Origin of the sequence: Paenibacillus sp. OK076 (assembly GCF_900110055.1) — a bacterium.
GTDB lineage: Bacteria > Bacillota > Bacilli > Paenibacillales > Paenibacillaceae > Paenibacillus.
The window spans coordinates 1-115343 of sequence record NZ_FOCH01000005.1; the positions used below are offsets into that span (position 1 = coordinate 1).

A 115343-nucleotide genomic window follows, 5' to 3' on the forward strand; every position below is an offset into this window, starting at 1 on the left:
TGTATTAGGCATGCCGCCAGCGTTCGTCCTGAGCCAGGATCAAACTCTCCAATAAAGTATTGAAAAGAGCGATAAGCTCATTTTGAAACTGACGAGATTAAAAATCTCATTGTTGCTTCGAAATCATACAGCCCGAAGGCTTGTACCGATTTCTCAGCGTCGATCTTGCAAGCAAGATCGTTACTCACTCGTTGTTCAGTTTTCAAAGATCAAACTCGATTTGTGTTACTCTTTTTTGCGTCAGCGCTGTGTTTCAGCGGCGACTTAAATAATATATCATACTGACGAAACCAATGCAATAGCTTTTTCTAAAAAAGATTTTAATAGATTCTAAGTCTCCAATGACCCACTAAAACTGTAGCGAATTTGAGGCCCTCCAACTATGCGTCCACATTCATAGGCTTTCTTAATATCTGCTAAAGAGCCCTACAAGCGTGACACTTCCATACTCCAGTAGGATTACCCTCTTCTCCATACAAAACTCAAAAGGCCGCCTCTTCCCAGAGTCGACCTTTTGAAACTTTAACGCTATTCGGTTACAGTACAGTGTTATTGCTGTATCCATGGATTTCTACGCTTTTTGCTGTCAGAACTACGTTTAGTGGTTATCCCCGTGCGTTCTCTTGCTTGTTTCCCGGATACAGATACTTTAGATTTAGCTTTGGCAGCGGGTTTGGCTGTTCTGCGTTTCGCAGTTCCTGTTTTGGCTGCTTGTTTAGGCTTTGCTTCCAGATTGAACTCAGCCTCACTCTCTGTAGAGGACTGGCTTAAGTTAGCCTCGTCACGTCCGCCCTTTTTGCCTTCCCCCTTGCCTTGTGGAGGGTAGAGTTCACCGAATGCACCTAGCGGAGACGGCGGCACCATGTTCTGAGTAGGGTATGGGTTTTGATAGGCATATTCCAATGGCTGATGAGGCATCATGGATGTGGTCATTTCGGGTTGCATCCCGTAAGGATTGTATGTGCCCCACGCTGGGTTCTGGTAGTTATGTGAGGGATATGCGTATTGATGGTTAGGCATATGATGGTTGCCACATCCGCATGGCGGGTACGGTAGCATAGAGTAAGGAGAAATATGAGGCGGTTGGTGGTTCATATGCTCATTGGCCGCAAATGGAGGGTATGGGCTGTTCACTTGACCTGCTGGTGCAATCGGATACGAGTTATTCTGCATCTCTGCAGATACGTTCGGCATAACGTTGTTATGGTTATACTCTGAACCAGTCCAAGGCATGTTAGATGTATTACCTATGTCGTAAGGACTCACTTCAGTTATACCCGGGAATGTAGCATTGTCATTCGCCCCAGCTGTATACATGTTTTGTGGAGCAGTGTATACCTCTTGTGCAGGTACAGGAACCTGGGCATATGGATGCTCGACAGGAGCATGAAGCATTTTACTGCCACAACCACACGGAGCTTTGGTCGCAGGCGCCACCTCTGTAGGCCATTTCGTATTGTTAGGTATTACAGGTAAAGGCAGAACTTCAGGTGAGATATTAGGCATCGTATACGTTGGCGCTTCAGTTATCGGTTTTAATTGCACTTCGGATTTGGTGTTTTCCTTATTCTGAGCTTCCATCTGCGGCTTCTCTTCAGAAATTTCAGGCAACTGTGGTAACACTTCCACTTCTGGGTTGATATTAGGTACGACCGGATTTGCAGGTACAGGAGCAGGAACTACATTGGAGACTTCTGGTACAGGTGTTGGTTCAGGTACGGGGACTACTGGAGCCGTTTCTTCTTTAACTCCTGTGTATTCCTTCCCTTCAGGCGACAACTTCTCATGAGCAACATTGGATGATGCACCATTCTCTGAATTCGCATTTCCAGGTGCATTCGCTGATGGAATGTACACAGTCTCCCCTACAAGAAGAGCATTCGGATTTTTCAATTGTGGGTTCGCATTGATCATATCTTTCAACGGAACTCCCCAAGCCTGTGACAACTTCCACAATGAATCGCCTTGCTGAACTTTATGACTGTGTAACATGCCTTCCGGCTTTGGTGTTACAGGCTCCGCAGGAATTTTGACCTTCATGCCGATCTCCAACTTGTCGGGATCTGCAATTTGCGGATTAGCTGCGATAATTTTGTCCAACGCTACATTATATTTTTGGGACAGCAGATATAATGTGTCGCCTTTTTTCACCATGTGTATTTTCACTTGGAACTAACCTCCTAGACGTGATACTTGGGCAGTACATTCGCCCATACCGTTACTACATCCTATGCAGAAATTGGGCCAATGACATCAACTAAGCAAAAAAAATCCTTCCCGCCCCAAAAACCGCATACTCCAGGTATGCTGAATTTCTGAGACAAGAAGGATTTTTGCTTCCCTATTCCGATCGTTCCATTTAATCTTCCCAAACTTTATAACCGTCTTTGTCGACAATTTGACGGAACGCTTCCAGCAGTCTCAAGGTTACAGGACCTGCGACGCCCGTTCCAATCGTTCTGCCGTCCACCTCATAAGCAGCAATAACTTCCGCAGCTGTTCCAGTGAAAAAGACTTCGTCGGCAATATACACATCATGTAGCGTAAATGGCACTTCTTTTAATTCAAGATTCAGGACACCGCACAGATCGATAATGGCCTGACGTGTAATTCCTTCCAGTGCACCAAGATAGCAAGGTGGCGTATACACTACACCCTTTTTAATGATAAAAATGTTATCACTGGAACCTTCAGTAACATATCCTTGCGAGTTCAGCATAATCGCTTCACCAACACCCGCATAGTTGGATTGAATTTTAACAAGGATGTTATTCAGATAATTCAATGATTTAATTTTTGGATTAAGTGCATCCGGGATGTTGCGGCGCTGGGAGACAGACACGGCTTTCAACCCAGTAAGATATGCTTCCTCCGGATAGATTGCCAGTTGCTCTACAATGATGATAACAGATGCTTTAGGACAGCGCAGCGGATCAAGGCCCAAGTTACCAGGTCCACGTGAAACGATCAGACGAATATAACCGTTACGCATATCATTGCGACGGACCGTTTCAGCCATCACTTCTAGCATCTCATCATAAGACAGCGGAATGTTCAGACTGATGGATTTAGCCGAATCGTACAAACGATCCAAATGCGCTTTGCATCTGAAAATGTTACCGTTATAAATTCGAATACCTTCGAAAATACCGTCTCCGTACAAAAATCCGTGATCATATACCGAAACGGTTGCATTCTCCTTGGTCACATATTGACCATCCAAATAAATCCATTGATCTGGCACCGATGACTGCACCTCCATAAAATTTCCATCCCTGATTCCGGAACTAATTTTATCTCGTTCATTGTACAACAAATGACAAGCTATTATTGCTCACATTACCCAGTTTTATGACAGCCTTCAATAATGTACGTCCTGATTCAGGTCGTTTTCAACGAAGGATATGTATAACACGGATAGCTGCCAAGAATACGTACCTGACAATTCAAAGCCTCAATCTCAGCCATGGCTGCGGTAAGCAATACCGAATCTGCACTTTCCTCAACATCAATGTAAAAATAATAACTCCCCAACCTTTTCTTCGTTGGACGAGATTCCAGTCGCGTCAAGTTCAGCTTCCGCCAGGCAAAAGCAGACAGCACCTGATGCAATGCACCCGGTGCATCTTCAGGCAATGTAACCAGCAAACTGGTTTTCACATGATCAGGCTCTCGTGGTATCTGAACAGGCTCATGGCCTATCAGCACAAAACGAGTATAGTTGTTGTCATGGTCGGTAACCCGTTCAGCCATAATATCCAAACCATGCTTCTGTGCAGCCAGCCTTGTGCCAATCGCAACCCAGCCTTTGCCAGGATTTTTTTTCACAATTTCTACAGCTTCCGCTGTACTATTTACGCCCTCAAGGTCTGCTCCAGGTGAATGCAGGCGAATAAAATTCTGGCACTGCGGAATCGCTACAGGATGGGACATGATCTTCGTAATTTTCCCGAAATCATATTCACCACTCTCTGTCCTGAACTCGGACCCATGTCCAATGACATTCTGGATGGATGGGTAAACCCATTCTGCCTGCATCGGAATATCCACTTCGTTAACCAGCCAGTCCATATGCAAACTAACGGAGCCTTCAATGGTATTCTCAATGGGTATGACACTGTACTGGGATTTCCCACTATCCGTAGCCCGGAAAACATCAGAAATCAGCTTGGAATGAAGCAATTCCAAAGGTTCCCCATTAAACAGAAAATCTACTGCTTCATGAGAGACTGAACCTTCAGGTAATACTGCAATTCGTTTCATGCGTTAACTTCCCCTTTAACTCTGTCCATAAACGGACTTTCATCTTGATCAGGCAGTACGGTAACACCATCCAGATCCGGATCCAACCATAATGCAGATGCAGCGATGCCTTCACGGCTCATCGTGTCTATCAAATATTGCTCTAGTTCGAGCTTACGAGTATCATGACGATCTACCAACGTCAAAACAGTGGGTCCAGCTCCACTCAATGCAGCCCCCAGAGCTCCATGACTGACCGCATGTTCCAGGATCTCAGCCATGCCGGGTACCAAAGATGCCCTGTAAGGTTGATGAATCCGATCAGACATCGCCTTTTGAATCATGTCCAATCTTCCACTTGCCAAAGCCGCAACAAGTAAGGATGATCTGCTTATGTTGTGAATGACATCAGACTTGTCAAATTGCTGTGGAATTACATTTCTTGCTTTCGAAGTGGATAACTCGAAGTCCGGTACAATGACCAAAGTTTGCAAATCCTGATGCGGCTCAATACGAATATGGTCTACCCGACTGCCATCCCACGCTGCTGCAATGATACCTCCATATAGTGAAGCACCTACATTATCCGGATGTTTCTCCAACGACGTAGCCATATCCAGAAGCTTGGCATCAGATAACGGAGTGCCAATTAATGCATTAGCAGCAGCCAATGCACCGACGATGGCGGATGCACTGCTTCCCAGTCCCCGAGTAAGCGGAATCTCGGAATACATGGAAATCTCCAACTCCGGCACAGAAACCCCTGCTTCGTTGAATACCATCTGTGCAACTTCATATATCAAATTAGATTTATCTGTTGGCAGACCCGTCAGATGATCTCCATGTAAATGGAATGTTGTCTGCTCTGCCGGTTTCATCTCAAGCCATGCATACAGAGACAACGCCATGCCCAGGGTATCAAACCCTGGACCCAGATTGGCTGTACTTGCAGGCACTTTAACAATTACCCTTTGCTGCAGACTCATACGGATTGTTGCTCCAGTTGTGCAATTGCCGCCATAACCGCTTCTTCGGAATCTTCGACAACAAGCGGCTCGGTCGCTACCGTTTTGATTGCAATATTAGGATCTTTGAGTCCATGTCCTGTCAGTACGCAAACCACAGTCTCTCCGCCTTTAAAGTACCCTTCACTCTTCAGTTTGTATACACCAGCAACGGAAGCAGCAGATGCAGGTTCAGCAAAGATCCCTTCACGAGCGGCGATCGTACGATAGGCAGTCAGAATTTCTTCGTCAGTTACATAATTAATCTGTCCGCCAGACTCTTCAGCTGCAGCTACAGCGGTTTTCCAACTTGCCGGATTACCAATTCGAATAGCTGTTGCTACGGTTTCAGGCTCAAGAATCGGTTCACCTTTGACAATTGCCATCGCGCCTTCCGCTTCAAAACCGACCATACGAGGCAGGGAGTTCGATTTACCTGCTTCTTTATACTCTTTGAACCCTTTCCAGTAAGCCGAGATGTTACCTGCGTTACCCACTGGAATTGCGAGTACATCAGGTGCTTGACCAAGCTGTTCAATGACTTCAAACGCAGCTGTTTTCTGTCCTTCAATCCGGAACGGATTCACGGAGTTCACGAGCGTAATGGGATGTTTGGCTGTAATCTCACGCACAATTTCCAATGCACGGTCAAAGTTGCCATTAATCGCAATAACTTTTGCTCCATAGATCATGGCTTGAGCCAGTTTACCCAGCGCAATGTTGTTATTCGGGATCAAAACGATACAATTCAGACCAGCACGAGCCGCATAGGCTGCTGCTGCCGCTGAAGTATTACCTGTTGATGCACACATAATCGTGCGGCTGCCTTCTTCCACTGCTTTAGCAACAGCCATAACCATTCCGCGGTCTTTAAATGAACCTGTCGGATTCAAACCTTCGTATTTGAAATATAAATTCAATCCGAGTTCCTCGGACAGATTCTCCGCATGAACCAGGGGTGTGTTTCCTTCGTGAAGCGTAAGCAGGGGCGTGTTTTCATTAACCGGAAGGTGCTCTTTATACGTTTGCAGTAATCCTTGATATCTCATTGTGGGTAAACTCCTTTGTCATTAATAATCCGAATATGATTGCATACATCTATATGGTTAAACGTGTATCTTAAACCTGGACTTAAAAAATTCAAACCGGAATTTGGGGACGATTTATCCTTCTACCCGATACACACTCTTAATGCGACGAATAACCGCAAGGGATTCAAAGTGTTTCAATACTTTATCCATGCTCGCCTTACTAGCGTTATGCGTAACGATGATGATCTCAGCATCCGGGTTGTGCTCGTTCGGCTGTTGCACAACTGAAGCCAAGCTGACTTCGTATTCAGCGAAGATTTGTGTAATTTGCGCCAGTACCCCTGCCTTATCATCCACATGCAGCAAAATAAAGTTTTTCGACATAATGTGCTCGTCACTTTGCAGACGTTTCTGTTTATAAGGCACAATCGCTTTGAGACCATTCACACCCAGCTTCAGGTTTTTGATCACTGCCACGATATCCGCTACTACAGAAGTTGCCGTCGGAAGCTCGCCTGCACCCGCACCGTAGAACATCGTCTCACCTACAGCCTCGCCATGTACATACACAGCGTTGAACACCCCATTGACGGATGCAATCGGATGATTCTGTCTTACCATTGTCGGCTGAACACTAATGGTGATCTCATCATCCCGACGATCTGCGATACCCAGCAGCTTCATCTCGTAACCTAGTCTTTTGGCATAGGTAATATCTTCACGAGTGACGGATGTAATCCCTCTAACGGTAACGTCTTTCAGTTCCACATTAGTACGGAAGCCCAAAGTACTCAAAATCGCCATTTTGCGAGCTGCATCGAGTCCTTCGACATCCGAAGTTGGATCAGTTTCTGCATATCCGAGTGCTTGAGCTTCTGCGAGAACCTCTTCATAAGAGGCACCTTCCTGGCTCATTTTGGTCAAAATAAAGTTCGTTGTTCCGTTCACTATCCCCATAATGCGGGTAATCCGGTCGGAAGAGAAACCTTCAATCAGCGTGCGGATGATCGGAATGCCCCCAGCCACACTCGCTTCATAGAATACATCACATTGCTTTTCCTGTGCCTTGGCCAAGATCTCGGAACCATGCAAAGCCATTAGATCCTTGTTTGCAGTTACGATATGTTTGCCCCGCTCCAGTGCTTCAAGAATGTATTCTTTGGTCTGATCAATGCCGCCCATAACTTCCACGATAACATCAATATCCGGGTGACGGATGACTTCCCAAGGATCTTCAGTGAGCTTCGCACGGTCTACAGCAATGACACGATCCTTCTCTGTATTCTTTACTGCAATCTTCTCAATAACGATAGGTGATCCAACCTGACTGCTCAGATCCTCCTGATTTCCTTCCACGATGCGAACGACCCCAGTACCCACCGTACCCAGGCCCAACAATCCTACTTTTACCGGTTTCACTAACGACCTACCCCCAATGTCTTTTTCTCCTTCACCCCTGTACGATTTTAACCATACAACTTATTCCTAAACGTTTTACGATAACGTCTAATTAACCTTGGCCTACAATGCGCGTGCGTCGAACCCCGGGCATATCCTGCATCCGATCGAGCATTTCTCCGATTTCTCCATGAAGATGTGACGTCTCCACTGAAATGACAACGTTGGCTCTTCCCTGGAGCGGGATACTTTGGTTAATGGTTAACACATTGGCTCCATAACCAGCTACATGTCCGAGCACACGAGACAATATTCCTGATTGATGCTCCAAATCAATGGAGATCGTTACAATTCGCTCCCGTTCAAGCTGATTGATCAAATGGATGCCATCCTTGTACTTATAAAAAGCACTTCGGCTTAATCCAACCTGTTCAACCGCCTCATGAACTGTTTTGACATCACCGGAAGCCAGCAGTTCTTTTACCTGCATGGTCTTTACCACAGCCTCTGGCAAAATGTCTTCCCGTACTAAGTAATAGCGTTCATTCACAGAACGTCCTCTCCTCAAAGACTCATGTATTCATATAGTGGACATTATATAGGATCTATCCCGAAAGGGCAATACCTCACATGTCTATTTTTTGAAAAACTATTCCTAACAGTATACAAGTTTCTTCCACGCGCAGGTAAGGAAAATTAAAAAAACGCAGAGCAGCGGGTAAACTCCCACTTCTCTGCGTTTATGTTTTAACCAGTATCGGTACTGTGGCCGGCTATCTTAATAGTAGCTGCTGCCTTCCACAAATTCGAACTCGAAATCGCCAATGCGCACAATGGTGCCTTCTTCAGCTCCGCGTTTACGCAGTTCCGCATCCACACCCATATGACGCAATGTACGCGCCAGTTTGAGAATAGCTTCATGCGAATTCAGCTGCATCCGTTTCATCATACGTTCAATCTTGGCACTTTCGACCACGAAGATTTCATTCTCCCGTACAATACGGAAACCATCGTCCTCTTTTTTGTCCAAGCTGTACACTTTGCGTTCGGATAAGTCAGCAACTTCTTCGACCATGGGCTCGTCCGGAATTTGATCCAGAAGATCAGCCGCACGATACAGGAGCTCCTGAATCCCTTTCCGTGTCAGCGACGAAATAGGCATTACTTCAATATCCGGTTGAACTTCACGAGCCTTCTGCAAAAATTGTTCCAGATTGGCTTCAGAATCCGGCATGTCCATTTTATTGGCTGCTACAACCTGTGGTCTTTCAGCGAGGACAGGATTGTACAATTTCAGTTCCTCGTTGATTTTCTGCCAGTCTTCGAACGGATCACGTCCTTCGGAACCAGACATGTCAACGACATGGACGATAATACGTGTACGTTCTACGTGACGCAAGAACTCATGTCCAAGTCCAATACCTTCGTGAGCACCTTCAATCAGACCCGGCAAGTCGGCCATAACAAAGCTGCGACCTTCACCCACACCAACTACACCGAGGTTAGGTGTAATGGTTGTAAAATGATAGGCTCCAATCTTAGGCTTGGCTGCCGAAACAACAGACAACAGCGTGGATTTTCCAACACTCGGAAAACCAACCAGACCGACATCTGCCATGACCTTAAGCTCAAGTACGATGTAACGTTCTTGGCCCTCTTCACCATTTTCGGCCAGTTCTGGTGCTGGATTGTTAGGCGTGGCAAAACGAATGTTTCCCCGTCCGCCTCGTCCGCCACGAGCAACAACAACCTGTTGACCATGACGTGTCAAATCAGCCAGTACTTCTCCACTGTCTTCATCCAAAATGACGGTTCCAGGTGGAATACGTACAATCATGTTCTCAGCGTTCGCGCCATGCTGACTTTTATTACGTCCCTTCTCACCACGAGGGGCCTTGAAGTGACGCTGGTAACGGAAATCCATCAACGTACGCAGACCTTCATCCACACGGAAAATGATGTCAGCTCCTCTGCCTCCATCACCCCCGGCAGGTCCGCCGTTCGGTACATACTTCTCACGACGAAACGAAATAATTCCGTCCCCTCCGTCTCCGGCTTTCACATAAATCTTCGCTTTATCTACAAACATTGGTTAACCCCTTCTTCCTATATTCCACAAGGCATTCTGAATTGTATAAACGTATCCTCAGACGGAAGCTGCTCCGTTCTGACTTTTTTTCCTTTGAGTACGGCATTAAGCTGCCGCAATGTTTCCGGATCGGGTGTTTGATCCCCATCCAGCCGGACAACCACATCTCCGTGATCCTGTCCGAAGTTCAAGGTCAGTTTGCGAACCTCTCCCCAAGACGACCGGCCGCCGCCATATTGATAGGCTCGAATCGCATCGGCAATCGCCCCCGTAAGCGACTCGCCATCCTCGGGAGAGACCAGAGCACTAAGCTGCAACTCTTCCTCTACGACCACATGCAATTCCAGAGCGACTCCACTGGTCCGGAAAGATTGAAGATAAAATACGAGTGAAGGAATACCCAATCTGGAGATTCGGCTTTCTTCGTTAACCCGCTCTACTATTCTTTCCACACATTGCACTGATTTATCAAGTTTGCCCAGTCTAAGATATCCATACAACACCTGAAGATCGTTCATCCAATCATGCCTATGATGATTTAATGATGCAATTGCTGTTTTTTCCATAGATTGTATGATGGTTCTGCGTTCCGCCTCTGCCTGTCTCTTCATCACGTTCACAGAAACAAAAAGCACCGCGACGGACCACAATGCGTATACAGCAATTAAAATAACCACTGGATACAGCATAACGAAAACCAAAGGAATCAGAAGTGAACATGCCGCAATCCAGGGCACTCTTTTCCAAGATTTCATGGCTTCTCCCCGTTCTACAAAACTCGGTTGGTTTAATCCCCACCGTAACCAAGTATAACATGTCTTTTCTGCCAGTTCATTATCGAATAACCTATAAATACAAAAAGCCTTCGGCAAAAATGCCGAAGGCTCCTTAGGCGGAATGCCGATATTATGCTTCTACTGCAGCTGCTACTGGAGCAACATTCACAGGGTAGATGCTTACTTTTTTACGATCGCGTCCCCAACGTTCGAATTTCACAACGCCGTCAACTTTCGCAAACAAAGTGTCATCTTTACCGATACCCACGTTAGTACCTGGGTGAATTTTCGTTCCGCGTTGGCGAACGAGAATGCTACCACCAGTTACTGTTTGACCGTCAGCACGTTTAACGCCAAGGCGTTGTGCGTTACTGTCACGACCATTCTTCGTGGAACCTACACCTTTTTTCGATGCGAATAACTGAAGATTTAATTTCAACATGATTGGTTGTCCTCCTTCTTTAATTATTTGACTTGCTCTATCTGAATATACTTTCCGTATGACTCTGCAATATCAGTGAGCATAAGTACCATGGATTCGAGTAGCAATTGCACCTGGGACCAGGTTCCGTCTTTCTCCAACACAGGTAAAGAAGCGCTTAAAAAGCCATTCTTCATCTTGGCGTCCATTTCGACACCAGTCAATGTTTCGATCGAGTTCACCGTACCCACTGTAACAGCGGATACCCCGGCACATACGATGTCTTCTCCTCGCTTGGCAAAATTAGCATGCCCTTTGATGGAGAAACGATCGATACTCCCGTCATCATTACGAAAGACTTGAACGATAATCACTTATCGCACCTTCTTACGCTTTGATTGCTTCGATAGTTACTTTTGTATACGGTTGACGGTGACCTTGCTTCACATGGTAGTTCTTTTTAGGTTTGTATTTGTATACAACAACCTTTTGTCCTTTGCCATGTTTCTCCACTTTAGCCGTTACAGTTGCTCCGGAAACCAATGGTGTACCTGCTGTCAAACCTTGATCGTTAGATACAGCCAGGACACGGTCGAACGTTACGCTTTCGCCATCGTTCGCAGTCAATTTCTCGATGAACAGAACATCGCCCTCTTGGACTTTGTACTGTTTGCCACCTGTTTCAATAATTGCGTACATTTGCCTTGCACCTCCTCATGTCTCAGACTCGCCCGGTCTCAGGTGACAGTGTCCTTGCGGAACTGTTCTTGTACCCGGCCAGTGCGGTTACAGCATGTGCAAGACCAATAGGCTAAACACATACCTGATGATTATACCACCAACTATACTAAAAATCAATGCAACGGCGAAATATATCTTTTGCCTGTCCCATGACAGGAAGAACAAGGTTCTACATAAGGGAGCGTGCTTTCTTCCCGTACCTTCTTACGGGTAAGTTCGAGCAACCCCAGCTTGGTCCACCCTATTACAAAAGCCTTGGTTCGATCCTTCTTGAGTTCATTTTCCAGTGTTGCCGCAACTTCATGCCGATTCATCGCTTCCTCCATATCAATGAAGTCCACAATAATCATGCCGCCGATATCCCGAAGACGCATTAAACGGGCAATCTCAACCGCTGCCTGCATGTTCGTCTCCGTCACAGTCTCTTCCAGACTGTCACCGCCTGCTCCGGTGTACTTGCCTGTATTGACATCGACTACAGTGAGCGCCTCGGTATGATCAATGACAATATATCCGCCTCCAGGCAGCCATACCTTGCGGGCAAAATCCTTGTTCAACTGCTCCTGTACACGATAAGCAGAAAAGATTGATTCTTCTCCCCTGTATACCTGTACTTTAGGTTGATGGCCCGGACAGATTTCCTCCAGCAAAGCACTCAACTCACGGGCTTGTACTTCATTGTCCGTAATTACCTCATCGCTGCCAGGCGTATACACATCACGAATGATCCGCTGAACCATACTGTGATCCCGATGCAGCAGGCTTGGTGAAGGCAAACTATCCGCTTTTTCACGAATCAGACGCCACTGCTCACGTAATGTTTCCAGATCGGCCTGAATGGCTTCCCTCTGTTCCTCTGCGGATACGGTTCGTATGATAAGCCCCTCTTCGTCCCGTCTCAATTGTTCCCCCAACGTTTTGAGGCGGGATCGATCCCCCTCACGGGCAATTTTCTTGGAGACGGCTACATAGTCCGCTAAAGGCATGTAGACAAGCCAGCGGCCCGGCAGCGAATAATGAGTCGTCACCCGGGCTCCTTTGCTTCCTACTGGCTCCTTCAAGACCTGGACGATTACCTCCTGACCTGGACGAAGCAGCTCCGAAATGGAAGGCTTCACTTTGGGCTGTTTCTCCAGATTGGGATGCAATACATCGTCCACATACAGAAAAGCATTCTTTTTCTGACCTATATCCACAAAAGCAGCTTGCATACCTGGTAACACGTTCACTACCCGTCCTTTGAAATACGAACCCAGCAGTCCACGCTCGCGTGTACGCTCTGCCATGAATTCTACAGCTTTGCCTTCTTCCAGAAGCGCCATTTGCATGAGGTTATGTTCATTATGTACAATCATTTGTTTCATGGCTTCACCTCTAGAAGACAATTCAATTCATCCACATCCATTCTGTATCTTCGCCATACTCATTGTACATGTATTAACCAAATTAAGGACAGATCCACCAAGATGCTATAACTTATCCTTGTCTTGTTTGAAATAAGAACCGATGATTCGCTGCTCAGGCAAAACGGCCATGATTCTTCCCTGTCTATTCATCACATATATCATATGGTATCTTTCTCTCTTTAATAGACGCAAAATAGTCTCCAAAGGTTTCGCCGGAAATGAGATTATCGGCTGTGCCAAACTGCCTGTAGCTGCATGACGGGTGAATGCACTTTCACGATTCATCAGAAATCGGATAAACCGGTAGGGAATATTTCGGTAATCGGTCACATTGGAATAGAACAGAAAAATTCCGATCAACAGAATATTTAACGGCAGCCCGGAATCACCGGTAAACCATCGACCGATGGCAACCAAGATAACTCCTGCGCTACACACAATGCTGATTCTGTAAGTCCACATCAATGTCGTATAGTAGGGAGCAGCAAGACTAACGAGTGCCTGTACAATTTTACCGCCATCCAAGGGCAACACGGGTAACAGGTTAAATAGGGCAATCAGCAGATTCCCCTGTATAATATAATCTAAAAAAATCGGGTCTCCCAAATTTCCATACTTTAGCAACAAAACGACTCCAACCATGAGCATATTTTGAAACGGGCCTGCCAAAGCGATAATGATCTCCCGACGTGCTGTAATATTTCCGGCATCTTCAATAACGGCGACGCCGCCAAAAGGAAGCATCTGTATCGAAAGGACACGGCAGCCCAGAAGGGCTGCCGCTGCAGCATGTCCACATTCATGAATAAAAACGATGGCAAACAGCGTGATGAGTTCAATAAAATTCCCAGTCAACAGGGAAGCCATCATGATAATCACAAAAAAAGGATGAAACGAGATACGTACACCCCACAACCTAATCAAGGGCAACCACTTCCGCAGGGTCTACGTACTGCTCGCCCTCTTTTACAGCGAAATACAATGTGGCAGGTTGATCATTTCCAGTCTCCTTTAGGCTACCGACTGCGTCACCCGCTTCTACCCAATCATTTACCTGGACTTCACTTTCGTTCAAGCGTCCGTATATGGCTGTGACTTGACCAGTGTGCTGGATTACAACCGTTGTCCCATTTTCCGGATCATCCAATACTTGAAGTACGCGTCCGGCATCTGAACTGACTACTTGAACAAGTCCTGTACCGCCAGCTTCGGGAACAATCTCAATTCCTTTCATGCTCAGTGCAAAAGGCTGAACGACCGTTCCCGAGATCGGTTTACCCAGGAGGTGTCGGATACCCGATCCGTTCACAGGATCAGTGGTATGCCCAAGAACAGGCAGGAATGATGGCGTTCCGCCAAAATGCCTTTCGTACCAGGCAGCGGCATAGGCAAAATCCATATCCCGATGCAGCACATCGGCGATCACGGTTTTGGCAGGTGTCGTCCATGAACTGTTCAACTGGAACAACCCCCAGACGCCACCGAATAATAGAATACTAACCACCGTTCGTCCTACCAATGACTTCATTAGATTGAAACGTGGATGGCCGCCAGGACCATAATGCCCGTTCTCTTTTTTCCACAGCCATTCCGGATCTCTTTCCTGTTCTGTCAGCGAAGATCTTGCCGTTCGCAGATTATCTTGTATATCTATAGACGAGAACGGATTACGTTGCGCAGATGTACGCTTATCGGAAACCGAGCCCGATTCTCGCTGCTGCATAATTTCTTCCGTAGCACCATCCATTAACCGCCGAATGCGCTCTTCTCTTCTCTGCTTGATTCTGAGTTTCGTATTCATGGAATGTCCTCCCGCCGAGGCTTGTTTACTACATCCTATGAGGGGCTCGTTCATAATATGAACAAGCTTCGGCGGGAAGCAAAAATAACCCCACAACGTGGAGTCCTATTGTGATGCACATGCCCTGTTCTATACCAAAGCTCCTTTAATCAAAGGCTCCATTATAATCAAAAAGCCGGGCTTTAGGGCCACGGCTGTCATACATAAATATGATAAGGAAGAGCCAGTTAACCCATTCCAAAAAACTTCTTAAAGCGTGTGAAAGCACCCTTTTTTTGCTCCAATTGCATCAGGGGAACGGTATCTCCCAGAATACGACGGGCAATATTACGATAGGCAATGGCCGCAAGTGAATCCGGATTCATCACTGTAGGCTCTCCCGAGTTGGCGGCCTTGATGACAAGCTCATCATCAGGAACAATCCCAATCAGATCAATATTAAGTACTTGTAAAATGCCGTCAATGTCGAGCATGTCGCCTGATTTGACCATATTGTTGCGTATACGGTTCACAACCAATTTTGGTGATTGAATGTGTGAACTCTCCAGCAGACCAATGACACGATCCGCATCACGGACAGCCGCATTTTCTGGTGTAGTGACCACAATCGCCTGGTCAGCTCCTGCAACCGCATTTTTGAACCCCTGCTCAATTCCGGCTGGACAATCAATAATGACGTATTCAAAATCTTTTTTCAATTCGAGGATAATGTCCTTCACCTGTTCTGGTGACACAGAGTTCTTATCTCTCGTTTGTGCTGCAGGAAGCATATATAATTCTTCAAAACGTTTATCTTTGACCAAAGCCTGATTCAGTCGGCAGCGGCCGTCTGCAACGTCGCACAGATCATAAATGATCCGGTTTTCGAGTCCCATCACGACATCCAGATTGCGAAGGCCGATATCGGTATCTACCAGACAAACCTTTTTGCCGAGCAGCGCCAGCGCTGTCCCGATGTTTGCCGAGGTGGTTGTTTTACCCACGCCGCCTTTACCCGAAGTGATCACGATCGCCTCTCCCATGAGCTACACTCCTTTAAACACATTAAAATCTCGGCGCAACCGAACGATATTGCTCATCTTGTCGATCTGCATCTGATTGTCCTGTAAATAAGCAAATTCCATTCCGGTCTCTCGGCTCTCCCACTCATCGGGAGGACGGCTGATGATGTCAGCGATCCGCAGCTGCGTTGGTGCAAACACCGAAGCTGCAATGATCGAGTCTTCGTCCCCACCAATTCCAGCGTGAGCCATGCCTCTGAGTGAACCCAAAACATATATATCTCCGGTACACGTTACTGTGCCCCCCGGATTGATATCACCAAGAAACAGTAGATTCCCTTCATGATGAAGTACCTGACCCGAACGTACCATACCACACATGGTTATAATCGGCGGCGGCCCTTTAACCTCTGGTTTAAGGGCCGGTGAGTCTATGGAACGAATGAGCAAATTCCCTTTTTGTTTCAATATATCAAGAATTGCTTCTTTCTGGTCCTCCGTTACTTCCCGGTTGCCCAGTTTGATATCCACATGAACTATCGGTCCGGTCAAAATATTTTGATGGCTGTGTTCCAGCTTATAGCGGAGCTCGTAGAGCAATTCCTCGAATTCACATTGATCGTCCAACAGGAAAACCAGGCCGTCTCGGATGCCTTTAATCGTTACGTGATTCGATTTTACCGTCATAAGCCTGTCCCTCCCATCTCATTACATTTCGTGCCCGGGTCCCCAAGTTCCTGCTTCTCCCTCCATAAATGTATCAAGAAGCTTCTTGTGCTTTGCTCTTTCTCTTACCAATCCGCTCCAGTTGTTTCCGAAGAGGAACATAAATGATAAGCGCAAACACAAAATGAATGAACAAATTGGGAATCATGTATTCAAGCAACGCCCAGTCAAATGTCACATGATTGAGTTGGAAGAGCTTGTACAGAAAGAATAACATGGTGTCATTCAGCAGACTTCCCAAAAGGACGACGGAAACCATAACCGGCAGTGGTGCGCGCGGCGCTTGAAAAATAAGTCCCATCATATATGCCGATAATCCCATCGAAAATCCGTATGGTCCAATCATTTCGCCGTAGAACACGACATCGTGCAATAGTCCAAAACATATGCCAAGCACCAACGCCGTGTGCCGATGATGATATACAGCAATAAACAAAATCACGATGTAGACCAGGTTGGCAGAAATACGCGTTTGCCAGGCTGAAGGAATGAGCAGCGGAAGAATCGTTCCTTCAACAATGAACAAAACGAACAGTAACAGGAATAAGACTTGCTTGCGCGTTATCATTATTCTTTTACCTCAGGTGGGATAATGACAATCAGCTCTTTCCAGTCAAGGAAGCTTGCATAAGGCTTAATAATCGCAGTCCGTGTCAAACCATATTCCCCAACTTCAACCTTTTGCACTTCTCCGATGCGCATGTACTTTGGAAAATTGTTGATAATCCCGGAGGAGATGATTTCATCACCCTTTTTAATATCTGAATCTTCCGAGATCTTGGTCATTTTGAGCATGCCGGATTTTGGATCATAACTCTCAATCATGCCAAACACTTTTTCTTTGCCCACGGCTGTAGCTGCGATGGCATTGGATGTTGGGTCATTGGCGTCCATAGACGTTAACAGATTAACCGTTGACGTATACGAGCTGACATGACTGACAACCCCAACCAGACCATCCAGCGAGGTCACCGCCATGCCTGGTTTGATTCCGGCATTTTCGCCAATATCAATATTGATCGATCTGCTGTTGGGGTCGGAATTGGCGCTGATGACTTGAGCAATTCGTGTATCATAATTGTATCGGTTCCGTTGCTCCTCGGTGAATTTGAGATTTTCTTCCAGCTGCGCAATTTTTTTGTCCATCTCATTGTATTTCAGTCGATCCCGGGTATAGTGCCCCATCGCAATGCGAAGCTCTTCATTTTCTTGATATACCGTACGCATGTTCGCTACATCTTTGAAAAAGCCCGCTACAGAAGAAGCGGGCTTGTAAAATACGTATTGTACAAATCCGACTGAATCCTTCAGGAATTTCTCCGGCCAGGATAGAGCGGTTCGCGGACCGAGCGTAAAGCCCATTAACGCGATAAATGTAACAAGGCCCACCAGCAAAACAAAAAGTCTTTTGTTACCCAGCAGTTTAAACAGTTCGACCACCCTCTAACATCCATTATTCTCTTCCGAGCCATGCCCGGCGGGGAGACTGTCAGACTTATAGTCCCGTCGAGAATATCAGCCGATTCTCCCCGGGTATGCGGGTAATAGCTCTCCCGGGGTTAACCGGGTCCTCTTCATTGATATCATGCCGCTTGGTCGATAAGCGAGCCAAACATGGCATATATCAATTAACGTTTGGAACGAACTGCCGAACTGCTTCTGCTCTTGAACAAATGAATATTCTCAAGCGCTTTACCTGTTCCGATTGCAACGCAATCGAGCGGGTTCTCTGCTACGATAACAGGCATTCCTGTCTCACCAGCAAGCAGCTTGTCCAGATTACGAAGCAATGCGCCGCCACCTGTGAGAACAATACCACGGTCCATAATATCCGCTGCCAACTCAGGAGGACATTTCTCCAAGGTTACTTTTACAGCTTCAACAATGGCATTCACCGTATCCGCCAAAGCTTCGCTGATTTCATCCGATGTAATCGTAATCGTCTTCGGCAGACCTGTTACGAGGTCGCGTCCACGAATTTCCATCGTTTCTACTTGCTCAAGCGGCATAGCTGATCCGATATCCATCTTCAACTGCTCGGATGTACGTTCACCGATCATCAGATTATACTGGCGTTTAATGTATTGAATCACGGATTCATCCATCTCGTCACCAGCGACACGAACCGAACGGCTTGTTACAATCCCGCCAAGGGAAATAACTGCCACTTCGGTCGTACCACCACCGATATCTACAACCATGCTTCCCGTTGGTTCCCACACTGGAAGATCTGCACCGATTGCAGCTGCAAAAGGCTCTTCAATCGTGTAGGCTTCACGAGCACCAGCTTGTTTTGTTGCATCTTCAACCGCACGTTGTTCTACCGCTGTAATCCCGGATGGTACACATACCATCACGTTAGGATGACGCTGGAACATGGAACGTTGCTTCTGCGCCTGACGAATAAAGTACTTGATCATTGTTGCTGTTGTATCGAAATCGGCAATAACGCCGTCTTTCATTGGACGAATGGCACGAATGTTACCAGGTGTACGTCCAATCATTTTTTTGGCAGATTCCCCTACTGCCTCAATAGTTTTGGTATCAGTCCGAATAGCAACTACGGAAGGTTCCCGTACCACAATTCCTTTTCCACGTACATAAACGAGTGTATTCGCTGTCCCCAAGTCAATCCCCAAATCTTTGTTAAAACCACCAAACATAATGTAATCTCCTTTTCTGCCTCATATAGCCGCTCTAGTGAATCAAGAGCGTTTCATTTTCATTCCCACCAAAATGGTGGAGCTACTATTCGCATTTGTTTTGTGTTGCATTGTTTTGCATGTGTAAAGTGAACCTATCTTCTACGGACAACGCCGTCAACATTCATAGGAAAACATCAACGCCAACCATTATATTATACTAAGCCCTTCTCCTTCAAACTTACGTACGTTCCATCTCCGATAATAATGTGATCCAGCACGTCTATGCCAACAATTGAGCCGGCCTCGATCAGTCTTTTGGTTATTTGGATGTCCTCTGGACTAGGCGTAGGATCACCACTGGGATGGTTGTGTGCGCACACTATAGAGGCGCTGCTGCATTTGATGGCAGCCCGGAACACTTCACGCGGATGTACAATCGAAGCGTTAAGGCTACCCATGGAGAGTGTTTCCTGGGCAATAATGTGGTTTTTGCTATTCAGGAAAAGACACACAAAGTGTTCTTTCTGCAAGTAACGTAATTGTTCGGTAAGAATATCGGCCGCATCACGAGGGGTACGGATTGAAGTTGACTGTGTAAGTCTGCTCTTCGCAATCCGATGACCAAGCTCAATGCTGGCTTTCAGCTGTACAGCCTTGGCCATGCCGATTCCCTTCATTGCAGTCAGTTCTTCCAGGCTCAAATCCATCAACGAGCGAATTCCACCCGCTTCGGTCAGAATCCGCTGTGCCATATGCACTGCGGACTCCTGTCTTGTGCCTGTTCGAAGTAAGATCGCCAGCAATTCAGCATGGCTTAAGGCGCCCGCCCCGTATTCCATCATGCGTTCTCTCGGGCGTTCTTCCTGGGGGATGTCGCGCATCATATATTGAGGCGACTCCATATGTTCCCTCTTTTCAGATCGTCAATTGCGGAACTTCATGTTCGTGGCAGTACATGTACGCCGAATCCATCCAGCATATCGCTAAGCAAGGACAACGGTAGTCCCACCACATTGAAATAACATCCTTCAACACGTTCTATCAGTGAAGCACCAATGCCCTGAATGGCATATGATCCTGCCTTGTCCGAAGGCTCTCCAGTCTGAACATACGCACGAATCGTAGCGTCAGACAGTTCCTTCATCGTTACATCCGTCTGCCGATACTGAACCATGGATTGTCCATTTCCTGCATCGATACAAGCTACTCCCGTGAAAACACGGTGTACACGACCCTGTAGACGAGATAACATACGTACAGCGTCCGCTTCGTCTACGGGTTTACCGAGAATATCACCGTCCAGAACGACAACAGTGTCACTACCAACAATAACTGCGTCCTGTTCACGGCCTTCCAGTCCGCGATAAACGGCAAGTGCCTTACGCATCGCAAGTTCCTGTACGGTCTGTTCAGGAGTCCATTCCGGCGGTGTATCTTCATCGGCGTGACTTGGTATTACTTCAAAAGCTAGATGAAGTGATGCGATCAGTTCTTTACGCCGTGGCGATGTCGAAGCCAGAATAATGCGACGCTGTTGTGTTTTATCCAAAATAACCGGCCCCTTATGCTACGGCGACATCCTGTCGGATCACGCTAGTAGATATCATTTTTTTTAGTTTCTTCGTCAAAATTCGTCATTCTCCTATAACCTGCGATACAGCCATACAGCAGCAATAATACCAATCAAGCTCAGGAGGCTCATTTGAAATTGAAATGAAATATCATAACTGATAATATCCAGATCAGCCTGCGGCGACCAACGAATGGTCGTGGCTTTCGTTAGAAAGGCAACGGCCTTTACAGGCTGCAGTGCCTTGGCGATCCACGCACCGGCCAGCCAGCCGAGCAGCAGAAACAGCAATAACATGCCGAAGTTTTTTTTCATTGGTGATCTTCCCTCGCCATTTTTTGACACCCACATTATTATACGGGGTTTTGTACGTCAATACAAACACAAATCCGGCAAGGGGAACTATTTCCAGTTCCTTGCCGGATAGGTATTTCAAGGCTGTGTTATGGGAAAGCGTTGATTACTGTTTTATCGCTTCAAGCCATTTTTTTTGCTGTAATACATATTCCATTAGATCGGACTGTACAGACCACATATACACATTAGCCGGATTTTTGTTGTATTCGGCAATTGCCGTTACCGCACTGTTCATCGATTTTTCCATCGCGGATACATAGGGTTGTACGTCTGCACTCAGACCCGGTGCAATACTATTCAAACCGGTCAGCCAGAGCTGATGCTGGTTCTGTAAAGAGGTCATCGTTTCGGTTGAAACGGCTTCAGGAACAGACTGACCAAGTTGCTGGATGGAGAGGGTAGACAGTTGTTCAACCAAAGCCGACCCACTTGCGAAGAATTGCTTCACATCCTCTGCTTTTCCGCCGAAAACTGCCGGATTCACTTCAGGGTTGACGATTTCCTTAACGTACAGCTCCACACCTTCGGCCTTAAGCCTTGAGCTGAGCAGCTTGGCTTCCTCACGGTCAGCCGAAATGCCTGCATATACCCGATTACCGTCCTCCGGATCGGAGCCTGCCGCAATGCCTGCCTGGGACAGCTCCACCTTCGCCTGTTCAGCGCGTTCAGGAGAACTGAATACACCATATTGCAGTGCATAATAGCTGCCGCCTGTAGTCGTTGCCTGGAGCTGCTGTTCCGAACCTGCCACTCCCTGCTGACCTGTCACGGCCGATACCTCCTGATTGGCGGGCATCTTGCTCCCAGGATCTACAGCCCCTTCCCGATTAAAAAAAGAAAGAATAACCATGCCGAAGAGGGCCCCGGTTACAAGCGCACCCGTTACTGAACCAATCATTTTCCAGCCCCTCGGGGGGCGATTTCGCTTATACGAGTAGTTTTCACTATCTGCAAGCCAATCATGGCCTCCATAATTCTCGTCCGATCTGTTCTCGTCCTCCTCTCCCGGATACGCAGTTAGATGCTTATAACTGTATCCGGGCTCATCGAGTTTAGAATCCTTATCCGTTCTTGGGTAAGGTTCAGGTACAGTGGAGCCTGTCAGCATCGTCTCTCCCCAGTCACCGGGTATCTCCTCTGGTGTCCATGAAGGTGTTGTGTTCAACTGCGTTGGTGTTGGCGTCGGACTGTGCGGAATTTCTTCACTCAAAGCTGCAAATGTGCTGGATGTGGGTATCCCCTTATTTTCAGGCTTGTCCGACTCGTTATCCCCAAAGCGAAACGTCATTCTAGCATTGCTCACCCCGTACCCTCTCCTTTGTCCCATTTATAACAGCTATATGTGGAGAGAGTCAGAAACATTCCATTTCATGCAAAAAACCGCCTGCTTCGAAATGAAGTCAGACGGTTTTACAATTGTATTTATTTCAACCCTTTGGCAAGTGTATCGCCAACTTTCCAGATATCACCTGCACCCATCGTGAGCACAAGATCGCCTGGCTGAAGACGGTTCTGCAAATCTGCAACAACTTCTTCCTTTGTCGGAAGATAACGTGCAGAAGCATTACTGTTTTGAACGATGAGTTCAACCAGCCTAGCCGAGTGAACACCTTCAATCTGTTTTTCACCCGCAGGGGAATAGATGTCGGTAATGAGAACCTCATCCGCTTCTGCAAAGGCACGACTGAACGCATCAAGCAGGAAGAACGTACGTGTGTAACGCTGTGGCTGGAATACCGCAATGATACGTTTCCCCGTTGCTTTGGCCGCACTGATTGTAGCCTCAATCTCGGTCGGGTGATGCGCATAGTCATCAATAATCAGCATATCACGCGCCTCGCCCAGCACCTGGAATCTGCGTTTTGCTCCATGGAACTGGATAATGGCAGCCGTAATTTTCTCAAATGGAATACCTGCTTCCAGACAGGTGATGACCGTAGCCATCGCATTATAAACGTTATGTTTACCTGGAACTGACAACTCCACCGTACCCAACACATTGCCCTGATGGCTCATCGTGAAGGAAATTCGGCGGTCGCCAAGCACGATATCTGTTGCCGTATAATCAGCAGCATAATCAATGCCGTATGTGGTTACCCGTGATTTCAGCTCTGGCAAAATGGCTTGAACATTCTCGTCGTCAGCACACACAATAGCCGTGCCTTCTGGACGAATCTGACTCAGGAACTGCACATAAGCCTTTTTGAGTTCCTCAAAATCACTGTTGTAGTTCTCAAGGTGATCCGCTTCAATATTCGTCACAATACCGAGCCAAGGGTGATACTGCAAAAATGAACCGTCGCTCTCGTCCGCCTCGGCAACGACCCAGTCGCCTTGCCCTGCCTTGGCATTGGTCCCCACGTTCATGATTTCCCCGCCAATGATGTATGTCGGGTCTGTATCACATTTATCCATAACAAGTGCAATCATGGATGACGTGGTTGTTTTGCCATGAGCCCCGGCTACAGCCACACCTTTGCGCTCATTCAGCAATCGTGCGAGCATCTGGGCGCGATGCAGAATCGGGATGTTCAGCTTTTCAGCTGCCACCCGCTCCACATTATCAGCCGGAGCAGCCGTAGAGTAGACAACCAGGTCTGCCCCATTTACGTGCTCTGCTGTATGTCCGATATATATTTTCGCTCCCTTGGCTGCCAGCTTCTCGGTCAACTCCTGTGAAGCGACATCCGATCCGGTAACGGTGTATCCCATCTCAAGCATAACTCTCGCGATGGCACTCATGCCATATCCGCCAATTCCTATAAAATGAACGTGTTCCGATGTATTTAACAAAACTTTCACCAACCTTTTTCAGAATCGGTTTGATGCAAAAGGGCTGCCCGCACATCTGCAATGAGGTACAATGTGCCGGACACCACCCCCAGATCTTCCGCTTCCGTCCGTGACTTCAATAGATCAAGTGCCTTTGCCCATTCGGGCTCGACGATGATTTCCAGCTCCGGTTTCGCAATGGCGGGACGTACCCGTTCGACGATCTGCAGCAAATCGGCTGCATCCATTTTGCGTCGGAAATCTGGCTCGGTCAGGATCAGCGTATCCACTAGTGGCAGTATATGCTGCAAATACGCTTCGTGATGCTTATTCGCCAGCATGCCCATCATCAAAATTAACTTGTTGTGAGGATATACGTCGATAATGCTCTTGGCCAGTGATTCGGCACCCTCCGGATTATGTGCTCCATCCAGAACAATGCGGGGCTGATCAACCACTTTCTCGAACCGTCCTGCCCAGAAGGCATGTTCCAGTCCAAGTGCAATATCTTCATCATCCAGCATAAATGCCATGTATTGGCGAAGCAACTCCAGTACCATAAGTGCGCCCGCAGCATTATCGCATTGATGTACGCCCTGCATGCGAATACGAACGTCCAGATCACGGAACGGTCCTGTAAAATGAAAAGATTGTCCGTTCTCATCACTGTCCAGCCTATGATAGGAGAAACGATCTCCCGCCAGATACACGGTTGAACGCAGCCGCTCTGCCGTTTCCTGAATCACCTTCACAGCCTCTGGCTGCGTGGCACAGGTAACAACGGGTACCCCCGCCTTAATAATGCCTGCCTTCTCTCCAGCAATCGCCTCAATCGTATCTCCCAGTACATCCGTATGGTCCATACCGATATTGGTAATGACCGATACCACGGGTGTAACAATATTCGTTACGTCCATCCTTCCCCCGAGCCCTGTCTCCCATACCACAATGTCCGGGTAGCACTCTTCCGCATAATACAGAAGGGCGAGTGCTGTGGATACCTCAAACATCGTGGGTGATCCAAGGGGAGTTGAAGCCATCTCTTGAACCAACGGATACAGACGGTTCGAGAGTTTGAGCAACGTTTCTTCCGGGATGTCCTCACCGTTGTACTGAAAACGGTTTGTGAATTTGGTGATATACGGGGATGTGAACGTTCCAACATCATATCCCGCCTGAAGAAGCACTGACGTCAAAAAAGCGCAAGTCGAACCTTTGCCGTTCGTTCCCGCGACATGAATAAATTTGAGACGCTGGTGAGGATTGCCCAGCAATGACATCAATCCCTCGATTCGTTCCAATCCAGGTCGGATGCCAAAAGGAATAAGGCCATTGATCCAGTTCACGGCCTCGTCATAGGTAAGTAAAGGAGATGCTATTTCTGTCCCGTTAAGTTCCGTCATATGATTCACCTTCGGTTTGAGTTTGGTTGAAAAAAGCGGCCGGATGGCGCATAAGCACTCCATCCGACCCGAATATATTAACCTTTCAGTTCCTTGATTCGTGCAATCACCTTATCCCGTTTATCGGAATAATCCGCTTGCTTGGCGCGCTCTTCCTCGATAACCTTGGCAGGAGCCTTGGCAACAAAGCCTTCGTTCGCCAGCTTTTTCTCCACACGGAGTACTTCGCCCTCAAGGTTCTGCAACTCTTTCTCCAGACGAGCCACTTCCTGATCAATATCAATAAGACCCGCCAGCGGCAGGTACAGCTCAGCCCCAGTAATGACAGCAGTCATTGCTTTATCCGGTGAGCTCAGATCCAGGCCGCTGTCGAACTCGGACGTATTACAGAAACGTTTGATGTAATGGCTGTTGCGTTCAATGATGCTGGATGTCTCTGCGTTGTTCGCTTTCACCATCAATTCAATTTTCTTGCTCATTGGTACGTTTACTTCTGCACGGATGTTTCGTACTGCACGAATGGTATCCATAAGCAGGTTCATCTCGGCAACTGCTTCTGGGTTCTCCAACGCAGGGTCATACACCGGCCAGGAAGCCAACGTAATCGTCTCGCCTTCATGCGGCAGATGCTGCCAAATCTCTTCCGAAATGTACGGCATGAACGGATGAATCAGGCGCATAGTCTGATCCAACACATAAGCAAGTACCGATTGTGTTTTCTTCTTGGCAACCGGATCTTCACCATAGAAGGACAACTTCGCAAATTCAATATACCAGTCACACAAGTCATCCCAAATAAAGTTATACAGCAAACGGCCTGTTTCTCCAAATTCATATGCTTCGATTAGACGCGTAATATCACGAGAAGTTTCGTTCAGGCGGTGCAAAATCCAATAATCCGCTGTTCCAAGGTCTCCACTAATATCACGATCTTCATAGGTGAACCCTTCCAGATTCATCAAAGCGAAGCGCGATGCATTCCAGATTTTATTGGCAAAGTTACGAGCCTGTTCAACCCGCTCCCAGCGGAAACGGAGATCCTGACCCGGAGTGCTGCTTGTAGAGATCATGTAACGCATTGCATCCGCACCATATTTCTCAATCACATCCAACGGATCAACACCATTGCCGAGCGATTTGGACATCTTGCGTCCGTCTGCATCACGAACAAGACCGTGCATCAGCACATCCTTGAACGGAACCTCTTCCGTGAACTCCAGAGCGGTAAAGATCATGCGCGCCACCCAGAAATAAATAATGTCATACCCTGTTACGAGTACACTTGTCGGGTAATAACGTTTCAGATCTTCCGTGTCTTCCGGCCAGCCTAATGTAGAGAATGGCCATAATGCGGAGCTGAACCATGTATCCAGAACGTCTTCATCCTGTCTCAGCTTGCGTCCAGCGTATTCTGGCAATGTTGTCGGATCTTCAGCAGATACAATAACTTCTCCAGTCTCCTCGTCATACCAGGCAGGAATACGATGACCCCACCACAATTGACGAGAGATACACCAGTCACGAACATTCTCGATCCAGTTCAGATACGTTTTCTCAAAACGATCCGGAACAAAATGAACCCCTTCACCGCTTTGTTGCTTCTCAATCGCTTTTTCTGCGAGTGGCTTCATCTCAACAAACCACTGTGTCGACAAATATGGCTCAACGACAGCTCCTGTACGTTCACTGTGTCCAACCTGATGCGTATGATCCTCGATGTTGATCAATACGCCCTGTTCTTGCAGGTCGGCAACAATCTGCTTACGGCAGTCGCTGCGATCAAGTCCCTGATATTTGCCTGCTTCGGCATTCATCGTACCCGTCTCATCCATCACCGTAATCTGCGGCAGATCATGACGGAGGCCCACTTCGAAGTCATTCGGATCATGAGCAGGCGTAATTTTCACGGCGCCGCTTCCGAAATCTTTATCTACATACTCATCTGCAATAACCGGAATTTCGCGTCCGATAATAGGCAGAACGAGCACCTTGCCAATCATGTCTGCGTAACGCTCATCCTTCGGATGAACAGCAACTGCCGTATCTCCCAGCATCGTTTCCGGGCGAGTAGTCGCTACTGTGACATAACCACTTCCGTCTTTGAGCGGATAACGCAGGTGGTACAAGTGACCCTGAACTTCTTTATATTCAACCTCAATGTCGGACAGTGCAGTCCGGTTCACCGGGTCCCAGTTAATGATTCGTTTGCCACGATAAATGAGGCCTTTTTCATACAGTTGAACAAACACTTTACGTACAGCCTGGGATAGACCTTCGTCCAGTGTAAAACGTTCACGCGAGTAATCGAGAGACAAGCCCATTTTGCCCCATTGCTGACGAATGGTTGTTGCGTATTGCTCCTTCCAGTCCCATACCTTCTCCAAGAACTTTTCGCGTCCCAGATCATAACGAGTCTGACCTTCTTCACGCAATTTCTGCTCTACTTTGGTTTGAGTAGCAATACCTGCATGGTCAGAACCCGGCAGCCACAGTGCATCATAGCCCTGCATCCGCTTGGTACGAATCAGAATATCCTGCAGTGTAAAATCGAGCGCATGCCCGATATGGAGCATTCCGGTTACGTTCGGGGGTGGAATTACAATCGTATAAGGTTCAGCGTCTTTGCGCTGGCCTGCCTTGAAATATCCATTTTCCATCCAAGTGGAATACCATTTTTGTTCCGCAGCTTTCGGATCATATGTGGTTGGCATTTCTGTTGCAGCTGAATTTTTTTGTTCAGACATGTGTCATTCCTCCGTTACTTATTCATCATCGCCAAAAAACAAAAAAAACCTTTCATCCATCAAAGGACGAAAGGTTAGCTTTCGCGGTACCACCTTTGTTTCACGCAGATAGAAGATAGACTACCCCTTCTATACTTACGTGACACTTCAAGCAGATAACGGCTGCGACCGGCCCATCCTACCTTAGGAATGAATGATACTAAAGTTACTCATCCCTTGTATTCAAACAGGCAACTCCCGGGCGACTTCGATCAGTTGGTTCCTACGGAATTTCCCAGCGCTACAATCCCGCTCTCTGAAAGGTCATACTGTCTACTACTCCCGATCCACGTTGTTCTTCAAAAAACCTAAACACATCATACCCTGCCCGTGCCCGATAGTCAACCTGACAACAGCGGAAAAAGCGTGCTGCAATGCAGGTTGAGGGCAGATAAAGCAAAAACCCGCCATCCTCAAGGGATCACGGGTCGAAATGGTCATTAAACCTGCCTACAGGTTAAGGGATATATAGAATCTGTCCTTCTTCCACAACCTGTTCGGAAAGACGATTATACAACTGGAGCTCTCGGGTACTTAACTGATATCGGTCTGCTATAGTATCGAGTGTCTCTTCACGCTGTACAATGCATAATTTCACCTTACGGAACGGAGTCTGATCGACAATGGTGCCGAGAAACAGGTTCTTCCACTCTACATCATCAGGCTGGTATGCTTCTTCCTGCAGGACTCCAGCGAGTGCCTCTTGCTCCCGTTCTGCTTCCGCTTCACGTGTCACTCTGCCAGAGGATAACAAGGAGGAGATGCCCACGCCTTCTTCCTGTTTGGGCGCAGTCTCTCTCTTGCTGCCAAAAGCAACCTTGAGCTCCGGCTTGTCTTCCGTCTCAGCCACAGGTTCAGGAATAAATGCTTCTTTTTCAACGGACTCATTCGTGTCCAACGCTTCAAGAGGAGGTCTGTCTTCCTCTGAAATTTCCGGTTCAGACGCTGCAAAGACATCCTGCCAGTTCTCTGACTGCGAACCTGCCGGGACATCTGCAACCGCCTTCTCCTCTTGCTTTGGTTCGGATCGGGCAGATTCAAAATGCCATACGTCCGGTGCTGCAGGTTCATCGGAAGGCTGCGCGTCCCGCTTGGAATCGGCCTGTTCCGAATTCCTCAAGTTCGTATGTAAGGTCTCGACGGAAGGCTCGGACCAGACAGACGACTCTTCAGCCAGAGGAAGCAAAGGCTCGGATTCAGGGTAAGAAGCCAACCTGTCGGCTGTCTCCGCCAAAAAAGACGAAACGGGAGAAGGCGTATCGGACAACACTTCCGCTTGCGTTTCATCCTCCTTGTCCCTCAAGGATGAGGACTCTTCGTTTTCAGCTCCTATTTTGCTTTGCTCCGCGTTCCCATCCCCTTGCTGCCAAGACTGAAACGGTTCGGGAGTAGCTTGAAATAGATGTTCCCGCTGCAGCTCCTCTTCGCTCCGTTGAAGCAAATACTCCTGAGCAAATACATTGGGAGAGCTGCCTGTCTGCTCTGTGTCAGCTGAACGGTCGCCCTGTCTAGGATCGGGCGAATGTATAACGGTAAATTCATCTGCTGACCAGACCTGCGGTTCCTCCACCGGAAAGCCCTCGATGCCGCGTAGCGACAATACGCCAGTAATGTTCAGACTTCGGTCGGATAACAAATCGACATCAAAATTTTCGATCTCAATGGAAATATCCTCAAGCGATCTTACCCGGTTCAAGGGTACCGTGATCTCCACCGGGATAAAATGTTTGAGTTCCTCCGAGATCTCATTCTCTCCCCGATACGCACCTGTTAGCAAAAGATGACCTCGTAATGTTGCATGATCATCCTGACCGATCACCTGAATACGGGGATATAACTCAATTTCCTCCAGTTCCTCAATCGCAGGGACTCCCTCTGACAAATGAACGCGCTCATAAATATCGAACCGCAAACCATAAGGTTGATTCAACAAAGGTGGCGTCCTCCTTTCGGCATATGTTCACCATGATCCTTCTCATGGGACTGATCCATGGTCCAAATCCTTCGTTACCCCATCTATATGCCTTGAATGAGATGAGCATGCCACCTTTTATGCAAACCTTCCCAGTTTATTGGTCCTTGTCTTCCCGCCCTGCCAGTTGTTCGAAATCCTGCGGCCAAGGATCAGCCACTTCAATTCGTGCCCCTGTGAGCGGATGACTAAAACTCAGCGTCTCACCATGAAGCGCCTGCCGACCAATAGAATCCCTTCTGCCTCCATATAACTCATCTCCGACGAGGGGATGCCCCGCATAACTTAAATGCACCCGAATCTGGTGTGTACGCCCTGTATCCAGTGTCAGCCGGACAAGGGTAGCCCTGTCCCACACCTCCACGATCTCCACATGAGTTACAGCGTCCTGTCCACCTTCAGAGACACGTCTGCGTTGCTTGTGATGCCTGTCCTTCCCAATCGGAGCATCAATCGTAATCAGCTCCGTGGATATCTGACCGCCTGCAATGGCAACATAATGCCGCCCAATGTCTTTACGCCGCATGGCTTCATCCAGTTTGGCGAGAGCAAAAGCATTTTTGGCATATAAAACAGGCCCAGTTGTGTCCTCGTCCAGACGATGAACATGGCGTACATTCGCCTGAATTCCATTCATTTCGTAATAGGAGGCCACCGCGTGATCCAGCGTAATCGCTTGATCCGCCCGGCTCCCATCGGGATGAAGCTTCATTCCGGCCGGTTTGTGCACAACCAGACAGAAGTCATCCTCATACAAAACATCGATATCCGTCCAACGCGGTTCAACATCGATCGGCTGAGACGCAAAAAGGGCCAGCCGAAGCCGGTCCCCTGCCAGTTGTATGCCCTGGTTCGTCTTTAGCTGACGCAACATTTTCTCTGGTAACTGAAGCTCGGACAAGAGCCATTGCTCTGCAGCCGTTTGCCTGTCTGAACTTCCCGTCACCGCTTTGCCTGGCATTAGCTCAAGCCATTCCCCGCGGCGTTTCCAACTTTTGATGGTCATAGCGATTGAAGAGCCTTACGGTTCGCCTCAATCGTATCGTCAATATCCTGCTCCGTATGCACGCCAGAGACAAACATGCCTTCGTATTGGGAAGGTGCAACACTCACACCCTGATCAATCATGGCCGCGAAGTAACGACGGAATTGATCCAGATTGCTTTCTTTGGCGAAATCATAATTCGTAACCGGAACAACACTGAAAAATGGACATACCATCGAACCCACACGGTTAATGGTTATGGGTACACCCGTCTCTGCTGCATTCTTTTCAAACCCAGCCTGCAAGCGTGCGGACAGTGTCTCCAGACGATCATAGACCTCCGGTGTCAACAATTTGAGCGTCGTATAACCTGCTGCCATAGCCAGCGGATTACCACTCAGCGTCCCTGCCTGATAGATCGGTCCGGTCGGAGCAATCTGTTCCATCAGATCACGTCTGCCGCCATAAGCACCCACCGGAAGCCCGCCACCGATGACTTTACCCAGACAAGTCAGGTCAGGTGTTACGCCATATCGTCCCTGTGCACAGTTCAACCCTACACGGAATCCGGTCATAACTTCATCAAAAATGAGCAAACTGCCGTATTGAGACGTCAAACTACGCAAGCCTTCAAGGAAACCTGGAACTGGTGGCACAACTCCCATATTACCTGCAACAGGTTCCACAATGACGGCTGCCAGTTCTTCACCATAACGTTCAAAAGCAAGCTTCACTGACTCCAGGTCATTGTATGGAACCGTAATCGTATTGATGGCCACACCTTCAGGAACACCAGGGCTGTCAGGCAGACCCAGTGTTGCTACACCAGATCCTGCTTTGATCAGCAAGCTGTCGGCATGTCCGTGATATGATCCTTCAAATTTCAAAATTTTACTGCGTCCGGTTACACCACGTGCCAGCCGAATTGCACTCATGGTTGCTTCCGTACCGGAATTCACCATTCGTACAATATCGATCGAAGGCACACGCTCACAGACGAGTTTAGCCATCTCGGTCTCCAGGAGTGTTGGCGCACCAAAGCTTGTTCCTTTAAGGGCTGTCTCACGCAAAGCTTCCACAACGTCAGGATGTGCATGTCCCATAATAAGCGGACCCCAGGATCCCACATAATCAATAAAAACATTGCCATCGATATCATAGATTTTGGAGCCTTCTCCGCGCTCTGCATAGATCGGGGTAAGCCCCACCGATTTGAACGCCCGAACGGGACTGTTCACACCCCCAGGTATGTACTGCTTGGCTTCTTCAAATGCGCTGCGTGAGCGCTCATCATTACGACGAGTTCCTTGTTGTGCAGTCATGAACATCCTCCTTAATATAAATTTATTTCTCGGCCAGCCAGCGTGACGCGTCTTTTCCGTAGTACGTAATAATCATATCTGCCCCCGCACGTTTCATACTCAGCAGAATTTCCATGGCCACTTTCTTCTCATCAATCCAGCCTTGAATTGCTGCTGCCTTCACCATGGCATACTCTCCACTTACGTTGTAAGCAACCAGTGGAAGATCAAAATTGTCCTTGATCGTACGCATGACATCCAGATAGGACAGGGAAGGTTTCACCATCAGCATGTCAGCTCCTTCGAGCACATCGGTTTCGGCTTCACGTAATGCTTCACGAGCGTTCGCCGGGTCCATCTGATATGACTTGCGATCTCCGAATTGCGGCGTGGAATCGGCAGCTTCGCGGAATGGACCATAGAATGCCGACGCATATTTTACGGAGTAGGACATAATCGGAATATGACTAAAACCATTCTCATCCAGTCCGGCACGGATCGCTTGGACAAATCCATCCATCATGTTGGATGGTGCAATAATGTCCGCTCCAGCTTTGGCCTGGGATACCGCTGTTTTCACGAGCAGCTCCAGTGATTCGTCATTAAGGACATCTCCGCAAATGTGACCGTCCACTTCAACCGTGTGCACCATGCCACAATGACCGTGATCGGTGAATTCGCACAAACAGGTGTCCGCAACAACCAGCAGCTCAGGATACCAGGACTTAATCAGCTTCGTTGCTTCCTGTACAATACCATCTTCTGCGAATCCAGACGAACCAACACTGTCTTTGGTTTCGGGAATACCGAATAAGAGCACAGCCGGAATACCCAGTTCGGCAATCTCCTTCACTTCTTCCTGCAGACGATCCAGCGAGAAGCGGAATACGCCTGGCATAGATTTGATCTCAGATTTTACATTTTCACCATAAGTAACATAGATGGGTTGGATAAAGTCATCCACAGTCAAATGGGTCTCTCTCACCATATTGCGAATACCTGTGGATTGACGTAAACGGCGATGCCGCACAATTGGAAAACTCATACGTGTGAAACCTCCTTGAATAGTGATATGGAGCAAAAAGCGAAGCGCGCCGGTATCGTAACGAATTCAGCACGCTTCATCTATCGATTGCGGTTCAATTTATATGGTTAGCAGGAAATACAGCTTCTGTAGCAGGCTTTCGTTTCCAATCAGACAACACAGAAATCAGACTCTCAATGGTTGCTTCTTCAGCCATCATGGTGACCTTCAAGCCTGCTGCTTCTGCCGTCTTCGCTGTAACAGGCCCGATACATGCGACCTCTACATTTTTCAATAAAGGCAAAGGGTCCTGCAATCCCATCCGTTTCAAAATACTCATGAAATTGGTGACGGTGGAAGAACTCGTGAAGGTCATCGCATGAATGCCGCCCTCTTCAAGCAGCTTCAGCAATTCATCGTCATCCTCGCCAGCCAGAATGGTGTCATAGATAATTGCCTCGGTGACCAGAAGTCCCCGCTCCCTCAACTGTTCAGGCAACCAGGAACGTGCAAGATCTCCATGTGGTAAAAGCACCCTCTGGCCTTGCTTCAATTCATTTTCAAATGCTTCAAGCATACCTTCAGCCTGAAATGGCCCCTGAATGACCTCCGCTACAATGCCATACTTACGCAAAGCTTCCCCAGTGGAAGGTCCTACCGCAGCAACTCTCGCTTGATGAATGGAGCGAATATCTTTACCTTGCTGCTGCAAATGACGGAAAAAGAATTCCACTCCGTTTACACTCGTAAAAAATACCCAGTCAAATGTACTTAACGCACCAAAGGCCTGTTTGACACTTTCCAGTGCCGACTCCCCTGATGGCATCACGGTCTCAATTACCGGAAATTCGTAAGGTTCGCCGCCAAGTTCCTCGATCCGGTTCACCAATTCACTAGCCTGACTGCGAGCTCTCGTCACCAAAATGCGTTTGCCAAACAACGGCAGTGCTTCTGCCCATTTCAACTGTTCACGCTGGTTCACCACCTCACCAACAACAATGACAGCGGGTGGTTGAAAATTCGCAGCGATCACTTTTGCTTCGATATCTTCAAGCGTGCCTGTAATCGTATCCTGCTCTGCTCTTGTGCCCCAGCGAATCAATGCCACCGGTGTTTGCGCCGGGCGTCCGTGACGAATCAACTGTTCGCTGATATATCCAATTTTGGAGACACCCATCATAAATACCAGTGTGCCTGTAGCATTCGTCACTTTATCCCAATGAATACTGCGGTCAAGCTTGTCCGGACTCTCATGCCCCGTAATGATGGAAATAGAGGAAGCATAGTCGCGGTGGGTCACAGGTATTCCAGCATAAGCAGGTACACTTATTGCTGAGGTTACACCAGGTACGATTTCAAAAGGAATGTTGTTTTTGCGCAGCAGATCAGCCTCTTCACCTACGCGTCCGAATATCGTCGGGTCTCCCCCTTTAAGCCGGACCACAACCTTGCCTTCCAGTGCGAGATCAACCAACAGCTGGTTGATCTCTTCCTGCTTCATCGTATGTCGATCCGGCCGTTTGCCCACATAGATCTTAACCGCGCCGGGCTTCATTTGTTTAAGTAATCTCGGACTAGCCAACCGATCGTAAACGACAGCATCCGCTCGACCGATCGATTCCCAGCCCTTTACCGTAATCAGCTTGGCGTCCCCTGGACCTGCACCAACCAAAAAGACCTTCCCCACCATGTCTTCATCCCCTAACTTCTGCCAGTATCTGCTCTGCTCCCCGTTCAATCAATCTCCAAGCCACTTCTTCTCCAAGACGAACCGGATCTTTGCCCGTCATCGCTTCTTTAAGAATCAATCCGCCGTCCGGCGTACCGACCATACCTGTTAATTGTAACGTGTTTTGTCCATTCGGGGAATCTGCTTCTTGCTGTGGCAGCCATACGGCATGAGCTCCAATCGGAACCTGACAGCCCCCATTCAATACACTAAGGAAGCGACGTTCAGCCAACACAGGAAATGCGGTTTCCGGATCATTATACAATTGCAACAGATGAAGCAGCTCCGCATCATCTTCACGGCATTCAATGCCGAGCGCACCCTGCCCTACTGCGGGAAGACAAGCTTCTTCTGACAGATATTCCGTAATCCGATCCTGCCAGCCCATTCGATACAAACCAGCAGCAGCCAAAATAATGGCGTCCAAACCTTCTGTCTCCAGCTTGCGCAGACGGGAATCAATATTGCCACGAAGCGATTCGAGTTTCAAATCCGGACGGTATGATTTCAATTGACTGGACCGACGCAGACTGCTCGTCCCCACTCTTGCACCTTCCGGCAATTGATCCAATGTGAGTCCACCATTCGAAATCAGTGCGTCACGAGGGTCTGCACGGCGCGGAACAGCTCCGTTCGTCAACCCTTCAGGCAACTCGGAAGGCATATCCTTCATGCTATGAACAGCCATATCAATCGTGCGATCTATCATCGCCTGTTCAATCTCTTTGACAAACAGTCCTTTGCCTCCGACTTTGGACAGAGTTACATCCAGAATCAAATCTCCTTTTGTAACGATTTTATGTACTTCAAAATCAAAAGCTAATCCTTCCCGCTCACAAATATCACGTAAATCTTGAATTACATGGCCTGTCTGGGTCAAAGCAAGTGCGCTTTGTCTGCTTCCCACTTTAATTGTCCGCATGTCTACACGTCCTCCTGATTATGGGATATCCAGTCCCCAATTTGTTCTTCGGTCCACCACTGAAACTGACCTGTACGGATCTTTTCCAGCACATTCATTTCGGTTAAACGACGGAGTAATTTAGCTCTGACACCTGAAGAAGATACACGTGCCTTTACTTCCATCCTCATCTGATACAAAAATTCAATATATGTCTCGTACTCATCTCCGAATTGCTGTTCCAAGGTATCACGAATTTCTGCTGCGGCTACAGGCCCTGCTCCAGCGGTCGATATTGCAATGCTTAGCCTTCCGCGCCTGACCACACTTGGTGTAATAAAAGTGCTTCGCTCAGAAGATATGGCGTCGTTAACCAGTATACCCGCATCTTCAGCTTCTTGGACAACCGCTGTGTTCACTTCACTATGGTCCGTTGCTGCATATACGAGAAAGGCCCCCCGCAAATCTCCATTGCGGTAGGACCGGGCCAGCCATTGAATTCGGGAATCATGATGCAATTGTTGTAACGTTGGCGTAACTTCCGGACTAATGACCTTGATCTGCGCTTCTGCATGAAGCAAACCTTTTATTTTACGTTCAGCGACACGTCCGCCTCCAACCACGCAGCAGGATTTTCCTGATATATCCACAAATATTGGCGTGTACCGTTCCATCCCCTTCACTCTCCCGTCCAACGATGAAACGCTGAATACGCATTGGATAAAAAACTGATAATGACAAAGGCATATCCGATCAACGTCCATCTCGCCATAATCACTGTGGAGAACTGTTTCCTTCTCTTGAATACGAAGTACCCCACATAGATTGCTATGGCAAGTCCCGTTGCAATAACCTTGAGATCCAAGAGCAGGCTCCAGCGCGTTTCGGCTACAATGGATAATACAGCAAGCATGATAGAAACACCAAGAAGAGGTGTGCCAATCAGTGTAGCACCATCCATATATTTGCTGATCACTTCGAGACTCGGTAGACGACGTACGGTATCATTCCATTTCTTGTTCTTCAGCTTGCGGTGCAAAAACAGATATAACATGGCAAATACAGCACCTACTGTGAGAGCCGCGAAACCTAGATTGGCCAAGGTGATATGCATAATAAGCAATCCGTGCACAGTCTGCCAGTTATGCAGAGATATCTCACCTGCTGTAAACCACAACCGGTTCAACACCGTAACGGAGAAACCAACCACATTCAGCAATAAAATGACAAATTCGGAACGCTGAATCCGAGTCATCACCAGAGACATCAGCACAATACTAAATGAAAAGATAAACAAAAAATCAAACGTGGTGTAGATTGGAAAATGCCCTTCAGTTAACATACGCAAAATGACATGGAACACCTGAAGCGCCCACACAACAACAAGAAACCCTGTGCCTGTCCGCTTCGCCCCCGCATTGCGTCGAATGCAGTCCGAGAAATAGAACAGTAGGCTCAGGGCATACATATAAATTAAAGCTTCATAGATTTGTTCAGCTAGGGTCAAGCTGCCCACCCGCCTTATACGCCTGCCGGAGCATAAGCCGGCACGGGGTCTTGCCGGGAATCGTTAAGATGAACGGCATCCGGTTTGCGCAGAGCCGTGGCATCACTCTGATTTACTTTCTCAGCGGCCACCTCTACAGCATCCTCCAAAGCAAAGATCTGAGTAAACATGCGCAGTGCTTCATCGCCGTGCTTGGTACCAGCCATTTCCTTAATCCGGTTAATCGGATCTGTCGTCATTTGATTCACGATGCTTTTCGTCAGACGACGGATAACTTTACGCTGATGTTCATCCAGTTCAGGCAATTTATTAAACAGACTATCCATCGTTTCTTCATGAATGGAAGCGCCTTTCTCCTGCAATGCCCGAATGACAGGGCGAACGCCCAACGTTTTGAGCCATTGATAATAGTCTTCCATCTCAAGCTCAATCATTTTCTCGATCTTGGCAGCTTCCACCTTACGCATCTCCAGATTGCTCTCCACGATTCCTTCCAAATCATCAATATCATAAAGGAATACATTGGATAACTCGCCGATCGCCGGATCAATATCCCGTGGAACAGCAATATCAATCAGGAACAGCGGACGCGATTGACGACGCTTCATGCTCTCTCGAACAACAGTGGCATCCAGTACATATCTTTCCGCCCCCGTCGAACTGATGACAATATCAACCTCGTTCAGTCGCTCTAGCGCCTGTTCCATTGTACATGGTGTCCCTCGAAACTTCGCTGCCAATTCCTCAGCTCGTGCAAGTGTTCGATTCGCCACAATAACTTCAGAGGCTCCGTTGCTATACAGATGTTTTACTGTAAGTTCACTCATTTTGCCGGCACCTAGAATCAGCACCTTCTTATCCGTGAACATACCAAAGATACGCTTGCCTAGTTCTACAGCAGCATAACTTACAGATACCGCACTCTCACCGATTGAAGTCTCTGAATGTGCGCGTTTGCCTAATGTAACAGCCTGTTTGAACAGCATGTTAAACCAGGTGCCCGTAGCTTTTTCTTCCTGTGCTTTGAAAAAAGCCTGTTTCACCTGTCCAAGAATCTGAGTCTCGCCAATAACCATCGAGTCCAGCCCGCAAATCACACGGAACAAATGGCGCATGGCTTGATCATCTTCATATATATATAAGTGTTGCGTAAATTCTTCTCGCGGAACATTAAACCATTGTTCCATGAACGTCCGAATAAAATAACCACACATGTGAAGACGGTCTACCACAACATACAACTCGGTACGGTTACATGTGGCTACGATTACACCTTCCAATACACTCTTGGTCAGCTTGAGCTGCTGCAGCGCTTCAGACAAGTCCTTTTCTGCAAATGTGAATCGTTCCCTAACCTCTACAGGCGCCGTGCGATAATTCAAACCAACGACAACGATGTGCATTGCAAGTTCACCTGCCTAATAAATTTCCAATCAAAGTGTTTTCTACATATGTTCATCCATTTATGATTGACATGGTTAATTATATCACACATCCATAGTATGACTGGGCCATTTTTATGAAATGTTTATGAAATCCCCATGTAGATCATCTTATGCATTGTCATTTATTGTAGTGTCTCACCAATCTTCACCGTTATGCGTTAAATACTTGTTTTAATGATAAAGATTTAGGGAAATCCCATATAAAACAAATAGCCATGGAAGGCTCCATGACTATTCAGGTTTGGGATCATCTTCGTTCCACCCCGATATGTGAACATTATTCATGCTGTCGTTATTAAATCATATATACCAGTTCATTTGTATTCATTTCCGGTGTCTCCACTTGCAATTCGCCCAATCCACGTACCAGTTTCTTTGCGTACGTTTTTTCCGGTTTTAATACGGATACCAGGTAATCAATGGCCATTTGCGGGTCTACCGTCTCCCCACAAGTGTAGCAATCAATGGCTGCAAACCCTCTCTCAGGATACGTATGAATCGAGAGATGACTCTCAGACAGCAGTACAAGCACTGTTGCTCCTTGTGGTTCAAACTGCTTGGATTGTACGGACATTACTGTCGCGCCACATGCCTCCGCTGCTTCAACCAATTGAGCTTGCAAATACTCCGCACTGTTTAGTAGATCAAAGTCTACACCCCAAGCATCCACAGCAACGTGTCTTCCGAAAGTTGAATATTCCATCCTTCGGCGCCCCCTTCCTAGGAATAAAATGTTTAAACAAATTTCATCCGCTAGGACCTACGTCATTCACTTCCCGAGGGAAAAATCTCTCGCAACATATAATGTCCTGAGTGAATCCTGGTTCCTATATTCTTTTCATTTCAACGAGATTAAAAATAACATCTAATCAAAGGGAATGCAACCCCTTTTAGGAAGATGAAAAAATAAAAGATTAAGTCCCAATCCGCTTTCAAAATCAAGAAATCCCCTTTCGCTTCTGCCTGGAATGTGCCAGATCAGAGCATTAGGGGATGGTCAGTTAAATACTTGTATAATTCACTCTTTTAGGTCAATAGGCTTCAAGCTCAAACAGCCGTTTCTGGTGGCGCGCAAGCTTTTCATCAATCTGCTGGAGTTGTTCAGAAGTAGAAGCATCCATTCTTGTATCGAGTAACGAATCAACCTCGGCGTATACCCGGTTTATCTCGCGCTCAATATCCCGAGCCTGGAACACACGCTGCAATTCAAGCAACGTATTTTTGTATTCGTAGATGACACGGATATTCTCACCCGTCTGCTCCACAATTTTACGGACAACGCCCTGAGTATAAACATACGTCATGGTGAACTCTTCATAAATCCGATGAACAACGCCATCACCCTTAAAGGTCATAAAGAGCTTCCGGACTACGTTCGTCAGATGATGGTTTACCAGGCGGCAAGATAACTCACAGATGTAAAACCCTTCCCTACGGTCAAAAGGGAAATGAACTTCTTCTCCACTCACATCTACGAGCACAATTTCCTGGCAGCCATTCTCCATCACCTTCACACGTTGATGAATCCGGCCATCCTCTGTCATGCGCAAAAACTGATGCATCTGGGGTTCTGACAATTTCAAAGTGGCTTTAACATACTCTGTGGCTAATCGCTGAGCCATAAAAATCTCCTCAATTCTTTCCCGATTGTTTTGTCTTCCTGCACAGCGGCAGTGATCTCAAAATTCTTCAGGTCGGTAAGGCCGCTACTTTGGTACCGTTGGCACAATGCACCTATACTCATTATACACTACCGTATAGCTATTTCGCTCCAAAATAAAACAATGAATTTCCACGAAAATCCATAAAAAATGGATTAATCCTTGATCGCATCAAAGATCCACCCCAGTTGCTCGCTTTCCTGCATCAAAATGGCGTAATCCCCGGTTATCCTTTAATTTCGTAGTCTTCGTGATTTTCCTCAGCCTGTGGCTCTTCTTCCGCTGAAGCTTGACCGATTCCGGCAAAGCGGGTAATGATCTCCCATAATTCTTCTTTACCTAAACCTTCTTCCGATGAAAACGGTACAAACAGATCACCAGGACGAAGATCCAAAGCTTCCTTGATGACTTTAATATGTTTGGCTCTACGCGTTTTTGGAATCTTGTCCATCTTCGTCGCAACCACTACCAGAGGCAATCCATGATGGCGGAGCCACTCATTCATCATCTTGTCATCCTTGGATGGCTCATGTCTCATATCCACCATCTGCATGACCAGTTTCAATTCCTCGCGTCCCAGCAAGTATTTCTCCATCATTTTGCCCCAGGCAAAGCGTTGCTCTTTGGAAACTTTAGCGTAGCCATATCCCGGGAAATCGACGAAGTAGAGATCCTGATTGATCTTATAATAGTTCAGTTGCTGTGTCTTACCAGGGGTAGAACTCGTCCGTGCTAAGTTTTTGCGATTAATCAAACGGTTGATCAAAGATGATTTCCCTACATTGGATCGTCCCGCCAAGGCAATCTCGGGCAGGCCGTCCTCGGGGTATTGTTCAGGCCGAACGGCACTGATAATAAATTCGGATTGATTTACTTTCATAATGTATCTGTCCTCTCTTTAACTCCTGTGCTCTTACTTAGAGCTGCTGTTGGTATTATGCCATGGATTGTTCTATCATACCAAAAAAACCGTTCCAGCGGACGCCAAAGCTTCCGCAGAACGGTTTACTCTTCATACGATCCCTCGTTTAACGGGCTACAGGTGTATTCCTGCCTGTTCCACAAGCGCATGTTGCAGCACCTGATCCATATGGGCTACAGGAACAAATTCCACATCTTCCTTGATGCTGTCCGGAATATCCCGCAGGTCCCGTTCGTTATCCTTGGGCAATAATATTTTTTTGTAACCGGCGCGGTGAGCCGCCAGTGATTTTTCCTTAAGTCCGCCGATTGGCAACACACGACCACGCAGCGTTATTTCGCCAGTCATGGCAATGTCTTTGGAGACATGTTTGTTCGTTAGAGCAGAGATCAAGGCCGTCGCCATTGTAATTCCGGCGGATGGTCCATCCTTTGGAATGGCTCCTTCCGGAACGTGGATATGGATGTCGTTCTTCTCGTGGAAGTCGGACGGAATGCCAAGCTGTGCAGCTTTGGAGCGGGTGTAGCTGAATGCCGCCTGAGCCGATTCCTTCATGACATCGCCCAGTTTACCTGTCAGCGTCAGCTTGCCTGTTCCAGGTACAACGGTAACCTCGATCACGAGGGTATCTCCACCCACTTCAGTCCACGCCAGTCCCGTCACCGTACCAATCTGATCTTCCAGTTCGGCCATACCGTAGCGGAATTTACCCGGACCAAGATAATCCTTCACTTCATCCGGTGTAATATTAATCTGACCTTCCGCACCAGAGACGATGTTTTTGGCCGCTTTCCGGCATAACGATGCCATCTGCTGTTCCAAATTCCGCACGCCAGACTCTCGTGTATATTCACGAATGACACGCAGCAAGCTGTCATCCCCGATATTCAGCTGATCTTCTTCCAGGCCATGGTCCTGTTTCTGTTTCGGCAGCAAATAGTTTTTGGCGATTTGCAGCTTCTCCAGCTCGGTATACCCCGGAATATTGAGCATCTCCATCCGGTCCAGAAGTGGACGTGGAATGTTATGCACTGTGTTGGCGGTTGTAATAAACATAACGTTAGATAAGTCAAACGGCAACTCCACAAAGTGGTCACTAAACGTATTGTTCTGTTCGGGATCAAGTACTTCAAGCAACGCTGCGGAAGGGTCTCCACGGAAGTCCGAAGCCATTTTATCAATCTCGTCCAACAGGAACACCGGATTGAGTGACCCCGCCGTCTTCATGCCCTGAATGATGCGGCCTGGCATTGCACCAACATAAGTACGGCGATGACCGCGAATTTCTGCTTCATCTCTCACGCCACCCAGCGATATTCTGACGAATTCGCGTCCAAGCGATCTGGCGATAGAGCGGGCAAGCGACGTTTTCCCGACCCCTGGAGGTCCAACCAGACAGAGGATCGGTCCTTTAAGCTTTTTCACCAGCTTCTGGACAGCCAGATATTCAAGCACACGTTCTTTCGGTTTTTCCAAACCGTAGTGATCTGCATTTAGCACATCTTCAGCCTTCTGAATATCCAGATCATCGGCTGTCATCTGCGTCCAAGGCAGTCCCAGCAGCCAATCTACATAGTTGCGGATAACGCCGCCTTCGGCAGAACTTGATGGCATTTTCTCCAGTCGATCAATTTCTTTCTCGACCTTTTCCTTTACCTTGTCCGGCAAGCCAAGAGCCTCCATCTGATTTCGAAGTTCCTCAACTTCGCCGGCACGGCCTTCTTTCTCACCCAGTTCTTTCTGAATCGCCTTCATCTGCTCGCGCAGATAATATTCTTTCTGGGTTTTCTCCATCTGTTTCTTCACGCGCTGGCTGATTTTGCGTTCAAGCTCCAGTACTTCCCGCTCGTTGTTCAGGATGTCCAGCAGCTTCTCCAGCCGTTCACGAACGTCGATGGTTTCCAAAATCTCCTGTTTGTCCTTGATCTTCAAGGACAGGTGACTGGTAATTACATCAGCCAAGCGACCCGGTTCTTCAATATCGGACACAGCCGCAAGTGTCTCAGGTGTAACCTTTTTGGACAGATTAATATAATTTTCGAACTGGTTCAGAACTGTACGCATCAGCGCATCTGTTTCCGGATGACTGTTCTCCTCTTCAGGAAGCTCTTGAGCCAGAACCTCATAATATTCCTCGTTGTCCGTATATTCAATGATTTCAGCCCGTTCCAAGCCTTCCACAAGTACACGAATCGTCCCGTTTGGAAGCTTCAGCATCTGTCTGACCTTGGCAACGGTTCCGATTCTGAAAATGTCCTCTTGTGTTGGTTCTTCAATATTTACCTCGGCTTGGGAACATAGGAGAATCAAATGTTCTTCTACCATCGCTTTTTCTAAAGCCTTGACCGATTTCTCCCGGCCCACATCGAGATGCAGTACCATACTCGGGTAGACGAGAAGTCCTCTTAAAGGCAGTAAAGGAAAACGACGACCTTTCGCTTTGCTCGGTCCCATCGCTTTCGCACCTCCAATGGCTCTCAGGTTGTAGTCATTCATTATTCTATCAAATGTTCACATAAAAAACCAATGAAGGGAAGCGCTTAGCAGCTTCCCGAATCTGTAACCTGTCCTGGACGAGGCAAGTCAGCACGTAAATAGGATGCGGATGCCGGTGGGAAAATCTCCGGTGCAGGTGTCCCTGCCTCCTCCGCAAGGTTGATTTGTTTCGCTTGCTCCTCATTAGGCACCCAGTCAAATACTTCTCGGAATACATCTTCAACAGTATCGACCGGGATAACACGTAAGCCATCCAGATTTTCAAAGATGGACTGCCAGTTCTCTGCCGGAATAATGACTGTCTTAGCACCGGCCTGGAATGCAGCCTCTACTTTGGCGAGTACACCACCGATCGGTTTTACCCGGCCATGAATACTGATCTCGCCAGTCATCGCTGTCTCATGGTCAATCGGACGCCCCTGAATAGCTGATGTAATGGCTGTCGCCATAGCAATCCCGGCAGATGGACCATCAATTGGCGTTCCACCTGGGAAGTTGACGTGTAAATCATAGTCGTTAGGACGAATACCCATGGCCTTTAATACGGTTAACACATTTTCAACCGAGCCTTTAGCCATGCTTTTTCGCCGGAGTGTGCGTGAACCGCCTCCAATCTCTTCCTCATCCACAACTCCCGTGATGTTAATCCGTCCCTGATCTCGAAGAGCCGGAACAGCGGATACTTCGATCTCCAGAATGGTGCCCATGTTCGGTCCATATACGGCCAAGCCATTCACAAAACCGATCTGTGGTCGCAAAGGCACCTTGCGATCTGGCCGGGGCTGAATCTGGCTGCTGCCAGCGACCCATTCCACATCCGACGCCTGCAGCGTTTCACGTTTTTCAGTCAAAGCCAGCCCAGCAGCGAGCTGAATAATATTGACCGCTTCACGGCCATTGGTTGCATAGCGCTTAACCACATCAACTGCTTCTGGACATGGACTGAATCCGATTTTCTGAATGGCATCTTCCGCAATTTGCCCAATCTCTTCGGGCAGCAATGGACGGAAATAGACCTCCATGCACCGCGAGCGCAAGGCTGGAGGCAGTTCATGGGGCGAACGAGTTGTCGCTCCGACTAGACGAAAATCGGCTGGCAGACCATTTTGAAAAATATCGTGGATATAAGCAGGAGTATGCGTGTCTTCCGAGTTATAGTACGCACTTTCCAAAAAGACCTTGCGGTCCTCCAATACTTTCAGCAGTTTATTCATCTGAATAGAATGCAGTTCTCCGATCTCATCAATAAAAAGCATCCCCCCATGCGCTTTTGTAACCGCACCGGGTTTTGGCTGTGGAATGCCTGCTACGCCCATCGCTCCTGCTCCTTGATAGATCGGATCATGCACTGAACCAATCAAAGGGTCAGCAATACCCCGTTCATCAAAACGCGCCGTCGTGGCATCGAGTTCCGTGAATTTGGCATCGGCCTTGAAAGGAGAGGACGGATTCTTTTTGGCTTCTTCCAATACCACCCTTGCCGCAGCTGTTTTCCCGACCCCTGGTGGGCCATATATAATGACATGCTGTGGATTAGCACTGCATAGCGCGGCTTTAAGGGCGCGGAGTCCGTCTTTTTGCCCTACAATATCATTAATGGTTGCCGGACGTGTCTTCTCTGCCAGAGGCTTGGTGAGTGAAATGGAGCGCAGCTTGCGCAGCTTCTCCAGTTCCTTGCGGGATTCACGCTCCACCGCGCTGCGATTTGTTTTCTGGCCACGAAGCAAATTCCAGAAATACAAACCGATCACCACACCAAAAAATAACTGAATCATCATTATGACCATACCAAATTCCATGTCTCAACATCCTCCTGTTCTATCCCTATTCTCATATGAGATCATGCTAATACTTGGTAGTATAGCCTTTTCACCGAGACGTAAACGGGTAATCAGGAAATTGTATGTTTGAGAAAAAAAACAGCCCGTCATTGCTGACGGACTGTTGCAAAACGTTATATAAATCAATCAGTGCGAGCGGCCAGGAATAACTCCTGTCGTTTCATAGGACTCCACGATTTTGTCGATCTCTTTTTTCAATTCCTCAACCATGATCTCTTCCGGCACTTTACGGATCATTTTACCATGACGGAACAACAAGCCTTCTCCGCGTGCACCGGCAATACCGATATCCGCTTCCTTGGCTTCACCCGGGCCGTTAACGGCACAACCCAGCACGGATACTTTGATCGGCACCTTGAGCTTGGAGATATACTCTTCCACTTCATTTGCAATAGAGAACAGATCGATATCCAAACGTCCACAGGTAGGGCATGAAATCAGCGTAGCTGCATTGGAAATCAGACCAAAGGTTTTGAGCAAGTCACGCGCAACCTTGATCTCTTCAACCGGGTCCGCACTAAGCGATATCCGCATCGTTGAGCCAATACCCATGGATAACAAAGCACCCATACCGGCCGAGCTTTTGATTGTACCAGAGAACAACGTCCCCGCCTCAGTAATGCCCAGATGCAAAGGATATTTGATGATTTGAGCCGCTTTGGTATACGCTTCAATCGCCATCGGTACATCCGAAGCTTTGAGGGATACAATGATATCATGGAAGTCAAGCTCTTCCAGAATACCAATGTGATACAATGCACTTTCTACCATAGCATCAGCCGTTGGATACCCATATTTCTCAAGCAAATGGTTTTCAAGCGAACCCGCATTTACCCCGATGCGAATCGGAATACCTTTCTCTTTACAAGCCTTGACCACTTCTTCCACTTTGGATCGTTTACCGATATTGCCGGGATTAATCCGTACTTTATCGATGCCGTTCTCAATCGCAAGGAGCGCCAGTTTATAATTAAAATGGATATCCGCTACGAGCGGAATATGAATCCGTTTCTTGATTTCCTTGATGGCTGCGGCAGCTTCCTCATTGTTCACCGTTACACGCACTACTTGGCAGCCTGCTTCTTCCAAACGCAAAATCTCTGCCACGGTTGCCTCAACGTCTGCCGTTTTCGTTGTACACATGCTCTGGATGATGACCTCGTTGCTGCCACCAATCGTTAAGTTTCCCACTTTTACGGGTCGTGTATCTTGTCTTAAAAACATGAGTGATTTCTCTCCCCACAACGTCAAAGCTCCACCCTGACAGAGACATGAATTCGCCTTCTGCCAGGAGTGGAGAACTGACAAGTCTATATTTCAGTGTTGAAACGGAATATTACCCTTTAGTTAGGCACTTTCTTCCTGCTTGTCGTCCTTGGATTGGCTCAGTTCAGGCACGACTCTCTTCTCAACGACCTCTTCGGTAATGACACAGTTCGTAACATCATCACGGGAAGGTACTTCATACATAATCTCAAGCATAATGCCCTCGATAATTGCACGCAGTCCACGTGCACCCGTGTTACGTTTAATGGCTTCCTTCGCAATCGCAAGCAATGCTCCTGGTTCGAACACCAGATTTACATTATCCAGCTCAAGCAGTTTTTGGTATTGTTTCGTAAGCGCATTTTTTGGCTCGGAAAGAATCCGTACCAATGTGTCTTCGTCCAGCGGCTCCAAAGTGGAGATAACTGGCAAACGGCCTACAAATTCCGGAATCAGACCGAATTTCAGCAAGTCTTCCGGCAATACCATACCCAGATATTCACCTGGTTTAAGATCTTTTTGTTCCGCAACGGTGTTAAAGCCAATGACTTTTTTACCGATCCGGCGTTTGATCATTTGCTCCAGACCATCGAAGGCACCGCCGCAAATGAAGAGTATGTTCGTAGTATCGATCTGGATGAATTCCTGATGTGGATGCTTACGACCACCTTGTGGTGGTACAGAAGCAACAGTTCCTTCCAGAATTTTCAGGAGCGCCTGTTGAACACCTTCACCCGATACATCACGTGTAATGGATGGGTTCTCGGATTTACGCGCTACTTTATCAATTTCATCGATATAAATAATGCCGCGCTCTGCTTTTTCCACATCATAATCAGCAGCTTGAATCAGCTTGAGCAGAATGTTCTCTACATCTTCGCCGACATAACCTGCTTCCGTCAATGAAGTTGCATCAGCAATAGCAAAAGGAACATTAAGGATTTTGGCCATCGTTTGCGCAAGCAACGTTTTACCAGAACCCGTAGGCCCTAACAGCAAAATGTTACTTTTTTGCAATTCAACGTCCTCAATCTTGCTTTGCGTGTTGATCCGTTTATAGTGATTGTAAACCGCTACAGACAAAGACTTCTTAGCCTGATCCTGTCCAATAACGTACTGGTCAAGAATATCGCGGATTTCTTTCGGTTTTGGAATATCTTTGAGGTCCAGTTCTTCGTCATGACCGAGCTCTTCCTCTACGATTTCAGTGCACAGTTCGATACATTCATCACAAATGTAAACGCCCGGTCCAGCGACCAGCTTGCGCACCTGTTCCTGAGATTTACCGCAAAAAGAGCATTTCAATTGCCCTTTCTCATCGTTAAATTTAAACATGAAACCACCCCTTTAGGAATTGATCGGTCTGCTGAGCACCTGGTCAATAATGCCGTACGTTTTGGCTTCTTCAGCACTCATGAAAAAGTCACGGTCTGTGTCCCGCTCGATTTTCTCAAGGGGTTGACCTGTACGATCGACGTATATTTGATTCAGTTTCTGACGTGTTTTAATAATCCATTCTGCGTGAATTTTGATATCCGCAGCCTGTCCTTGAACGCCGCCAAGCGGCTGATGAATCATCACTTCGCTGTTTGTCAGCGCATATCGTTTGCCAGGAGCACCGGCTGTCAGCAATAACGAGCCCATGCTTGCTGCCATACCTACGCAAATGGTCGATACATCCGGCTTGATATATTGCATCGTATCGTATATACCCATCCCTGCGGTGACAGAACCACCAGGTGAATTAATGTACAAGCTGATATCCTTCTCAGGATCGTCGGCTGCCAAAAACAAAAGCTGAGCTATGACAAGATTGGCTACATCGTCATCAATCGCACTGGTTAGAAAAATAATGCGATCCTTCAGCAAACGCGAATATATATCGTAAGAACGCTCGCCTCGATTGGTTTGTTCTACAACCATTGGCACCAGACTCATGAGACCAACCTCTTTTCTACATGTAATTAGACATAGGCTACCTGTAAAGCAAACCCAAATTCATTCTAACACGTTCCTGTGACAATGTCATTTTTCACAAGTGGTGTCAAGACGGGGTGAGTTTACTTTTTAGCCTGATCATATTTAACCATGTTTTCTATGTATGTGCAAATCGGAGCAATCCTATGCCGTTTCACCTTTTTTTTATTTGCAGGAGAACCATAGCACGTTGGATATGCATAACCAATACCGCAGCAATCCCCATCCATATTATTACTGAATCCTCTATAAAATGGATGCCATAATTTAAAAATAAGGCACGCAATGATTCACGTGCCTTATCGTTTATTCAGCTGTTCATTACATAACAGCTTGTCTTATTTTTCGTCAGCTTCTGCAGCAACTTCTTCAGCTGGAGCTTCAACAGCTTCAACGACTTTGCTGTTCTCAACGAGAACATCGATCGTTTTACGCAGTTTCACTTCATCACGAAGGCTGTCCAGGGAACCATTACCCTCGAGAATGCCACGAATCTCTTCAGCAGGACGCTTGTAAGACTCAGCCATTTTTTCGAGTTCTTGGTTAACTTCTTCGTCAGACACTTCGATGTTCTCCGCTTTACCAACTGCTTCAAGAACCAAGTTGTTACGAACACGTTTGGAAGCATCTTCCTGCATTTGTCCTCTCAGGTCAGCTTGTGTTTGACCAGAGAAGCTCAGGAACATTTCCAGGTTCATACCTTGGTTGCGCAGACGGTTGTCGAAATCACGCATCATGTTTTGTACTTCGCTCTCAACCATTGCAGAAGGAATGTCCACTTCAGCATTTTCAGCCACTTTTTCTACAACAGCATTTTCTTGAGCTGCTTTGGCTTCGTCTGCTTTACGGGATTCCAATTGTTTTTTCAGATCAGCTTTGTACTCTTCAAGCGTATCGAATTCACTAACATCTTTAGCAAATTCATCATCCAGCTCAGGAAGCTGTTTACGTTTGATTTCATGTACTTTCACTTTGAATACCGCTTGTTTGCCAGCCAGTTCAGCTGCATGGTAGCTCTCTGGGAAAGTCACTTCAACGTCTTTGAAGTCGCCTGTGGATAGACCCACAACCTGCTCTTCAAATCCTGGGATGAACGTGTTGGAACCAAGTTCCAGGGAATAACGTTCAGCTTGTCCGCCTTCGAACGGTACACCATCAACGGAACCGTCAAAGTCGATTACAGCAACGTCGCCGTTTTGTGCAGCACCTTCGTCGATAACAACGAGTTCTGCGTGACGTTGTTGAAGACGCTCGAGCTCTTCAGTCACTTCAACATCAGTTACTTCATGTTTGGCTACAGCAACTTCAACGCCTTTGTAGTCACCCAGTGTAACTTCAGGTTTAACGGTTACTTTCGCTTTGAACTTGAAAACTTGTCCTTTAGCGAATTGTTCGATATCTACATCAGGACGATCAACCGGGAAGATGTCCGTTTGGTCGATTGCTTCTGTGTAAGCTTCAGGAAGCAAAATGTCGATTGCTTCTTGATACAAGCTTTCCACACCAAAACGAGCTTCGAAAATTGGACGTGGAACTTTACCTTTACGGAATCCAGGTACGTTTGCTTGTTTAACTACTTTATTAAAAGCTTTGTCGAGTGCTGCAGTTACACGATCTGCACCCACTTCAACCTCAAGAACCCCAAGGTTCTTCTCTATCTTTTCCCAAGTTGCTTTCATTGTATACTTTCCCCTCCAAAATTCACATGTTCACGTAGGCAATCACGTACAAAATAACCATTTTAGTATAAACAAGATTAGATTCTTTTTCAAGGGGAATCCCTTGATACGGTTTGAGGAAAACGTTTCCGGCTCCTATTGACCGTCCAAACCGGCAGAAACAAACTGCTTCATCGATCGATATGCTTGCTCCAGACGAAAGCGCATCGCCCCTGTCACAGCATACATTGAGCGAGTATCTTCCTCGTCATGCGAACCGCCCAGACTGTCTGCTACGGTCATATGTAGAGCGGCTGCCCAGATATCTGTCATGGAATCATTTTCTTCCAGCATGGACATGTAATCACGGGTTCCGTACACGGCCATGACATATTGAATCCACAGTTCTTGTGCAAAATAAAAGAGCGTAGGTTCATGAACCTCCGTCTGATCTGCCACTCTTTCAAGAATCTGAACGATCTGAATCGGGAAATCCTCAGGTCTAAGCGGAACGGTATCAATTTCCACTTCAACCGGCTCTTCCCCTCGAGTAAACGCAATATTGCCTTGGACACCTCGGCGACGTAATGTTTGAAGCACACGGAACTGAAGCAATGGATGCAGTGTCTTGTCTTTGAGCCAACCGGTAAGCGAATCATCAATTTCTGGTCGTTCGAGATACGCAAGCTGCTCCAGCGCCAGCATCGTTTGTTCAGATAAAGGTTCCTCCATCACGGTACGAAGCAGTTTATCCGCATAGCCGTCATCCTGCTCGAGCTTGGACCGGGCATGTTGGCGTGCCATGTCCTCTTCACTAATGTCCTCTTCCTCACGCTCTTCACGAATCTCGGGCAAATCTTCCCCATAATGAGGGAAAGCAGCTTCAAGCCATTCGAGCAAGGCTCGCCATTCGTCGTAATGTCTTTCTTCCTGCCCTTGGCATTGCAGCAAAAAGCGAAGCAGGTCCATCGCTTCACCATATCGTTCATTTTCTAGCATAACCGTCAATTGAATCTGGTAATAGTCCAGCGTCTTAGGAAACAGCACGATATTGTTACTGTGCTCGGTTTCCGGGGTCGTGGATTCCTTAATAGGAGCACCTCCTCTGTATCCTGAATCTCCAGTCGCAATCAACCATAAATAGATGTATATTAAACGAAAGTCGATCTATTTTTTGAGTTCTTCTGATATTCTAACATAACCTTAATTATAATGAAAAAAACGTTACCGCCGCCAAATATCATATACGAAAAATAGTTTAAAATAAAATGTTTGATATTCATCATTATTTATGATAAAATCAATTTTGCTTGAAAAATTTCATGTCTCAGTAGCTCAGCTGGATAGAGCAACGCCCTTCTAAGGCGTCGGTCGGGGGTTCGAATCCCTCCTGGGACGTATTAAAAAAAGCTTCCTTCGGGAAGCTTTTTTGCGTTCTAGGGATGAGAACCCCAATGGTTCGTCGGAGCATAAGCTTCGGGAGCACTACTTCGCAGTCTCGACGGCAAGGAGAGTATCCCTCCTGGGACGTATTAAAAAAAGCTTCCTTCGGGAAGCTTTTTTGTGTTCTAGGGATGAGAACCCCAATGGTTCGTCGGAGCATAAGCTTCGGAGGAAGCACTACTTCGCAGTCTCGACGGCAAGGAGAGTATCCCTCCTGGGACGTATTAAAAAAAGCTTCCTTCGGGAAGCTTTTTTTGCGTTCTGGGGATGAGAACCCCATTGGTTCGTCGGAGCATAAGCTTCGGGAGCACTACCTCGCAGTCTCGACGGCAAGGAGAGTATCCCTCCTGGGACGTAAGAAAAAAAGCTTCCTTCGGGAAGCTTTTTTTTGCGTTCTAGGGATGGTTGAATACGTTAATCGCCTGATGTTGACACGGGATGTTATGCTTGTTTATGTATAGGTATGTATCAATGCATACATATTAGACAAATAAACTATAGGAGATTTACCATGCCATCATCTTTACATCAAAACTCACCTGACCGCTCTGCAATCGATAATTCATCGTCAGCATCCATGAAACTTGGGCTTTTGCTGGCAGGCATTATCGTTATCGCAGCAACAATGCGTTCACCTATTACGGCAACAGGTCCAATTGTGGAACTGATCCGTACAGATACAGGAATAAGTCATACAATGGCAGGCTTGCTTACTTCTCTTCCTTTGCTTGCCTTCGCGGCAATTTCTCCGTTCGCTCCACAATTGGCGCGAAGATTCGGACTAGAAACCGCTCTGTTAACCGCCATAATTCTCGTGACCATAGGTGTATCCCTAAGGTTTATGCCCTCTGTTCCCGTTCTCTTTGCAGGAACAGCGATTCTTGGATGTGGCATTGCCCTAAGCAATGTATTGCTGCCAAGTCTAATTAAACGGGATTTCCCATTGCGAGTGGGACTTGTTACCGGTCTCTATTCCGTATCCATGAATATATGGGGCGCCATCGCTTCAGGAATCAGTGTTCCTGCTGCAGGTTTAACTTCCATGGGATGGCACGCTTCACTGGGCATGTGGGCTATACTGTCCATTCTAGCCCTGATTCTCTGGCTGCCTCACGTCCGTTCTGGACGTCGCGGCGAAGTTTATGTGGCTTCGAGAACAGAAGCGAAGCCGGTTCGTCTTATTTCCTCTTCCTTAGCCTGGCATGTTACGTTGTTCATGGGACTGCAATCTTTAATTTTTTACACGACAATTACCTGGCTGCCCGAGGTTCTATCTGATCAGGGTTTCAGTTCCTCTTCAGCGGGCTGGATGTTATCCCTGATGCAAATGGTTAGCGTTCCGGTAACGTTCATCGTTCCCATTCTCGCTGGACGAATGAAGGACCAACGTAAGCTGACAGCAATTACTGGCTCATGTCTGATTCTGGGATATGCATTCCTTTTAAGCGGCATTCCCTCTCTCGTAACCGTCGGTGTTGCTTTGGCCGGCGTTGGAGCCGGGGCTTCGTTCGGGCTTGTAACCATGTTTTTTGTACTGCGTACGTCCGATGCAAGACAGGCTGCTGGTCTCTCAGGTATGGCTCAATCCTTAGGATACATGCTGGCGGCGGTCGGACCTTTGCTGTTCGGCGTGCTTCATGATTGGACACAAGGATGGACCCTTCCCCTGCTGGTACAGGTTATCCTTGCGGTTGTTTTGCTGATCGCAGGTATCAAGGCCAGCAAGAATCGAGTGATCGGTTAGTTTCAATAAAAGGATAACTTCTGATCATATACGAGACTTTTAACTTACGCTCTCCTTATGGTGGTGACAGGCTAACAAAACCTGTCCTCCTCCTAAGGGGAGCGTTTTATTTATGACGCACTTTCATACGAACTATGTTCAATTACAAATTAACAGGACCACGAGCAGTCATCCATCACAAGACAGAAAAACAAAATAAAACGGCCTCCATCCCGTGAGTTCAGGATGAAGACCGCATATACGAAAAACAATTCCTTCAATAAATTAGTGCCGAAGAACTTACTTCACTTTTACCGTGATCTTGTCCGTGCTGGTGACACCAGCTGCGTTGAACAACTCAGCCCGGTACGTATACGTACCCGAAGCGCGCCCAGTCAGCGAAGTAACAGCACTTTGCGCATTAGGCGTAACCGCCTTGAGTGCTTGGGTGTCGATCAACTTATCATTTTCGTAGAGCCGGTATTCCGTGGCATTGGTTCCCCACCACAAGTTCATAGTAACCTTATAATTGCCGTCGCCATCCCAGTTATCTTGAGAGAGAACTGCTTTGCCTGGCGATGCGTTGGTAACCTTGACTGTCAGTGTCTGACTCCGCGTGGTCCCTTTGTCGTTCGTTAGCTCGGCTACGTACGTATAGGTGCCGTTGGCTTTGCCTGTGATCTTCGTTTGGGCAAACTGTGCCAGAGGCGCATTGTAGGTCAACTTCTGCGTATCGATCAAAACCCCGTCCTCATAAAGTTTGTAGCTGGTGGCGTTCTCGCCCCACCACAGGTTCATGGTAACGATATATGAGCCTTCGCTCAGGCCATTACCAACCCAATTATTATGAGACAACACAGGTGTTCCAGGCGCTTTGACAGCTGGAGTTTCCGGCTCAGTCTCCTTGGATTTCAAACTCAGGGCCGTAGTGGCTTTACCAGAAAGCCCTTGTTGGTCTTTTACCGTAAGTTCAACAGCATATTCACCTGCTTGGATGCCTTCTAAAGGAAGTGTGAAGCTACCATCAGGTTTTACTTCAAATACACCCTCCTTGTAAATCGAACCATCCTCTTTTTTCAGGACGTACGTTGCTTTCAAGGCAGCCGCTGGATCAAACTCAATGTTCCAGTTCTCTTTAAGTGAAGGAGCAACACGGAAGTACAAATCATCCACGCTGCCATCAATAACAACAGATTCATCTTGCATGAATTCCAACTTATCCGGTGCTGTTACAACCGGCGCTGCTTTTTTCACCAAGAATGGAGAAGTATCTTCGATATACGTTTTGCCATCCACACCGATTGTAGTGATGTCAACCGTATAAAGACCATCTGGAATTGTCGTTACCTCGTCGGTAGTGTAGTCAGCATACTGTCCATCCCAAGCCAGAGTATATCTTGTGTTGGCAGCGAAATTGTAGTAGTTCCCAAAAATAGATCCAATATATCCATCACCATAATAGCCCCCCTCAGGGTTAAGGCCATCAAAGATCTCAATAAGGGCAAAATTCATCGGATTGTAGAATTCCATAGCTACATTAAGTGTATCCAGGGTACCATCCGACTTCAATGGATAATGGAATGGGTTCTTCTCTGTACCTTTGACAGTCTCAATGTATTTAACGCCTGCAAGGGTAAGGTTGAAATGTGCGACATACGGAACCGTAAATGTGTCCGTTCCATTAGACAACTGAAGGTATCCTTGCGCTTCTGTTACCGCAGTAACACCTTTTGGAACTGTAATGGTAACCTGCAACTCTTCCTCACCATTCAGTGTAAAAGAGCTCTTGTCCACCGCAACGGATACACCAGGTACCGTACGTGTTGGATTCACGCTTACAGTGTAGTTTCCACCACTGCCATTCTGCGACTCCACTTTGATTGTTTTGCTGACTGTTTTTTCGTCCGTGCTCAGGAAGTTGCCGAAATTGACACTACCTGTAACATTAGGCTTCTCAACAGCCACACCATTCTCTGTGTACTTCGTTACGTCCAATACTTTAACAAATGCAGCAGGATCAATCGTTTTTACTGCTTGAATACGTCCTGCACCTTGATCAAACACATCATATTTTGTTGTGTCGAGCACTTTACTATTGTTCATGAGTGCAACTTTAATATCAAATGGTGTCCAGTCACTGTGCTTCTCAATCAACAGGGCAACCAGTCCGGCAACATGAGGTGTAGCCATACTTGTACCTGATTTACGATCATAAGCCTGTGAATAATCTGCTCCAGGCTCGTCCTTGCCATAGGCAGGAACTGTAGACAGAATGCTGGTCCCCGGTGCAACTACATCCGGTTTGATATCCAGAGTCACCTTGGCTGGTCCGCGGGAGCTGGATGCATTCATTTCATCGCCAGCCGTTTGACCTTTAATGAAGTCACTGAAGCTTACTTCAACACGTTGACCGGCATCCAGTTCAGCCTTGATACTTTCTCCATCTTCCTTCGACATGCTCAAGGTTGGAATAAGTTCAAAATTATCTCCCAAACTTACGCCGATCGGGCCTGGAATATTGTTATATACGATAATAGCAACTGCACCAGCAGCTTTGGCATTAGCTACTTTCTCCACAAATGCCAACTCACCGCGCTGCACAAAAGCCACTTTTCCTGTAAAATCCTTGCCTTCAAAGTCGGTCGGTTTACCCAACCCTGCAAATAAAAGATCATATTGATCCGTCAAAACCGATTCGGGATCAGCTGAAAGACTCCAGCCCATTACATCAAGTCGGTACACCGACTCAGTAACAGCCAATGGATTTTGCTCCGTTTCAGTTGGAGCAATCGCAGGCTCTTCTTTCACAGGTGCAACCTCTGGAGAGGTTTCGACTGGTGCCGAAGGCGATGCTGGCTGAACACTCTCTTCTGACTGGCTGGCTTCCACATCTAAATCTGTAGCATCGTCAGATGCTGATTCAGACAATGCAGCTTCGTTTGTTGATGAAGCTTCTTCGCTTGTCGCGTCTTCCGATGTGGTTGATGGTTCGCCTTGAGTCGGAACTTCAGACGTATCCGTACCCGGTGCTGTACCCAGTTCAGGAGACGGCTCAACCTCAGGGACAGGTTGTTCTTCAGGTAGCGTACCTTCACCTTCCTCACCAATCCAGAAATGAGTGTTGGCTGTTATACTCTGGCTAGGCCCTGTGGAGTTACCTACAGTGATGGCCATAGCAGATGCTCCTGGAGAACCTAATGTATAACGATTTGGACCATCATTTCCGCTTGCCACAACTGCAGTCACGCCAGACAGCATGGCATTATTAAGTGCAACTGAAGTGATATAACTTGGATCATTGGCAGCGTTACCCAACGAGAGATTGATCACGTCCATACCATCGGCAACGGAACGGTCAATTCCACCAAGCACCCATGAAGTTTGACCACTTCCGTAGGGCCCAAGCACACGATAGGCATAGATGTCAGCTTCGGGTGCAACGCCGACAATGCCGTAGTCCCCTGCTTCACGAGCAGCAATGGTACCGGCTACATGAGTACCGTGGGATGTGTAATAGGCGCTTCCATTGGCATTAAATTCAGGTGCGCCAGATACTTTCCATTCTTCACGTGTTGTCTCATAAGGATCATTGTCATTTGCAACGAAATCCCAACCACCTTTGTAGGCGTCTTGCAAATTAGGATGTTCATAATCGATTCCTGTATCAATAACACCAACTTTGACGCCTTTTCCTTTGTAACCCAGATTCCATACTTCAGGGGCGCCAATAAATGGTGCAGTATCTTTCATATAAGGGTTCACTTCATCTGTTTCCGGGGCTACGGTAATTTCAAGGTCAGGGTATACACTGACTACGCCCGGAATGCGAAGCAACTGTCCCAATTGGTTGCCCTTAAGTTCGATGGCTACACCATTCAGGGCATATGTGTAATTTTCCAATACTTCGTGTTTGATTTTATTCTGAGTGAGGCTATGTACAAATGACTGTTGTTGTTGCTCGACTTGAGTCACAGCCTTTGTTTCCATAGAGGAGGTAAAAGATTTTCCAGAGAGGGTAGATTCGCCTTGAGCAACTGCAACTGGTTTATTGGAGAGCTCAACAATTACTCTTGTTTTCTCTCCCCCAAGACCTTCCAGGCTCTTGTCCAAAAATGGATCTGCTGCAAGCTTTCCTTCCCGCTGGGCAAGAATCTCTCTCCATTGTGTGGCTTCGCCCTTGCTTAACGAGTTCTCAAGCTGAACACCTACAGGAGCGGCTCCGGCCGCTGGCATGATGATAGAAAAAGTCATAAGGATACTTAACAATATGGATATCAATCGTTTATTCAAGGCTATGCCCCTCCTTCTCAATATGAAAGTACCTCACCAATCGCTTGGGTCCTGCTATGACAAGTACTGCAATACCTGTGACAACTCACCGCCCTATCTGCAAGAAGATTGACCCTTGGTAAATTATTCTACTAAAATAGCACATTTCCCTTCTAAATAATTACAATTATGATATAAAAATTACTTATATGGTTCTTGAGTAAGAGAACCGTGTGAAATTGTATTTATTTGTCGATTGAATAATTCAATTTCTAAATACAACATAGGAAAAAAGACCAAGAACCTCTTCATTTCGAAAGAGATCCCCAGCCTATATGTGATCAATGGATTTCATGAAAAATATGCTATTGATTCATTTAACAAAGATACATCTCTTGATTATTTAACTTCCCGGCTTCACTGCTTCAATTCGAAGACGCTTATAATCGGCATAGATTGCATCTTCTTCCCAAAGTTTCGGCACAACGATTTGGCTAGTTTCACGACAGATTTCCTGAATTTGCTCCTGACTCAAACCATCAAAATAGTCCCCTCCGAAATGGGCCAACCAGCCCTCTATACCCTGTTCACCATCCGTCAGTCTGGTAGGACGGTCATAGTGGTAGGCCTGCCGCACCAAAAATCCACATTGTTCCAAAATGTTGCTATATTGTCCGATCGTCGGGAAATACCAAGGGTTGCGTTCCGATCCAGGAATGCCAGTGTGTCGTTCAAACACTTCTTCTAATGCATTTACAATGATCTGCACATTTCCTTTGCCACCGAACTCCGCCACAAAACGTCCCCCAGGCTTCAAAGACTTCCATATACTATCCACTACAAGTCGTGGACTTCGCATCCAGTGCAGAGCTGCATTGGAAAAGACGGCATCATAAAGCTTGTTCGTCGCAAACTGATGGCCGTCCCCCTCCATGAACAAAATATCGGGAAACTTCTCTCTTGCACGACGAATCATGTCCGGTGATGCATCCATGCCAACTACCTCAGCCTGTGATATAGAAATTTCGTACGTCAAATCCCCCGTCCCGCAGCCCAAGTCAAGGATGTATTCCCCTTTTTGAGGTTGAAGCCATGAGATTAAACTTTTACCGTAACCCGATACAAAAGCCAGTTTGTTGTCATACTCATCCGCTTGCCATTGATTAATCGATTGCATGGATACCACCATCGCTTTCATGATTGATATCTTCATTGTGTCATAAGATGGTTTATTAATTAAATATATAAATTCTATTCACTTGATAGTTTATACCTATAAACGCTCGTCTCTTTTCCATAAACACAAATCATTTAACTCAAAGGCCTCCCTCTACTGCCCCTCGGGGAGCTTTTTTTGATGCCTGGAGGAAATTCCACTCTCCTTGCCGTCGAGACTGCGAAGTATTCCTACCGAAGCCTATGCTCCGACGAACCTTTGAGGTTCTCTTCCCCTGTACGCAAAAAAGCTTCCCATAAGGAAGCTTTTTCTAACGTCCCAGGAGGGATTCGAACCCCCGACCGACGGCTTAGAAGGCCGTTGCTCTATCCTGCTGAGCTACTGAGACAAATATGTATAATAAAAATACCGCGCGATTCCTATTATACTCTCATTTCTATATTTTTCAATAGTTTTATAAAAAAATTAATAATTGCATCGTTCCTCATGACTTGAACGTATTATTTTCATACTCAGGACAGCTACAGAATATGAATGCTTTAAGCAGGCAATATTGAGAATATTAAGCTCAGGGCGTTTAGAACATGGGCAGATATATTCAGGATGAGACCTGCTGGGTAATCATTTGGATACATATATTCTACTGAACCAAATAAAGGAGAGAAACCGATATGAGACAACTTTTATCAGCATTATCCTATTTTAGTATTTTCTTTGCCCCGTTCCTGTTCCCCATCATTATTTGGATTGTGGCCAAGGACAACTATATTGAGGGACATGCGAAACGAGCCTTATTCTCGCATATATTCCCGTTTCTTGCGGCAATCCCGCTGCTGTATTTCTTCGTTACCGCACACAGTCTGGGTTCCGCTGTCGGATTTGTAATTTTGTTCTTTGTCATTTATGCATTAAGTTTTGTGTACAATATTGTCAAAGGTATTCAAGTACTGCGTGAATATGCCTGAGCACAAGCTTCACAATCACGTTCAATGAAACATTCAAAAACCCGCCTTTCGAAAGAAGGGCGGGTTTCTGCATTCCGGTTACTTGTTTCCCTTAAGCCACGGATTTTTCTGGGCAGGACGCTTGCTGTTAATGGCGAGCACTTCCTCGGCAAACTCGGTATGATGTGCATAAAGGTTCCCTTTGTTTTTCTTGAACTTGGAAGCCATTGCTATCACCTCCCCGGAACTTGCATATAGTATGGCTCCGGGTAATTCCGCTTATCCTTTGCCGCTATCGGCATTTGTTGGAACGCCTAGCTTAACCTTGACCCACCAAATAGCGTTGAAGCGTCGGCCCCAGTAATCCAAAAGCAAGTAACTCACTCTGAAACCGGGCTTTATCTTCTCCGGCTGTAATGCCTTCACTGTTCTCAAACGCCGTTTCCGTAGCATCTTCAAACGCTGTGTGCATATTGTTATTGTACCAATCCAGAACTGCATCTGAATGATTGCGTACAATTCGAACGACTTCAAGCGAATTCCCAGGCTGGGTAGCCGCAACGTATACAAGCAAAGACGGATCACCTGTATTTCCTGGCTGTACCTCAACTTCTGCACAAGACAATCCATCCACTTCGGTTAATCTGCGTATTTTGGCATCCTGAATGGCATACATTTTTTATCGCACTCCTTTGTCCATTTCATATACTTTGTTCGATCTGGTATCGGGTCTCTGGTGTTCCCAAGCGATAAATTTCCCGATACACCTGCTGTAATACAGCTTCATATGCGCGGTTTACAGACTCCTCCGGCGTATCCGGCCAAGGGAATACCATTCCTGGAAAGGCCTCTTCCTCTTTTTCCTGCATCAGATTAAGCAATCCCAGTAATTGTTCCGCCTCCTGAGGCGTTGCCTGGATCACCCATTCATACGACGTTACGTGCGGGTCAGGTATAACAGAGCGCCCCATGACAGATACATAATAGGTCATACTGTCCATTTGCAAGTTCTCTCCTTCACAGGCATGTTGAGGCCGTTGTCCCTAGATATAGTTTCCGAAGAGGACAGACATTTTATGCCTGCTTTCGGCATATATTTGTTACGACTTCTGACGAAAAAGACAACATTTGCTGGCTGTTAGCAACTCAAGCAGCCATACGGATGAATGACTCGACTAAGAAAGGATGAACAAACCATGTGCGGTATAACCGGCTTCATACAGTGGAATCGGGATTTGACCCAGGAATCAGAGCTGCTGGTCCAGATGACGGACAGCTTGTCGAACCGGGGGCCCGACGCTTCAGGTACATGGATCTCCAATCCTTGTGCGTTCGGACATCGGCGTCTCAGCGTTATGGACCCGGAGAATGGGGCACAGCCCATGCATGCGTTACAGGGAGACACCTCCTATACCGTCGTGTATAACGGAGAACTATACAATGCACCCGAGTTGAAAAAGGAATTGCTCCAACGCGGACACCATTTCCGCACACAATGTGATACGGAAGTGCTGCTCGCCTCTTATATTGAGTGGGGACCGGCCTGCGTTGACCGGTTTAACGGCATTTTTGCTTTTGCTATATGGGATGGCGGACGCGAACAGGTTTTTATCGCCCGTGATCGGCTGGGCGTCAAACCCCTCTTCTACAGTCATGCAAAGGATGCACTCGTATTTGGCTCAGAACCCAAAGCACTGCTCATCCATCCGGATGTTGAGGCTGCTGTAGGACCTGAAGGTTTGGCAGAAGTATTTATTGTCGGTCCTGCCCGGACACCTGGACACGGCGTATACTCCTCCCTTAATGAGCTCAAACCTGCGCATGCGCTTATCTACAACCGAAACGGCATTAAAACCTATGCTTACTGGAAGCTGGAAAGTCAGAATCACGAACATAATTTGGAAGAGACAGCTGCCGAAGTACGCAGACTGTTGCAGGATACATTAGAACGCCAATTGGCTTCGGACGTTCCGGTCTGCTCCCTTTTGTCGGGGGGATTGGATTCAAGTGCTCTATCTGCATTAGCTGTGGATTATTACAACCGTACAGGTCAAGGCCAGGTCAGCACATATTCTGTCGACTATGTGGATAATGCAAAGCATTTTCAGGCGCATTCCTTCCAGCCCGGTGCAGATGGACCCTGGATTCAGCGAATGGTGGATGAACTGAAGACAGATCATCACTGGATTGAGATTGAAAACGGAGAACTGGTTCATGCGTTGACTCAGGCGATGGTCGTAAGGGATTTACCGGGTATGGCGGACGTGGATTCCTCTCTTTATCTGTTCTGTAAAGAAATCAAAAAAGGAGCCACCGTTGCCATCTCAGGCGAAGCAGCAGATGAAGTATTTGGCGGTTATCCCTGGTTCCATCGGGAAGAGATGCTGAACTCCGGTACATTCCCATGGTCTGTAGCACCTGATATGCGAGCAGGATTGTTATCCCCGGACATTCGGGAATGGATCAGGCCACTCGACTATCTCGCAGATCGTTACTCGGATGCTGTAGCAGAAGTGCCTTTACTCGATGGGGAGACCGGTAAGGCTGCCCAGATGAGAGTTATGTCCTATCTGAACATCACCCGGTTCATGCCTACACTACTGGATCGGAAAGATCGGATGAGTATGGGAGCTGGGCTTGAGGTTCGGGTACCTTACTGTGATCACCGTTTGATTCAATATGTGTTTAACGTGCCTTGGGACATGAAAATGACAGGCGGACGGGAAAAAGGCATTCTGCGTAAAGCGCTGGAAGGTGTGCTGCCTGACGATGTGTTGTACCGGAAAAAGAGTCCGTATCCGAAAACACATAACCCGCAGTATCTCGCTTCCGTTAAACAGCAGGTGCTTGATATTCTGGATGACGCAAGTTCACCGATCTTGCCATTAATCGACAAAGCTCAAATTCGCAAATTGGCCTCCTCCCCGGATGCTTCATCGAACCTGCCCTGGTTTGGACAGTTAATGTCGGGTCCACAGCTATTTGCTTATCTGACACAGATTAACTCGTGGTTGCGTACGTACAAAGTGGCCATTCGATAAACAAAGCTATCTTTTCTTTCTTAAAAGGGGTGCCGGTGAGCAGCATATCAGCTGTTCATCAGGCACCCCCTTTGTCATACTCGATTTAATTATGTCTACACATCATCCCACTTTAAAATGACCCAGAGACTGCTGTAATTCTTCCGCCATGGACGAAAGTTCATTGGCAGCAGAAGATATCTCCTGCATAGCAGACAATTGCTCCTCAGACGTCGCGCTGACCTCTTCTGTGCCTGCTGCTGCATTCTGTGTAACATCCATGATTGTTTTCATGGATACGTTGATCTGTTCCACCCCGGCCGCCATCTGCTCAATAGAAGCGGATACTTCCTGGGTCTGTCCTGCTACCTTGCTGACAGCTGCACGAATTTCTTCAAAACTGTCTCCTGCTCTATGCACAAGGCTGATCCCTGCCTGAACCTCGGCAGTCACTTCTCCCATGGATTGGGCGGCATCACTCATGCCTTTATGAATAGAGGCTACCAATGTGCCTATTTGTTCTGCTGACCTTGCCGATTGCTCCGAGAGCTTCCGCACCTCGGTAGCAACCACCTCAAACCCGCGTCCATGTTCTCCAGCCCTTGCCGCTTCAATGGCTGCGTTAAGCGAAAGCAGATTCGTTTGCGCCGATATTTCGGAAATGGTTTCCACCATCGAACCAATAGATTGTGAGTGGTTACCCAGCTCTTCAATAACCGTTGCAAGACCCTGTACGGTCTGATGGATGGAATTCATTTGTTCCACAGCCGATTGCACCGAGTCATTGCCAGCTAAGGTTTTAGCCGATGCGTTCGTAGCTTCATCAGACATCGTTTGCGTATTCTCTGTAATTTGCTGAAAACCTGTGGATAGTTCATTAATCGTATGGAACCCATCGCTAACCATGCTCACTTGTGTATCCATACCGGTAGCAATCTCTTCCATTGTAATGGCCACTTGTTCTGTCGCCGCCACAGTCTGTTCCGTACTAGCCGTTAGCTCTTCAGATGAGGCGGCTACCCGATCCGCATTATTACCCACCTGATGAATCAACTCGCGTAAATGAACCGACATCGTATTAAAGGATTGGGCCAACTCGCCAATTTCATCCTTATTTCGTACAATGATCGCCTCGCCAGTCAAATCACCTTCAGCTATTTGTCTTGCTGCTCTGGCAACAGAAGCCACCGGTTTAGAGATCAATCTACCCATAAGTAAAGCAATGGCAGCTCCCACAATGATCGAAACAATACCGATGATTACAATTGATCGGATTACCTTTTGAATCAGCTGATTGGCATTCACGACCCCTGTGTCCAATAAATCTTGCTGAACCTGCTCCATCGATGCCATGGTTTCTTCAAATTCAGATACGATTGCAGGTCCTGTGTTGAGCAGCAACGTTGTAATTTCACTATTTCGATCCTGTTTCTTTAATGCAATAACATTCTGCCCAAAGGCTAAGTAATCTTTCACACGCTGGTCGGAACGGTCCAGAAGGTCAATCATGGTTTGTGTTTTAAGACCTGATCTTAATTCTTCACTTATTTTACGGTAATCTTCATAAGACGATTGAAACAGCTGCTCATTAGCATCACTGGCTTCGGTCACATAGTTTCGCAATGCAACCTGCTGAGATTTCACATCAATAATCATGTTTTTAATCGTAAGCAGTTTATACGTACGTTCCTTGATGAGATCTGTATATGTTTTCTCTACGGAGATAAATTGAGTATACGAGATGACGACAACTGCCACCAATAAAATCAATACAGCTACAAAACCTAACAGTAATTTGCGACTAATGGATACTCTCTTCATGTGAATTCCCCCATATGTTCAGATGTTTTGCAATTATGTAGTTTTACTCCCGTGCCCTCCATTCTTCTAAAATTAAACTAGGACTTTTGTCGTTTTTTCTCCCGAAATTATGATTCCCAATGCCCCCAAACGACAATTTCTCCTAAGCCTATTAACCTATATGCCAGTAGCATGAATCTCCTATTTTTAAATAAAAAAAAAGACCTTACACCAGCACATTTTCTGGTGTAAAGTCTGTCAGTTGGATGACCGACATCTATTGATTGATCAGTGCCGGATTACGTTCAAGCAATCCACGGCCAAAGATATCCCTGAACGGAGAATCCTCCATATGAATATAACCGATATAACAGCCGCACTTCTTCATGCCACAAGGCCGATCTGCGGCCAAAGCCTGCAAACCATCTCGGTAGAGATGCCCAATAATTCGACGATCCTTGTAACACCTTTTTACATGCCCTGACCCTTGAACATAAAATACCTCCGAACCAGCGGAACAACGCTTGCCCAGACTCTCATAATCCCGCAGGTTCCCTTCAAACAGCGGATCAACGGATCGTAAAAATTCGACCTCTTCCATACTGTAATATTGGGGTCGATCTTTAAATGCATTGATCCACATATACACGTCATCAGGTAAAGCCTGCCTCATCGATTCAATAGCAGGAAATGCACTGCGCAATCCAACCGTCCCCACACTGAAAGCAAGCCCCATCTCTCGTAAAGTCAAACATTGTTTGACGAAGGAAGACTCCTTCGTCTCGCGCGGGTGATAGGTCGCCCAGAATGCCGCTTTATCCCGATTTAATTCACGGGCCCAGTCCAGTTTGACAGACAGGTTGGTTTGAACTGCAATTTTGTCCACATGTGGCATATGAGATAGCTCAATCATCGCTTCACGATACCAGCGTCGTACCAGAGCTTCTCCATACGGGTTAAAGAAAATCGAAAATTGATGTCCAGCACTCTCCTGATCCCTCACCCAATTCACAAATTGACGCAGTTGCAGTTCATCCACTTCCAACGTCTCCTTGGAATCTACCGTTTTGCTAAACGGACAATATGGACAGTCGTAATTACAGGACGACAGCTTCCCCCGATAATACAAGGTTGCTCTCATGAGAACACAAACCCTTCCATTTGTTCACGAACCTCAGCGGAGATGAGCCAATCTCCAATAGCATCCGAGTAGCCCAATCCCTCTTCTGTCAGACGCAGCACCTGGTTTCCTTTATCGTCCTGCTTCAGCTCAGCCATGCCCTCAGACAACAGTTCACTCAACCAACCGTAGTCTGACAGGACTCCCGTTCCGAATCGCTCATCATAATCCGATAGCGCCAAGCCTTCCCGATGCAGCAGAGCTTTCAGAATAAAGCGGCGCTTCTGCTCCTCCCGGCTGAGTATAATGCCGTAATCGGCCACATCATAACGCTCGGTTGCCACATAATCGGCGATGATGCTTTGTGTAGCCTTATAACTAACACCATACTTGGAAGCATAGTGTACTTCACTGGTATAAGAGCGTGCACCGCATCCCAGACCAACCATGCCTTCTTCCTGACAGCTGTAGGGTAGAAGCTCTTTGCTTCCCGAAGAAGATTGTTCTTTGGCAAATCTGCGCATGGAATACTGGACATAACCCCGGCTTTTCAAAGTTTCACGCGCAGCCTTATACAGCTCCATCCGAATATCCGGTCCCTGACGCTGAATATCATCCGGTTTCACAATGGTATTCTCGCGGGTGTAGAGTGGGTAAATGAATATCTCACCCGGTTCATATGAAAGGACACGTTCCAGCGAATACAGCCATGATTCCACCGTTTGTCCCGGCAGACCATAGATCAGATCCAGATTCAACAAAGGGAATTCATACTGTGTAAGCTTCTCAAGCGCTCGTTCCACTTCCTGTGGTTTCTGCGGACGGTAGATGGCTGAGGCTTCGGCTTCGATAAAACTTTGGATGCCCATGCTTACCCGGTCCACGCTCCGCTCTTTCATGATGGCCAATTTGGCTTCTGTCACAGTATCCGGTGACGTTTCTACCGAGATCGAAGCTTGCGTCGGATCGAGCCCCATCACCTGTTCCGCGATATCGAACAAGCGGTTCAACTGAATTTCATTTAATAATGTGGGGGTCCCACCACCGATGGCAAACCTCGAATAGGGTCTGCGTGATGTGAGCGGTGCCCACTGCTTGGCTTGCCGTTCCAGCGCATCCACATAACGCACATGGGTGTCATCACGACGATCCGGCAACGTAAACAGGTTACAGAATCCGCAACGAGCGGCACAAAACGGAATGTGCATGTATAAAAAATACGTTTCTGTATCCTCACGTTCCCACAATGGACCGAGTGGTAAAGGTGGGTTCAACTCCCGATATGCGGTCTTGTGGGGATACGAATATAAATAAGAGCGATAGGGGGAAGTAAGCACTTCTCTGAGACCAGTAGTTGTATTGGGTCCGGACTCTGCGGAATGACCTACTGTCGTATGTTGAGATTGATCGTCCATCGGTTTCCTCCCTGTATCCGGTTTGTAGTTGTTGATGATATGAATCAATTGTTCTATAAAATAAATTCACGGTAAGGCACATTCCAGACAACATCATGCGCCAGCCTGTGCCCCTGATAACCATCCTCACCATACGCCGTGCCATGATCGGAAAAAGCTAAACAAAACGTAGGCCGTGAACGCTGCCTCATTGCATCAAACAATGGCCCAAGAGCCTGATCCACATACCGAAGGGCTGCTCGCTGTGTTTCTACGGAGTCTTCTCTTGCACCCTCCACAAAATAGCGATTGGGCCCATGGATGGCAGACACATTCAGGAACAAAAACAGCTTTTCATCCGGTGTGATTTGCTCCAGCAGCTTCAAGGCATGCTGAACCTGATGCTCGGTCGATTTGGGGTTGGTTACGCCAAAATTCATCCGCCAGTAGCTTTGCTGAAAATAACCCGGCAGCACTTTGGCGAGTGGATTTTTCTTGGTGAAGAAAATGACCCCGCCAATACAAATCGTACGGTATCCTTCCGCTGCTAACCCGGATACGATATCCGGAGTGTCGAACAGCCAGGTATGCGGATGTGTCTTTAATCCGGTATTCCGGGAATGAAAAAGTCGTACGTGGGAGGCTTTGTCCGTATTGGCAGGTGTAGGCATGAAGCCACCAAAAAAAGCATGATGTGCCGCATAGGTAAAACTTCCCGGAGTATGACGCTTCTCCCAAGGACCCGTACCGCACAGGTTGGGGCAATTCTGTTCCTCCAGCTTGGCCACGTCATACCTTAACGTGTCCAGCGTAATCATTAATAGATCATGGGAGCCTACGATGGTGTTCATATCAGTCATGGTTGTAAGGGCTCCTTTCGCAAAAGTTCCATTTGCCATTCATAGGTTCCAAGTCCGTTATGCTGTACTCTGTACAACAAATCTCCGAACGGATTCACATCCAGAATATAAGCACGCGGTTCAGTTCCACCACTGAGCATCACATCAATCCCGGCAGACCATGAGTTGGGAAAGGCAGCCATTGCTGCTTTCGCTGACGTCTGAACCCCATCCATCTGCTGTTCATCCAGCCCCGCTTCTGCGGGCAGCAACCGCTCATTGCGCAAATGCAGATTGGTGATCGGTGTCTGACTAACCCGTACGATGGCATGACCTGCTTGTCCACCTGCCACAAGCTGGCGAATATCAAATACGCTTGAACCAAGGGATGCTTTTGCCATCCAACGTTCAATCTGGGCACCTTCAGCGCACAACCAATCCATGAGCACCGAAATTTCCGAAGTACGTGTGTACCTGCGCATCCGACCTTCATTATAAAAAATGAGATTTCCCTGAATCCGCTCCATTCCCACAGTGGTTATAGCGATTTCAGCACCCGTTCGCGGATTAATTTGATAGGCAACAACGCCTGAAGCCCCGGAGCCACACGCAAGTTTCACGAAAACCCGATTCATACCGGCTGTTTTCATCGCTGTACGTAGATCCGCATAATTGCGGATCGGCTCCGAAGATTGGAGCGTTGGGGGAACGTGAACGCCATGGGCAGTTAGTTGCTGCTGGCATCTCCTTTTATCAAACATGATCGCAATATCATTGGGATCATTCGTAAACCGGGCATTGGGCCAATACTCCAAGGCTTCATAGCGAATTCGTTCCAAACAAGCCTTCCAGCCACGAAACCATTGGTTGGGCGCGTAGATCCGCCCCCACTCCTGTTCAAGAGTGAGTGTCTGCGCTGCCGGAATCATTCCCGCAGAAGGGCCATCGATTAACGGAGATACATCATTCACAGCTCCAAGAAAGAGCAGCTCACACTCTACTTCCCATTCCTCACCAGGGGCATCCAGTCGAATAAGAGGTATACTATTCACTCCGTCAACTGGATCATGATTGGCATATGAGATCGACGCTGGTAAAGATATCCACGACGCTCCGTGCGTGTGTGTAGCCACTCGCCCTTCCAGACATTGCTGTACGGCATCCGCAATAGTTCCACCCCTTCTCCAGGTCTGTAGCAAACGGATATAGGGCAGCACAAGTGCAGGCTGTAAACCAAGGCGCTGTCTTGCCTCCTGTAGTCCAAGGGTACGGCGATTATTCGGGTTTCCAATTAACAATAACGGCTGCTCCATCGTCATATCCAAATCCTTAACTGGGCTTTGCAAATTTCCTTCCATTTCCGTCATGCCTGATATCATTTATTCCGTTAACGACGGATAACGCCAGTCATCTTCATCACTCTGTTGCTGCTCGCTAACATCTACAGATATACCGGAACGTTTCCAGCGAATGAGCATGTCGTCTGTCATGTAGTGGTAACTGAGATTGAGATGTTTAAGTTTTTTGATCTTGTCGCTGGCAAGCAGCGCCTGCGCCCCTTCATCAGACAGCGTGCCCTCTGACAGATCCAGGATTTCAAGTTGATCCAAAATGGGTGCCTCAGCTGCAGCTTTCGCAATCTCATCCTGAATTTCACTGTCTTTCAGACCCAGGTATACGAGCTTTGGAAATAAGCCCTGTTCCAAAAGTGGGAGTACATCTTGCAGTGAGCCGTCGAATCCATAATCATCCACGCCCAGATACAGCTCAAGCTTACGCAATTCAGGCAACTTTGCCCGGGCAACTGAAGCTAACACACTTTTGGGAAGGCCACCGCAAATAATGATTAATTCTTCAAGCTTGGCATGTTCGATGGGTTCCAGACTTAGTCCGCTGCTGCCCTTCACAGTGAATGACTTCAATTCAGGGAAAGCAACCAATAGGGGTGTGAGATCCGTCTGAATAATCCATGAAACCTCGCATTCTTCAAAGCCCATATCTCCGATGAACAGTTTCTTCAAAGATGGAAAGCTTGGAGCCAGCTCGATGAGTGTGCCCATAAATTCTTCCGGCGAATTTTCATAGGCCTGTCCCCAGTCTCCAATAATCAGGCTCTCCAGCGAACCCGCCTCCGGTTTGGCAGCCAATTCCCTGATCAGTGTTTCCATGCGAATACCGTCCTCATAATCATCATAAGACACCGTAAGCTTCACTTCTTGCATAAGCAAATCCCCTCCGTTTGAGTTCATTGATGATTCGTTAACTTGAATGTTAACCCATACGGTACAAGACTTGCAACTTCTTCCAACCCCAGTCCTAATGTGCTGCTCAAACGTGAAATCCCTGTATTTTCTTTATAGGTACAAGAACGTATGTTCCTGTATTTCCCCCTATAGAAACGGGTTTTATTATAGGTCTCACGTACTGGCTTCATTAAGATTGCTTAGTCATGCAAAAATAAAAAAACGCTAATGGTTGGTGGGCCATTCCACAGGAATGACGCTTACCTTCCATTAACGCTTTGATATTTAAGCAAGGCCATAATTCACCTTATAACATTCATATTCGCATGAGCGAAGTTTGAATCTCAGCCTTTCAGACTGGATACGAGCGCTCTCAGGGCATGCCCCCGGTGACTGATTGCCTGCTTTTGCTCCAGCGTAAGCTCGGCCATTGTCATCTCGTATTCAGGCACGTAGAAGAGTGGGTCATATCCAAAACCGCCACCACCGGCAGCCTCAGCTGTGATCCAGCCTTCCACCGTGCCCTCTGATTCATACTTGTCTCCGGTTGCCGGGTCATACAGCACCAGTGCACAGACGAAACTTGCTGGACTCAGAAGCGGTTGCTCCGTATCCTCACCGGATTTGAGTGATTCCAGCGCCTCAAGCAGTTTGGCATTGTTCTTCGCATCGGTAGCACCCTCGCCTGCATATCTCGCAGAGTACACTCCCGGGTCACCGTCCAACAGATCCACACACAATCCCGAATCGTCAGCCAGAACAGGCAGACCCAGAGCATCGCCCACTGTTTTGGCTTTCTTCCAGGCATTCTCCGCAAAGGTTACGCCATCCTCAACGACATCCGGCAGCTCCGGATAGTCGAACATGCTTTTGACCTCTTTGCCCAGCGGAGCGAATGCATGAGCGAATTCACGTACTTTTCCTGCATTACGGGTTGCGACAATGATAATTGGGCTATCCAGACTCATGTTAGGCTTCTCCTAATCCACGAGCACCGATCTTGAGTGCAATGGGACCGAGAACTTCTTTTTGGCGCTCAATCATCTCCAGAATGCCCTGCTCACCCAGCTCCAGCATCGCGTTCAGCTCACGACGGTCAAAGGGTGCTTCTTCACCTGTTCCCTGAAGCTCCACATATTTCCCGCCGCCTGTCATCACGAGGTTCATATCTACCTTGGCTTTGGAATCTTCATCATAGTTCAGATCCAGCACAGGCTGTTCTCCAACTACACCCACACTTACTGCTGCAATGAAATCCGTAATCGGGAATACTTGCAATTTATACTGTTGGGCAATTTTGTTCACCGCGAGCGCCAGAGCTACAAACGAACCGGTAATGGACGTTGTGCGTGTACCTCCGTCGGCTTGAATAACATCACAGTCCAGTGTAATCGTACGCTCGCCAAGCGCCTGCAAGTTAACAACTGAGCGCAGTGCACGGCCAATCAGACGCTGTATTTCCATGGTGCGTCCAGTCAATTTGCCGCGGTTCGCTTCACGCTGATTACGGGTATGTGTTGCACGTGGCAGCATGGAGTATTCAGCCGTTACCCAGCCTTTACCCTGCCCTTTCATAAAGGGAGGAACACGCTCCTCCACCGTAGCTGTACAAATAACCTTGGTATCTCCCACTTCAATCAGTACAGAACCTTCGGCGTATTTATTCGTGTTAATTGTTAAATTCATCGGGCGCAGCTGGTCGCTGGTTCGTCCGTTAGATCTCATCATTTCTGCCTCCTACGACTTAAGCATCCTGTAATGTCGAGCTTGTTCACACTTTTACTAATCCCTTCTATATTACCAAAGAGTTCACTTAAAAGCACCTGTCCCCCAAAGAGTTCTATCGACAGTAGGCTAAACCACCTTTGTGGATTAAATTGGAATTTCATTGATATATTCAGGCTTCGATACTGGGGCACTGTAATCCCGGTTATCATCACTCATGACCGTCTTTTGCCCATTCCATTCGATCTGGACTTTAGCTTCCTTGCCAGCTGTGTTCTCGGCCGTAGTCAATACGACGGATTGCAGCAGTTCACTTGGCACGACGTCCCCCTCGGTGAACATGTCGTCTTTGAGTGCAACCGTTACGGTTCCATCCTCGGATGTTTTGACCGATTGCAGCTGCGTTCCACCTGTCATGACCTCTTCCAGCTCGCCACCTTTGGCTGGCCCCTTGATCAGTTCATTCAACGCCGCCTGCACCCGGTCTCCACCTGGTGTCACAAGACGCGTAACCGGGACATAATATTGAATGCCTGCTGGCGAAGCGGCTGAAAAATATACCGTTACCGGACTGCTGTTGGTCGTGAATGTATCACCCAAATCGAGATTGATGCCCACCGCCCGATTCAACGGTTCCGGCAGCGGTGTGCTGTTTACTGGCATTTGCGTCAACTTTTTGCCGTCTACCCAGATTTGTACGTTCTGCACATCCGGGGTACCCGTGAGTGTCCAGGTAACTGCCTCCAGCATTTTGCGCTCGTTCTTGGCATCATACTTGGCAAAATTGCCGGAGAACTCCACGACTGCCAGCTTATCATCCGGATGAATCGTTACGTTCTGAACAACGGTGCCCTGCGGGAGTACGCCCTGAAATCCTTCAGGCAACATACCTGCATATGGACCACCCGTCACAAGTGTATCCAGGGCTGTTTTGGGACTGCTAACGTCCGTGCCTGACGGGAGTGTCATGGATACCGGAGCTAGCAAACCTTGTTGATCCTGCAGATACACGGTTGTAAGTGGCAGCTTGGCAAGTGAGCCATTGCCTTCAGCCGCCTGAATCATGGCCGCTTCCTGAATCGGCGGCGGTGGATCAATGGCTTCGGAGGACTGTGCCCCAAACATGCCACATCCGGATAACACCACAGGAATACTCAACAGCGCAGCTGCAGAAGCTGTACGCAAATAACGGATCTTACTCATGATCACGTTCCCCCTCATCATTTTTACAGTTTGTACTACCATGTATACGAGCCTTTGCTCAAAAAATAACTACTTTTTAAACAAGCTCATCATGCATAAAGCTGAAAACAGACCCTCCACACCCATCGAGGGATAACAAAGAAACCCAAAACGGTTAATAACGTATCAGGATACAAGTATAGGGACATTGCTAACTTCAGAGGAGGAATCGCCCATGGAACATCCGGAGCAAGAAAAAATCCCATACAGCCTGAACAGCCGCAAAGTGGCAGAGGCAACAAGGGAATGGCTGCACAAGCGGGGCGTTACGATCCCTGAGATCGCAGAACTGGTCATGATGCTGCAGAAAAAGTATTACCCGGGTCTTACGATGGAAGAATGTATCGACAATGTGGAGAAAGTATTACGCAAACGTGAGGTGCAGAACGCAGTCCTGACAGGCATTCAACTGGACTTGCTGGCAGAGCAAGGCAAACTCATTTCTCCTTTGCAGGAGATGATTGAAAATGATGAAGGGTTATATGGCGTGGATGAGATTCTCGCATTCTCCATCGTCAACGTATACGGAAGTATCGGATTTACGAACTACGGCTATGTAGACAAGCTCAAACCCGGTGTGCTTGAACGTTTGAACGACAAGAGCCTTGGGCCTGTGCATACGTTTCTGGATGATATTGTGGGGGCCATTGCCTCAGCGGCCAGCAGCCGGATTGCGCATCGCAAACAATCGGAGCTTGAAGCAGCTTTGGGAGAAAAGCCTGTCAGCGATGATATCGTATAATTTGCATGTGTAACAGGAGTTGGAAATAACGAACCACGCATGTTCCACTCTCCAATTTATACTGATCATGACAAAAAGGCGGCCATGAAGGCCGCTTCTTTTGTATGGATTCATTTCTTTTGTACTACACTATTTCAGATGCTCCTGTCTTCCCGCTCCCGCCAAACGATACACCTCAGCCCATTTCTGTTCCGCTGCCGGCTTAGGCTGTATACGACTGGGTCCAATCGTAATTTCCGGGCCTTTGCGTTCTCGCAGCATGCCTCGAAGTACCGTAATACCAAGAACACTCAAGCCAGTAAACACGTACATCAGACGCATAAGCACATTGCCTGAATCAGAGCCGGTAACCATACCATGGAACAGTAAACCGATGAATACGGGATAAGACAACATATGGAACATAAACCACCATTTGCGGCCAAGCTTGTTACGCAGATCACTGGATAGCAGTACAATCACCAAACCATACAAGGATAACGTGCCCAGTCCGCTGCCAATCGGATGTACTGAAGCCGTAAACGGAAGGAGCAGTTCACTCCAGGTAAATGGGCTATAGTGATCAATATATAGGGTTAACGCATGAATGAGTCCAAGTCCAAAGGCGAGCCAGGTCGTTCGGGTATGCCATTTAAACATGGCTGCTTTGGGTTTCCCTTTAGCTATAGGCATCCCTTGGGCAATCCCCAGAAACACACCGGCAAAGAGCAGCAAATAAGCGGCTATCCCACTAATTCGAATGATATTCCACGTCGGCAGGTAATCTACAATCCATTGCGCCATAACCGGCTCCCCCATATCTGATAGACTTGTCGTTTATATAAGACTGAAGCGGTGATCCGGATCGAAACCAGGCCAGCGTTCAGCGAGCGTACCGGTATTTCCTCTAAAATAAGTGCTCCCATCCCGGGTCATCCACAGGACGTCATGACGATCGTAATGACGGTTTAACCAACCTACTGCATCGGCACTTCCCAAAATGCAGACGGTCTTGGCAATAATCTCACATTGCGATGTATGCTGGCCCAGAACGGTACACTGTAGCACATCCGTATCTGCTGGCTCCATCTTCCGGGGATCAATTAAGTGATGTGAGAGGCTTCCGTCCGTATTCTGCCACTGTCTTCGTATCACTCCTGAAGTGGCCACCGCACCTTTCCTCAATTGAATTCTCCCTATCAGATCACGCTTCTCCTCATACGGGTCAGTGACTTGCACGGACCACATCGGATGAGATGTTGTTCCCCATGCCTGAATATCTCCACCTGCATTGATTAATCCGGCCGAAATATGAAGTGTACGTTGCAGCCAATCGGCGATACGCTCAACGGCCCAACCCTTAACAATGCCTCCAAGGTCCAGCTCAGTCCCAGGGTCCTTATGAACCATTCGGCTGCCTTCCCTTTGAATCCAACGTGGGCGGCTATAGTCATATTCGTCTCTCAGCATATCTGCTATTTTCAAATTTTTAATGTCCAATCTGCGTTCGGTTCCTGATTGAGGAAGTCCTCTTCTTTGTTGCAGCTGTTCGAAGCTGACATCATAACCAGAAGCCCGCAGAGCCTGAGAAATACCCGGCTGAAAAATCCCTTCCGTCTGACCAATATAACCGTATGCCAAACTTAACACTTCGTCCATTGCTGCGGATATGGGCATCCACCCTGTGCAACGATTCAGACGATTCAATTCACTGTCTGCCACAAATCGGCTGAAACGCTGTTCCTGCGCTTCGAACCAATTCTTCACCATGGCTGCCGCATGCTCAGCCTCTTCCCGTCCTGCGGCTAACTGAACTTCCACGTTCGTGTTCATCGCCCGGAAGCGGAACTTGAGAAGACGGGAGACTTGCTCCGTGCGGCTCATGACGCACCTGTGCGTGACTGATAATTGCCACGACTATATCCGGAGTCAGTATCCTGATTGCTGTTCTGATCTGTTATCCAGCCACCCGACGACCTGCCTTGATTCGAACCGATGGCAGTGCTTCCATCCGTCGTTCCCTCATCCAGGCTATCACCCTCATTGGACGATGCATCGGAATTGTTATCTGTGTTGTTCGTCCATTCGTCCATGACATCATCCTGAGCATCTATCTGGGTAGAAGCTGTACTGCTTATATCGGTACCATTAGCCGCCGCATAAGCGACATCAAAGGCATCAGAAGTTCTTACATATTGAAAGAGTGCAGCCACGGTCAACGTTGCTGCCGCTGAGGCTTGCCATTTTCTCCATTGATTTCGTTTTTTCCTGGTCATCGCTCTTCCCTGCTTTCTCTGGCGAAGTTCATGCATTCATCATAGAAGTGCTGCCTTAAAAGAAGATGAATGAACGGTTAAGAGAGACTAAAGCTTTCATTTATTTGAGTCGTCACACGCAAAAAAAAGACTCTGAACAGGCAGTTCTCCTGGTCAAAGTCTTGTCATCCTCTAAGTATTTTCGATAAAAAAGAACACTCCGTCGGGCTGCTGCTCCTGTACAATATGCTCTCGCCGGATCAATTCTTGCAGATGCGCCAAAGTTTCGCTCATCGCAAAACGAAGCTGATGTGTTCCCAATCGGTCACCAAACATAAACACACAGATATCATACGCATTCGTCGGTGCTTCGCGGATTTGCTCCATCATCTTCTGTAGGCGCTCTTCATGATGAGTGAGCAGATGAACCGTTCGATCGGCAAAATGACCAAACGGATTCCGATGGCCAGGATATGCCACTTCTACATCCAAAGCCCCCAGTCGATGCAGCCCTTCCATGTAAGATAATAAAGGTTGATCGTCACTTCCCGGCTGCAAGCTGATATTCGGTGAAATCTGCGGCAATACGGCATCTCCACACAAGATCTCTCTGGAGTCCGGCGCATAGAAGGATAGATGCCCTGGGGCGTGACCACCGGTTTCTACAGCAAGCCACTTTTTCCCGCCCATAACCAGCCATTCACCATCTTCAATCGGTGTCACTACCGGAAGTGGCGTAATCTGTGAGATGAATCCCCCCATATGTTCGCGGATCTGCTGCGTCTTGTCTTCCGGCATGCCATGGCGACTATAATATTCAGGTAAAACGGTATTGATGGTTGCCTCTGTTCCCCACATGTAATCCGCTTCCTGGCGGGATCGTGTGGACATTCGAACAGGCACACCCGTTTGCTGCTGTATCCAGCCGGACAACCCCAGATGATCGGGGTGATGGTGGGTCAGTACAATCTGACTAATATCCTGAAAAGTTAAATTGAAATCTGCAAGTGCTTCGTGCCACTCCTGTTCCGTCTCAGTACTGCGTGGTCCCGGGTCAACAATCGTTATTGTTCCATCCGGTTCATGAAGCACATAGCTGTTCACCCAACGCAGTGGAAAAGCCATAGTAATCTTGACCCGATGCATGCCTGCTGGCATGGAAATGGATTCCGTTTGCTTCATTAATATTCTCCTCCGACTCTACTGCTCAGGCCGATGACCGACAAAAATCATCCGCGGCGATGCCTGCTCATCGTACTTTTCTTCATCATAACCGCCATGTACCTGATCCACCACGAGTCCTGCCTCGTGAAGCAGATCACGTAGTTGTTCGCGAGTGTACAGCTTGACGCGTTCCTGATAGATCCGCGGTTTTTGGCCCGATACGGTATCGGTGATGTGAATTTCTTTTTGCACAAATCCATTCTCGATCTTGCGAAACTCCTCAATATTCTGTCCTTCGCTTTCACGTGTTGAATGCTGCACCAGATGACGAGTCACATAAGCCGTGTTCATAAAATCAATAATATAGCTGCCACCTGGCTTCAGCATCCGATGAATGGCGCGTAACACTCTTAGTTGCTCTCCATCCTCTCGGAAATAACCAAATGATGTAAACAGATTGACCACGGCGTCAAATCCGCCTTTCAACGGAAGCTCACGCATATCGGCGTGATACCACTCTACACGATGTTCGGTGTCCATATTGCGTGCTTCACGCAGAAGCACATCAGACAGGTCGATTCCGGTCACCTGGAAACCAGCGTCAGCCAGGGCCAGAGAATGTCGACCCATACCACAGCACAGGTCAAGCACCTTGGACTTTGGCTCAAGCTTTAACCAATTGATCATTTTATGTACTTCCTGATATGCGCCTTGCACATCCCGATGTTTGTACACAAGAAGGTAGTCTTCTCCAAAACTCTTTTCATACCATTCCGTCATTACGTATCGCCCTCCACATGGTCACTGGCCCAACTATCCGTAATAAGCTGTTCTATCAGCCGGATCATATCTCTATAGCTTTTAGCCATTGTATCGTCTTTATCCTTCAAACTCAAAAATTTCCAAGGATCGTCCACATTGAACGGCCGGATACCACACGATATAATGTTAAACATAGTCAGGCCCACGCAAATCGGTTAACTATACATAGAAGATTGATACAGAACCACTATGGCATTTTCACTTCATGAACAACATGAGACAACTGAAACATAACGCTAACATAAGAGGAAAGCAGCAGGAGGTGTTATTTATGATTCGGATTGGACTTACGGGCTGGGGAGATCAGGAGGATTTGTACCCCAACCGTACCAAAGCGAAAGACAAGCTCCGTCTGTATGGACAATATTTTACGACCGTGGAGGTAGACAGTTCCTTCTACGCCGTTCAGCCTCGGGACCGGATGGCACGCTGGGCAGCGGAAACGCCGGAATCCTTTGCTTTTATCGTCAAAGCCTATCAAGGGATGACCGGACATCTGCGAGGAAAACCCTATTTCACAAGCACCTCAGAGATGTATAAGGCCTTTCGCGAATCCCTGGAGCCTGTCATGGAAGCAGGCAAGATGCAAGCGGCCTTGTTCCAGTACCCGCCGTGGTTTGAATGCAATCGGGACAACGTCAATGAACTGCGTGAAGTAAAACTGAGAATGGAAGGCATCCCTTGTGCCCTCGAATTTCGTCATCGCAGCTGGTATGAAGAGGGCATGCGTGAACGGACGCTGGCATTTCTAAAGGAACAGGGCTGGATTCACAGCGTCTGTGATGAACCTCAGGCGGGTCCAGGATCTATCCCTATTGTACCTGAGGCTACCGATGCCGAAATGACACTGGTGCGTATGCATGGGCGCAATGTATCAGGCTGGCATCAGAATGGTGCACCTAATTGGCGCGAAACCCGTTATCTGTATCGCTACAACCAGGAAGAGCTGCTGGAGTGGAAAGGTTATCTGGAGGAATTGCAGGAGCAGAGCAAAGATGTATATGTGATTTTCAACAACAACTCGGGCGGCGACGCCGCTGCCAATGCACAGATGATGATGGAGCTGCTGGAGCAGCCCGTGAAGCCCTTCCCTGACCGTACGGAGCCGGAGCAGGAAGAAGGACCGGAGCAATTGGAGCTGTTTTAGCCACACGTTTAATTTGGAATGTGAATGGAATATTTCCATTCATAACGAAAAAGCGGTAAGCCACTAAGGCTGTGCCGCTTTATTTGTCGTTAGGTTATATGCAGATGAACTCATGATTGCTGTACTAGCGTTGCACGGCTTTAACCGAAGAGTCGAGCGAAATCCGGCTCAGCTGCTGGTTCATTTTATACACCTCAATCCCGGCCAGAAGCACAATGCCGATACCGTGCGTATCGTTCAGAATCCATCCCAGATCATCCCGGTAATAGAGTGCGGTAAAGGAGTAACCGGAACCCCGGCATACACCGTACACATTGCCTTTGTAATCAATGGACAGATGGGTCATACCCTCCCATCCTATGCGTACCGCATCCAGGTAGGCCGCTGGCTGCTCCAGCCAGCCTTCACGAATACCGCGGGCATAGGCGTAGATGAACATGGACGTGCAGGAGGTTTCCTCATACGAATCCGGGCGGTTCAGCACCTGACGCCAGAGACCATTTTCACCTTGCAGCGCCAGATACCCCTGACATAAATCCCGGTAGAAGCCCAGCAGTTCCGGCCGTTTGACGTGATCGCTTGGCAGAATCGACAGTAGTTCGGTTAGCGAAAACAGAACCCATCCGTTCCCGCGCCCCCATGGTATACCTGTCGCCCGTCCACGCACAAAATCATACACGTGGGACATGATCTGTTGTTCGGGAATATACAGATATTTGCGAAACATCAGGAACTGGTTGATCGCATCATCCCAATAAGAAGTATCTCCCGTCAACTGACCGTACCGCATCAGGAAAGGTGTGCTCATATACAGATCATCACACCACATCGTTTCCTGGCGCATCTCTCCGCTGCCACGAACACGGTAAAAGGCTCCGTCGTCCAGACGTTCCTGTTCATCCGTAATATAGCCCGCAATACGATCTGCGGTATCTCTCCCCCCACGAATGTCGCCGAGTTCCATCGCTGCCAGCAAAGTAGATCCAAACGAACCACAGTCATCCAGACTGTCGATCGCAGACAACTGATTATTAATTCCCGCGGCGCCGTACCCTTCCCGATCCCATAGACCATAACGGTCAAACGACGTACTCAGGCCGATATGGTCACGCACATACTGAACATAGTCGTCACGTCCCAACTCCTGGCCAATCTGAAGAAGTCCAAGCAGGGTGACCCCGAGTGGATAATTCCATTTGCCATAATGGGTATTTTCCAAATAGGGACGGACACTCGTTTCAGGAAGATCCACATGCCAGTATACGCCTTGGGCTCCATCATCAAATACGGTATCTTTTACCACAATATCTTGGGGAGATGGTTCAGATCCTGGGGAAAATACACCCGTAAACAGCCACGCATCGTGGCATCCTGCAACCGGATGAGGTGGTCTTAATCTCCAGCCTTTCGTCCCTGAGGTCTTCGCATCTTCCAGTGTGAATCCCCACAACTCGCTCCCAGCCTTGGTTTCACCTTTCGCTACCAGATCAGAACCACCGTATCGGCGAGGCAGTTCAACGCGGAAATTACCGCTTTGCCCAGCGGAATATATCTCCTTGCCATCAACGTACAGGGTGAGGGCACCTTCATGTTTTCCTTGCAGAAGAACAGGTGTCGATCCCGGTTGGATGACATCCAGTTTGGACCATGCGTACGCAACAGCAGGCTGCTCTGTCCCAAAGATTCTGGCGAAAGCTCCAGCCTTCTGTTCCCCTTCTGTCCAGTCCCTGCGCGGATACCAGGAGAGGCCCGTTTCTGCTTCAGTCATGCCATCACGAGGGAGTGATGATAAAGGTTCATCGACTGGTTCCGAGTACAGCCAACCCTCCTGTCCTTGGCGGTCCAAACCAGGTGTGAGGAAGTGCAGCGGGAAGTTTTTAAATGAGGCTGTTCCGTAGATCCCGCCGAATCCCACCTCTGTTTTTACAAAACAAAGCAGCACATCGTTCCAGCCATATTTCACGGAAATCGGAATCTGGGTTCTTCGCTCGGGAAATAACTCCTGCAACAGCTCCGATTTGAAAATCTCTTCTCCGTTCACATAGACCGTCACCGGACTATAACAGTTCAGTCCCGTATTTAACGTAGCCTCCTGTTGGCTCCACAACTTGCCCCATACGTACACGTACTGGCCTGCACGAGCCTCTTTCCATTTGGCATCCAAATTCAGATCATAACGATAATCCCCCAGTCTACGGAAGCCTCCACGGTGGTACGCTCGGAACAAAAAGGAGTGTTTCGGATGGTCCCCAATATAACGCTGTGCCACGGTAGTCAAAATATCCGGAATTGAATCATACACCTTGCCTGCAATCGCCTCGTTCTCATGAAAATAACGAATGATCTTCAGCTCCCTTCCTATACCTTAATTCGTTCGGTTAGTCGCAATGTCTCGCCAGCCTTCACTTCAACCACCTGCTGATCCGCCGTAAACCAGACAGAGATAGCCGATGGATTGTGGATAATCGACCGGTCTGCTGAACATTCCAGGCGTTTGACCGCTTTCCAGTAAGCAATCACTTCGATGTTTGTGGCGTACCAGATGTCATCCCGACCGCCAATCTGCTCAGCAAACTGTTCAATAATCTGCCAATTGTCGTTATCATTGAATTCATAGCTGTGACCCCATACATATAACAGGAGTGGCGTACCTGTCTTCGTATGCTGGATAAATCGTTCGGCATGGGTTGTCAAATCATGGTTGTGGTGGCAGGTTGGATGCCATTCGAGCGGCCGCTCAGGCAGTGTGTACCTGCCGTAGGATTCAACCGTGCGTGCATAATCGATGCCAAGCCATTCGAGCTTGGTGCTGAGTGAACGGTCATAACCCCCATTCGGGTAGGCCATACCTCGCACCGGATAACCGACCAGCTGTTCCAGCACTCTCCGATCTTCCATGATCTCTTCGGTCAGCAGCTCATCCGGGACATAGGGCAATGTGGGATGGGTGACCGTATGTACAGCCACTTCATGCCCAGCATATAAATCCGCAACTTCTGTCGTCTCAATTCGGCCAGGCTTGCTCAGCGTACCGGAATTCAGATTGAATGTGCCCCGCAGTCCATGTTGATTGAAAATTTCCACCAGTCTGCGATCATGTACCACACCATCGTCATAACTGAACGTCAAAGCCTTCATCACGCCACCCGGGTAGCGGTCAAACTGGATACGATGTCCCATCATTTCTCCTCCCACTTGCTTCTTCAATAGCGAATGAATCACACTGTTTCTTCGTTATCGTGTAAATGTACGTTCAATTGCTTTTTTCCGGCTTTTCATTATCCTTGCTGTAGAACAGCAGATCAACGATCCTTCTAACTCCTTAAGGAATAAATCCGTTTATCTTGTGAGGTTTATTCTTCAGCTGATACATGACCAGCTTCCAGCAAACGGTGGCTACCCGAGTCAAAATACGTACCTTCCAGCAGTCCGATTAATGTATTGGTAACGCGTACTTCAATATCGTTATCCCCTGCTCGCAGCCAGGAGACTTCTCCCCTCCAGCGATATGGAGACCAGCATCGAACGCCCAGACTGTAACCATTCACCCGTACTTCTACCACATCCTGCACCTGCCAGTCGCTGAATTCCAGTTCAAAGGAGGCGACTTCTTCAGTAGGCTGATTCACCCAGAAGCTGCGTTTGTAACTCATCTCTCCTGCAAAATGGGGATAAAACGGCTGTGGCTCAGGTCCAATTCGAGTCGCCGTATCCGGCTCACGAACGAGAGAGACCATGCCTTCATGATGGAATTCCACGCCAAACCTCCCTTGCAGATACAGCGGATCAACGATACCTTCTTCATCCCTCGTAACCTGTATGGTAACGGTCATTTCATTCAGGCCGTTGCGCAACAACGCAGTTATATTGCAGCCAATATTATGGTGATCGGTAATTTCAATTGGCTCAAATTGATCGGGTCCAATCGGTTCTCCGTTGATTTCCATGATCCAGTCACCTGATATCGCCGCCCTGTCCATGAATAACAGACATTCTGCCAATGCCGTTCTCAGCTCAAATGTAGTCGTATACTTGCACTGGATTGGGTAGGCAACGGATGCTTTCTTCGGTGTGCCAAATACCTGATTAAACTGGAGCGGCAGATGATGGTTCTCCGATAATTCCGCCGCCTGGTCAATAAACGGTTTGACTGCAACATGATTACGTTCAAAAATTACACCGTTGTCATTGGAAGCTGTTACGTTGAACTGCCCCATGCGAAGTGTGTTGGACTGTACGCTTTCCAGTCGCCATGGCCCTTCCGAAGGAAGCTGAATGGTATAGGGTTCGTTCTCAGTCTCAGTAACTAAACGACCCGCGCCAGACTTCGTCCCTGTTTGATTCAGAGCAAAAGAATTCTCCTCTAATGCCTCTTGGGCATGTTGTAAAGTAAGCCTTACCGCATGTGCTTCATAGGGAGCAAGCTTTAACGAAATGCACCATTCACCACCACTGCTGGTAAACGGCAATGGTTCACGCTGTCCGTTCTCCAGATTGAGCCGTTCCGCCAGCAGAGTTGTACCCGCTGAAAGATCCACATCCGTCCATAAGCGCTTGGCTACCATTTTCAATTGCCCTTCAAGTTGTTGTCCTTCCTGGTTGGACAAAAAGATCATAAACTCTCCGTCCGATAATTGACGGGTCTGCATAAGCAGCGACGCACTTTCTTCTTCCATGATCCAACAGATCGGTTCGGGCAGTACCTGATCCAGCAGCAGGGAGATCAGTTCCAAGGAGAAGTCATCCCCGCGACCTGTTCCCGCAGGTAGAAAATAGGCATTTCCCTGTCCCTGCTGCCACATCAATTCGCTGCTGTCATGACCTGTTTCGTCCGCATTGCCCCAATATGCCTCATGCGGCTGGTTACCTGCACCAAAGAATTGGGCGGCCTCATTTCCTACAGGGCTTCCTGGCTGGATGGCTACATACGGCGGCATGCCTACAGATATAACCGTTCCTCCCTGTTCCACGAACTGCTTCACCTGCTGCCAGGCTGCTGCCTCCAGGTTCAGCATCGGTGGAAGAATCAGCACTTCATAACGTGCAGCGCCAATCTGAATCGTGCCCTCTGCCAGCACAGCTTCCGCTAACAGCTCGGGGTCCAGATGATCATAGTCACGTCTGTTTTCGAGCAGATGCGAGGTGATCCGCATCCAATCGTTCGTGAGACGATCCAGCTGCGTCCGTTCTGCTTCGTCTTCTCCGCCATATTCGAACCCGTGTAACGGATTTCCCATCAGGCTCCAGAACGTGGTCGTTGGATCAAGCACGGCAATTCGAATGTCCGCTGTCCCGGTGCTCATCAGATAGCTTAAACGCCCCGCGTAATCTCCCAACTGCCGGAAATGACGCCAATACGGGTTCTGTATAAACTGGGATGGCGGTGCATCATGCTTGGCAAGTCCGTCGATGGTATAGAAGAAGGCGTGAAAATTAAAAAAGTTGGTACCCATGGCTGCCATCCGGTCAATCATCCATTTGGCATCCTGTAAGGTCATCGACCAGCCTACACTGTGGAAACACTCAATCAGATTACGGCTTCGTCCCAACTGTCTGGCAAGTGAGCTGACCATCTTCGGATTGTCGCGCATTTTTTTGCCATACCGTTCCAGAATCCAGGATAAGGGGCGTCCGATTTTCTCGTGCGCGGAATCTCCACCTGGCATATGGCTAAACAACTGCGTGGTCATCCTTACCCCGGGCACTTCTGCCGCATACTGAATCCCTGCTTTTTCGCACCAGTCATGTACCTGTTTGTGATACGACTCCCTGAGCAGCAGATGTAACGACTGGTAGAAGTCATACCGAATTCGTTCTGCATCTGGGACATCGCCATGCAGCAGACCGGGTAGCGACTCGATCAGACTGTAACCGCAGCGTTCACTGAAATAGTGAGGAAGCTGTGGAGACCAGGGGATACGCCCAAGCGGCGCAATTTCATCGGAGAACATACCTTTAATTACGCTTTCAAACTGTTCTCCAACGGCTTCCTTATACCGTTCGTGGGTCAGTTCAATAAAACGGCTCATCGCTTCTTTGTGACACGGGTCTACAAAGTTGCCGTAATATTTGAAATCATGCATCTCTTCTTCCTGAAATATAATCACGTCCCATTCCCCAGCGGGAGCTTTCCACAACAGGCGAAAAGCCGTTCGGTATGTAAAAAACCGCTTGCGATTATACGACGTGAGTCCTGTCTCCTGATACACCTGATCAGTCTGGATATTGCCGATGTTACTGCGCAAATCAATGGATTCATGCCACAATCTTTGGCCCTGCGCATCCTTGGGTATTGCCTTCGCCACTAAAATTCGACCCCACGGCAACTCATGATCCACTGTTTCTCCGCCATGAACACAAATATGCTGATGTACAAGCTGGCGCTGCTTCGCCTCAGGAAAATCAAGTGTCACCTCACCGCCAGCCATCCCGCTTGGGTAGGGATACTCGTCATATAACCATACCTGCATGCCGCAGGCGGCCGCCGCTTCCACTGCAATCCGTACTTTGTCAAACCATGCTTCGGACAGATAGGGAATCTCCAGCCCCTGACGTGGACAGATGAAAAAACCACCTACGCCCTGTGCGGACATTTCGGCTATTTGCCGTTTGATTTGCTCTTCTTCCATATCCCCATTCCAAAACCAAAAGGGATGAACCCGGTACTGCGCCTCGGGATTTTCAAATGCATCCCCGTTCCACATGTCGCTTCCTCCCTGTATGTGCAAGAGTGGTCGTCCATCTACCGATAACGTTCATTTAAGTTCAAATAGGTTTGTTTCGCATTGATTATACATCAAAATCCAAAGACTGGAAGCTATAAATCACAAAAACAGAGATGAAGATGGTTTTAATTGTCCTGAACTATGCATATACGGAAATGCCCGGCTGCACCTTTGCACTACAAGCAAGGCTGCCGGGCTCTGGAACATCAAACTACTTCAGTGCAGCGTACAGCTCATTCACTTCTTTGACATAGTCATCGCCGCCACTGCTTTTCCACAATGCAACAGCATCCTGGAAGCCTTTTTCATCTATCTGCCCCACGATGAATTTGATACGGGCATCATTAATGATGTTATCCAGCTGTGGTCCTTTCTGCGCATACACATCGGAAATCAGCGGTTCGCCAGGATTGGCAATGACGATCTCCTCATTGGCTTTCTGCACCTGTGCAACCTTTTCACGAACAGGGGTCTGCTGCACACGAAGTGTTTTATCCTCTGGAATAAACATGAGGATCTGGTTCAAACCCTGTACATCTCGTAGCGCCAGTTTGTCCGTGGTCGGAATGATGTAACCCTCTTTTTTCTCATACTGCTTGCCTTCCAGTCCGTTCCCCAGCAGCGCCTGCAATTCAGGTTCATTTAGTTGATCCAGGAAACTCAACACCTTTTTCAGATCTTCTTCCGTTTTGACACTGCTTTTGGAAATGGCGATCATGCCGGAATAGCCGGATGTTGGCATATCGCGCAATCCCTTTGGACCTTCCATCGCTTGAAGCACATCCACGTGACCGGTTGCTGACGGATCTTTCTCCAATATTTTCTGATCCATACGCTGTGCGTTATCCGCCACATCCACCATCACGCCTGCTTGCCCGTTCACAAAAGGATCAGGCAGTTTCGTCGCATCCATCACGGCAAAGTCCTTGTTGACCAAACCTTCGCTATAGATTTGGCGGAAAAATTTCAGAGCTTCCATATACTCTGGTGTCTCATGCGCCGGTATCAAACCTCCGTTACCATCCTCGCCCCACTTGTTGGGTGCACCAAACCATATCTGCATGTTATCCCAAGGACCCGTGAACTTGCTTGCCACCAGACCGTAGGTGTCGTCTTTGCCGTTGCCGTCCGGGTCATCCTTCGTGAACGCTTTCAATACGTTGTAGAACTCGTCAATGGTCTTTGGCTCTTCCAGACCGAGCTTCTCCAGCCAATCCTTGCGGATCGTGACACCGTTACGTCCCAGAGCACGTGCGCGGTAGATGCCATAGGTTTTGCCATCGATGGAAGCATTGTTGGTAATAATTTCATTCATCTGGCTCAGGTTCGGATAGTCTTTCAAATAAGGTCCAAGCTCCCAGAAAGCCCCGGTACGAGCCGCATTAATGAAACTTGGGGACTTGCCCAGCACAACCATAACATCGGGCAGCTTGCCCGAAGCCAGCGTAATATTGAATTTGTCCTCATAAGAGCTGCTCGGTACCCATTGCAGATTCACATCCATCTTGGTCAATTCCTCAAGCTTCTGAATCACAGGACTGTTATCCGGCGGATTCTCCGCTTCAAAGTTCGGAAGCATGATCGTGATCTGATTCGTGCCACCCGCAGCTGTTCCTGAACCTGCTTTGTCCGTGGAGCAAGCTCCCAGAATCGTACTCAATACCAATGATGCAGAGAGTAGCAATACGCCTTTTTTGAATCCCGTCTTTTGTCCCATACGTTCTCCCCCTTGGCTTTAGCCTTTGATTGAACCTAACATGACACCTTTGGCAAAATGCTTCTGCAAAAACGGATACACCAGCAAAATCGGAATGGTACCGACCACAATAACCGCCATTTTAATGGACTGCTCTGGTGGCTGTACAAAATTGGGGTCCATGTTCGCCATATCTCCGACACTGGCCTGCGAGAGCAGAACGATCTGTCTCAACATGACTTGCAATGGCCATTTGTCACTGTCGGAAATGTACAGGAGTGCCGAAAAAAAGTTATTCCAATGCCCTACGGCATAGAATAACGCAAATGTGGCAATCACCGGTTTGGATAATGGCAGAACAATTCGCCACAGTACCCCAAGATCCGAACAGCCGTCGATGCGGGCCGCTTCCTCCAGCCCTGGCGGCATTTGTTGAAAAAAGTTTTTGACAACAATTAAGTTAAAAGCGCTAATCGCGCCAGGAAGCATGAGGGCCCAATAGGAATCCAGAAGTCCAAGTCCACGAATGACGAGATAGGTCGGGATCATCCCGCCGCCGAATAGCATAGAGAAAATTACCATGTTCATCATGACATTCCGGCCCCAGAAGTCACTTCGGGACAGCGGGTAAGCCATCGTCAGCGTGAAGAAGAGATTGACCAATGTACCTGCAACTGTAACAAATATTGAAACCCCTATACTGCGGAAGATGGTGGACGAGGAAAAAATATACTCATACGCACTGAATGAAAACACCTTCGGAATAAGGAAAAAACTGCGTTCGGTTATCTCGGCTTCAGTCGCGAATGAATTTCCTATAATATACAGGAAAGGAAGGACGGTTAATATGCCCAGAATCCCCAGCATGACGTAATTGAAAATATCAAACACTCTGCCGGCAGGGCTGTTGTATAGACGGCTGTTCATGGGCGATTTCCTCCTTATGAATGGATCTCAACACACGTTTAATAGATTCCGGGATGCCCGAATTTCTTGGCCAGTTTGTTGCTGCCCAGCACCAGAATAATGCCGACCACAGACTTGAATAACCCGACCGCGGTACTGTAACTGAATGCCCCTTGCGTAATCCCAACGGTGTATACATACGTATCAAATACATCTGCCACATCACGATTCAGCGAGTTGGTCATCAGATAGATTTGTTCAAAGCCGGTATCCAGGAAGTTCCCCAGCCTGAGAATGAGCAAGATAACAATGGTCGTGCGGATCGCTGGAAGCGTGATGTGCCACATGCGCCGTAATCGACCTGCACCATCCACAATTGAAGCTTCATACTGCTCTGTATCCACACCTGCAAGTGCTGCGAGGAAGATAATCGTTCCCCAGCCCATCTCTTTCCACATCATCTGAACAATAATGAGCGGACGGAATGACCCCGGACTAGCCAATACATCGATCGGTTTGCCTGTGATCCAGGAGATCAGGTCATATAATACCCCGCCTTGCGGAGTCAGAAATACATAAGTGATACTTGCGATAATGACCATGGATACAAAGTGAGGTACATAAACCAGTGTCTGAATCGTTCTTTTGAAGAATGCGACCCGGATTTCATTGAGTAACAAAGCGATGATAATCGGTGCCGGGAAAAAGAATATAAGATCATATAGGGCAAGGACGAGCGTATTCCTTAGCAAACGGAAGAAGTCCGGATTGGAGAAGAAATTCGTAAAGTTCTCCATGCCCACCCATTGACTGTCGCGAATGCCCAGAAAAGGCTGATAATCCTGGAAGGCAATAACGATCCCCCACATGGGCAAATATTTAAAAATGACAAAGTACAAAAATCCGGGAAGCACAAGCACATACAGCCATCTATTTCGTTTGATCTGCCTCTTCCAGTTGGACTCCCGCTTCATGGGCAATGCGGCCATTTCCACTTGAGCTGCTGTAGCGCCATTTCCATTCCAGTCCGTCTTCCCGTTCATAAATGTCTCCCCTCCCTATTTATGTAAGCGTTATCAATCGATCTGTTATTCAGACTATACAGCTGCCCTGTTTCCGGCAACCTTCATTTTTTGCATGGTTGTGCAAAGCGGCCCGAAAGCCCGCTATAACGCCATTTCTAATTCAATTTGGACATATTGAGGTAGAGGTTATTGCACATTTTTGCAGGATTATCCTTCTTTGTTCCCAAGGTGAAACATGAAAAACCGGAGTCCCCTGAAGCGGGATTCCGGTCCGTGATGAACTCTGATAAACAGGTTTATTTACCCTGCCATTGATCCCGATACTGGCTCGGCGTTAAACCTTCCTGTTTCTTAAAAATCCGATTAAAGTAACTGTGCTGGTATCCAACAGCGCCTGCGATATCATTGATTTTCATCGTGGTCTCACGCAGCATTTGCTTCGCCGCATCCATTCGTACCCGTGTTAAATAATCAATGAAATTCATACCGGATACCTGCTTGAACGCCTTGCTTAATGTATAAGGGGTCATCTGCTCCGCATCTGCACAGCCTTCCAGGGAAAGTTCGTTTCTATAATTCTCATCAATAAACAACATCGTACGTTCCACTACCTGCTTCAGAGGCTCCTGGGATCGCATCTCAATCTCCTGCACATATGGCAGCAATACTTCTCCCATCATCCATTTCATCATTTGTGCAGGTTCGCGAATCGTGGACAAGCGCTCATACATGTTGCAGCCACCAAACAGCTTGTAAGGCGTTACTCCGGTCTGCAGCATCATATGCTGAATACTTCCCAGTAATTGAAGCATCATCTGCTGCACCTGGAATTCGGAACTGCCCGCTCGGGTGATCTCGGTCATAAATTGCTCCAGTACACGCTCAGACTCTTCCTTCTTCCCAAGCCTGATTGCCTGAAGAATCTCACGTTCCAGCCCCAGCGGATACGAGGCTTCTTCGGTTCTGCGGAAACATTGCTCATCCTCCAGATCGAGGATCTGGCTTCCGTCTTCCACGCTGCGATAAGCAACCGCCTGCTCCATCTCCATGAATAATCCCGGTAATTCCTGAGGAGAAGCAGCCGGGCGGCTTACGATTACCGTCACGTTCATTTTCAAAGTCTGACCTATGACCTCCACCAGCTCTTGTCCCCATAATAACGCTTGTGATTTCACTGGCTCGTCATTGGGAGCAATCACAAGCATGGCTGAAGACAGGTCGTGAAAGTTCATCACACTAAATTGACTGAAAACATTTTTGGCCACTTCTTCAATGATATTCACTGCCGCAAAGGTAACCAGCCCCGTATCCTGGCTCCCAAATCGACCCTGTAACTGGGCATAGCCCGTAAAATACATCTGAAGCAGCAAAAACTGCTGGCCTTCCACCTCAAAGCCAAGATTCCTCATCCGCTGCTGGAGATCCTGCTCGTTATAGGCATACAGATGCCCCTGCACCAGTTGTAATACAAAGCTGTCCCGCAAATGGGGAAGCTGCTCCTGCAACTGCCGACGGGCGGTCAGACTCTGCGAAGTCAATTCGTTCCATTGCTGTTCCAGCAGCTGGAATTCATCCAGCCTGGTATCTGTTGTTGCTTCATTCCTGCCCGGCGTCAATAGATGTAACATCCTTGCTACGGGGGAATATATTCTGCGTGAAGCAAACCAGGATAATACCAACCCCAGGATAAGACTGCCTGCACTCGCAATGACAATAATTTTGGATACGAGCTTCACGGGCGAGGTCACCGATGTCAGCGGAGCTGCGGAGACATATGTCCAGTCCGAATCAATCCGACTCAATGATCCATAGGACACCGAATAAGTTTCGTCCTCATATTTGAAAAGAAAGGAATGCGCGTCTGAATTCAGGGCAATTTCTTCTTTGAGCTGCTGCTCAAAAGCAAGGTCGGCCTTCCCTGCTGCCGGATTACCGGTAACCAGTGTATTGCCCTGCTGGTCCATGAGAAAGGTTACCCCTTCATCATATGGAGTAAGCGTTTTCAACAAGCTGGCGACTTTGTCATTATCCAGTGTAATAATTAGGGCACCAAATGGATTAATGCTTTCACCCGGAATCTTATGTACAAGAACCAGTGCATTACCCGGATCGGTATGCAGGATACTACCATTTGCTTGAGATGCCTTATCACTACTCTGGCTCGCAATCCAGTCTGTCCAATACACATGGTTGCCCATCGTCAGATAGCGATCATAGGCCTGTATTTTGGCTTTATCCTTCAACGCGTTATAATCCCGGTTAAACAAAATCGGTTTCGGTTCCTGTAAATATAGCTGCGCGGATTTGATGAGCGGATGAGAGCCTTGCAGCACGTACAGTGTGGTGACGATCTCCTGTGTTTCGTTGAAATAATACACAAAATCCAGCGTTCGCAGCGCATTGCCAAACCTGGGTTCAAAAGCCCAATGGGACAAGGTCATCTCCAGATAAGCGAGTTGGTCGTCCACGTTGCGCGCCCGGTTCTCAATCTGGCTTTGGTGCATCTGATTAAATTCATTTTCCATCTGGCCAACGACCAACTGGTACATCACGATGCCTGTAATCAGTCCGGGAATGCTGGCAATGAGCAGAATAAGCATCAGACTATTTCGATAAAAACGCCCTTTATGTCGTCCTGTGGTTAACCCTGGCCAACGCGTGAGTATGCCGGAGGACCTTCCCTTCCTAACTGGTTCCATCTGCGCTCACCTGCCTGCTTGCGTATGGTCTGACTGTCATGGGAACTCCCTCAACTCCCCTGCTGAATGGTTTACATGAGAATATATGGATGAAATCCGTTTCTTGTATTATACGCATAATTTCCAGGGGAATGAAACGGTATGCAGCAGAGCATTTTTTAACCAATGTTTTATTAACGCATCGAAATGGATTACAATAGGATAAAGCAAAACATGAAGGAGGCCTTTTAATGAAGGAACAAACTTATTTTCAAGAAAATAGAGAGAAACATCTGGCAGAATTAAACGAATGGTTGTCCATTCCAAGTATTTCAGCCATTTCGGCACATAAAGAGGATATTAACCGTGCGGCACAATGGGCTGCAGATGCACTCACTCGTGCAGGTATGGAAAATGTAGAGGTTATTCCAACAGCGGGACATCCGATTGTATATGCAGATCACCTGCATGCACCCGGCAAACCAACCGCACTGATCTATGGACACTATGATGTACAGCCTGTCGATCCGCTTAACCTGTGGGAAACACCTCCATTCGAACCTACCGTTCGGGACGGCAAGCTGTTTGCACGCGGTGCTACGGATGACAAAGGACAAATCTTCATACATATCAAGGCGGTTGAAGCTCTGCTTGCCGAAAACAAGGAACTTCCCCTTAATGTGAAATTCTGCATCGAAGGCGAAGAGGAAATCTCCAGCCCGAATCTGCCGATCTACCTGAACGACAATACAGACAAGCTGCGTGCAGACATGGTACTGATCTCGGATACGTCCTTGCTCGAAAAAGGAAAACCGGCCATTTCCACGGGTCTGCGTGGTCTTTGCTCGCTCGAAGTGGATCTGAACACAGCCAACACGGACCTGCATTCCGGTTCATTTGGAGGCGGTGTACCGAACGCACTGCACGCATTGGTAACCCTGCTCGCTTCGCTGCATGATGAGCAAGGCCGCGTGAGCGTAGATGGTTTCTATGATGGCGTTTTGCCGCTCTCTCCTGAGATGAGAGAAGAGTTCGTGAAGCAGGGCTTCAATGAAGAACAGCTTCGTCAAGACCTTGGACTGGAGCAATTGTATGGGGAAGAAGGTTACTCGTTCGTGGAACGTGTTGGCGCACGTCCGACCCTGGAACTGAATGGCGTATGGGGTGGATTCCAAGGTGAAGGCACCAAAACCGTTATTCCGAAGGAAGCTCATGCCAAAATTACCTGCCGCCTTGTTGCGGATCAAGATCCACAGCATGTGCTGGACCGTATCGAAGCACATCTGCGCGCTCACGTCCAACCAGGCGCAACGCTGGATATAAAACAGATTGAGAAAGCCTTTGCTTTCAATACAGATCCTTCCAATCCATTCCTGCAAAAGGCAGCCGATGCTTATGAGCAAGTGTACGGTGTTCGTGCCCTGTTTACGAAAGACGGCGGGTCCATTCCGATCGTGGAGAAACTTTCACGCGTGCTTGGTATCCCGGCTGTTATGATGGGCTTCGGTTTGCCAGACGAGAATCTGCATGCACCGAATGAGCATTTCAACCTGGAGAACTTTGATAAAGGGTTGTTGACGATTGTTCAGTTTTTAAAAAGTTTGTAAAGTATAGTTCATGTGAAAAATAAGTATTGGAAAGCGTGCAAGTGGCCGTTACGGATACGAATCGTTCTTTCGATCGCTGTTATCGTCGGATTTTTTGGATTCCCCTTCTCAAAGGGTAAAATCCGACGATAGCATATGCTTCCGAAGTAGCTTTCTTGCAGAAAGCTTTTAGGCAAACGCTCCGCTTCTACAGAATCGATTTCGTCTCCTTCACTACTTTGCAGCTTTCCATGAACTTATTTTAAGACTGAGCTTACTTTACAAATGATGGGTAGTGGGTAGTTATATAAATAGGGGTGTGCCGCCATAAATATGGACGGCACACCCCTTTTGTGATTGGTAGATCTGGATACATTCGCAACGGCTCGTTATTTACCTTTTAACGAACCTAGCACGTGCTATTCGACGTAAATCCGCAGTTTCGGCGAATTAACGAATCGTAGACGCTTTATTCCCTTGTTTTGCATGTCATTCATCAGGTTTTTACTGAATTAACGTGGCTGACGTTCGTTAGCCATTCCGATCCAGACTAATCCTCACAATAAGGTGCGACAGATTCATTAGCGTTGTGTCCAGTTGAAGCAAACCAACTTCCGGAGACATCCACCAGATTCTACTCTTGTATCTCCACTTATGAACGGAAGGTTGTGAAATTTAACATATGCACAAGCTGCATCATGTGCGTAATTTCCTGCTGGACTTCGGAGGTGTCTGTACCAGCCATCGCCAGATTGGCCCGAAGCGTTCTACGGGTGTTCAGCATACCGTCGATTAATTTCATAACCGTGTTGCGTCCACGGTGATCCACAATCATATACTTTTTGCGTGCATCCAGCTCCACCCATACGATATTGCTGAATGAGGTGAATAGGTGTCTGCGGTACTGCTCCATATCGGTCTCATTGTAGTGCTCGCCATAAAAGGCATAATATCCGTGTACGTGCAGCTTCTCCGCCAGCTCTGTGATGAACGGGTCGAATTCGAGCATAGCGTTACGTTCCATGTTTCACGCCTCCGTAATGCGTGATCCGCAGATCCCGGCTTTTTTGAGATCTATTTTATCACATTACAGAGTTTCACGTATAAATACAGTGTTTATAGTTTGAAATATTGTGTTTTAAATGGAATAACTAGGAAATCTAAATGCGTTTATAACGCAATTCAGTGCATGAATATAATCTACATGGGTCCATGAGGCTATTCAACTTGCTAAGTGTGGGTGTCCCTAAACAAAAGCTCCTGCGTCGCAGTCTGAACAGTGAAACCTCATCCTACGTAGACGATAAGCTTGGCTTGGCCAAACGTTCTGATCTTAAGGGAGCGCCTTTCTGGAGATTAGGGATTTTCCGCTTGTATGATGCCGAGATGGAAGAAGCCATTAATACTTCCGTCATCAAGGAATAGATTGGTTCGTTTATCTTATTCAACATGTCAAAACAAAGAAGAACCACATTACCCGGCAACGGAGTGTGGTTCTTCTTATGTTATTTCATCATCTGATCCACACGTCCAAACAGAAGCTTAACCACATCACTTGGTCCTGGCAAGTTCGAATCAAAAAGCAGCACAATGCCAATCAACGCACTCACAGAAGTGAATCCTGCTGAGAGCCACTTGGCTCTCTTCTCCTTACTGTAATTCCACTCCACATAGATGATTGTTGCAGCGAGTATCAGTATGCCCAGAACGGACGCCAGCTTCATAAAATTCTCCTTCCGATTGCGTATTTACGTGCCTGAAAATTTGACCGTTCAATGCTCATCCTCATCAGGAATGCCCTGCGGTCCAGTGGACTTGCCAGTACGTACCACATGAGCCTTCACCTTTATCTTCACGTCCAGTTCGGAATAGATCGTTTCCCAGTTTTTCTGCTGTTCTTTCCACTGTTTCGGGTAATATCTGCGAAATTCCACCGCAAATTTGTACAAATCGGTATGCATCTCCTGTTGGGACATGCGCAAAGCATTTTCAGCCATTTTGGAGAGTTTCTTGCACCATGCCTGTTCCAGTTTTTTCAGCACCGCAGGGTCGGTAAGGTTCTCATCTGTCGTGTTTAACACCACTTCGCCCCGTGTCTGAATGTCAACTGCCATGCTCCAGCGTCCGCCCGAAATTTTCGGCTTATATTTCGTTTGAATGTCAAGAGGACGTATCGAAAAAGAACCCTTGGACTGCTCAAAATCTACAGGCATAATGATGTTGTTCAATTCTTTGGCGAGCAATAGTACACCAACCGATAGCGGTTCAGTAACGGTTCTGATGTAACGATCATTTTTGTAGAGACTTAGTCCCTTGATATAAGGCGTGGTTGTCAATTTATCCTGATTTTCTTCCGGTGGCAGAATCAACATGCGCGACAGGATGGCGGAAGCGCCAGGTCCTTCGATGGATTTGGCCAAGTCAAGCACCGTTGTACGTGTACCCAGTTTCATATTGGCCATTTCACGCAGAGATTCGGCAGAACTCCTCTCTAGTGGATCAAGCAAGGCAAGGATATCTTTCGCAGCTTCTGTGGTGGAAAATACATAAGCATGTTCCCTAATCTGCGGATAACGGAGGAAAAAATCAATATATTCACGGATTCCGTGTTTGCCCGCAGCTTCACTAAGCACAATGGCTTCACAATGTCCCCAGAACATATTTCGGGCAATTTTACGTTGCAGCCGGTTAAGCGATTCTGCAATGGTACGCCCTTCTGCTGTGCGAATTAATGTGACACCGCTCGGACTGCCGCCTCCACCTGTGCTTTCTCCTCCACCGGCTTTACGAGGAATGAAGATTTGTGCGGTCAGTTCAACTTTATCGTCTTTATAATCCACGCCTGTTGCCAACACGATGGCCAGATCATTAATCTCGGTACGGTCCCAGCACCCGCTTAACAGGACACAGCAGAGTGCAGTGATCAAGATACGCTGCCATATTTGCATCAGCCTGCCTCCATCCGATCAGGTATTCGTCCTTTTCTTCCGCACATGTAACCATCCCTTCTTAAGCCATGCTAGCCCATAGGTGAGGGCCGGAAAGATTAACAGTATACTGATGGTATAGAGGTTGGCTGAAGCTGTGATTAAACCGGATATACCCGACCCGCCTGTTGCTACCCAGTAAGCAAATATCAAAGACATGAATGCCAGCGGTCCAACGAGAGGTTTATAATCTTTTATACCGCACCATTCCGCAGTGGAAGTCGCGAAGATGTACAGAAACACGGAGATTTTGACAAAGATACCGAATATCCATATGGCAATAATGATCGATTCAATATGTTGTAGAAAATCCGCAATCGTGATGTACCTTGCAGCAATCATCACCGGAAATACAAAGGTATCTGTCAGGTCCCCGATCAGGAACAGACAAAATATATTCGTGACCGTCATGGCCATCGTTGTCAGAAAGAGCGAGCCGAGCATAACACGAACTGTCCTCTTTTGCTGATTCACATAGGGCAGCAGAAAGGCCAGCACGATGTACTCACTGAACCATGCAGCGGGAGCCAAGCCTCCTTGGATAACGGGCAGCGGTCCGTTTTCCATAAACGGAAACAGTTCAACGGGATGTAACTCTCCGATCAGCAATATAAAAATGAGTGCTAGGAGCACAATCAGCAGCGTCACAAAGACCTGGGCGGTTCGTCCGACAACTTCGATGCCCAGTCTGACATTAATGGCACACACAATAACCATGGTACCCATGATGACAAACATCGGGGTGCGCGGAAGAGCATTATTGGATATGAACTCGCCGTATTCCCGGATAATTAAACCAGTGATATGAGGCAGGAAGAAGATATAGATCAGCCCCAATACCTTTCCTGGGATTCGTCCGGCAATCAGTACGCTGGATTGTATAAGCGTTTTCCCCGGATACATCCGATGCAGTCCAAACGATATGCCTATTGCAGCAATCCCAAAGATCGATCCCAGAATCGGAGTCATCCACATATCATGACCTGCATAATGCATCGTGATTCCCGGTACCGACAAAATCGATGTCGCCAGGATAGCCGGGAAAATCATGTAAGCCAATTGTGTCACGGATATTTTTCCTTGATCGGTTAACATGATGACCCTGCCTCCTTCATGGCTTGAGATTGAAAATAAATTAACGCGGCTTGTTCCATGGCGATGGACGCCACCATACATCTTTGACTTCATTCGCTATTGTGGGTGCAAGCGGTGACAGATACGGTGTGCCGAATGAGCGAAGACTGCTCAGATGGATGACAACTAGAATGATTCCCAGCATAACACCTGTCAGTCCGAGCGTACCTGCGAGGATCATGATTGGGAAGCGAAGCAGACGCGTCGCGATGCTGGCAGCATAACGCGGAATCATGAAGGATGCGATTCCGGTGATGGCAACGATGATAATCATCGGAGCTGATACAATGCCGGCTGTCGTCGCCGCTTGGCCAATAATCAGGGCACCGACGATACTTACCGCAGAACCCACCTGTTTGGGCAACCGCACCCCTGCTTCACGCAAAGCTTCAAAGGCAATCTCCATAATGAGCGCCTCCACCAAAGCAGGGAAAGGAATCTCCTCTCTGGCCTTGGCGATACTGAGCAGCAGCACTGTCGGAATCATCTCCTGATGATAAGTCGTAATGGCTACGTAAGCCGAAGGAAGCAGCATGGACAGGGCGTAGAACAGATAGCGCAACCAGCGCAAGAAGACGCTCATAAACACATATTGATAATAATCCTCCGGAGACTGCAGCATGGAAAATAGGGTTACGGGAGCAATCAGCGTAAAGGGGGTCCCATCAACCAATATGGCAAAACGACCTTCAAACAGGTTCGAAGCGACTACGTCCGGACGCTCTGTGGCTATCATCTGCGGGAATGGTGACAATCGCTGATCCACAATATCTTCTTCGATATATTGACTCTCCAATATGTCTCGGACCCTTAGCTTATCAAGCCGTTTTTGGACCTCTTCTACCAGTTTTGGATCAATAATGCCTTCCATATAAGCAAGAGTGATGCTCGTATTCGATCGTTCCCCAACCGTGCGGGTAAGAAGTTTCAACGCAGGTGTTTTGATGCGTTTGCGGAGCAGAGACAAATTCGTGGGCAGAGATTCCGTGAACCCATCACGTGCACCGCGGACGGCTGATTCAGCGAGCGGCTCTTCCGTAGAGCGATTGGCCGCTTTGTAGAGCGGATAGGTTACGCCAACGGTTGAACCTTCCAGTAGCAGCAGCGCCTCCCCTTCCAAGATGGCTTGGACAGCCTGAGAGGGTGTTTCGACCGTCTTGACTGATGCCATCGGAACCTGGGCCGCTTCGATTCCGACTTCCTGCAAAGGCGTCAGCACTTGACGTTCCAGCCGCTCCGTGTCGCATAAACCCACACAGTACACGCACATTGCCGAGATAGAGCACGCGGTGTCAAACGGATGAAATACGATATCTGCGCAATCGGCAAACACGGAGCGCAATGTCTCCTCATCCATCACAAGGCGGCCGCTCAAAGGCAATTCCTGCTGTTTGGTTGTAGCGTCCATCGTTTCTGCCTCCTTGGCATGCTCTAATCTCGTCCATTTATTCTCAGTAAAAGATATCATTTGCTTCCGCTCCGTGAAATATACGGCAGACATCACGAAAAGAGCCGCTCTATGAGTGACTCCGATTCAATAAATATCCTGGCTATCCTTTTGCCGATAATTTGTTTGAAGAAGACGAAGAATTATAGTCCCTGTGAACAAGCGCGACCAGAACCGGAAGCTGATACTGATCCAGACATAAAATAACACGAGCGGTCTTTCATTCATCTCAAAAGAAGCACCTTCTTATTATACAAGAAGGTGCTTCTTTTCATGTTACTGACGAACCCAGCCGTCCGGTGTACCTTTATTTATCAGATAATTCTACATAAATTTCAAGTTATTCCCTTTCACCCACACTTCCTCGATTTCCAAATCACCATTTAGCAAAACGACGTCCGCCTGTTTTCCTTTTGCAAAGGAACCGGTCCGATGATCAATGCCGAGCAGACGTGCCGGCGTCAGGCTGGCTGCTCGTGAAGCTGCATTCAGACTCAGGCCTACTTCCTGTACCAGGTAGCGGAAACCGCGAATCATCGTAAGCGTACTTCCGGCCAAGGCGCCTCCGTCTTTCAAACGTGCCACACCTTCCGTAACAATCACAGGCAGATCGCCAATTTTGTATTCACCATCATCCAGCCCGGCAGCAGACATGGCATCCGTGATCAGTACGATTTGATCGGTAGATTGCTTCAATTGTGCGATGAGGGAGATCGCCGCTGGATGCACATGGATACCGTCTGCAATGACCTCTGCACTGATGCGGGAATCACTGAGCACCGCTCCGGCAGCTCCGGGATTCCGGTGATGCAGCGGTGTCATCGCATTAAACGTATGCACTGCATGGTGCAGCCCTGCTTCGACTGCAAGCTGTACCTCTTCATAGGTCGCATCCGTATGCCCTAATGCCGCTGTAATTCGCTGCTCGCGCAGCCACGAAATGACTTCCAGCGCTCCCTCACGTTCCGGCGCAAGGGTAACTTGACGGATCAGGCCAGGATATTGTTTTTCCCACGCCTCGAGCCAGGAGACATTAGGCAATACGATATGTTCCGGATTTTGTGCGCCAGGCCACTTAGGACTGAAAAACGGGCCTTCCAGATGTACGCCTTCCAACTGTGCAAAAGGCATGTCACCGGAACGGTAGCTGTCCACTTCAGCCAATACCCGATCCAGACTGTCTTTGGGCGCTGTCATGGACGTTGCCAGCATTGCAGTGGTCCCCTGTGTGCTGTGGAATGAAGTAATTTTATCCAACACTTCCTTACTCGCGTCCATAAAATCTTCTCCATTACCACCATGTACGTGGATATCTATAAACCCAGGGACAATGACACCATGCTTGGAAACAGGCACAGATAAGGCTTCACGGCGAATCTGTTCAGATAGTCCCTCAGGTGCGCCAGCATAAAGGATTTTCCCCTCCGTCCATACAAGTACACCATCCTCCATTACACCATCAGGCAGTACGATTTTACCTCGAAGCAGGAAAATGGTTTTTTCACTCTCTTGCTCCTGGTTTTTCGTAGGTTCTACGTTCATTTCACCAACCTCCCGGCAGCACGATCCAGCAATACCACCACATTTGGATGACACTGAAGCAGCGATGCTGGACATTGTGTTGTAATCGGCCCCATAAAGGCTTCACGAATAATTTCGGCTTTCTCCTCACCACGGGCGATCAGCAAAATTTGTTTGGCTTTTAAAATCGTACCTACACCCATCGTGATGGCCTGAGTTGGAACTTCATCAATACTTTTAAAAAAGCGGGCATTTGCTTTTCTTGTTTCTTCTTTGAGATCCACCACATGTGTCCGTCCTGTGAGCTCGGTTCCTGGTTCATTGAAGCCAATGTGACCATTATGTCCAATACCCAACAGCTGCAGATCTACAGGCCCCCGATCATCAATCCGTTGTTCATAGGAAACACATTCCTCACCCAAATCCGAAGCCTGCCCATCCGGCACTTGAGTTCTGGCGAGATCGATATCAATATGGGAAAACAATTGTTCATTCATAAAGCTGCGGTAGCTTTCGCGATGCTCTACAGGAAGACCGACATATTCATCCAGATTGAAGGAAGATGCCTGCGCAAAGCTGACCAGACCTTTCTGATACAAAGCAATAAGCTGTTTATAGATACCCACAGGAGAACTTCCCGTCGCGAGTCCCAGTACAGCCCGGGGTTTCGTCTGTAGCAAACTGGCAATCACACCTGCACCCGTTGCGTTCAAATCTTCTTCATTTTCAAAAATACGTATATTCATCTTCTTAGGCACCTCCGTTATGTTGGACTCGATAAGACTGTACATTGTGATACGATTGTTCCAATTTGGGGATAAAACGGTCAAAGTCGGCACTAACCATGCCCGTGAACAGAATATCGACGACATGCAGCAGTGCTATACGTGAAGCCATATCCCCCCGCCTCATGCCTTCTTCCAATGAAGACGTAAAGAGCGGAATATCCGACACCGCCGCAAGTTTGTTATTGCCATAGGATGTCAGTGAAATGGTGGAAGCTCCCGCCTGTTTGGCACAATGCAAGGCATCGATCGTCTCCGGCGTTTCCCCCGAATAGGATACCGCCATCGCCACATCTCCCTCCCCCAGTGAAGAAGCCGACGTAATTTGCATATGTGAATCTGAGAAGGCGGTACAGCTTTTGCCGATCCGTACAAGTTTCTGATAGAAATCCTGCGTAACAATGGAAGAGGTGGCAACACCGTAAAGGTCAATACGACGGGCTTGACATAATAACTGAACTGCATGCTCCAGCCTTCCTAAATCCAGCAAACGAGTGGTATCCGCAATGGATGCAAGATGATTGGCTTCGATAGCTTCCACAATTTTGGACAAAGGATTGCCCGCCACGATATCCTGATATGCTGTTTCATTGGTGGAATGAGACAATTCTGCGGCCAGCTTCATTTTGAAATCAGGAAAACCTTTGAAATGGAATGATTTGCAAAAGCGGGTTACCGTAGCCGCACTTGTTCCGCTTTGCTGCGCAAGATGGTTAATGGTCCAGCCAGGAATATCAGATGGGGACTGTAAAATCACCTCTGCAATTCGTCGTTCCTGAGACGGAAGTTCATTCAGCTCTTGCTGCAACGCATGTAGTATGGCTGCCATGAGTTCTCCTTTAATGAAAATTATTTTTATTAATTTATTATAAATAAAGAAAATTATTTTTATATTTTCATTTTAATCAATACGTTGTTGCAAATCAAGAGGATTTTAACCATGTATTCACGGTATGTATGATGAAATTTTGAGAAGTCATCTTCTTGATTAAGGAATGGGATTCCGCTTATATTGGAGATGAACTTGAAGCGAATGTGGACATTTCATTTTTTAAGGAAGGAGCACACTAAATGAATCGGCGACAACGTCAAAAAATGATTCCTTCCACCTGGATTATTGCCATAAAACAGTCCGAATCTCACAAATACTATGTCCTGTATGCCATCGACTGGAAACGCGGAGCACGATTGAGCTGGGAAGGTTGGAATAACCTCGCAGACTTGCTGCAGTTTCATATTCCAATCAAACGTAAAACTGGCGGTACAAAATCTTCCTCCCAACCAGCTGCCAAAATCGCGAAAAAAGCAATCTATCTGCACCTAGATGAGACACAATACGGGGAATTGGAGCAGCTCTTCTATCAGCCTTTTTCAAAGAAAAAATGGAAGTCCTTTATTGAGGAGCATTTCAATAACGATATGTAGGTGAACCCTTATGCCATATACGATTACGATTATGGTTGTGAATCGCATCACGCTCTGCCCGTAGCAATCTGTTACCCTTGGAATTTCTGCGGGCTGAGCCTTTTCCCAAGGGAGCGTGATGATCCATGAAATCTCAGCAAAGAAATCAAGCCTATTACAGGCACCACAGAAAGCGTGTTATTCAACGTAAAAAACAGCTTGCTAATCGGTACGGTTGGTCCTACAAGTTCGAAGGAATTTTTGCCAAAGGCAAAATCCATTGTTCCTGTAGTTGGTGCTGTGAAAAGACAAAACGGCTAGGCTATCCAAAATCTGAGCTAATCCGAATAGCGGACTGCGATGAGCAACTTCTGAATTTAGATTTCTAAGAATGACTATTTAAAACAAGCGATTTCTTCACTTTGAAGATTCGCTTGATTTCGCTTTCAAACTTTAAACAAAAAAGTCTTTCCCCATTCTTCATCATGAAGAATAGAGAAAGACTTTCATGCTGCTTCAATCAACTGTGCAGTATCGCAACTAAATCTTCAGTTCTCCGAGCTTAATCAGCTTTACAACTGCTTGCGAACGACCCTTAACATTGAGTTTCTGCATCACATTCGAAAAATGGTTTGAAGTACGTCGAATATGAGTTATTAAAATTCTTACAAGTCTTAAGTTAACTCGATTTTTTTGACTCTACTTTACTTTTAATTCCTTCAGCATTTAATACGATTATAGATATATATACTAGAAATAGAATAGATTCAACTATTGAAACGAATTTTGCAATACTAATTGTAGTATTCGCATCTTCATACTTATCTTTGTATTTTGAAGCAATAGTATCACCTGTTAGGTTCATGTAATCATTATATCTTAGGCTAACATCACTTATATCGGTGCCAAAAAAAGCATCTGCGCTATAATAGAGAAAATCTACTGGCATTACAGCTTGTGAATAGCTCATCTCTTGTTCAATCTTGAACCCCTGAAGTTCATATGGGTAATACATCGAATATAAAGAAAGATAAAATCCTCCAAAATTCAAAATAACCGTTATTAAACTGATAATTAAATACAAATTGAAATTTTCGAGTAATTTAGTTTTTGCTTTCCACAAAATAAATAAACCTAGAATAGCAACAGCAATAAATGAGATTGCTTTAAACCATAACTGAAATATGTCCCTTAAAAGAATGTTACCTTCTAAAATATTAATTAATGATACAGCATTTATTCCCGCTAGATAAATTAGAGAAAATCCACCTACTCTTTGGTAAGTTTTGTATACACCAATTAACAAAAAAATAATACTTATAACATAAATAGGAGTATTAATGAAACTTGCCATTATCCAATAACTCCAATTCCCTATCAGAAAATACCGAAAAATCAATGTTGAGAATACATTAATCAATAATATAGGTGCAACTATTTTTAGGTTAATTTTCTCAGAATTCACCCAATTATATATCTTCTTTATCATTAAACACCTCAAACAATTTTATTTTGATTAGCTAGCAATATCTAAAAGGAACACAAAAATTATGTATACTACTTCAAAAAATAAATTATTTCGGTTAATTCCCTAATCAACTTTCCTCCTTTCTTAGAGCTTTAAAATTATTAACTCCATTTTTTCACATTAGAGATTTCATTCACTTCATCAGCTATGCAAGCAATATCACTATATCGTTTGTTATAATACACTCTATCATTTTTCGTTCTATGTTTTGTTGATGTAACCCAAAAAAGGTGAAGTAAATAAATCGAAATAATATAACCAAAGTATATTTTAACCTTTTGAAATCCTTATTGTTTCCTTACATCATTTTAACGGATTATCTGTGCTTGTCACGGACGTTACTTTTCAGAAACCACTCTGGATAACATAAAAGCCTTGCCCCATTCTTCATGTCAAAGAATAGAGAAAGGCTTTCATGCTGCTTCAATCAACTGTGCAGTATCGCGTCAGATCTTCAGTTCTCCGAGCTTAATCAGCTCTACAACTGCTTGCGAACGACCCTTAACATTGAGTTTTTGCATCACATTCGAAATATGGTTACGCACCGTTTTCTCGCTGATGAATAACTGCCCTGCGATGTCACGCGTCGTTTTGTCCTGAACCAGTAATTCGAATACTTCGCGTTCACGGTGGGTCAACAGAAATTTGCTTTTATGATCGATACCCTTCAATGTTCACCCCTCCTTGCTCGGGTTGTGTTGGTGTAACAAGGTTAAGGGGATACAGTCAACTCATCTTATGTAAGGTCAAGGGCGTTGGTTCAGTTTTATCAAAAAAATGGGCAGTCTTATATGAGATCCAATGATGGAAAACTAAAGACGATGCATGATGATGTCCATTAAAACAAGTGTGCCTTTGCTGCTGATGTAAACATCTGCGCAAAGGCAACTTGTTCTTACAATTATGAGTTACCGATGATTCATGCGATTCAAGCCATCGTAGTTATTACGATGCATGATGCCATCATCAAGCACGCCGTCACGGTGATTTGTGTTCAACGCATTCGTTGGAAAAATACGTTCAACCATCGATTGGAACGTGTTAATCATGCCGCTAACCGGTTTGCCATTACGAATATCTTTGGAATACGTTTCTACATGTTGTACAAAGTCCGGGTTAGCTGACACGTATACGTTCTCCACGTGAGGTGCAAATTGTTTGATTTTCGCCGAGATTTTGGATTTAATCTCTTCGGGTGTGTTGTCATCCGTGCTGTCAATACGCGATGTTTCACTCTTCATCCCGTAGTGACCATCGGTCATTGTACGTGCATTGCCACTGTTCGTCAGACCACGCATCATGCCATAAGATCCGGTTCCCATGGTTCCATAGATGCTGCGGTCATTGCCCATATGGCTGCGATCCGTAGCTGCATTCGTGTTCAATCCCGGTGCTATGCCACTGGTGCTGTATGGAGACATGGTTCCATTACCACCGTGTACACGCAACCCGCCCATATCTTGATTGTAGCTTTCTGTACGCATCGTGCCGTTCGCACGGTTACGCATCGATTTGCTTTCCAATTTGCCAGTGTGACCATCTGTCAAACGGACTGCTACATATGCGTTACGATCGGTCAGCATGACACTTGCTGACTTCACTTCCTTCATTTCCGCAATGCGTTTAGCCAGCTCGTCACTGGATTTCAGGTTAGTGACGTTATGCGTCCGATAGCTTTTCGCACGAATACCATCCATCCCATTGGACTCAACACCATAACGGTTAATGCCTTTCACTTCATGACGAACACTTTTGGTGTGCAGATTGTTATCTTTGGTGCTTGTTCCACAACCCGTCAATCCGGCCATTACGAAGATTGCAGTAGACAAAGATAAGCTGATTGCTGTCGCCTTTTTGGCTGCTGGCATGTCTCATCCTCCAATTATGTTGGTTTTGGTCACAAGGATAGGATGCTCTTCTGCATGGACTGATATGCTGAAAGGATATGGAACAACAGCCTCCTTTATCTGGGCTCCATGGGTTCTCTTCCACGTAAAAAAAGCGATGCTTGCACAACGTGCAGCACCGCTCTGTATAACCGCGTATATCCTGTTCAAGTGTGAACCTTCATTATCATGTTGAAGGGCCACTCACTTACTTGGATGAGGAATTCGCATCAGCATCATCTTCACTCATAGAAGAGGTTGCGTCTGATTCTGATTTTTGGATGGAATTCGGAAATTGTTCAGCTTCCTTCAGACTAGCTGCATCCATCGGATAAGCCCACTGACCGTCTGGTGTGACTACCCAGATCTGATCCGGTTTCGATGGAATAGTAAGCCCCCTGTACACATCTGTAACAGCCTCTCCATTAACGATCTGCTCAACGGATAAAGTAAAGCGTGGCACAGTGCCTTTCAGTTCAGAGGCTTTGCGCACATCCTCAGCTGTGGACAGGTTTTTAATTTTGCCAATCAGCGATACAGCATCGGTAGCTTCAACCGCTTCACCATTAAGCGTCCACGTCTGCTCTGCCGCACCCTCCGCGGAGGAAGATTTGAGCATCCAGGTGGCTGCTTCACCTTCCCATTCCAGCGTAGTGACATTGGATTCATCCAGATTAAACGGAGTGGTATCCAGCAGATCCAGCCGTGATTTTTCTATATTGCTGATGGATTCCGTCTGTACTGCAACGACAGGCCCGGAGTCTACCCGCACATAACGAGCGTCATCTGCTGGCAGCTGGCCACCGATGCTCAATTTGATCTCACGGTTATCCTTTAATTGAATATCCAGAAGCGTTGCATCTGAACCCAATCCATACTTGTCGAGATCCTTCGGCTCTTCTTCTACAACCAGCTCCTGATCTGCACCACTTAAGGCATCAAGCCAGCTGCTAACCGTATACCCATTCAGAGGATAAGCCTTGGGTTCCACCATACGCCATACGCCATTCTTTAATTCCAATTGTGAAGATGAGGATGTTGAAGCACCTGATGTGTCTGTATGGTTATCATGAATCGTGATGGACTGAATATCGGCAGACTTAATCCCAAGTAACTTGACCTTCTCCGCTTCCTCTTCACGAAAATAATTTTGACTGGCCGCATAGACCCACCCGATAATCAAGACCAATAAGACTAGAATCGTTGGGACCCATTTTTTCATACGCGTCTGCGCCTCCACCATAAGAGTACACCTATCATAACAAAGATAAGCGGGAATGCGACAATCGCCACGAAGAAAATGGTTCTGGCTTGTTCACCATCCAAATACGCCGTTTGATAACCGGATTGTACCCGTGGCCGAATCGTTACCCCATCCTCTTTTCCACTTAAATAATTGACGGTATTCAGAATAAAATCCCGATTTCCGCCGTTCGCTATTTCCGAGTCCTGCATGAAAATGGATGAGCCCAGAATAACTGCCTTCGGTTTGCCATCCGTTGTATCCGCCGCATATCCAAGCTCAACCGGGCCTTGAACGTCCTGATCCGGATCGTTGGATGTTTCGTTCTGCAATAAACCTGCAATGTTTGTCTCGCCATAACTGTCATTGGATGAATGAATGAGCGGCGACAAGGTGTATTTATCCTGCTCTTTGCTTGTCAAAGCAATGGACAGGGATAACATCGGATACAGTTTGCTTTCTGACAGTTTATCCGTGATGGCATGGGAGCCATACTCTGGCACGACCCACAGTGGGCCCATTGTGCTGGCTTGCTGATTATCCACCATGACAGCATGCTCATCAACCACGCCATAATCCGTCATGAGTGCATCGATATTTTTCCAAGTCAATTTCATATCTTCGTGAAAACCGAGAGATAACAGCAATTTACCTCCGTTACTCAGATATGTCCGAATGGCCTTCAGTTCAGTATCACTAATATCCCGCTGTGGCCCAATAATCGCGAGAACGTCTGCATCTTCTGGAACCTGACCAGCCTGATTCAGCTGCAGTTCTTCTGTCGTGATATTATTCTGTTCCAAAGATGAGCGCAGCGTAGTCAGTTGATCCAGGCCAAGCTCCTCATGTCCTGTCAGAAAGACCATCTTGTGCATCTCCGTGGAAGACAGGTTCATTAGCGCTTGTGTCAATTTTTCCTCACCCGTGAACTGGTACGATCCATCGCTTCCATCCCCGACAGCCGTGAATAGACTGGCAATATCAATGACTTTATGCTGATCGCCCTGCTCCAATACAATGGAGCTGCCTGTGATGCCATATTTGGAGGCCAGCGCAGGCTCCTGCGTCAGATTGTATTGCTTCATCTTCAGTTTGCTGTTGCGCTTTGTATATTCCTGAACCATATCCGATACTTCGCGGTTCAAGACCGTATTATTCGCATTTTCGACGGTTAACACCAGAATGTTGACGTCTTCTTTTACGTTTTTGATCGCGGTAAGAGACTGATCTGACAAGGTGTATTGTTTATTCGAGGTCAGATCCAGTTGGAAGCCGCCAAGCGAATTCAGAAACAGGGTCAGCAAAATAAAGATGCCAACCACCGCTACAGACAGCACGGTACTGTTGGTATGACTCAACCATTTTTTCATCTTCTCACCTCCACCGCTTCCGTTCCACAATTTGAATGCTTAACAGCAGAAACACACCTGAGAGCGTCACGTAATACAATATATCTGGGCCACTAAGTACACCCTTCGTGAAGCTGTCAAACCGGTTCGTCAGCGCAAACGGGTCCAGCCATTGCTGTAACGCAGATCCAGAATTGCCTGCAAATGAATCAAGCATCCACAATACGAGCAAAATAATAAAACCGGCTACCGCAGACACCATTTGGTGCTGAGATAACGTGGAAGCAAACAGTCCAATCGCCATCATACTGCCGCCCAGGAAAAAGAGACCCAGTGCAGACAACCAGACGGATGTCAGATCCAGTTCACCAAAGAAGGACATAATAAACGGGTACACTAGACTGCACAGAATAAGTACAACAAGAATGGCGAGGGACGCCAAATATTTACCAAAAATAATCTCGGTCACCCGTGCAGGTGAAGTCAACAAAAGTTCGTCCGTTCCCTGCCGGAATTCCTCTGCCACCAGTCGCATCGTCAGCAACGGCACCACAAACAGCAGCATGGATAACGTGTCTCCCAGCACCAGGCGATAATCCACAATGCTTGGCTGGTAATAGACAAAGCTGGAGTAGAACAGCAAACTTGTCATCAGTACATATACGGCAAAAGCGAAATACGACGTCGGTGACAGGAAGTATGCCTGCAGTTCTTTATTGCAAACCGCCATCATTCGTCTCATTTGGAACCCTCCCCTGTGTGGGAATCAGCTGAAGCGCTCTCGGACTTAGTTGATTGCTTCAGATCTGAAGTGGTTCCCAAATTGGCCTCTTCACCTGTCGCCTGATTGGCGATCTGCACTTTATCAGTTTCAGTCTCCAGCGTTGCCAGTTCCGCTTCGGATTCCGTTTCCGTTGTGGTCAGCTTCAGGAAAATCTGTTCCAGACTGAGATTTTCTTTCTTCATTTCCAGGATCGGCAAGCCTGCACCAGACAAAAGGTAGAACAATTCTTCCCGGAAATCATCGGAAGATTCGCCGGTAAGCAGCATTTTAACCGTATGAGCAGAACCGGTGGATACCTGTCCATCCGCTGCTGGAATAACTTCGCTCCGTACCTTCTCCCAAGGTGTCAGCACATTATGTAATTGCTGCTCTGTTGCCTTCACTTCAATGGATACCTTGAACCGGTCCCCCATCGCGGAACCAAAATGCTGCGGTGAACCGTCCAATACGAGCTGTCCCTGGTTAATAATTAACATGCGATTACACAGCGCGCTCACTTCCGGCAAAATATGTGTACTGAGCAGCACTGTATGATTCTCACCCAGTTCACGGATCAAATCCCGTATCTCCATAATCTGATTCGGATCAAGACCTGAAGTCGGCTCATCCAACACGAGCAAATCCGGTTTGTGAATAATGGCTCCAGCCAGACCCAGACGCTGCTTGTACCCTTTGGACAGCCCGCGCACCAGTTGCTTTTCACGGCCTTGAAGACCCAGCCTGCTCACCATCTCACTGATCCGCAGTTTCACTTCACGTGTCGGAACATCCCTGAGATTAGCGACGAATTTCAGATACGACTGTACCGTCATATCTGGATAAAGCGGCGGTGTCTCTGGCAGATAACCGATCTTGGAACGGACGCTCCTGCCCTGATCGTGCACCGATATGCCATCCACTGAAATGGAGCCTGCTGTTGGATGCAAATAGCCCGTAATCATTCGCATCGTTGTGGTTTTCCCGGCACCATTCGGTCCCAAAAATCCAACAATCTCACCGCGCTCCATTGTGAAATCCAGTTGATGCACGCCGCGCCGTCCATCAAATACCTTGCTTACCTGTTTCACTTCGAGCACATCATTCATCCTTTCCCGTTAAAATACCCGTGTGCCATCATCGCTTTCTTCTGATGGTCAACACGGGAAGTTCCTTGTATCTTACGTGCTGTAGCCTAAATGCAGCTTAAGGTCACTTAAAAGAAAGCTTAAAAATATGTGTCTAAAATGTGAACAACACTTCATTCACCCACACCCTGGACTCTGGGGCAACGTACCTTAGAATACAGGAGCATAAGCACCTGCACAAAAGTCAGAGGGTGAACCGTGTGAAAGTACTATTCACATTTTTTGTTCCAAGCGGCGGTGTAGATACGTTAAACCGATTGCGTACAGCCGTTCTGCAACGCCATGGCATCGAAGCGCATGTATTGTATCTGAACCCTGGCTCGGGAATGCAGAACAATACCAGCACGCCGGTCTTCACCACTTCCAGTGATGAGGAAATTCACAGTTTGATTCATCATCATCGTTATGATGCCATTATTGTTACCTCCGATATTGCCATGCCGGGCAGATTAAGAGCCCTCGGGTATAAAGGACGCATTATCTATGAAGCACAGGGGCTTGGGACGCGTGAACAGGCTCTGGAAACCATCCAGATGGGAGTACCTTATCTGCAAGCCCACTGTGATGCAGCGGTCATCCCTCCAACGGATCATTTACTGGAGCTGTTCATCCATATGTGTCCATGGCTTCACCGGTTTGTCATTCCCAATATGCTGGATACCAATACCTTTGCCCCAGTTTCGGTGGATACCCCTCCCTATCCGGTACTTGCATGGGTCGGGAGGCTCGAACACAACAAAAACTGGCGGGAATATTTGACGATATCCAGGAAAATCATTAAAAAAATTCCGAAAGCCAGACTATGGTTGTTCCACGATCCCACCTTGGCCAATCCAGAGGACGAGGTCATGTTTCGACACATGCTTGCGGAGTACGGGCTTGAAGATCGGATTGGCATCTTTATCAATGTTCCCCATTCCCAGATGCCTACATTCTACTCCATGGTGGCTGCTTCCGGAGGAATCATGCTGTCGACTTCGCTGCTTGAAGGGTTTGGATACGCCGTTGCTGAAGCCATCAGCTGCGGCTGCCCGGTACTCAGTACCGATTCGGATGGCGTAAGGTCCTTTATTACACATAACCAAACGGGAAAATTCTATCCGATTGGCAATGTGAATACCGCTGTATCAGAAGCAGTAGACCTTATGCGCAACAAAAAGCTGCGGGAATATATTCGCATTCAGGGCAGACAGCATATGGCCATCTCCTTCTCCCCTGACCGATACGCTGCTTCATTTCGGGAAATGATGACAGCCTTGAGCATTTTCTTTTAAATAAAACAAAAAGGCAGTTCAGAAAGATGCTCTGAACTGCCTAAAAATTAAATCAGCTTATTAGAATCAGTGTCCCATCATCATTGCAGGATCAGGCTGATCCCCTGTTTGAAGGGACTCTTCCTCCATCCGTTTGGGTTTACGCAGGATCAGACTGAGCAGACATCCAAACAAGGCAATGCACGCTGCCAGGAAGAAGGTGTCGTTAAAACCAGCCACTAATCCATTCACCATACCTGCTGCATCAGTTGCTCCAGCTGTATTGCTTGCAATATGGGAGGTCAGGAATCCGGTCAAGCCGGCAACTGCAAAGGATACAACCACTTGCTGTGCAGCAGCAGTAAGCGGGGTAACCCGACCTACCAGCTTACGTGGAGCAGCATTCAGTACATGCGTATTGAGTGGCATCATGGAAAAGCCCATACCCAATCCCATCATGACCAGACTGAGAATGATCAGACCAAGACCCGTTTCCGCGGTAATCGAAGACAGAATAAACAAGGCACCCGAGATGATACCCAGACCCACGAAAGCCAGCGGTCTTGCACCGATTTTATCAAATAATCGTCCACCAAGTGGCATACCCACACCCGAAGCCAGCGCCTGCGGGAGCAAAATGAGTCCTGTTTCCAGTGCAGTGTAGCCTTTAATTTGTTGCAGATAAAGTGGGATCAAAATCATCGCCCCGAACAAAGCGACTTGTGATACCCATGCCAGAATAATACCCCGTGTGAAATCAGAGGATTTGAACACCCGAAGTTCCAACAGCGGATTCTTGTGACGAAGCTCAACGATAATGAACAGGATCAGCGCCACGCCTCCGACAATCACACCTGTCAGTGTTGTTGCAGACGTCCAGCTTGTTCCGCCTTCACTTACACCGTATGCGAGCATCGAGAATGCGATTGGTGCCAGAATCATACCGAGCAGATCAAGTGCAGGCGTGCGTCCACGATCCGTATCCGGCAGGAATTTGATACATAGAATAAACGCGGCAATACCAATCGGCAGATTGATCAGGAAGATCCAGTGCCAGCTGAGTGATTCAATGAACCAACCCGATAATACCGGACCCAGCGCAGGGGCCAACAGCATGGGAATCCCGAGCATACCCATGATAGAACCTCTTCTTTCAGGAGGAGCCAGACGGAATACCATCGCCATACCAATCGGAGCAACCATGCCTCCGCCAAGTCCCTGGATGATACGGTAAATAATCAATTGTTCAGGAGATTGCGCGATCGAACATAATACTGAACCCAGAGTAAACATCGCGATCGTGAACAGAAATACTCTTTTGGCACCGAATCGGTCGGTCAACCATCCCGCCAGCGGAATAACGGCTGACAAAGCCAACGTGTATCCTGTAACCGTCCATTGAATGGTCTTCAGATCGGTCTCAAAATATTGAACCAGATTCGGAATCGCCACGTTGACCACCGTGCTGTCCAAGATGACCATAATCATCCCGACGATAATAGCCAGTAGCGGCAGAATAATCGTTTTAATCGAAAACTCCGCCGGGTTCTGAGGCACTGCTGTTTGTTGTTTCACTCTCTCCACTCTCTTTTCCGGCCTGGAGGCACTATCTATATATCCGCCTCTCCAGCGGCCTTATATTCACGACGTTTCAAACTTTTGTTTTAAACCGTCGTTTTAAACTCTTGTTTGAGCATAGGTTAATTCTAATGAAAATACCTTTGCTGTCAAGCTATTTTTTTGTTGGAAAACAGATCACGTATGTAAGACAAAAAATGGACCAGGTCTTCTCCTGCTCCACTTTTTGGTTAATCGCTCCTCATTATGGTGATCCTTTTTAATCTGCCAATTTGATCATCTGATGCTCCGAAAGTATACCCAGAGTCTGGCCTTGGTCACTTCTGCAGTACATGCGAATAATCAGATGATTGGGTGCAGAACTGTTGCTAATGATGCGCAGTTCGCACGGATCGGATGAGACCGTGAGATTATGAATAATGTGATTTCCCGTATCCGCCCCAATCCGACAAAAATAGCGATACAGCTCCCCTCGCGTGTGACTGATTCCCCCGACAAATATATCCACATCGTCATTCCCCACAAATGCCAATTCAATGTCCATATATCTCACCGGAACAACGGTTTGCAGCAGCTTTTCGTGAATCTCCAGCACATATGCGGCCACGGTATATCCCTCCTGTAGAGCAGTGTTGAACCTTACTCTAGATATGGTATGCCTGCTCTCGTCCATTGCTATTTGCAATCACCCATTTTAATCAATTCCACGGAAATGCCCACCCTTTCGTCTGCCTTTTTTCATAGACTAACAGGATAGAAGATCGGCCTGTGCAGGCCGTGACAAGGAGGTAACTATGAGAGTTCT

99 protein-coding genes, 2 tRNA genes, 1 pseudogene and 2 other annotated features (1 of these 104 running past the window's edge) are annotated in these 115343 nt (G+C 47.4%); of the genes and pseudogenes, 11 read left to right on the forward strand and 91 right to left on the reverse strand.

All coding sequences use genetic code 11. The features are described 5' to 3' along the window. Positions 1-549: 549 nt before the first annotated feature. The 46 genes from BMY78_RS33115 to BMY78_RS26975 form a co-directional block, all read right to left on the reverse strand. Positions 550-2166 (reverse strand): LysM peptidoglycan-binding domain-containing protein, encoded by a 1617-nt coding sequence (locus BMY78_RS33115; RefSeq protein ID WP_090904360.1) that lies wholly within the window; start codon positions 2164-2166, stop codon positions 550-552. Between the two features lie 193 nt (positions 2167-2359). Further along, entirely contained in the window at positions 2360-3244 is an 885-nt protein-coding gene (gene ilvE / locus BMY78_RS26755; RefSeq protein WP_090904568.1) for a branched-chain-amino-acid transaminase, read from the reverse strand. Between the two features lie 137 nt (positions 3245-3381). Further along, the gene (gene pheA / locus BMY78_RS26760; RefSeq protein WP_090904361.1) at positions 3382-4263 is read right to left on the reverse strand and encodes a prephenate dehydratase; all 882 of its coding nucleotides are present in this window, start codon (positions 4261-4263) and stop codon (positions 3382-3384) included. Then, positions 4260-5228 (reverse strand): homoserine kinase, encoded by a 969-nt coding sequence (gene thrB / locus BMY78_RS26765; RefSeq protein WP_090904362.1) that lies wholly within the window; start codon positions 5226-5228, stop codon positions 4260-4262. Before thrB ends, pheA begins: the two co-directional genes overlap by 4 nt. Next, complete coding sequence (thrC, locus tag BMY78_RS26770) at positions 5225-6295, reverse strand: threonine synthase (RefSeq protein WP_090904363.1); 1071 nt, start codon at positions 6293-6295, stop codon at positions 5225-5227. The genes thrB and thrC overlap by 4 nt, the downstream gene beginning before the upstream one ends. Positions 6296-6409: 114 nt before the next feature. After that, positions 6410-7696, reverse strand: coding sequence for a homoserine dehydrogenase (locus tag BMY78_RS26775; RefSeq protein ID WP_090904364.1), 1287 nt, complete (start codon positions 7694-7696; stop codon positions 6410-6412). A 91-nt stretch (positions 7697-7787) separates the two neighbouring features. Further along, positions 7788-8225, reverse strand: coding sequence for an ACT domain-containing protein (locus BMY78_RS26780; RefSeq protein WP_024633956.1), 438 nt, complete (start codon positions 8223-8225; stop codon positions 7788-7790). Between the two features lie 228 nt (positions 8226-8453). After that, entirely contained in the window at positions 8454-9764 is a 1311-nt protein-coding gene (obgE, locus tag BMY78_RS26785) for a GTPase ObgE (protein WP_090904365.1), read from the reverse strand. Positions 9765-9781: 17 nt separating this feature from the next. After that, on the reverse strand, positions 9782-10519 hold the full coding sequence (locus tag BMY78_RS26790) for a Spo0B domain-containing protein (RefSeq protein ID WP_090904366.1): 738 nt from the start codon (positions 10517-10519) through the stop codon (positions 9782-9784). A gap of 151 nt (positions 10520-10670) precedes the next feature. Next, positions 10671-10982 (reverse strand): 50S ribosomal protein L27, encoded by a 312-nt coding sequence (rpmA, locus tag BMY78_RS26795; protein ID WP_024633959.1) that lies wholly within the window; start codon positions 10980-10982, stop codon positions 10671-10673. Between the two features lie 23 nt (positions 10983-11005). Next, positions 11006-11335 carry a ribosomal-processing cysteine protease Prp gene (locus BMY78_RS26800; protein WP_079347324.1) on the reverse strand — a complete coding sequence of 110 codons (330 nt, stop codon included), beginning with the start codon at positions 11333-11335 and terminating at the stop codon, positions 11006-11008. Between the two features lie 13 nt (positions 11336-11348). Further along, on the reverse strand, positions 11349-11660 hold the full coding sequence (gene rplU, locus BMY78_RS26805) for a 50S ribosomal protein L21 (RefSeq protein ID WP_062328098.1): 312 nt from the start codon (positions 11658-11660) through the stop codon (positions 11349-11351). A gap of 14 nt (positions 11661-11674) precedes the next feature. After that, positions 11675-11759, reverse strand: a sequence feature (ribosomal protein L21 leader region). Positions 11760-11815: 56 nt separating this feature from the next. Beyond that, complete coding sequence (locus tag BMY78_RS26810; RefSeq protein WP_090904367.1) at positions 11816-13066, reverse strand: Rne/Rng family ribonuclease; 1251 nt, start codon at positions 13064-13066, stop codon at positions 11816-11818. A gap of 105 nt (positions 13067-13171) precedes the next feature. After that, complete coding sequence (locus BMY78_RS26815) at positions 13172-14032, reverse strand: M50 family metallopeptidase (protein WP_090904368.1); 861 nt, start codon at positions 14030-14032, stop codon at positions 13172-13174. Beyond that, the gene (locus BMY78_RS26820; RefSeq protein WP_177185884.1) at positions 14025-14909 is read right to left on the reverse strand and encodes a M23 family metallopeptidase; all 885 of its coding nucleotides are present in this window, start codon (positions 14907-14909) and stop codon (positions 14025-14027) included. Before BMY78_RS26820 ends, BMY78_RS26815 begins: the two co-directional genes overlap by 8 nt. Before the next feature lie 227 nt (positions 14910-15136). After that, the gene (gene minD / locus BMY78_RS26825) at positions 15137-15931 is read right to left on the reverse strand and encodes a septum site-determining protein MinD (protein ID WP_053783092.1); all 795 of its coding nucleotides are present in this window, start codon (positions 15929-15931) and stop codon (positions 15137-15139) included. A 3-nt stretch (positions 15932-15934) separates the two neighbouring features. Further along, positions 15935-16597, reverse strand: coding sequence for a septum site-determining protein MinC (gene minC, locus BMY78_RS26830; protein WP_090904370.1), 663 nt, complete (start codon positions 16595-16597; stop codon positions 15935-15937). A 73-nt stretch (positions 16598-16670) separates the two neighbouring features. Continuing rightward, on the reverse strand, positions 16671-17204 hold the full coding sequence (mreD, locus tag BMY78_RS26835) for a rod shape-determining protein MreD (RefSeq protein WP_090904371.1): 534 nt from the start codon (positions 17202-17204) through the stop codon (positions 16671-16673). Then, positions 17204-18076 carry a rod shape-determining protein MreC gene (mreC, locus tag BMY78_RS26840; protein ID WP_090904372.1) on the reverse strand — a complete coding sequence of 291 codons (873 nt, stop codon included), beginning with the start codon at positions 18074-18076 and terminating at the stop codon, positions 17204-17206. The genes mreD and mreC overlap by 1 nt, the downstream gene beginning before the upstream one ends. A gap of 188 nt (positions 18077-18264) precedes the next feature. Continuing rightward, on the reverse strand, positions 18265-19299 hold the full coding sequence (locus BMY78_RS26845; RefSeq protein ID WP_090904373.1) for a rod shape-determining protein: 1035 nt from the start codon (positions 19297-19299) through the stop codon (positions 18265-18267). A gap of 194 nt (positions 19300-19493) precedes the next feature. Then, the gene (gene radC, locus BMY78_RS26850; RefSeq protein ID WP_090904374.1) at positions 19494-20183 is read right to left on the reverse strand and encodes a RadC family protein; all 690 of its coding nucleotides are present in this window, start codon (positions 20181-20183) and stop codon (positions 19494-19496) included. 35 nt (positions 20184-20218) lie between these two features. Continuing rightward, positions 20219-20830: a Maf family protein gene (locus tag BMY78_RS26855; protein WP_090904375.1), complete on the reverse strand. Its 612-nt coding sequence runs from the start codon at positions 20828-20830 to the stop codon at positions 20219-20221. 93 nt (positions 20831-20923) lie between these two features. After that, entirely contained in the window at positions 20924-21166 is a 243-nt protein-coding gene (locus BMY78_RS26860) for a DUF4321 domain-containing protein (protein WP_090904376.1), read from the reverse strand. A 145-nt stretch (positions 21167-21311) separates the two neighbouring features. Further along, on the reverse strand, positions 21312-22511 hold the full coding sequence (locus tag BMY78_RS26865) for an SPOR domain-containing protein (protein WP_177185885.1): 1200 nt from the start codon (positions 22509-22511) through the stop codon (positions 21312-21314). A 119-nt stretch (positions 22512-22630) separates the two neighbouring features. Beyond that, the gene (gene murC / locus BMY78_RS26870) at positions 22631-23950 is read right to left on the reverse strand and encodes a UDP-N-acetylmuramate--L-alanine ligase (protein WP_256222490.1); all 1320 of its coding nucleotides are present in this window, start codon (positions 23948-23950) and stop codon (positions 22631-22633) included. Positions 23951-24006: 56 nt separating this feature from the next. Then, positions 24007-25383 (reverse strand): bifunctional folylpolyglutamate synthase/dihydrofolate synthase, encoded by a 1377-nt coding sequence (locus BMY78_RS26875; RefSeq protein ID WP_090904379.1) that lies wholly within the window; start codon positions 25381-25383, stop codon positions 24007-24009. A gap of 77 nt (positions 25384-25460) precedes the next feature. Continuing rightward, the gene (locus BMY78_RS26880) at positions 25461-28127 is read right to left on the reverse strand and encodes a valine--tRNA ligase (protein WP_063568110.1); all 2667 of its coding nucleotides are present in this window, start codon (positions 28125-28127) and stop codon (positions 25461-25463) included. Between the two features lie 59 nt (positions 28128-28186). Then, positions 28187-28465 (reverse strand) — a binding site (T-box leader). A gap of 158 nt (positions 28466-28623) precedes the next feature. Beyond that, entirely contained in the window at positions 28624-30099 is a 1476-nt protein-coding gene (locus tag BMY78_RS26885; protein WP_090904380.1) for a LysM peptidoglycan-binding domain-containing protein, read from the reverse strand. A 136-nt stretch (positions 30100-30235) separates the two neighbouring features. Beyond that, complete coding sequence (locus tag BMY78_RS26890; protein ID WP_090904381.1) at positions 30236-31144, reverse strand: RluA family pseudouridine synthase; 909 nt, start codon at positions 31142-31144, stop codon at positions 30236-30238. Further along, positions 31141-32445 carry a glutamate-1-semialdehyde 2,1-aminomutase gene (hemL, locus tag BMY78_RS26895; RefSeq protein ID WP_090904382.1) on the reverse strand — a complete coding sequence of 435 codons (1305 nt, stop codon included), beginning with the start codon at positions 32443-32445 and terminating at the stop codon, positions 31141-31143. The genes BMY78_RS26890 and hemL overlap by 4 nt, the downstream gene beginning before the upstream one ends. A gap of 22 nt (positions 32446-32467) precedes the next feature. Further along, positions 32468-33469 carry a porphobilinogen synthase gene (gene hemB, locus BMY78_RS26900; protein ID WP_090904383.1) on the reverse strand — a complete coding sequence of 334 codons (1002 nt, stop codon included), beginning with the start codon at positions 33467-33469 and terminating at the stop codon, positions 32468-32470. A gap of 94 nt (positions 33470-33563) precedes the next feature. After that, complete coding sequence (gene cobA / locus BMY78_RS26905; protein ID WP_090904384.1) at positions 33564-35138, reverse strand: uroporphyrinogen-III C-methyltransferase; 1575 nt, start codon at positions 35136-35138, stop codon at positions 33564-33566. A gap of 4 nt (positions 35139-35142) precedes the next feature. Further along, positions 35143-36099, reverse strand: a complete 957-nt coding sequence (gene hemC, locus BMY78_RS26910; protein WP_090904385.1) for a hydroxymethylbilane synthase — start codon at positions 36097-36099, stop codon at positions 35143-35145. A gap of 2 nt (positions 36100-36101) precedes the next feature. Then, positions 36102-36752: a precorrin-2 dehydrogenase/sirohydrochlorin ferrochelatase family protein gene (locus tag BMY78_RS26915; protein WP_090904386.1), complete on the reverse strand. Its 651-nt coding sequence runs from the start codon at positions 36750-36752 to the stop codon at positions 36102-36104. 5 nt (positions 36753-36757) lie between these two features. Beyond that, positions 36758-37585, reverse strand: a complete 828-nt coding sequence (gene ccsA, locus BMY78_RS26920; protein ID WP_371129197.1) for a cytochrome c biogenesis protein CcsA — start codon at positions 37583-37585, stop codon at positions 36758-36760. 14 nt (positions 37586-37599) lie between these two features. Further along, entirely contained in the window at positions 37600-38988 is a 1389-nt protein-coding gene (gene hemA, locus BMY78_RS26925; protein WP_090904387.1) for a glutamyl-tRNA reductase, read from the reverse strand. A gap of 337 nt (positions 38989-39325) precedes the next feature. Continuing rightward, positions 39326-39733: an adenosylmethionine decarboxylase gene (gene speD, locus BMY78_RS26930; protein WP_090904388.1), complete on the reverse strand. Its 408-nt coding sequence runs from the start codon at positions 39731-39733 to the stop codon at positions 39326-39328. A gap of 328 nt (positions 39734-40061) precedes the next feature. Continuing rightward, on the reverse strand, positions 40062-40652 hold the full coding sequence (locus BMY78_RS26935) for a non-ribosomal peptide synthetase module (protein ID WP_090904389.1): 591 nt from the start codon (positions 40650-40652) through the stop codon (positions 40062-40064). A gap of 265 nt (positions 40653-40917) precedes the next feature. Next, positions 40918-41571, reverse strand: a complete 654-nt coding sequence (yihA, locus tag BMY78_RS26940; protein ID WP_090904390.1) for a ribosome biogenesis GTP-binding protein YihA/YsxC — start codon at positions 41569-41571, stop codon at positions 40918-40920. Between the two features lie 156 nt (positions 41572-41727). Then, entirely contained in the window at positions 41728-44067 is a 2340-nt protein-coding gene (gene lon / locus BMY78_RS26945) for an endopeptidase La (RefSeq protein WP_090904391.1), read from the reverse strand. An 86-nt stretch (positions 44068-44153) separates the two neighbouring features. Beyond that, positions 44154-45908, reverse strand: a complete 1755-nt coding sequence (gene lonB / locus BMY78_RS26950; RefSeq protein WP_090904392.1) for an ATP-dependent protease LonB — start codon at positions 45906-45908, stop codon at positions 44154-44156. 168 nt (positions 45909-46076) lie between these two features. Continuing rightward, positions 46077-47174, reverse strand: coding sequence for a flavodoxin-dependent (E)-4-hydroxy-3-methylbut-2-enyl-diphosphate synthase (ispG, locus tag BMY78_RS26955; RefSeq protein ID WP_090904393.1), 1098 nt, complete (start codon positions 47172-47174; stop codon positions 46077-46079). A gap of 123 nt (positions 47175-47297) precedes the next feature. Beyond that, a complete protein-coding gene (gene clpX, locus BMY78_RS26960) occupies positions 47298-48551 on the reverse strand; it encodes an ATP-dependent protease ATP-binding subunit ClpX (protein WP_063566713.1) in 1254 nt (417 codons plus the stop codon). 12 nt (positions 48552-48563) lie between these two features. Further along, complete coding sequence (gene clpP / locus BMY78_RS26965) at positions 48564-49154, reverse strand: ATP-dependent Clp endopeptidase proteolytic subunit ClpP (protein WP_024633993.1); 591 nt, start codon at positions 49152-49154, stop codon at positions 48564-48566. Between the two features lie 377 nt (positions 49155-49531). After that, a complete protein-coding gene (gene tig / locus BMY78_RS26970) occupies positions 49532-50872 on the reverse strand; it encodes a trigger factor (protein ID WP_090904394.1) in 1341 nt (446 codons plus the stop codon). A gap of 135 nt (positions 50873-51007) precedes the next feature. Next, entirely contained in the window at positions 51008-51850 is an 843-nt protein-coding gene (locus tag BMY78_RS26975; RefSeq protein WP_090904570.1) for a hypothetical protein, read from the reverse strand. A 325-nt stretch (positions 51851-52175) separates the two neighbouring features. Here BMY78_RS26975 and BMY78_RS26980 point away from each other — a divergent pair. Further along, positions 52176-52249 (forward strand) — tRNA-Arg (locus tag BMY78_RS26980). Between the two features lie 556 nt (positions 52250-52805). Beyond that, positions 52806-54038 (forward strand): CynX/NimT family MFS transporter, encoded by a 1233-nt coding sequence (locus BMY78_RS26990; protein ID WP_090904396.1) that lies wholly within the window; start codon positions 52806-52808, stop codon positions 54036-54038. A gap of 279 nt (positions 54039-54317) precedes the next feature. On the opposite strand, the gene BMY78_RS26995 is transcribed toward BMY78_RS26990, so the two are convergent. The 3 genes from BMY78_RS26995 to BMY78_RS27005 form a co-directional block, all read right to left on the reverse strand. After that, entirely contained in the window at positions 54318-58307 is a 3990-nt protein-coding gene (locus BMY78_RS26995) for a S8 family serine peptidase (protein ID WP_090904397.1), read from the reverse strand. Positions 58308-58689: 382 nt separating this feature from the next. Further along, positions 58690-59484, reverse strand: coding sequence for a methyltransferase domain-containing protein (locus BMY78_RS27000; RefSeq protein WP_256222454.1), 795 nt, complete (start codon positions 59482-59484; stop codon positions 58690-58692). 293 nt (positions 59485-59777) lie between these two features. Beyond that, positions 59778-59851: transfer RNA gene (locus BMY78_RS27005), tRNA-Arg, on the reverse strand. 283 nt (positions 59852-60134) lie between these two features. Between BMY78_RS27005 and BMY78_RS27010 the strand changes: the two genes are divergently transcribed. Next, entirely contained in the window at positions 60135-60428 is a 294-nt protein-coding gene (locus BMY78_RS27010) for a magnetosome magnetite crystal formation protein family (protein WP_053783120.1), read from the forward strand. 78 nt (positions 60429-60506) lie between these two features. On the opposite strand, the gene BMY78_RS33555 is transcribed toward BMY78_RS27010, so the two are convergent. From BMY78_RS33555 to BMY78_RS27020, 3 genes are all read right to left on the reverse strand, one after another. Then, on the reverse strand, positions 60507-60635 hold the full coding sequence (locus tag BMY78_RS33555; RefSeq protein ID WP_256222456.1) for a hypothetical protein: 129 nt from the start codon (positions 60633-60635) through the stop codon (positions 60507-60509). Between the two features lie 91 nt (positions 60636-60726). Further along, on the reverse strand, positions 60727-61083 hold the full coding sequence (locus tag BMY78_RS27015; protein ID WP_064635807.1) for a hypothetical protein: 357 nt from the start codon (positions 61081-61083) through the stop codon (positions 60727-60729). A gap of 25 nt (positions 61084-61108) precedes the next feature. Continuing rightward, positions 61109-61408, reverse strand: coding sequence for a hypothetical protein (locus BMY78_RS27020; RefSeq protein ID WP_090904398.1), 300 nt, complete (start codon positions 61406-61408; stop codon positions 61109-61111). 195 nt (positions 61409-61603) lie between these two features. On the opposite strand from BMY78_RS27020, the gene asnB reads away from it, so the two are divergent. Next, complete coding sequence (gene asnB, locus BMY78_RS27025) at positions 61604-63448, forward strand: asparagine synthase (glutamine-hydrolyzing) (protein ID WP_090904399.1); 1845 nt, start codon at positions 61604-61606, stop codon at positions 63446-63448. A gap of 102 nt (positions 63449-63550) precedes the next feature. Here asnB and BMY78_RS27030 read toward each other — a convergent pair whose 3' ends face one another. The 9 genes from BMY78_RS27030 to BMY78_RS27070 form a co-directional block, all read right to left on the reverse strand. After that, the gene (locus BMY78_RS27030) at positions 63551-65248 is read right to left on the reverse strand and encodes a methyl-accepting chemotaxis protein (protein ID WP_090904400.1); all 1698 of its coding nucleotides are present in this window, start codon (positions 65246-65248) and stop codon (positions 63551-63553) included. Positions 65249-65504: 256 nt separating this feature from the next. Next, the gene (locus BMY78_RS27035; RefSeq protein WP_090904401.1) at positions 65505-66368 is read right to left on the reverse strand and encodes an STM4011 family radical SAM protein; all 864 of its coding nucleotides are present in this window, start codon (positions 66366-66368) and stop codon (positions 65505-65507) included. Next, positions 66365-67762: an STM4012 family radical SAM protein gene (locus BMY78_RS27040; protein ID WP_090904402.1), complete on the reverse strand. Its 1398-nt coding sequence runs from the start codon at positions 67760-67762 to the stop codon at positions 66365-66367. The genes BMY78_RS27035 and BMY78_RS27040 overlap by 4 nt, the downstream gene beginning before the upstream one ends. A 53-nt stretch (positions 67763-67815) precedes the next feature. Beyond that, a complete protein-coding gene (locus BMY78_RS27045; RefSeq protein WP_090904403.1) occupies positions 67816-68601 on the reverse strand; it encodes an STM4013/SEN3800 family hydrolase in 786 nt (261 codons plus the stop codon). After that, on the reverse strand, positions 68598-69947 hold the full coding sequence (locus tag BMY78_RS27050; RefSeq protein WP_256222458.1) for an STM4014 family protein: 1350 nt from the start codon (positions 69945-69947) through the stop codon (positions 68598-68600). The genes BMY78_RS27045 and BMY78_RS27050 overlap by 4 nt, the downstream gene beginning before the upstream one ends. 12 nt (positions 69948-69959) lie before the next feature. Further along, positions 69960-70802 (reverse strand): STM4015 family protein, encoded by an 843-nt coding sequence (locus BMY78_RS27055; RefSeq protein WP_090904404.1) that lies wholly within the window; start codon positions 70800-70802, stop codon positions 69960-69962. A 365-nt stretch (positions 70803-71167) separates the two neighbouring features. Then, complete coding sequence (locus tag BMY78_RS27060) at positions 71168-71791, reverse strand: XTP/dITP diphosphatase (RefSeq protein ID WP_090904405.1); 624 nt, start codon at positions 71789-71791, stop codon at positions 71168-71170. 1 nt (position 71792) lies between these two features. Further along, positions 71793-72551, reverse strand: coding sequence for a ribonuclease PH (gene rph, locus BMY78_RS27065; protein ID WP_090904406.1), 759 nt, complete (start codon positions 72549-72551; stop codon positions 71793-71795). Positions 72552-72695: 144 nt separating this feature from the next. Next, positions 72696-73751 carry a GerMN domain-containing protein gene (locus BMY78_RS27070; RefSeq protein ID WP_090904407.1) on the reverse strand — a complete coding sequence of 352 codons (1056 nt, stop codon included), beginning with the start codon at positions 73749-73751 and terminating at the stop codon, positions 72696-72698. 214 nt (positions 73752-73965) lie between these two features. Here BMY78_RS27070 and BMY78_RS27075 point away from each other — a divergent pair, with 214 nt between their 5' ends. Then, entirely contained in the window at positions 73966-74532 is a 567-nt protein-coding gene (locus BMY78_RS27075) for a phosphatidylglycerophosphatase A family protein (protein WP_090904408.1), read from the forward strand. Between the two features lie 129 nt (positions 74533-74661). On the opposite strand, the gene BMY78_RS27080 is transcribed toward BMY78_RS27075, so the two are convergent. From BMY78_RS27080 to BMY78_RS27100, 5 genes are all read right to left on the reverse strand, one after another. Further along, positions 74662-75315, reverse strand: a complete 654-nt coding sequence (locus BMY78_RS27080) for a ferric reductase-like transmembrane domain-containing protein (RefSeq protein WP_177185886.1) — start codon at positions 75313-75315, stop codon at positions 74662-74664. Positions 75316-75348: 33 nt separating this feature from the next. Next, complete coding sequence (locus BMY78_RS27085; protein WP_090904410.1) at positions 75349-76395, reverse strand: FAD:protein FMN transferase; 1047 nt, start codon at positions 76393-76395, stop codon at positions 75349-75351. Further along, complete coding sequence (locus BMY78_RS27090; RefSeq protein WP_090904411.1) at positions 76392-76787, reverse strand: hypothetical protein; 396 nt, start codon at positions 76785-76787, stop codon at positions 76392-76394. Before BMY78_RS27090 ends, BMY78_RS27085 begins: the two co-directional genes overlap by 4 nt. A gap of 171 nt (positions 76788-76958) precedes the next feature. Further along, positions 76959-77948 (reverse strand): MBL fold metallo-hydrolase, encoded by a 990-nt coding sequence (locus BMY78_RS27095; RefSeq protein WP_090904412.1) that lies wholly within the window; start codon positions 77946-77948, stop codon positions 76959-76961. Between the two features lie 18 nt (positions 77949-77966). Beyond that, positions 77967-78710: a class I SAM-dependent methyltransferase gene (locus tag BMY78_RS27100; protein ID WP_090904413.1), complete on the reverse strand. Its 744-nt coding sequence runs from the start codon at positions 78708-78710 to the stop codon at positions 77967-77969. A 313-nt stretch (positions 78711-79023) separates the two neighbouring features. Here BMY78_RS27100 and BMY78_RS27105 point away from each other — a divergent pair, with 313 nt between their 5' ends. Next, the gene (locus BMY78_RS27105) at positions 79024-79899 is read left to right on the forward strand and encodes a DUF72 domain-containing protein (RefSeq protein WP_090904414.1); all 876 of its coding nucleotides are present in this window, start codon (positions 79024-79026) and stop codon (positions 79897-79899) included. Positions 79900-80023: 124 nt separating this feature from the next. Here BMY78_RS27105 and BMY78_RS27110 read toward each other — a convergent pair whose 3' ends face one another. The 7 genes from BMY78_RS27110 to BMY78_RS27140 form a co-directional block, all read right to left on the reverse strand. Continuing rightward, positions 80024-82201: a glycoside hydrolase family 88/105 protein gene (locus BMY78_RS27110; RefSeq protein WP_256222459.1), complete on the reverse strand. Its 2178-nt coding sequence runs from the start codon at positions 82199-82201 to the stop codon at positions 80024-80026. Between the two features lie 56 nt (positions 82202-82257). Further along, on the reverse strand, positions 82258-83082 hold the full coding sequence (locus BMY78_RS27115) for a polysaccharide deacetylase family protein (RefSeq protein ID WP_090904416.1): 825 nt from the start codon (positions 83080-83082) through the stop codon (positions 82258-82260). A 170-nt stretch (positions 83083-83252) separates the two neighbouring features. After that, a complete protein-coding gene (locus tag BMY78_RS27120) occupies positions 83253-86603 on the reverse strand; it encodes a glycosyl hydrolase (RefSeq protein ID WP_090904417.1) in 3351 nt (1116 codons plus the stop codon). A gap of 232 nt (positions 86604-86835) precedes the next feature. Beyond that, positions 86836-88341 carry an extracellular solute-binding protein gene (locus BMY78_RS27125; protein ID WP_090904418.1) on the reverse strand — a complete coding sequence of 502 codons (1506 nt, stop codon included), beginning with the start codon at positions 88339-88341 and terminating at the stop codon, positions 86836-86838. Positions 88342-88359: 18 nt separating this feature from the next. After that, positions 88360-89247: a carbohydrate ABC transporter permease gene (locus BMY78_RS27130; protein WP_024632531.1), complete on the reverse strand. Its 888-nt coding sequence runs from the start codon at positions 89245-89247 to the stop codon at positions 88360-88362. Positions 89248-89285: 38 nt separating this feature from the next. Then, positions 89286-90215: an ABC transporter permease gene (locus tag BMY78_RS27135; RefSeq protein WP_090904573.1), complete on the reverse strand. Its 930-nt coding sequence runs from the start codon at positions 90213-90215 to the stop codon at positions 89286-89288. 332 nt (positions 90216-90547) lie between these two features. Next, positions 90548-92950, reverse strand: coding sequence for a helix-turn-helix domain-containing protein (locus BMY78_RS27140; RefSeq protein WP_090904419.1), 2403 nt, complete (start codon positions 92948-92950; stop codon positions 90548-90550). Between the two features lie 230 nt (positions 92951-93180). Between BMY78_RS27140 and BMY78_RS27145 the strand changes: the two genes are divergently transcribed. Next, positions 93181-94536: a dipeptidase gene (locus BMY78_RS27145; RefSeq protein ID WP_090904420.1), complete on the forward strand. Its 1356-nt coding sequence runs from the start codon at positions 93181-93183 to the stop codon at positions 94534-94536. Positions 94537-95167: 631 nt separating this feature from the next. On the opposite strand, the gene BMY78_RS27150 is transcribed toward BMY78_RS27145, so the two are convergent. Then, positions 95168-95539 carry a hypothetical protein gene (locus BMY78_RS27150; RefSeq protein WP_053783145.1) on the reverse strand — a complete coding sequence of 124 codons (372 nt, stop codon included), beginning with the start codon at positions 95537-95539 and terminating at the stop codon, positions 95168-95170. 203 nt (positions 95540-95742) lie between these two features. On the opposite strand from BMY78_RS27150, the gene BMY78_RS27155 reads away from it, so the two are divergent. Next, positions 95743-95940: a hypothetical protein gene (locus BMY78_RS27155; protein WP_256222467.1), complete on the forward strand. Its 198-nt coding sequence runs from the start codon at positions 95743-95745 to the stop codon at positions 95938-95940. An 80-nt stretch (positions 95941-96020) separates the two neighbouring features. Here BMY78_RS27155 and BMY78_RS27160 read toward each other — a convergent pair whose 3' ends face one another. The 7 genes from BMY78_RS27160 to BMY78_RS27190 all read right to left on the reverse strand — a co-directional run bounded on the left by BMY78_RS27160 (position 96021) and on the right by BMY78_RS27190 (position 103218). Beyond that, the gene (locus tag BMY78_RS27160) at positions 96021-96239 is read right to left on the reverse strand and encodes a hypothetical protein (RefSeq protein ID WP_090904421.1); all 219 of its coding nucleotides are present in this window, start codon (positions 96237-96239) and stop codon (positions 96021-96023) included. Positions 96240-96287: 48 nt separating this feature from the next. Further along, a complete protein-coding gene (locus BMY78_RS27165; protein ID WP_090904422.1) occupies positions 96288-97463 on the reverse strand; it encodes a Ger(x)C family spore germination protein in 1176 nt (391 codons plus the stop codon). Positions 97464-97481: 18 nt separating this feature from the next. Continuing rightward, positions 97482-98597: a GerAB/ArcD/ProY family transporter gene (locus BMY78_RS27170; protein ID WP_177185887.1), complete on the reverse strand. Its 1116-nt coding sequence runs from the start codon at positions 98595-98597 to the stop codon at positions 97482-97484. Between the two features lie 40 nt (positions 98598-98637). After that, positions 98638-100044 carry a spore germination protein gene (locus BMY78_RS27175; protein WP_090904424.1) on the reverse strand — a complete coding sequence of 469 codons (1407 nt, stop codon included), beginning with the start codon at positions 100042-100044 and terminating at the stop codon, positions 98638-98640. Between the two features lie 363 nt (positions 100045-100407). Next, complete coding sequence (gene nagA / locus BMY78_RS27180; RefSeq protein WP_090904425.1) at positions 100408-101625, reverse strand: N-acetylglucosamine-6-phosphate deacetylase; 1218 nt, start codon at positions 101623-101625, stop codon at positions 100408-100410. Continuing rightward, positions 101622-102350, reverse strand: a complete 729-nt coding sequence (nagB, locus tag BMY78_RS27185) for a glucosamine-6-phosphate deaminase (protein ID WP_090904426.1) — start codon at positions 102348-102350, stop codon at positions 101622-101624. Before nagB ends, nagA begins: the two co-directional genes overlap by 4 nt. A 4-nt stretch (positions 102351-102354) precedes the next feature. Beyond that, complete coding sequence (locus BMY78_RS27190; protein ID WP_090904427.1) at positions 102355-103218, reverse strand: MurR/RpiR family transcriptional regulator; 864 nt, start codon at positions 103216-103218, stop codon at positions 102355-102357. Positions 103219-103460: 242 nt separating this feature from the next. On the opposite strand from BMY78_RS27190, the gene BMY78_RS27195 reads away from it, so the two are divergent. Continuing rightward, complete coding sequence (locus BMY78_RS27195) at positions 103461-103814, forward strand: hypothetical protein (protein ID WP_090904428.1); 354 nt, start codon at positions 103461-103463, stop codon at positions 103812-103814. Between the two features lie 519 nt (positions 103815-104333). On the opposite strand, the pseudogene BMY78_RS27205 reads toward BMY78_RS27195, so the two are convergent. From BMY78_RS27205 to BMY78_RS27240, 8 genes and pseudogenes are all read right to left on the reverse strand, one after another. Further along, positions 104334-104426 (reverse strand): annotated as a pseudogene (locus tag BMY78_RS27205) (DNA-binding response regulator); the annotation flags it as partial. Positions 104427-104472: 46 nt separating this feature from the next. Next, the gene (locus BMY78_RS27210; protein ID WP_143067089.1) at positions 104473-105147 is read right to left on the reverse strand and encodes a hypothetical protein; all 675 of its coding nucleotides are present in this window, start codon (positions 105145-105147) and stop codon (positions 104473-104475) included. A 620-nt stretch (positions 105148-105767) separates the two neighbouring features. Continuing rightward, entirely contained in the window at positions 105768-105992 is a 225-nt protein-coding gene (locus tag BMY78_RS27215) for a helix-turn-helix domain-containing protein (protein ID WP_017692532.1), read from the reverse strand. Positions 105993-106229: 237 nt separating this feature from the next. Beyond that, positions 106230-107189, reverse strand: a complete 960-nt coding sequence (locus BMY78_RS27220) for a YhcN/YlaJ family sporulation lipoprotein (RefSeq protein WP_090904431.1) — start codon at positions 107187-107189, stop codon at positions 106230-106232. A 226-nt stretch (positions 107190-107415) separates the two neighbouring features. Beyond that, positions 107416-108429, reverse strand: coding sequence for a DUF4340 domain-containing protein (locus BMY78_RS27225; RefSeq protein WP_177185888.1), 1014 nt, complete (start codon positions 108427-108429; stop codon positions 107416-107418). Further along, entirely contained in the window at positions 108426-109820 is a 1395-nt protein-coding gene (locus BMY78_RS27230; RefSeq protein WP_090904433.1) for a GldG family protein, read from the reverse strand. Before BMY78_RS27230 ends, BMY78_RS27225 begins: the two co-directional genes overlap by 4 nt. A gap of 4 nt (positions 109821-109824) precedes the next feature. After that, positions 109825-110541 carry an ABC transporter permease subunit gene (locus tag BMY78_RS27235; protein ID WP_076290830.1) on the reverse strand — a complete coding sequence of 239 codons (717 nt, stop codon included), beginning with the start codon at positions 110539-110541 and terminating at the stop codon, positions 109825-109827. Next, positions 110538-111659, reverse strand: a complete 1122-nt coding sequence (locus BMY78_RS27240; protein WP_090904434.1) for an ABC transporter ATP-binding protein — start codon at positions 111657-111659, stop codon at positions 110538-110540. The genes BMY78_RS27235 and BMY78_RS27240 overlap by 4 nt, the downstream gene beginning before the upstream one ends. A 248-nt stretch (positions 111660-111907) precedes the next feature. Here BMY78_RS27240 and BMY78_RS27245 point away from each other — a divergent pair, with 248 nt between their 5' ends. Further along, entirely contained in the window at positions 111908-112981 is a 1074-nt protein-coding gene (locus tag BMY78_RS27245) for a glycosyltransferase family 4 protein (protein WP_177185890.1), read from the forward strand. 66 nt (positions 112982-113047) lie between these two features. Here BMY78_RS27245 and BMY78_RS27250 read toward each other — a convergent pair whose 3' ends face one another. Both BMY78_RS27250 and BMY78_RS27255 read right to left on the reverse strand, forming a co-directional pair. Beyond that, entirely contained in the window at positions 113048-114535 is a 1488-nt protein-coding gene (locus BMY78_RS27250; RefSeq protein WP_090904435.1) for a DHA2 family efflux MFS transporter permease subunit, read from the reverse strand. A gap of 262 nt (positions 114536-114797) precedes the next feature. After that, positions 114798-115145, reverse strand: a complete 348-nt coding sequence (locus BMY78_RS27255) for a hypothetical protein (RefSeq protein WP_090904436.1) — start codon at positions 115143-115145, stop codon at positions 114798-114800. Positions 115146-115332: 187 nt separating this feature from the next. On the opposite strand from BMY78_RS27255, the gene BMY78_RS27260 reads away from it, so the two are divergent. Beyond that, positions 115333-115343 carry the 5' end (the start) of a glycosyltransferase family 4 protein gene (locus BMY78_RS27260; RefSeq protein ID WP_090904437.1) on the forward strand. It continues 1228 nt past the right edge of the window, so only the first 11 of its 1239 coding nucleotides appear in the window; it begins with the start codon at positions 115333-115335; the stop codon falls past the right edge of the window.

Coding starts and splice junctions, on each gene's coding strand:
- pheA (WP_090904361.1), bottom strand. CDS start 4,263: ATGAAACGAATTGCAGTATTACCTGAAGGTTCAGTCTCTCATGAAGCA.
- thrB (WP_090904362.1), bottom strand. CDS start 5,228: ATGAGTCTGCAGCAAAGGGTAATTGTTAAAGTGCCTGCAAGTACAGCC.
- thrC (WP_090904363.1), bottom strand. CDS start 6,295: ATGAGATATCAAGGATTACTGCAAACGTATAAAGAGCACCTTCCGGTT.
- obgE (WP_090904365.1), bottom strand. CDS start 9,764: ATGTTTGTAGATAAAGCGAAGATTTATGTGAAAGCCGGAGACGGAGGG.
- BMY78_RS26790 (WP_090904366.1), bottom strand. CDS start 10,519: ATGAAATCTTGGAAAAGAGTGCCCTGGATTGCGGCATGTTCACTTCTG.
- rpmA (WP_024633959.1), bottom strand. CDS start 10,982: ATGTTGAAATTAAATCTTCAGTTATTCGCATCGAAAAAAGGTGTAGGT.
- rplU (WP_062328098.1), bottom strand. CDS start 11,660: ATGTACGCAATTATTGAAACAGGTGGCAAACAGTACAAAGTCCAAGAG.
- BMY78_RS26810 (WP_090904367.1), bottom strand. CDS start 13,066: ATGAAACAAATGATTGTACATAATGAACATAACCTCATGCAAATGGCG.
- BMY78_RS26820 (WP_177185884.1), bottom strand. CDS start 14,909: ATGAATACGAAACTCAGAATCAAGCAGAGAAGAGAAGAGCGCATTCGG.
- minD (WP_053783092.1), bottom strand. CDS start 15,931: ATGGGAGAGGCGATCGTGATCACTTCGGGTAAAGGCGGCGTGGGTAAA.
- minC (WP_090904370.1), bottom strand. CDS start 16,597: ATGACGGTAAAATCGAATCACGTAACGATTAAAGGCATCCGAGACGGC.
- mreD (WP_090904371.1), bottom strand. CDS start 17,204: ATGATAACGCGCAAGCAAGTCTTATTCCTGTTACTGTTCGTTTTGTTC.
- BMY78_RS26845 (WP_090904373.1), bottom strand. CDS start 19,299: ATGTTTGGTGGTTTTAACAAAGATTTGGGGATTGACTTGGGGACAGCG.
- radC (WP_090904374.1), bottom strand. CDS start 20,183: ATGGAGTCGCCTCAATATATGATGCGCGACATCCCCCAGGAAGAACGC.
- BMY78_RS26860 (WP_090904376.1), bottom strand. CDS start 21,166: ATGAAAAAAAACTTCGGCATGTTATTGCTGTTTCTGCTGCTCGGCTGG.
- murC (WP_256222490.1), bottom strand. CDS start 23,950: ATGAGTGCCATCGCGAGAGTTATGCTTGAGATGGGATACACCGTTACC.
- BMY78_RS26875 (WP_090904379.1), bottom strand. CDS start 25,383: ATGACGGAACTTAACGGGACAGAAATAGCATCTCCTTTACTTACCTAT.
- BMY78_RS26880 (WP_063568110.1), bottom strand. CDS start 28,127: ATGTCTGAACAAAAAAATTCAGCTGCAACAGAAATGCCAACCACATAT.
- BMY78_RS26890 (WP_090904381.1), bottom strand. CDS start 31,144: ATGACCATCAAAAGTTGGAAACGCCGCGGGGAATGGCTTGAGCTAATG.
- hemL (WP_090904382.1), bottom strand. CDS start 32,445: ATGACTGCACAACAAGGAACTCGTCGTAATGATGAGCGCTCACGCAGC.
- hemB (WP_090904383.1), bottom strand. CDS start 33,469: ATGAGTTTTCCAATTGTGCGGCATCGCCGTTTACGTCAATCCACAGGT.
- cobA (WP_090904384.1), bottom strand. CDS start 35,138: ATGGTGGGGAAGGTCTTTTTGGTTGGTGCAGGTCCAGGGGACGCCAAG.
- hemC (WP_090904385.1), bottom strand. CDS start 36,099: ATGCGGACAATTAAAGTGGGAAGCAGACAAAGCGCACTTGCTTTGACC.
- BMY78_RS26915 (WP_090904386.1), bottom strand. CDS start 36,752: ATGGAACGGTACACGCCAATATTTGTGGATATATCAGGAAAATCCTGC.
- hemA (WP_090904387.1), bottom strand. CDS start 38,988: ATGCACATCGTTGTCGTTGGTTTGAATTATCGCACGGCGCCTGTAGAG.
- speD (WP_090904388.1), bottom strand. CDS start 39,733: ATGGAATATTCAACTTTCGGAAGACACGTTGCTGTGGATGCTTGGGGT.
- BMY78_RS26935 (WP_090904389.1), bottom strand. CDS start 40,652: ATGGCTCAGCGATTAGCCACAGAGTATGTTAAAGCCACTTTGAAATTG.
- yihA (WP_090904390.1), bottom strand. CDS start 41,571: ATGAAAGTAAATCAATCCGAATTTATTATCAGTGCCGTTCGGCCTGAA.
- lon (WP_090904391.1), bottom strand. CDS start 44,067: ATGGGACCGAGCAAAGCGAAAGGTCGTCGTTTTCCTTTACTGCCTTTA.
- lonB (WP_090904392.1), bottom strand. CDS start 45,908: ATGGAATTTGGTATGGTCATAATGATGATTCAGTTATTTTTTGGTGTG.
- ispG (WP_090904393.1), bottom strand. CDS start 47,174: ATGTTTTTAAGACAAGATACACGACCCGTAAAAGTGGGAAACTTAACG.
- clpX (WP_063566713.1), bottom strand. CDS start 48,551: ATGTTTAAATTTAACGATGAGAAAGGGCAATTGAAATGCTCTTTTTGC.
- clpP (WP_024633993.1), bottom strand. CDS start 49,154: ATGAGTCTGGTGCCAATGGTTGTAGAACAAACCAATCGAGGCGAGCGT.
- tig (WP_090904394.1), bottom strand. CDS start 50,872: ATGAAAGCAACTTGGGAAAAGATAGAGAAGAACCTTGGGGTTCTTGAG.
- BMY78_RS26975 (WP_090904570.1), bottom strand. CDS start 51,850: ATGCTAGAAAATGAACGATATGGTGAAGCGATGGACCTGCTTCGCTTT.
- BMY78_RS26990 (WP_090904396.1), top strand. CDS start 52,806: ATGCCATCATCTTTACATCAAAACTCACCTGACCGCTCTGCAATCGAT.
- BMY78_RS27000 (WP_256222454.1), bottom strand. CDS start 59,484: ATGAAAGCGATGGTGGTATCCATGCAATCGATTAATCAATGGCAAGCG.
- BMY78_RS27010 (WP_053783120.1), top strand. CDS start 60,135: ATGAGACAACTTTTATCAGCATTATCCTATTTTAGTATTTTCTTTGCC.
- BMY78_RS33555 (WP_256222456.1), bottom strand. CDS start 60,635: ATGGCTTCCAAGTTCAAGAAAAACAAAGGGAACCTTTATGCACATCAT.
- BMY78_RS27015 (WP_064635807.1), bottom strand. CDS start 61,083: ATGTATGCCATTCAGGATGCCAAAATACGCAGATTAACCGAAGTGGAT.
- BMY78_RS27020 (WP_090904398.1), bottom strand. CDS start 61,408: ATGGACAGTATGACCTATTATGTATCTGTCATGGGGCGCTCTGTTATA.
- asnB (WP_090904399.1), top strand. CDS start 61,604: ATGTGCGGTATAACCGGCTTCATACAGTGGAATCGGGATTTGACCCAG.
- BMY78_RS27030 (WP_090904400.1), bottom strand. CDS start 65,248: ATGAAGAGAGTATCCATTAGTCGCAAATTACTGTTAGGTTTTGTAGCT.
- BMY78_RS27035 (WP_090904401.1), bottom strand. CDS start 66,368: ATGAGAGCAACCTTGTATTATCGGGGGAAGCTGTCGTCCTGTAATTAC.
- BMY78_RS27040 (WP_090904402.1), bottom strand. CDS start 67,762: ATGGACGATCAATCTCAACATACGACAGTAGGTCATTCCGCAGAGTCC.
- BMY78_RS27045 (WP_090904403.1), bottom strand. CDS start 68,601: ATGACTGATATGAACACCATCGTAGGCTCCCATGATCTATTAATGATT.
- BMY78_RS27050 (WP_256222458.1), bottom strand. CDS start 69,947: ATGACGGAAATGGAAGGAAATTTGCAAAGCCCAGTTAAGGATTTGGAT.
- BMY78_RS27055 (WP_090904404.1), bottom strand. CDS start 70,802: ATGCAAGAAGTGAAGCTTACGGTGTCTTATGATGATTATGAGGACGGT.
- BMY78_RS27060 (WP_090904405.1), bottom strand. CDS start 71,791: ATGAGTCTGGATAGCCCAATTATCATTGTCGCAACCCGTAATGCAGGA.
- rph (WP_090904406.1), bottom strand. CDS start 72,551: ATGATGAGATCTAACGGACGAACCAGCGACCAGCTGCGCCCGATGAAT.
- BMY78_RS27070 (WP_090904407.1), bottom strand. CDS start 73,751: ATGAGTAAGATCCGTTATTTGCGTACAGCTTCTGCAGCTGCGCTGTTG.
- BMY78_RS27075 (WP_090904408.1), top strand. CDS start 73,966: ATGGAACATCCGGAGCAAGAAAAAATCCCATACAGCCTGAACAGCCGC.
- BMY78_RS27080 (WP_177185886.1), bottom strand. CDS start 75,315: ATGGCGCAATGGATTGTAGATTACCTGCCGACGTGGAATATCATTCGA.
- BMY78_RS27085 (WP_090904410.1), bottom strand. CDS start 76,395: ATGAGCCGCACGGAGCAAGTCTCCCGTCTTCTCAAGTTCCGCTTCCGG.
- BMY78_RS27090 (WP_090904411.1), bottom strand. CDS start 76,787: ATGACCAGGAAAAAACGAAATCAATGGAGAAAATGGCAAGCCTCAGCG.
- BMY78_RS27095 (WP_090904412.1), bottom strand. CDS start 77,948: ATGAAGCAAACGGAATCCATTTCCATGCCAGCAGGCATGCATCGGGTC.
- BMY78_RS27100 (WP_090904413.1), bottom strand. CDS start 78,710: ATGACGGAATGGTATGAAAAGAGTTTTGGAGAAGACTACCTTCTTGTG.
- BMY78_RS27105 (WP_090904414.1), top strand. CDS start 79,024: ATGATTCGGATTGGACTTACGGGCTGGGGAGATCAGGAGGATTTGTAC.
- BMY78_RS27115 (WP_090904416.1), bottom strand. CDS start 83,082: ATGATGGGACATCGTATCCAGTTTGACCGCTACCCGGGTGGCGTGATG.
- BMY78_RS27120 (WP_090904417.1), bottom strand. CDS start 86,603: ATGTGGAACGGGGATGCATTTGAAAATCCCGAGGCGCAGTACCGGGTT.
- BMY78_RS27125 (WP_090904418.1), bottom strand. CDS start 88,341: ATGGGACAAAAGACGGGATTCAAAAAAGGCGTATTGCTACTCTCTGCA.
- BMY78_RS27130 (WP_024632531.1), bottom strand. CDS start 89,247: ATGAACAGCCGTCTATACAACAGCCCTGCCGGCAGAGTGTTTGATATT.
- BMY78_RS27135 (WP_090904573.1), bottom strand. CDS start 90,215: ATGGCCGCATTGCCCATGAAGCGGGAGTCCAACTGGAAGAGGCAGATC.
- BMY78_RS27140 (WP_090904419.1), bottom strand. CDS start 92,950: ATGGAACCAGTTAGGAAGGGAAGGTCCTCCGGCATACTCACGCGTTGG.
- BMY78_RS27145 (WP_090904420.1), top strand. CDS start 93,181: ATGAAGGAACAAACTTATTTTCAAGAAAATAGAGAGAAACATCTGGCA.
- BMY78_RS27150 (WP_053783145.1), bottom strand. CDS start 95,539: ATGGAACGTAACGCTATGCTCGAATTCGACCCGTTCATCACAGAGCTG.
- BMY78_RS27160 (WP_090904421.1), bottom strand. CDS start 96,239: ATGAAGCTGGCGTCCGTTCTGGGCATACTGATACTCGCTGCAACAATC.
- BMY78_RS27165 (WP_090904422.1), bottom strand. CDS start 97,463: ATGCAAATATGGCAGCGTATCTTGATCACTGCACTCTGCTGTGTCCTG.
- BMY78_RS27170 (WP_177185887.1), bottom strand. CDS start 98,597: ATGTTAACCGATCAAGGAAAAATATCCGTGACACAATTGGCTTACATG.
- BMY78_RS27175 (WP_090904424.1), bottom strand. CDS start 100,044: ATGGACGCTACAACCAAACAGCAGGAATTGCCTTTGAGCGGCCGCCTT.
- nagA (WP_090904425.1), bottom strand. CDS start 101,625: ATGAACGTAGAACCTACGAAAAACCAGGAGCAAGAGAGTGAAAAAACC.
- nagB (WP_090904426.1), bottom strand. CDS start 102,350: ATGAATATACGTATTTTTGAAAATGAAGAAGATTTGAACGCAACGGGT.
- BMY78_RS27190 (WP_090904427.1), bottom strand. CDS start 103,218: ATGGCAGCCATACTACATGCGTTGCAGCAAGAGCTGAATGAACTTCCG.
- BMY78_RS27195 (WP_090904428.1), top strand. CDS start 103,461: ATGAATCGGCGACAACGTCAAAAAATGATTCCTTCCACCTGGATTATT.
- BMY78_RS27210 (WP_143067089.1), bottom strand. CDS start 105,147: ATGGCAAGTTTCATTAATACTCCTATTTATGTTATAAGTATTATTTTT.
- BMY78_RS27220 (WP_090904431.1), bottom strand. CDS start 107,189: ATGCCAGCAGCCAAAAAGGCGACAGCAATCAGCTTATCTTTGTCTACT.
- BMY78_RS27225 (WP_177185888.1), bottom strand. CDS start 108,429: ATGAAAAAATGGGTCCCAACGATTCTAGTCTTATTGGTCTTGATTATC.
- BMY78_RS27230 (WP_090904433.1), bottom strand. CDS start 109,820: ATGAAAAAATGGTTGAGTCATACCAACAGTACCGTGCTGTCTGTAGCG.
- BMY78_RS27235 (WP_076290830.1), bottom strand. CDS start 110,541: ATGAGACGAATGATGGCGGTTTGCAATAAAGAACTGCAGGCATACTTC.